This window comes from Bacteroides sp. OM05-10AA (assembly GCF_003439055.1).
Classification (GTDB): Bacteria; Bacteroidota; Bacteroidia; order Bacteroidales; family Bacteroidaceae; genus Bacteroides; species Bacteroides intestinigallinarum.
Window position 1 is genome coordinate 1 of the sequence record NZ_QSUR01000018.1, and the last position, 115,343, is coordinate 115,343.

The following is a 115,343-nucleotide window of genomic DNA, read 5'->3' on the forward strand; positions in this document are numbered from 1 at the left end:
CGAAAGTAGGAAGAAAACTACTTCGTTTTCCTCCTACTCGATTGTTATATAGATAAAAGGATCTATGGAACAATCACGTCCCGCTTGGAGTGATACCATGCGGCTTATTGGATTCCGAGTTTCTTCTTCAATTCCTTTGACAGAGAATCTTTATGTACCATGACACAAATAGTTTTGGCACGTACATAACTTTCAGACATATTCAGATAACCTCCGGACTTGTTGCTTTCTGCTCCCCAGGAATTCTTGGTAATGTAATATTTAGTACCATTCTGGTCTTTTACAATGCCGGTGATGTGCATCAGGTGGTCATCGGTTGTTACAAACTTCTCGTAACCATCCTGGCGGATTTCCGGTGTTACATTGATTTCCGGATAAGGATGCTCGAACTTGAAAACTTCATCCATACGCTGATATTTAGGCATAGCTTCAAAACGGGCACGATCAGTAGTTGAGTAATCTTTCACATCCTCTACTTGCGGATTGATGGCGATTCCGTTTTTGAAAGAGAAACCCTGTTCGCTGACGTCACCATCCCAGCATACGGTATATCCCTTGTTCAATGCATAGTCGATAGCCCCGATTAGTTCGTCCAGCGGAAGATTATACATCGGTTGATTCTCCCAGTTGTCGGGCACTTCAGGTGAGAAGGTTTCATAATAAGGTTTATGAGTGAAACTGGTCAGCTCGATATAATCATCCATGTTCAATCCCAAACTTTCAGTGAAAGATTGAGGCGTATATTCCTTTCCTTTATAAGTAAACTTTTCAGGAAGCTTGCCCAAATAAATATCGAACAGATTGTTGATGAGCGCATCATATTCCGGAGTACGCTTTTTAGAAGCAATATTTGCATCCACCAATGCTTTGAGGTAGCGTGACAGTGCTCCGTGGTTATGATCTTTGCTGTCGTTTAGCAATCCGGTGTATACTTCTTCCGGAACGATTCCCGCTTTCTTATAAGCGTTTTTGAAAGTGTGCGCCAAACTTCCTTCCCCAATGCTTCCTTTACCACGACGCAGATAATTATCTTCGATCTGATTCATGTACTTCTGACGGACGATAAACATTTCCGAGAGATCATATTCTCCTTTTCCCATACGGAGCAGTTCCGACTCCATAAAAGAAGCAGTGGCAAAGCACCAGCAGGTTCCTGTGGAACCCTGATCTTTAACAGGTGTTGCTTTGTGAGATACAACGGTTGTGAATTCATAACCGGGTGTTTGTGCAAAAGAGGTTACGGCCAATAAAAGCAGCGCAACCGACATAAATAGCTTTTTCATAATGTGTTTTATTATCTTTCTTCTGCAAATGTATAAAAAAAAGCGAGGATACTCGAAAGTTCCTCGCTCTATTTATTATAATTAGTGTGCTTATTTACATGGCAACCTGCTGTGACAGCAGTTTTTGTAGTTTACCGTTCAAGGTCTGACACATAGCACCATTTCCCATTGCTTGATAGCGTTTAATACGGTACTGTAACATCATAATTTTTTCATTTGCATTCTTTTTCATAATTTGTTTCCTCTTTTTTTGCCCTCCACGTTTTGAAGAGCGGTTTTACATCTTGTTTTCTCTAATAACACTGCAAAGATACGAATTGTTTTTGAATTATATGCTGTAAAACATAAAAATCTTCTTTTTCTTTTGAATTTTCTTTTTATAAGGGTTCGAACACGGTCCATGTTACAAACCTGTTACAAAATGCCCGTAATTCTCCGTCGATGACAATATTATTCTTATTTATCACATTTTTATGTACTTATCTAGGCTTTCAGAAAATATTCTTGTATTTTTGTCAGTCAGCAACCTTATTATTAGAATAAACCAAACACTCGTATGAAAACATTCACCCATCTTTTGTGCGTCCTGATTTTGTCAATTGTGCTGTTTGCTTGTAACAATGCTCACTTTCTCAAAGAAGAAGCCTACCGGAATCAAGTGATTCAAGACTTTGAACTGAAAAAACAGGCACTCCCTCATGGAGATTTATTTGCGATCTTTGCCGATTCTGTTTTGTCGGTCTATGAGCGCGAAGCATTGATGTTTCTCTATGCTTATATGCCGATAGGAGATGTGACGGACTATCCGGGAGATTATTATCTGGAGAATGTACGGCTGTCGAAGCAGACGCGTGGCGAGATGCCTTGGGGAAAAGAGATTCCCGATGAAGTGTTCCGTCATTTTGTTCTGCCGATCCGGGTGAATAACGAGAATCTGGACGATTCCCGTCGTGTGTTTTATGGCGAGCTGAAAGACAGGGTGAAGGGGCTGCCGATGAAAGAGGCTATATTAGAGGTGAATCACTGGTGTCATGAGAAAGTAGTCTATCGTCCGAGTGATGCGCGTACCAGCTCACCATTAGCGTCCGTCAAGACGGCTTATGGGCGTTGTGGTGAAGAGTCTACATTTGCGGTGGCTGCTCTCCGGTCGGTTGGTATTCCGGCACGTCAGGTGTATACGCCTCGTTGGGCGCATACGGATGATAATCATGCTTGGGTGGAAGCATGGGCGGACGGACATTGGTATTTCTTCGGTGCCTGTGAGCCGGAGCCGGTTTTGAATCTGGGATGGTTCAATGCTCCTGCCAGTCGGGGAATGTTGATGCATACGAAGGTCTTCGGGCGTTATGACGGTCCGGAGGAAATGATGCTTGAGACACCGAATTATACGGAAATCAATGTAACGGAGAATTATGCTCCGACTGCAAAAGCATCGGTGACGGTGAGAGATAAGAATGGACAACCTGTTGCCGGAGCAAGAGTGGATTTTAAAGTATATAACTATGCGGAGTTTTATACAGTTGCTACTAAATACACTGATGCCAATGGTCAAGTATCATTAACAGCCGGTAAGGGAGATATGCTGGTATGGGCTTCCGATAAGGGAACATTCGGCTTTTCCAAGCTATCTTTCGACAAGCAACCGGAATTGACATTGACACTTGATAAAAAGGAAGGAGATATTTTTGAAGAAGATATTGATATCGTTCCTCCCGTTGAGAATCCTGTTTTGCCGGAAGTAACGCCGGAGCAACGGGCAGAGAATGATCGGAGAATGATGCAGGAGGATTCGATTCGTAATGCTTATGTCGCTACTTTCCCAACTGCGGAACAAGCTGATTCTATTGTATCCTGTTTGAAAGGAAAATTAAGTTCGTTTGCCGGGAAGGCACTGGCTTCTTTCTTGTTGGATTCAAGAGGGAATCATGATGTATTGGTTCGTTTTCTGAATGAGGCAGACCGACAGGGAAAATTGATGAAAGGTGCGGCTTTATTGTCCATACTTACTAAAAAAGATCTTCGTGATGTGCGTTATGAAGTGTTGATCGATCATTTGTTGAATACGAAAGATGTTGATACCTATTTGTATGACTGTGTCATACCGCCCTTTCACTGCATGGATGCTTCGACTGAATATGTTTATGACATTCTTGCTCCCCGTGCTTCAACGGAGGCATTGACACCTTATAAATCTTTCTTTCAGTCTAAGTTCTCTGAAGCGGAAATGGATACTTTCCGGACTCGCCCGCAAGCTTTAGTTGAATGGGTGAACCGTAATATTACGATTGATGAAGAAAATAACTTCCAGCGTATCCCTATTTCTCCGGAAGGGGTTTGGCGTGCGAAGGTGGCGGATTCATATTCACGGGATCTGTTTTTCGTAGCATTGGCGCGTAGTATGAATATCGGTGCTGATATAAGGAGTACAGACGGGCGTGTAAGATATGTAAGTTGGCCTGAAAACAGGTGGGGAAGCGAATTCATGGAGGTTGATTTCGATAAACAAGAAGCAGTGGAGGCATCCAGGGGGATTTATCATTTTTATGAAGGTGATAAGGCAATTGCTCGTGATGATAAGAGAGTTAAGTATTATAGTAAGTTTACCATTTCCAGGTTGCAGGAGGGCAGACCGGAATTGATTAGTTATGAAGAACAAGATCCCAGATTGAGAAATATGGGGGTATTGGATGCCGGATATTACTTGTTGGTTACCGGTACGAGACTTGCCGATGGAGGTGTGTTGGCGAGAATTTCTTCTTTTGTATTGCCTGCACAGAAAGATGAATTCAAACCTGTAGCGACAAAAGTACCCTATCATTTGCGTGAATCCGGAGAAAAGGTTGCTGTTATCGGTAATTTCAATTCCGAATCGCTTTTTACGCCGGTGGAACGAATAGGAGAGAAAGTGATGCCTTTGGCACGACAAAGTATTTTGCAAACCTGTGGACGTGGTTATTTTGTAGTGGCTGTTCTCGGAGCAGGGCAGGAGCCTACCAATCATGCGTTAAAAGACATAGCCGCTCTGGGCAATGACTTCGAACAGTGGGGACGCAAAATGGTCTTTCTTTTTCCTTCGGAAGAACAATACAAGAAATTTAATGCTGCCGAATTCAAGGGACTTCCGTCTACTATTACTTACGGTATTGATACTGATGATAGCATTCGGAAAGGAATTGTGCAGGCTATGAATTTGAATAACTCCATTCTGCCAGTCTTTATTATTGCCGACACATTCAATAGGGTAGTCTTTGTCTCTCAAGGATATACGATCGGTTTAGGTGAGCAATTGATGAAAGTTGTACATGGATTATAAGAAAAAATCAGTATGAATAATCGTTAATTATTGCTCTTGATGTGCTTTTTTCGAAAAAGAATGATTACGTTTGCAGCAAATTATGACTAAGTATATTTTTTGCATATTAGCATGCGCATTTCTGGTGTTGGGACTTAGCAATGTTTCCGATAAAGAATTGCAGGGATTTCAGAAAGAAACTGAAATCTCATCTAATTGTATGCAATATACGGCAGAGTCATCTTGTCGCATCTCTTCTGCCGACCTCAATAAGTCAAGTAAAGTATCGCATTCGCAGTTTGTTGACGAGACATCTAATTGTAAAGTCAGTGACTGTATTTTTGATAATATCTCTTTTCCGAGAAGCATTGTTCCTTTCAAGAACTTGAAGTTCAATACAAATACTGTGATTATACAGATATTGAGCTCTCTGAATGTTCTGCTTCCGGAAAACCGTTTGGGTCATACCGATCTTGATGTCAATTACACTAAATATTCGTGTAAGTACTACGTCTACACATTGGCGCATATTCTCATTTAGACAATATTCTTTTCTTTTGGTTGGGTGAGGTGTGTCTTATTCTGATACCTCTCTGCCACTCTTTCCTTTATTTTTATTATTATCTATTTTATTCATGTCAACATGGAAAACAAAGAATGTATTTCCTATGACTTGGAACAAAAGACGGGTATTGATGTGTCTTATTGCTACCAGTGTGGCAAATGTACGGCCGGATGTGTGTTATCAGAGGAGATGGATTATGCTCCCAGCTATATTCTCCGGTTGTTACAGACAAAAAATGCTCAAAATGACCGTCGCGTGTTAAGTTCCAACGCCATTTGGATTTGCTTGAATTGCGAAAACTGTATTGCCCGGTGTCCCAAAGAAATAAACATTCCTGAAGTGATGGACTACCTGCGTGAGAAATCCCGGAAAGAAGGATGCATTAGTAAAGAGTCACGCCCTGTTGTAGCTTTCCATTCCGCTTTTCTCGAATCAGTGAAAAGAACAGGAAGACTCTACGAAGTGGGATTGGTTGCAGGTTTTAAAGCCCGCACTTTACGTCTGACACAGGATTTGAATGTGGCTCCTGTTATGTTCGTCAAAGGGAAGCTCAACCTCCTTCCGGAACGGGTAAAAGATGAGAATAAGATCAAAAAGATATTTGCACAAACCATTGAAAAGACTCAAAAGTAGCTATGAGAATCGGTTTCTATCCGGGATGTTCGCTAAACGGAACTTCTCGTGAATATAATGAATCAGTCAAAGCACTGGCACAGGCGATGGGACTCGAACTGATCGAGTTGAAAGACTGGAACTGTTGCGGTGCAACGGCTGCTCACTCCATGAGCAAACAATTGTCTCTTGCCTTACCTACCCGTGTGTTGGCTTTGGCAGAACAACAGGGATTTCAAGAAATCGTTGTCCCCTGCGCTTCCTGTTACAATCGTTTGAGTGTTGCTCAATACGAATTAATGCACAATGAAGCATTGAAGGATGAAATACTGACTACAGTTGGAATGCGCTACCTCGGTAATGTGAAAATATTGAATGTCATCCAGATGATAGAGAAATATATGCTGGATGCATTAAAAGAGAAGATAGTACGTCCTTTTGCTCATCAAGTGGCTTGTTACTATGGCTGCTTGCTGGTGCGTCCCCATAAAATATTAAACTTCGACCGTTTGGAAGATCCGCAAAGCATGGACAAAATCATGTCTCTGATTGGTGCCACTCCTATTGACTGGGCTTTCAAAACGGAGTGTTGCGGTGCGGGCTTGTCCGTTTCTCGCACAGACCTTGTAGGACGTCTCTCGGGAAATATACTGAAAGATGCTGACGACCGGGGAGCGGAAGCCGTGATTGTGGCTTGTCCGATGTGTCATTCTAATTTGGATATGCGTCGCCCTGCTATCAACCACTATCTGGCAAAACCTGTTACCATACCGGTTCTTTATATCACACAGGCTATCGGACTGGCTGTCGGACTGACTCCCAAGGAATTGGGACTGGGACGTCATTTTGTAGCTGTAAATTTGAAGGAGGCGGAAGTATGTCTAAAATAGGAGTTTTTATCTGCCATTGCGGTGAAAATATCAGTGCAACTGTCGACTGCGAAAAAGTGGCCGAGGCGGCAAAAGAAATGGAAGGCGTTGCCTATGCCATCGATTATAAATATATGTGTTCCGATCCGGGACAGACATTGATTAAGAACGCCATTAAAGAATATGGATTGGATGGCGTTGTCGTTGCTGCCTGTTCTCCGCGAATGCATGAACCTACCTTTCGGAGAGCATGTGCGGAAGCCGGATTGAATCCTTATCTGTGCGAGATAGCTAATATTCGTGAGCATTGCTCTTGGGTACATGAGAAAGGGGAGGCAACTACCCGTAAGGCTGTCGATATTGTCAAAAGTCTGGTTGAAAAGGTAAAGCGGAATCATCCTTTGGTTCCCATTCAGGTTCCTATCACCAAAAAAGCACTGGTGATTGGAGGAGGAATTGCCGGAATTCAGGCAAGTCTGGACATCGCCAATTGCGGACATCAGGTCATTCTGGTAGAGAAAGAACCGTCCATCGGCGGACACATGTCACAACTTTCGGAAACTTTTCCTACATTAGACTGTTCGCAGTGTATTCTTACTCCCCGAATGGTGGAAGTAGCGCAGCATCCGAATATCACTCTTTATACGTATGCCGAACTGGAGCATGTGGAAGGATTTATTGGTAATTTTAAAGCTAGTATACGCCTGAAAGCGAAGAGCATTGATGAGAAATTATGTACCGGTTGCGGACTTTGTACGACTAAATGTCCTAACAAAAAGATACCGAGCGAATTTAATGCCGGTTTGGGAATGCGTACAGCTATTTATGTTCCTTTTCCGCAAGCAGTGCCCAATAAACCGGTGATTGATAAAGAACATTGTACCCATTATCGCAATGGTAAATGCGGAGTCTGTGAAAAGCTATGTCCTACGGGGGCTATCCGTTTCGGACAAGAGGACCGTATTATCACCGAAGAAGTCGGAGCGATTGTAGTAACTACAGGATTCAATGTGTTGAATACAGACTTTTTCCCCGAATATGGATATGGAAAATACAAAGATGTCATTACCGGATTGCAGTTTGAGCGTCTGGCATCGGCTTCCGGTCCTACATTCGGAGAGATTCGCCGTCCGTCTGACGGACAGATTCCTCAAAAGATTGTATTTGTAGCCTGTGCCGGTTCCCGTGATCCGGCCAAAGGAATTCCTTATTGCTCTAAGATATGCTGTATGTACACAGCCAAACATGCGATGCTTTATCAGCACAAGGTACATGGTGGCGAATCGTACGTGTTCTACATGGATATTCGTGCCGGAGGAAAGAATTATGAAGAATTTGTGCGTCGTGCCATTGAAGAGGATGGAGTGAATTACGTCCGTGGTCGCGTCGCCCGTATATATGAGAAGAACGGTAAATTGATTGTTAAAGGAGTAGACACCCTGTTGGGAGCATCACCTGTTGAGATAGAAGCTGACATGGTAGTGCTTGCCACAGCGGGAGTTGCCAACAAGGGAGCGGAAGAACTGGCGCAGAAGATGCACATTTCTTATGACCCTTATCAGTTCTTTGCCGAATCTCACCCCAAACTGAAACCGGTGGAAACGAATACAGCCGGAATCTATCTGGCAGGAGCTTGTCAGGCGCCGAAAGATATTCCCGAAACAGTGGGAATGGCTTCGGGAGCCGCTGTGAAAGTAGCAGGATTGTTTTCACAGGCAAATCTGGTTCGCGAGCCGTTGATAGCCGTTGTCAATCGTACTGCTCCTCCGTTATTCAGTACTTGCGTAGGATGTTTCATGTGTCAGACAGCTTGTCCTTATCAGGCTATCGAACGTGAAGAAATAAAAGACAGGAATGGAAATGTAATAAAGACAGTTGCTAAAGTAAATCCCGGACTTTGTCAGGGTTGTGGTACCTGTGTTGCTTTCTGCCGTTCCAAATCTATTGATATACAGGGATATTCCAATGAACAGGTCTATGCCGAAGTGATGGCATTGCTGAACCATTAAAAAGAGAGTAAGCTATGAACGAAAATAAGATCGAGAATAATCAGGAATTTGAACCGCGCATTGTAGCTTTTGTCTGTAATTGGTGCACGTATGCCGGGGCAGACCTGACAGGTACGAGCAGGTTGAAGTATGCGACTAATGTAGAAATTGTCCGCTTCCCCTGTACAGGAAGAATTGACTTTATGTTACTGTTGAAAGCCTTTGCCGGAGGTGCTGATGGAATTATCGTTTCGGGTTGTCATCCGAATGACTGTCATTATACATCCGGAAACTTCCACGCACGTCGTCGTTGGATTGTATTCCGCGGACTGCTCGACTTCCTGGGTATTGATGTACGTCGTATCCGTTATTCATGGGTGTCGGCGGCAGAGGGAGCCAAGTGGGCTGATCTGGTGAATGAGACAGTTGCCGGAATCCGTGAACTGGGACCTTATCTGGAGTATCAGAAAGCTTCGGACTATTTGGAAAAGGAGGCTATCTATGAGTAAACTGACAGAAAAAGCAGTTGCTTTGTTACAAGAAGGAGAAGTGAATCTTGTGATAGGCTATGAAGAAGGAAATCATGGAACACGTCCTCTCTTTTGCCGGCAGGCAGAAAATGCCGACAGACTGATACTGGACGACCGTTGCACGAATAATATTGCAGTTTATCTGACAAAACGGGAATTAACAGGAACAGGCAAAGTGGCTATAACAGCTACGGTTCCGGCATTACGGACGATTGTTCAATTGGCATTCGAAAACCAGTTGAAAGAAGATAATCTTCTGGTATTGACCGTTGACGGACATGGAGAAGTTATCCAGTTTAAAGGATTCGATGAAATAAAAACATATCTGGCAGACTTTCCCTTGACTATTAGTGAGGAGAATCTCCAACTGATTGATCGTCTGAAAAAGATGAGTCGTGAAGAGCGGTGGAAATATTGGATGGAGGAAATGTCGAAATGCATCAAATGCTATGCTTGCCGGGCTGCCTGTCCGTTGTGTTATTGCAGCCGATGTATTGTGGAGGTCAATTGTCCGCAGTGGGTACAACCCTGGTCTGCTCCGCTGACAAATATGGAGTGGCAGATTAACCGCGTGATGCACATGGCAGGACGTTGTATCGGTTGTGGCGCTTGTAAGCAAGCCTGTCCGGTGGGTATTCCTCTTCATTTGATGACACAAAGTATGATGGAAGACATTCAGGGCGAGTTCGGGGTTGCTCCCGGTGCTATCAATCCTGCGGGAAATGTACTTTCTACCTTCAAGGCAGAAGATAAAGAGAACTTTATACATTAAAAGAAAGTAATGGAAAATCTACATATCAGTAAAAGCAGTCTGCAAGAATGGTTTCACCAGATGGTGAAAAAGGAAATGCATATTTTTGCTCCTGTGCATTCAGGAGATAAAGTAGACTTCAAAAGAGTGACTTCTTACGATGAGGTAGCGACGGACTATGTGCAGACTACCCAGTCGGCTAAACGCTTTGCGTTCCCGAAAACAGAAGTGCTGTTCTCTTATCAGAAAGACGGGAAAGAAGCTACTTTGCAGGAAGCGGATATTAATGCAATTCCCGAAACGATTCTCTGGAAAATCCGTCCTTGTGATGCAGCAGGGTTTGCACCCCTTTCCGGTATTTTTAATTGGGATTATAAAGATAAACTATACAATGCCCGGCGGGAGAAAATGACATTAATCAGCTTCAGTTGTGCACAATGCGATGAATCATGTTTCTGTACTTCCGTTCACGGGGGCCCCGGTAATACTGCCGGCAGTGATATTCAGATTACGGAGTTGCCGGATCAGAGTGCATTGGTGGAAGTCTTGACGGCAAAAGGCAAAGCATTGGTTAAATTCTTTGTGAAAGAATATACACCTGCCGAAGAAATAGATAAGGAAGAATATCTGGCATCCGTTCCCACCCGTTTCAATGTTGATAATGTACGTGAGAAGTTGGCGGGAGCATTCGACAGTCCTGTTTGGAAACAACAGTCCGAACGCTGTTTGGGATGTGGCGCATGCGCTTATGTTTGTCCAACTTGTGCCTGTTTTGATATTCAGGAAGATGCCAAAGGTTCGTCCGGTCATCGTGTCCGTTGTTGGGATTCTTGCGGCTTTTCGCTATTTACCCTTCATACGTCCGGACATAATCCGCGTCCGACGCAAAGCGCCCGTTGGCGTCAGCGCATTTTGCATAAGTTCTCCTATATGCCTGAACGGATACAGGAAACCGGTTGTACCGGATGCGGACGTTGTTCGCGTGCCTGCCCGGTAGATATGAATATACTTGAACACTTAATATCGATATCAAGCCATGAATGAGCAGTCGAATATATATCTTCCGCACCTGATGGTGATTGAGAAGATAACCCATGAAGCTCCGGGAGTGAAGACTTTACGGTTAAGATTTAAAGACGAGAAGGAAGGAGAAGCCTTCCACTTCAAAGCCGGACAGTTCGGTGAATACTCTGCGTTTGGTGAAGGAGAGTCAACTTTCTGTATTGCTTCGTCGCCTACTCGTAAAGGATATATCGAGTGTACATTCCGTCAGGCAGGACGGGTGACTACCGGACTTGCCAAACTGGAAGAAGGAGCTACCGTTGGTTTTCGAGGACCTTTCGGAAACACATTTCCGTTGGACGAGTGGAAAGGAAAGAATCTGTTGTTCGTTGCAGGTGGTATAGCGCTTCCGCCGATGCGTTGCGTCATCTGGAATGCATTGGACAGGCGGGAAGATTTTAAAGATATAACGATTGTTTACGGAGCCAAGTCTGTTAACGACCTGGTATATAAAGAAGAGCTGAAAGAATGGGAAAACCGTCCGGATGTCAATCTGATAACTACGGTTGATCCCGGGGGGGAGACTCCCGACTGGACAGGAAAAGTCGGTTTTGTACCTTCGGTGCTTGAGGCTGCTGCACCTGCCAGTGCAGATACTGTGGCAATAGTTTGCGGACCTCCTGTGATGATAAAGTTCACTTTTCCTGTATTGGAGAAGTTAGGCTTTGCCGATGAGAATATTTATACCACCCTGGAGAACCGGATGAAATGTGGTGTTGGAAAATGTGGACGGTGTAATGTCGGGAAGTTGTATGTCTGCAAAGACGGTCCCGTATTTACCAAAGCCCAGTTGAATGATATACCTCCTGAATACTAATGATAAGGTATTCAAGGATTAAAATATTGTGTTTTCCGTTGTGAAACGGGAGTTACGTCGTATAAAAGCAAGGATATATACCGAAGTGATTTCAGGCAAATAATATCCGCCGATTGTTTTTATATGGTGATGAGGAATGCCCAATGGGATTAACTTTCATGTGTGTCTAAATTTTATAATGGTTTCACCATTGGGCGCCTCTTCTTTATTTTGAATATGATTGTACAACCTAATTTTTATATTACTATGATTCATTTATTACTGTCTACTCTTGCGATGATGGGGCTTACTTTCCTCATCGGTTTTTTTGTCGCTGCGGTCATTAAGTTGATTGCTTATGCGGCTGATTCATTTGATTTTTATAGTTCCCACCGTTTGGAGCTACTCCGGTTACGACGCTGGCGGCAGCATCGGCAGAAGGTGGAAAGATTAGTCCGGCAGATACCTATTGCAGATGAAGATGCTTTAGGTGATTCTCGTGAAGACTACAGTAAGGGGATTGACAGGAACTTCACCGGTTACGCTGGCTATTATCATGGCGTGAGTCCGGGAGCTTCGGAAAATAATTTAATGAATTACTATTATTCACAGGATACTCGTGAATTCTTTCTGCGGGAAGAAGAGCAGGCACATGTCAATAAGAAGAACTCAAAGAAACTTACTAACAACAAACAATAAAAGGAAACTAATTTATGGAAAATATAGATTTTGCTACCTTATTTCAAGGTATTGGTACAATGATGGCAAGCGGATGGGTACTTGCTTCTGCAAGAGTTTTTTTGGCACTACTCGGTCTGTTACTGATCTATTTAGGTTGGAAAGGTATTCTCGAACCTATGGTGATGATCCCTATGGGACTGGGAATGGTAGCTATCAACTGTGGAACACTGATGATGCCCGACGGTACACTGGGTAACCTCTTTCTTGATCCGATGCTTTCAGATACGGATCAATTAATGAATACCATGCAGATAGATTTCCTGCAACCTGTTTACACTCTGACGTTTAGTAATGGGCTCATAGCCTGCTTTGTCTTTATGGGTATCGGGGCACTTTTGGATGTTGGATTCCTGCTTCAGAAACCATTTGCAAGTATATTCCTTGCTCTGTGCGCAGAACTGGGCACTTTCCTGACAGTTCCTATTGCTTCTGCTCTCGGCCTGACTCTCAAAGAAAGTGCATCAGTGGCTATGGTAGGTGGAGCAGACGGACCGATGGTATTGTTTACTTCACTGGCATTGGCAAAGCATTTGTTTGTGCCTATTACGGTGGTTGCCTATCTTTATTTAGGATTGACTTATGGAGGCTATCCTTACCTTGTGAAGCTGCTGGTTCCCAAACGTTTCCGTGCTATTAAGATGGTGACAAAGAAAGCTCCGAAGAATTACGATGCCAAAGTGAAACTGGCTTTCTCTGCTGTTCTTTGTGCTATTCTCTGTTTCTTATTCCCGGTAGCTTCTCCTTTGTTCTTCTCTTTGTTCTTGGGGGTTGCTGTTCGTGAGTCGGGTATGAAACATATTTATGATTTTGTGAGTGGTCCGCTGCTTTATGGATCGACTTTTATGTTGGGCGTGTTGCTGGGTGTACTTTGTGATGCACATCTGCTGCTCGATCCTAAGATATTGAAACTATTAGTATTAGGCATTGTAGCATTATTACTTTCCGGTATCGGAGGAATAATCGGAGGATATATCATGTATATTATTAAACGGGGTAATTACAATCCGGTCATCGGTATTGCGGCTGTTAGCTGTGTGCCGACTACCGCAAAGGTTGCACAAAAGATTGTAAGCAAAGATAATCCGGACTCATTCGTCTTGGGAGATGCCTTGGGAGCTAATATCTCGGGAGTAATTACTTCGGCTATTATTACAGGTATTTATATTACGGTGATTCCTTATTTATAAATAAAGGTATAGCAGTTTTTCTTGATACCGCTGGTGGTAATGCAAAATAGAAATGGTGAACAAAAGGCTTAAAGCTGTATGTTCACCATTTCTTAGTATATAGTAGACAGGCGATAATTTACATTCCTTTATATAAAGCCTCCACTGTTTCTTTGACTCTTCGCACGGAAGTCACATTTCGTTCGTACTCGTTGATATGTACTGTTCCTCCCATTGAGACAACTTCATTTCTGAATTTCATTTCACTTTGAATACTTTCGTGTGCCGAAAAATGAAACTCATTGATTCCGGTTCCTGCCGCAATCCGCGCAATATTATTTTCATTTACTCCACAGCCGGCGAGTAACGTAATTCTTCCCGCAGCCAGTCCCTGCAATTCTTTTAAGAGACCGATACCTTGTTCAGCCGTAGGTTGCTGACCGGAAGTCAGAATACGGTTGCATCCCAGCTCTATGATCTCCTCCAATGCCTTTTGAGGATTGCGACATACGTCGAATGCCCGGTGAAAGGTGACTGACAGCCCTTTGGCGGCTTCCATTAGAATCTGCATCGATGTCAAGTCTACTTCGCCGTCTGCTGTCAGACAGCCGAATACAACTCCGTCTGCCCCTAGTTTCCGTGCGATTTCGATGTCTTTCAGCATTGTTCTGATTTCCATATCCGAATAAAGAAAATCTCCTCCACGTGGCCGGATGATAACATGCAGGCGGGTATGAGTCAGTACTTCTCTTGCGATGGCTATCTCACCATAGGAAGGGGTTGTCCCGCCTTCCGGTATTCCGGCACATAATTCCACGCGGTTGGCACTACCTTCCTGTGCAGCTAGGCAGCTTTCCACTGAATTCGTACAAATCTCAATTTGAAACTTTTCCATAGTCGTGTATTAAAAAAGGGCGAATCTCTTCGCCCTTATATGAATCTTCTTTTGAATAGTTACTTTATTTAGCGAAACTAACCGCACGTGTTTCACGAATGACGGTAATCTTCACTTGTCCCGGATAAGTCATTTCATCCTGGATCTTCTTAGCGATTTCGCCTGACAGGCTTTCTGTCTGCTTGTCGTCAATCTTATCCGCACCAACGATAACGCGGAGTTCGCGCCCTGCCTGGATAGCATAAGTCTTTGTTACACCCGGATAAGCCATAGCCAGTTGTTCGAGGTCGTTCAGACGCTTGATGTAAGCCTCTACGATTTCGCGGCGTGCACCCGGACGTGCACCGGAGATGGCGTCGCATACCTGTACGATAGGAGCCAGCAAGCTGGTCATTTCCGTTTCGTCGTGGTGAGCACCGATAGCGTTGCAAATATCCGGTTTTTCTTTATACTTCTCGGCAAGTTTCATACCCAGCAATGCGTGCGGCAATTCCGGTTCTTCATCAGGCACTTTACCGATATCATGCAGCAAACCTGCACGTTTCGCTTTCTTCGGGTTCAATCCCAGTTCAGATGCCATCACAGCACAAAGATTGGCTGTTTCACGTGCATGCTGCAACAAGTTCTGACCATAAGAAGAACGATATTTCATCTTACCGATGATACGGATCAATTCAGGATGCAGACCGTGGATACCCAAGTCGATGGTTGTACGTTTACCGGTTTCGATAATTTCTTCTTCCACCTGTTTGCGAACTTTAGCCACCACTTCCTCGATACGAGCCGGATGGATACGTCCGTCGGTCACAAGCTGATGCAGTGCCAAACGGGCAATTTCACGGCGAACCGGGTCGAAGGCAGAAAGAACGATAGCTTCCGGAGTGTCGTCAACAACGATTTCAACGCCGGTAGCAGCTTCCAAAGCACGGATGTTACGTCCTTCACGTCCGATAATACGTCCTTTGATTTCATCTGATTCAATATGGAATACCGTAACAGAGTTTTCGATGGCAGTTTCCGTAGCTACCCGTTGGATAGACTGGATAACGATACGTTTCGCTTCTTTGCTGGCAGTTAACTTAGCATCATCCATAATGTCATTAATGAATGACTGTGCCTGTGTTTTAGCTTCTTCTTTCAGTGATTCTACCAGGCGTTCTTTGGCCTCTTCGGCAGACAATCCGGAGATTGCTTCCAGTTTATCGATTTCCTGCTGTTGCAGTTTATCGAGTTCATCTTTTTTCTTATCAACAATGACAAGTTGCGCTTCCAGGTTCTCTTTTACCGCTTCGGCTTCCATCTTTTTGCGTTGGATTTCTTCCTGACGCTGGCTAAGAACCATTTCGCGTTGTTTCAGTTTGTTTTCCGCTTGCTGAATCTTCTGATTCCGCAATGCTACCTCTTTTTCAAGATCTGCTTTTTTATTCAGGAATTTCTCCTTCACTTCCAGCAGCTTGTTTTTCTTAATTACTTCCGCTTCTGTCTCTGCTTCTTTCAGGACATTATCGTATTTGGATTTCAGTACATACCGGAATAGTATATATGAAAGGATTCCTCCTACGATGAAGCAAGCAATTGCTGTTGCTATTATTGCTATCATTCTACATTTAATTTAAGTATATAAATAAAAACGCACCGCCAAATATCAAAGCATGTATCTTTGCTTGGATATTGTGCAGTGCGTGGTTGTTTTATCTCTTATCAGTGAATAGCCGGTCGGGATTTATTCCTCCTTAAAATAATCCTCCAGCAATTCTGTCAGTTCTTTTACCTTCTCCACATAGGGGCTGGTATCATTACGTTGCATCAATTGCAGTCTCTCTAACGAGAACTGATAGGCTACCATGGCAATAATTTTCTCCGGTTCCAGGTTCTTATAAACCTCCCGGTACTTATTAAGCCTGACATTTACCTGCTTGGCGGCTTCCCGTACCATTTGCTCTTCCTCACGGTTGATGGTTAACGGATAGTTTGAATCTGCTATCTGCAGGTTTATCTTTATTTTATCGTTCATACATCTTCTTCTTATTCATTCAACAAAGCGATGCATTTATCGACTTCACGCACTAATTTTGACAATCGCAGCTTCGTCTCTTTTACGTCGCTGCCGTTAAGGCTGATTGCCGTAGCTGTTTTTAGGTTTGTATAGCTGACTTCCAATTCATCGTATTGAGCTTGTACCTTCTCGTTTTTTAGCTTTTCATTATCGAGAAGCTTTTTCAATTCGGCATTTTCACGCTTTAGTTCATCGTGCAAATAAATCAAATGCCGGAGTTGCGTTTCAAAGGAATTCAATAACTTTTTTTCTTCTTCTGTCATCACTACACCAAAATTGTACACAAAAATACGATTAACTCTGATATTACAAAAACTTTTTATGAGAAAATGTTCTTTTTAGCCTAAATTAGTCATGAACGGAGGGGAAAGTAGAGTATTGCATAGGAAGTAAGTGCCGACTGCTTTTATAATATAAGGTATATATGAAAGGGGTTTCAATCCTTTCATATTCTGTTTTCAGCCTTTCCATATTTTGTTCCTTCTCTCTATTTACAGCTCAAACCGGCTCTTTTAATAGCATTTTGAACAATTTTTGTCCTTTATTGATTTGTCATTTTCCTTCTTTGCTGATAAATACCAGTATGTTTGCGTACCGAACTAACGGACTCATATTATAAACATAAATATTTGTATTATCTAACCATGAAAAAGTATTATTTACTATCTCTTGTGGCAGCTTCTTTGATGGGAGCAACTTGTATTCAATGTACTTCTCCGAAACAAAAAGGTGGTGAGAATGCTCTTCCGCAGAAGAGCGAATTGTTTGCAAATTTACCGGATTGTTGTCCGACACCAGACGGAATGGCTATCGCTCCTAATGGAGATTTGATTCTGGCCTGTCCGAATTTTGCAGATATCACACAGCCTGCTTGTCTGATGCGCATCACCAAAAATGGCGAGATTACGAAATGGATGGATGTTCCGGTATTGGAAGAAACCGGCTGGGCTTCTCCGATGGGGATTGCCTTTAATGAAGAGGGTGATCTGTTTATTTGCGACAATCAAGGTTGGAGTGGAGCAGAGAAAGCACAGAATAAAGGACGTGTTCTTCGTCTGAAGTTTGAAAACGACCAATTAAAAGAAACAATCACCGTGGCATCCGGTATGGAGCATCCTAACGGTCTGCGTATCCGCAACGGGAAACTGTACGTCACCCAGAGTTCATTATCGCAGATAAAAGATCCTTCGGGATTGTTGGTCAGCGGGGTATATTGCTTTGATATGAATGACCGTGATGTGGCAGTGACTAATACATTAGAAGATAAAAACCTTATTACTACCGTTATCACAAAGAACCCAGAAGTGCAATACGGACTGGATGGAATTGTTTTCAACGAAGCGGGCGACCTCTTTGTAGGAAATTTCGGTGACGGCGCTGTTCACCGCATAAAGATGGATGTGGAAGGGAATGTACTTACTAATGACGTATGGGCAAAAGATACCACCCAGTTGCGTACCACGGACGGAATGTGTATAGACGATAAAGGTAATATCTGGGTAGCGGATTTCTCGGCGAATGCAGTTGCACGCATTGATAAAGACGGAAAAATTCAGCGTATTGCTCAAAGCCCTGACTGCGACGGAAGCGACGGAGGTCTGGATCAGCCGGGCGAACCTATCGTATGGAACGGACAAGTGATTGTGTCCTGCTTCGATTTGGTGACCGGACCGGATAAGGTAAACACGAAACATGACAAGCCTTTCACATTGGCTAAGTTGTCTTTGGAATAAATAAACACCCCCGAACTACTATTATAAACCTAAAAACACATTATCAATTATATGAAACAATATCTATCGACCTTTGCCGGCTCTGCCATCTGTGGCGGATTTGCTTTTGGCATTTGGCCGGAACTTTGGAAGACATACGGTCTGATGGGAGGTTGGTTGGCGGCCACACTGATTATCGGCATTATGTGGTATATGAACCATTATCATGGAGCTATTCTGAATCCTCCGGGAAAAATATGGCTGGATCAGGGCTGGTGTATCGGCTCTGCCGGAATTGCTTGGGGAATTGTCCGCTTTCAAGGCGATATCACTAACTTCTTTTATGCAGTACCTACCTTAATCTGTTGTCTGATAGGAGGTGCCTTGGCAGGAATATTAGTATGGAAAATCCGTTCGTGCGATTGTGCCCGGAAGATAAATTAAGGAGGAAAGAACAATGAGCGAATGGTTACAGACCTATAATGAATTCTTTGGCATGTATCATGCCGGAATCATCACATCTATTTTCGGAGCTTTTGCCGTCACCTTTACCGTGTTGATGAGTTGGCCTAAATTAGTAAAGGACTTTGGTCCGATAGGTGGATTTATGGCAGCTGCTCTTATTATCGGTACTTTTTGGGTGGTCAATCACAAACTGCCCGGCTTTGGTTTCTCTACCGGACTGTTGAATGACGCCGACGGTCTGCCAATGCAATTCTGCCTGATTCATCAGGGAAATCGGGGTAGTGCTCCCTGGGTAGATATGGGATGGGCGATTGCGATGGGCTTCATTCTGGCCGACGTACTTTGCGCACCGAAAGGGACACGCAGCGGACTGCTGAAAGAAGCCTTCCCTCGTTGGCTGGTGATTATCCTCGGAGGTATCGTAGGTGGTATTTTCGTCGGACTTACCGGATACACGAATGCGGCACTCTGATCCTATTAATTGAAAAAGAAAAAGAGATTATGTATATATTAGCACATGACTTGGGTACCAGCGGCAACAAAGCAACCTTATTCGATGAATCGGGATTACTGATTGCTTCACGTACAGCCGCATACCCTACAGATTACGCTTCCGGCAATCGGGCGGAACAGAATCCGCTCCATTGGTGGAAAGCGATTGTAGATACCACGCAGGCACTTCTCAAACTGGTATCTCCCAATGATATTGCCGGTGTGGCACTTAGCGGACAAATGATGGGTTGTCTTTGTGTGGATAAAAACGGTCATCCGCTTCGTCCTCACATGCTTTATTGCGACCAGCGTTCGCAGGAAGAAGAGACTATTCTTTCCGAAAAGATAGACCTGCTTCATTTCTATGAAATCACGGGACACCGAATCAGCGCTTCCTATTCCATTGAGAAATTGATGTGGGTAAAGAAACACGAACCGGAAATCTTTGCACAGACAGCCAAGATGTTGAATGCCAAGGATTATATCAATTTCCGTCTCTGCGGTACTCTAGCCACTGATCCCTCGGATGCTTCGGGTACCAATGCATACGACCTGAACCGTTGGCAATGGAGTGAAGAAATCATAGAAGCTGCCGGACTCGATCTTTCCCTATTCCCGGAAGTCCGTTCATCTATCGACGTGATCGGTGAAGTGACCAACGAAGCTGCCCGTGAAACAGGACTGCTTGCCGGAACACCTGTAATCTGTGGTGGAGGCGATGGTAGTTGTGCCGGAGTAGGCGTCGGCTGTGTGGCTCCGGGTAGCGCATACAACTATCTGGGTTCTTCTTCCTGGGTAGCTCTGACAGTAGAAAAGCCGATTGTAGACGAACAACGCCGCACCATGAACTGGGCGCACGTAGTGCCGGGCATGCTGCATCCGTCGGGAACGATGCAGGCGGCAGGCTCTTCCTACAACTGGATGATTAACCAACTCTGCCAGCACGAGCAGGCATTGGCTACTCAACTCGGACGTAGCGTGTTCGAACTGATTGACGAACAGATTCTTTCCTCTTCGATAGGAGCCAATAAACTCCTATTCCTACCTTATATGCTTGGTGAACGTACTCCCCGTTGGAATGTAGACGCCAAAGGAGCATTTATCGGTCTGACGCTGGGGCATACACATGGTGATATGCTACGTGCTGTGATGGAGGGAATTACCCTCAATCTGGGATTTATCGTCAATATCTTCCGCAAACACGTTCCCATCGACCAGGTGACGGTGATTGGAGGATGTGCGCAGAATCCTGTATGGCGCCAGATGATGGCAGACATCTATCAGGCAGAAATCCGTGTACCTAATTATCTGGAAGAGGCAACTTCGATGGGAGCGGCTATTCTGGCAGGTATCGGTGCGGGAGTCTTTAAAGACTTCTCTGTGATAGACCGCTTTGTCCGTATCGAACAGACTGTGCAGCCGATTCAGGAAAACGTGAAGAAGTATGAGGCTTGGATGCCTGTTTTTGATAAAGCTTATCACGCTTTGTGCGATATGTATACTGAAATTGCAAAAACTGAACTAGATTCTATATAAAACCTAATAATCAAATGAAAACAGTAATAGTGCCGGCTCCCGGCAAAATTGAAATACGACAGGTGGAAACTCCTGTTATCAATGCTTATCAGGCATTGGTGAAAACGGAAATGGTTGCTTTGTGTAATGCGACTGACAGTAAACTGATAGCCGGAAAATTCCCCGGAGTAGATACTTATCCATTGGCTTTGGGACATGAGAATGCCGGAATTGTAGTAGCTGTCGGTGAAAAAGTACGTAATTTTAAGGTAGGCGACCGTGCTATTGGTGGTCTTATTTCCGATTTTGGTGCGCAAGGTGTCGACAGCGGCTGGGGTGGTTTCAGCGAATATGTAGTAGTGAATGACTTTGAAGTACTGAAAGAAGAGGGACTGGCTACACCCGAACAGGGATGCTGGGACAGTTTTGAGATTCAGAACACAGTCCCTTCACATGTGCAACCGGAAGAAGCAGTTATCTCTTGTACCTGGCGCGAAGTGTTGGGAGCTTTCAAGGATTTCAATCTGACTCCGGGGAAAAAGGTGATCGTAGTAGGCTCCGGTCCTGTAGGATTGAGCTTTGTGAAGTTGGGTAAATTGTTCGGTCTGGGACAGATTGATATTGTCGATATGCTTCCCGCTAAACTGGAAGTAGCCCGTCGGATGGGAGCAGACAATGGATATACACCCGCCGAAATTAGTACTCCGGAATTTATAGCCGCGGCTAATCGCTCTTATGATGCTGTCATTGATGCGGTAGGACTGGATGTAGTCGTAAATTCCGTATTACCATTAGTGAAGATGGGTGGAGATGTTTGTGTCTATGGCGTCATGACTAAGAATCCAACTTTCGACTTATCGAAAGCTCCTTATAACTTCGACCTGCACATGCATCAATGGCCTACCCGTTCAGAAGAAAAGGCGGCAATGACCACATTGGCACAATGGATTGAAGAGGGCAGACTTTCTGCATCCGACTTTATCACGCATCGCTTTGCGATAGAAGAAATAGAAGAAGCCTTTGCTGCCGTGAAACGGGGTGAAGTATTGAAATGCGTATTGACTTTTTAAGAAACAGCATATTTATAATAACTTATTAAACGACTCAAAATAATGGAAAAGAAGAATATAAACGAAGTGATTGCAGAATTATCAGTAGAACAGTTGGCAGGTATGATCGACCATACATTCCTGAAACCTTTCGGTGATGCATCGCCTATTGAGAAACTTTGTGCGGAAGCCCGTCAGTATCAGTTTGCGATGGTAGCCATCAATCCTGCGGAAGTAGAAACTTGTGTGAAGTTGCTTGAAGGGTCGGGAGTACGTGTAGGAGCCGCTATCGGTTTTCCGTTGGGACAGAACACAGTAGAGTGCAAAGCATTTGAAACCCGTGATGCCATTGCCAAAGGTGCTACTGAAATAGATACAGTCATCAATGTTCGTGCTTTACAGAAAGGACAGACTGAAATCGTAAAGAAAGAGATTGAAGACATGGTTTCTATCTGCAAACCTGCCGGTGTGATCTGTAAGGTCATTCTTGAAACTTGCTATCTGACGGATGAAGAGAAAGAAACCGTATGTCGTATAGCTAAAGAAGCCGGAGTGGATTTTGTGAAAACCTCTACCGGATTCGGAACAGCAGGAGCAACAGTGCATGATGTAGCATTGATGCGTCGTGTGGTAGGACCTACTATCGGAGTGAAAGCAGCAGGTGGCATTCGTGATCTGGATTCTGCGTTGGCATTGATTCAGGCGGGCGCTACCCGTATTGGTACATCAAGCGGTATTCAGATTGTGGAATCCTATAAGGAGCTGAAGAAAGGTTTGTAATCGTTCTTTTTTCAGGAAGGTAAATTTAAGGTAAATAAGAAGATAAAATGATAAGATCGAAATTAATGAAGCTGTTGAAGTGTGGGATGGCATGCTGTGTGTTTCTCTCCATTGTAGCATGGCAGACGAAAGACACTTCCCTTCAGCCTACCGACGCGAAAGGTTTTATCGTCGAGATTCAGAAGAAGTACGCGGAAATTCAGGCGATAAAACAGAAAGGTAATCAGGAAGAAACAGAAAACAAGATAAAAGCCGTGCACCGGAGATTGACGCGTGCCTATCCGGTCTATTACGATTGGTGGCTACAGGATGGAACAATGGGTGATGTAGACTGGTTTAATAAGAGTTTTAATCAGGAACTTTCCGTGCGTTTACAGAAACTGAACATCAAAGCTCCCGTGACTAATACTCCGGAAAGCATCGAATCGGCTTTCCTGTCTTATCTGAAAGCGTGTGAACAAAGACGTATCAAGCGTTTGGAAGCCTTCACAGCAGATAAACCGGAGATTGTTTTCACAAAATACAGAACGTTGCGTCCCTCTTTCTTTGCTTATACCGAAGGAGTGTCGGATGCCCGTGCTGAATGCAACTACATTGCGGGCGGTGCGTTGGCGAAATTGAAGATGAATGGAATTTGGGCGGAAGTAGAAACCATGCTGACAGATGAAGAAGGAGTAGTGCGTGATCCGAATCTTCATTTTGATGGTCAGCATCTGCTTTTTTCCTGGAAGAAATCCCCCAAGGAAGACGACTTCCATCTGTATGAAATGGATTTAAAGACACGGGAAATCAAGCAGTTGACTTTCGGAAAAGGACATGCCGACATTGAAGGTATTTACTTGCCCGATGACAATATCCTGTTCAACTCTACCCGTTGCGGAAGTACGGTAGACTGCTGGTTTACGGAAGTCAGCAATATGTATCTCTGCGACAGGGAGGGGCGTTATATGCGTCAGGTTGGTTTCGACCAGGTACATACGGTAACACCGACTTTGTTGGATGACGGTCGGGTGGTCTATACTCGTTGGGATTACAATGACCGTGGCCAGGTATGGGCACAGCCTTTGTTCCAGATGAATCCCGATGGAACAGGACAGGCTGAATATTACGGAATGAACAGCTGGTTCCCGACAACGGTGGCACAGATTCGCCAGATTCCCGGCACTCGTAAGTTGATGGCAGTTTTTATGGGTCACCATACTCCTCAACATGGCAAACTGGGTATTATAGATCCCGAAGCCGGGCGTGATGAGAATGAAGGTGTTATGTTCGTAGCTCCGGTTCACAAACCGGAACCGGAACGTATTGACGGTTATGGAAAGTTTACCGATCAGTTCCAGCATCCTTTTCCATTGAGCGAGATGGAATTTTTAATATCGTATACTCCGTTGGGTTATTACGTCGGACATCCGATGGAATTTGGCGTTTATTGGATGAATGCGGACGGAGAACGTGAATTACTCGTATCCGATGCACGCATATCCTGCAACCAGCCTGTGTTGGTCGCTCCCCGTAAACGTCCGTTCCGCCGTTCATCTTCGGTAGATTATACAAAGAATGAAGGCGTATATTATATGCAGAATATCTACGAGGGCAATGGATTGAAGGGTGTGAAACCGGGAACTATCAAACAGTTGCGTGTGGTGGAAATCCAGTTCCGTGCAGCAGGTGTAGGTGAAGTGAACGGTAATGATAAAGGTGGAGGAGCTATCATGAGTTCTCCGGTAGGAGTGGGCAATGCTGCCTGGGATGTGAAGAGAGTGTTGGGAGTGACGGAAGTATATCCTGACGGTTCCGCATTCTTTAAAGTTCCTGCACGCAGACCGCTTTATTTTCAGGCATTGGACGAAAACGGGCGTGTGGTGCAAACTATGCGTAGCTGGTCTACTTTACAGCCGAATGAAGTGCAGAGTTGTGTAGGATGCCACGAACATAAGAACACGGTTCCCGTAGCAGGGCATCCGGTATCCATGGCAATGAATAAAGGTGTCAAGGCATTGGCTCCGGAAGATGAGATGGGCGAACGTAATTTCAGTTACCTGAAAGAAATCCAACCTATCTGGGACAAGCATTGTATCTCTTGTCACGATGGAGTGAAGCAACCAATGAGCCTGAAAGGCGAATTGAAAGTAATGGATAAACGAAGCAAAAGAAAATATACGGATTCGTATCTGAACCTGATTCATGCCACCCAGAAAAAAGAAGAGGGATCATGGAGAGGTAACGCACATCATCCGGAAGTAAACTGGATCAGTGCTTTGTCCGAACCTACGTTGCTACCGCCTTATTTTGCAGGCTCCAACACGAGCAATCTGATTAAACGTTTGGAAAGCGGACATGGAGGTACAAAACTGACTCCGCAGGAAATACGAAAAGTAGCTCTCTGGATTGATTTGCTTGTGCCTCAAATCGGAGACTACCGTGAAGCGAACAACTGGTCGCAAAAGGATCTCGACTTCTACAACTATTATGATAAGAAGCGGGAAGCAGCCCGTGCGGAAGATCAGGAGAATATTCGTCAATACATTCAATCCCTTCAAACTAAACAAGAGAAAAAATGAAAAAGAAGATATTGATACCTGTTGGTATGGCTGCTATATTTCTTTGTGCGTCTTGGCAAGAAGCGGAAACGACGGTTTCACCGGACCGTTTGTTTCTGGCAGACAACGGGAAATCCTTGTTTGTAACAAACAGGGCAGGCTGTGAACTTATCAAGATGTCGTCCGACGGACAGAAAATGGAAAAGAAAGTCTCTTTCTCGTCCCCTGTCAATGCCATGACGCAGGATGCGAATGGTAAACTCTGGGTGGTATGTGACGGAAACTACGGTACCATGTACGAACTGGATGGAAAGAAACTTTCCGTACAATCCAAAACAAAAAGCGGAGCTACTCCTTCGGATATTCTGTATAATCCGTTGTCTAAATCTCTTTGGGTTACGCAGCGGTTCAACAACGAACTTTGGGAGATTGATCCGGCCACCCGTAAGGTGAAAACTAAAATAGCTGTCGGTCGCGAACCAGTGTCGATGGCTGCCTTTGCTGGTGATTCCTGTCTGCTGATAGCCAATAATCTGCCGGAAATGCCTTCTACGGCTTATCCGATTGCAGTACAGCTCGATATGGTAGATGTACTTTCGAAAAAGGTTTCGGGACGTGTTATGTTGCCGAACGGTTCTACGGATGTGAAGTCGGTAGCGGTGGATAAGAATCATACTTTCGCATATGTCACTCATTTAATCTCCCGCTATCAGTTGCCTACCAATCAGCTGGATAGAGGATGGATGGCTACAAATACATTATCCATCATTGATTTGAAAGCTAGAAAGTGGCTCACTTCCATCATCTTGGACACTCCACAGAAAGGAGCAGCTAATCCGTGGTCGGTAATTGTTACCCCGGATGATAAGCAGATCATAGTAGCTGCTGCCGGTAGTCAGGAATTGGTGCGCATCGATCGTATAGCTTTGCATGAACGTCTTGGCAAAGCGAAACAAGGAGAAATGGTTACTCCTTCCATGAAAGCGTGGGGGAATATACCTAATGATGCGGGATTCTTGTATGGCATCCGTGACTTCATTCCTACACAGGGAAAAGGTCCGCGTTCGGTCGTAGCTACGGGAGGTAAAATTTATACTGCCAACTATTATACGTCGGAATTGGTGTCTATGGATTTGAACGGTAAGAATGTGCAGAAGCAGATTCTGGGTGCTCCATTGGCTTTCACTAAAGTTGGTAAGGGAGATATGTACTTCCATGATGCAACCATTTGTTTCCAGAACTGGCAAAGTTGTGCAACCTGTCATCCGAATGATGCACGCATGGACGGGCTTAACTGGGACTTGCTGAATGATGGCATGGGTAATCCGAAAAACACGAAAACACTCTTGCTTTCCCATCAAACTCCGCCTTGTATGGCGACCGGTATTCGTAAAAATGCCGAAGTAGCCGTTCGTTCGGGAGTGAAATATATCCTGTTTATGGAGGGAAATGATGAGATCTACGAATCTATCGACGAATATCTGAAATCTCTGAAGCCTCTGCCAAGCCCTTATCTTGAGAATGGTAAACTTTCTGCGAAAGCGAAAAGAGGAAAGAAGATATTTGAAGAAAACTGCGCGAGTTGCCATTCCGGAGAATACTATACGGATCAGAAGCAATATAAAGTGGATTGGACTACCGGACCTGATAAAGGGCTGGCTATGGACGTTCCTGCTCTGAACGAATGTTGGCGTACGGCTCCTTATTTGTATGACGGTCGTAGCTATTCGATGAAAGATATGTTAAAGGTACACGGACCTCATAAGCCTGTTTCTGATAAAGAACTGGAAGAGTTGGAGGAATATGTATTGTCTTTGTAATTTTGAATGATTGGTTATGACAAGAATATATAGTGCGATTTTGATATTTCTGTTCTCTGCATCCCTGTTGGCACAAACCCGGACGTTTGCAGGAACAGATTATTCACAGGGAATCGTCTTTGTGATGGAAAACAATCAGATTGTATGGCAGCACAAAGCTCCCGATTCTAATGATTTATGGGTATTGCCTAATGGCAATATCCTTTTCACCACTGGGCATGGGGTACTCGAAATGACCCGTCAGAATGATACAATCTTCCATTACGAGTCTAAAAGTCCGGTCTTTGCCTGTCAGCGGTTGAAGAACGGCAATACGTTTGTGGGCGAATGTACCACGGGGCGTATGCTGGAAATCTCTCCTAAAGGTAAGATTGTGAAAGAAGTCTGCATCCTGCCGGAGGGAGTGAAAGAGAAAGGTTTTGCATTTATGCGTAATGCGCGTCGCTTGGATAACGGGCATTTTCTGGTAGCACATTACGGACCGCAATGTGTGACGGAATATGACACGAACGGCAAAGAGGTGTGGAAACTGGATGTTCCCGGCGGACCGCATTCTCTGACTCGTCTGCCCAATGGACATACGTTGATTGCCGTAGCAGATAAAGACCAGAATCCGAGAATTATCGAAGTAACGGCAGACGGAAAGACTGTTTGGGAATTATCGAATGCGGATATCCCTGGAAAACCGTTGAAGTTTCTGGGAGGTTTTCAGTATTTTTCTGACGGACGCATCCTGATAACGAACTGGACGGGACATGTGAATCCAAAAGAAAAGGTACACATGTTGTTGGTAGACCGTCAAAAGAAAGTGCTTTATTCTTTGGAGAATACTCCGGGATTGAAGACGATGTCATCTGTCTATAGCATGGACGTTCCGGTAGGTGTTGCTTCCTATCATTAAAAAGTATATATCATCAGAAAAAACATTGAAATTTGCAGTATGAAGTATCATCGAATCACATGTAATTTGTATAAAACGACAGGAAACAGTTGGGAACAGATGGCGGAGGAATTACTTTCATCCGCTGTCCGCGAAGAGAGGGTGCTCCGTCTTGTACTCTTTACACGCTGTACGGATAACCAGGAATACAAGTTTCAGCGTTCCTTTCTGGAGCAATGGGTGGAGCGGCATTTCGTTTCTCCCCGTCCGGTTGTTTCGCTGGTGGCTCAAAAGCCTTTGGTAGCAGACTTGGTATTGGAGGTACATTCGTTGGTGGAAATTACGGATGAGGCAGTCACCATAGAGGAACAAATCACTTCTTCCTCTGTCCGCTACCTGCGGATCATGACTCCTCACTATCGGGAAATAATAGTAGGGGGACTTTACGCAGCTGATTTGAATCTTCCTGTTCGCGAACAATCGGAACAGGCTTTCAGAAAGGCAGAAGAGATCTTAAAGACGGAACAGATGAATTTCGGCGACATTGTCCGTCAGTGGAATTATCTGGAAAATATCACGGATATTGCACATGGCAATCAGTGTTATCAGGATTTCAATGATGTGCGTACCCTGTTCTATGCTTCTTCGGAGTGGGAATCAGGTTATCCGGCGGCAACAGGGATTGGCACACAGCATGGCGGCGTTCTGATTGATTTCAATGCTGTCAGTGGAGAAGTGGATATTGCTCCTTTAGATAATGACTGGCAACGGGCTGCTCATGTCTATTCGGATGAGGTGTTGATTAGTCATCGGGCAGATAGGAAGAAAGGAACACCTAAATTTGAAAGAGGAAAGTCACTGTCCGACCGTCGGCAGGAGGTGATTTATATTTCCGGCACAGCTGCTATCCGTGGCGAGGAAAGTGTAACGACCGGAGATGTTCTCTCTCAAACGGAAATCACTCTTGAAAATATCCAGCATTTGATTGGCTTGGAAGAGGGTAGGGAGAAACTACCGGAACATTCCGGTAAGTTGGGACTTCTTCGTGTATATCTCAAAAATGAAGAGGATGCGTCAGCTGTGAAAGCAGACTTGGATAAACTCTGTCCGGACATTCCTATCGTATATCTTTATGCGGATGTATGCAGAGAGGAATTGCTGGTAGAAATTGAAGGAATTGCTTATCTATAAAAGCCTCATTTATAAAAGCATTGTTTATTATAAAAGAAAAACAGATGAAATTGATTCGACTGATCGCTTCACCGGTATTGATGTACATATTAGCGGGACTTTATGCCCTGATATTGGCGGTAGCCACTTTAGTGGAAAACTCTTATGGTCCTGCCGTTGCCCGTGAATCTTTTTATTATGCCCCCTGGTTTATACTGTTGCAGTTGTTGCAGGCAGTTAATTTATTGGCTATGTTCCTTCAGGGAAGCTATTTTAAGAGAATTAGTAAAGGCAGTCTGATTTTTCATGGAGCTTTTCTTTTTATCTGGTTGGGGGCTGCTGTTACTCACTATGTAGGAGTGACGGGTATCATGCATATCCGTGAAGGGGAAACGGCAAATAGCATGATGAAAGAGGAAGGAACAGGGATGGAAAATGCTTCCCTGCCTTTCTCTGTAACTCTGGAAGATTTCCGGTTGCAGCGCTATCCGGGTTCTCATAGTCCGATGTCTTATGAAAGTGACCTGGTGATTAAGAGAGAAAATGAATCTCCTTTACAGGCAACCATACGAATGAATAAAGTGATTGATGTGGATGGTTACCGTCTGTTCCAGTCTTCATTCGATTCTGACGAACAAGGTACCGTGTTATCAGTGAGCTATGACCGTCCCGGTATGCAGCTTACATATACGGGATATTTCCTTTTACTGGTAGGTTTTGTCTTGACATTGTTCAGTAAGAAATCCCGTTTCGGGCGATTGCGCAGAGAATTGGGAGAAATGAAAAAGAATACCCCTTTCTGCTTATTGCTCTTTCTGGCTTTATCCGGCATCTCCAATATGCAGGCATTGCGTGCACAACAACCGGCTGTCTCTTCACAACAATCTCTCGTCGTTTCGCAATTACCTTGTGTTTCTTCCTTACATGCCGAAAAGTTTGGCAGTCTGGTAGTGCTTAACCCTAACGGACGCCTCGAACCCGTCAACAGTTATACATCTGCCATTTTACGCAAATTGTATGGAGCCGATAAACTGAATGGCATCCATTCAGATCAATTCTTTTTGAATCTACTTTCTTTTCCCGATGAATGGGGAGCTTTTCCTTTTATCAAAGTTGATAATAAAGAACTTCTTCAACGCTTCGGCAGAGATGGCAAATACATTGCCTGGCAAGATGTGTTTGATGCAGACGGTAACTATATCCTGACGAATGAACTGAACACAATTTACGCTAAACCGGCTGCGGAGCGAAAACGTTTGGACTCGGATTTATTAAAACTGGATGAATCAGTAAACATCGTATATCGCATCATGCAACACCAATTGCTACCGCTTTTTCCGGATGGAAATGATTTGCAGGGAAAATGGTATTCACCGGGTGATGACTTGAGCGCTTTTCATGGGAAAGATTCTCTATTTGTAACTAAAATTATGGACTGGTATATCTATGAGCTAGGAAATGGAGTTCGTTCCAACAATTGGAAGGAAGCAGACAAGGTAGTTGAAATGATGAATGTCTATCAACAAGCAAAAGCTAAAGTCCCCGCTATTGACAACCGGAAAGTGAAAGCCGAACTTCTCTATAATCAACTGGATTTATTTTTCTGGTGTCGTCTGGCTTACTTGATTTTGGGTGGTATCCTACTTTTCATTGCCTGCGGAGAGATTATTGCGGACTTTAAATGGGGAAGAAAAATTAGCAGTATTCTGATTGCTCTTCTGGCAATCGCTTTTCTCACACATACGGGAGGTGTCTTGTTACGTTGGTATATTTGCGGACATGCCCCTTGGGCAAATGCTTACGAGTCGATGATATGTACTTCCTGGATGCTGGTAGGTAGCGGACTCCTGTTTGCCCGCCGATTCCGTATTCTTCCCGCATTGGCAGGACTATTGGGCGGAATCATGCTTTTTGTAGCAGGACTTAATCACCTGAATCCGGAAATTACTCCTTTAGTCCCGGTACTTCAATCTTATTGGCTGATGTCTCATGTCGCTATCATTATGATCGGTTACGTCTTTTTTGCTCTTTGTGCGCTGACAGGGTTGTTTAATCTTGTATTGATGAGTTTGCTTTCCGCCACCAACCGGGTGAAACTCTTGTTCCGTATCCGTGAACTGACACTGCTGAATGAAATGGCAATGATTCTCGGTCTGTTCTTTATGACTGCCGGAACATTTCTTGGAGCTATCTGGGCCAATGTCTCCTGGGGTAGATATTGGGGATGGGATCCCAAGGAAACCTGGGCATTGATTTCAATCGTTGTCTATGCATTGGTGCTTCATATCCGCTTTATTCCCCTCCTGAAAGGAAAGACCACCTGGTGTTTTAATCTGCTTTCCGTCGTTGCCGTCCTTTCGGTTATAATGACTTGGTTTGGGGTGAACTACTATTTGAGCGGTCTGCATTCTTATGGAAAAACCGAAGGAGGAGATTTCTTGTTGTGGATATGGGGATTGGGCGTATGCCTCGTACTTGTTTTAGCGTTGTTTGCCCGCAGACGTTTAAAGAAACTCTCTGCCACATTTTCGTCTTTCTTTTAAGTATTATACGGGAAGAAACAAAAATGTGGCAGATCATATAATCAATGACTTATCTCTGAAAATAGCCGAAAATAAGAGAAGTTTACAGGAAACATATACGGTGTTTCTGCATTTTTCGGAAGGAAAACTGCATTTTATTGCCAATTATTTGAACTTCAGTATTTTGATTGTTCTATTGTCGTGTTTCCATCCTTTTTCTATTTCTGCATATTGTTCCAGTTCTTTGGTTGTGATCCCTCGTCCCGTATTCAGTCCCATCTTTTTATATACTTGTTTCAGCATACTTTTCACTTCCTGAACGGAAAGTTCCGAACCTATGGGAAAAGTACGTTGGATAGAGCTACGCATCTGCACGGATTGTTTAATCGTATGTTCACTGCTTACATTCAATGCAGCCCGCAATTTATTCTCGTTGTAATCTGATTCACGAATGAAATCTCCTCCAAATCGGCAGAAACAATCGTATATGTACCTGTCATTGGTCGTAGTAAGCAGATTTCCCAGCATACGTTGGTAGCGTTTTTGCACTTTCTTGTCAGTAGTGCGGCTCATCTTCTCCATTTCTTCCAGCTTACGGACGATCAACTCTGCTCGTTTCTTTTTTGCCAAGCGATGCTGGATTGCCATACGTTCATTATCCGAAACCGGCATGAGACGTTCCTCATGAGAGAATATAAAATAATCGGTCTGTTGATAGGCACTGCAAAGCAGATCAGTGGACGTGTATAGTCGCTTCACTTGCTCTTTCTCATATAAATGTGCTATTAGAAACGGATCAGGTTTTCCATTCGCATCCAGATAGGGGAGATATGAATTTTCTCCGATAGCTTCCTGCAACAAAGTACGTTCACCAATATTGGAGGTTTGTGCCAGTTGAGTTTTCCATCCGTTGAAGATATGGGAAGCGCCTTGTATCCAACTATCAATCTCATTGGCTGACATACATTCCAGATCCGGCCGGATGGAAGCAATATGTGTCACGGTATTTACTCCCCCTCGGAATCGTCCGATGATTTGAATGGCTTCGGTAGTAGGATCGATAACCGATTGGGTTGCGCCATGCAAATCACTGATGAGAATCACATGTGGCGGGTTTTTACATAAGATATCCACCGCGGAGTAGAAACGTGAAGTGAAGAAGTTGTAACGTTCCAGTTCAGTAATCATCATTGATTTTTTGCGTCGGTTGCCTTTCCATAGTTTGTATTGTCCATCTTCACTACAAAAAGTGCAGGCATTATTCAATTCGGGAATCAATCGGTAGAAACTATCTATCGAATCGATACTGTTGCAGAAAATGCAGACCGTGCCGCGCTTTGCTTCAATCACCTCCTGCAAAGTTTCCAGAACATTGTTGGTGGTGATTAGTTTCAGTTTTTGCCGATATTCGTAATCCGGCTGAATCAATACCCGCATGAAACTGTCGAAGCGATTGTCTTTTTCGGGTACGATGGGAGTAGCCGAAATCAATGCCTTATGCTGAAAATGGAAAAAATCATTCATCGGTTCGCGGATAGAATCACGATAATGCACGTCCTGCACTAGCTTTTCACATTCATCAAACAAGATGAAACACTCTGTATACATATCTATATCTACAGCCAGCATGGCTTCCTTGATTTTGGTGAAGCCTTCGGGAGTAGTCAACAGTTTGTAATGTTTGTCTTGGTTCTTCTCCAGAAAGTCTGTGATTTGCCGGACGCTGACTCCTTTATAGATAGCCAATGAGTTTTTGTGTACCTTTGCTTTAGACTCAATAACAGGCACGTTGGGCTCGATAATAATAGACTTTCGGAGTGCCGTCAATTCGCAGTGTGTAGCTCCCAATCCGGGAAGGAGTTTATTAATGATACAATTGGTCGGGATAAAGTCTTTGCCGGCACGTTTCAATGCATCCGCAAAGTATTCACCTTTTCGGATGGAATAAATTCTATCGTATTCCATGTTGTTTTAGTATTTTCGTTTGTTGTGTCTTTCCGGATTATATTTCTCAAATCCGGCTGCTGTTATCGCCTTTTTCAAACGTTTTTCAGCTTTGAATACAACATTCTTCACTTCTATGGATTCTGCCCGGTGGTTTTCACCTGGTTCTTTGTCTTCGCAGAAACTGCCATTCAGAGAAAAACTGCCGAAATCATCCAGATTGAGAATATTTCCATCTTTCAGAATAGCCTCTATTCCCTCTAGTATCATACTTAGATTCCTGTATGCGTCGCCTTTGGTGATATTGTTTTTGTCAGCTAAGTATTCAACAAAAGCTTTGGTATCCAAAGTGTCCCATGATAATAGTTGTACCCGTACATTCGTTTCTTTGTCGCCGGTAAAAGTATCTGCAAAACGAGTGGTTTTATAAAGTATGCTCATAATTATAATTTCTTTTAGATGACTATTATGTATTGCAGTTGAGTAACTTCAGAAATGGACTTGTGTAGCTGGGTGGTTGCACAAGTATAACTGAATAGTTGCTCAAGTGCAACAGATTAATTCATGCGGATGAATTTGCTAAAAGATAAGGGGGAATTATTAATATATGAAGTAGAACTAATTATATCTTCCTTATGAATTGGTAAAAACACCTAGTCGATTAAGACGATACAAAGGTAGACTATTTTTGTGAAGTAGACTATTCTTATTTGTATTATAATCCAGTATGCACAAATTAATTCTTACGCATATTATTGGGTTCGATATTTCGAAGGGGATAATGAACAACAAAATTATTCTGTATTTTTTCTTTGAAATTTTATAGATTTTGTTTCTAATAATCAATATATTTACAAAATCTTTTTAGTCTCTGTTTGTTTATTAAATAATAATAGAGATATGTTTATCACGTTTTTTATGATATCCATGAAGTTAAAGATATGGTTTAATTGAATTCATAATGCAAGCGGAATAGGCAAAGTAAAAAAATGCAGTAGTCATGAAGAAAGGAATATATTTATTCATGTTTATAGCTGTTTTAGGAGGATGTAAACAGCAACTCAATTTCGTGAAGGTTGCTAATAACATCTACATGAATCAAATTCAAGCGTTTGGTGATACTATGCTGCTAAAAGGGCTACAAGCATATAGGGAAAAGTCGAATATATTAGAAAGGCTAAGATATTCGGCAGCTAATGATACTGTATTTGCTTTAGAAATGTTGGGCTTTCAAGGAGATTTGTATTTGACTTATTGGAATAAAGTAGATACAATCTCATATACAAATACGGAGGATAAACCTGGATATGTAAGCAATCTGTTATTTACAAAATATATGATGGGGCTAGTATCCCAATGGAACATTCTGAAGATAAAAGAAGAGGAAAAAGATAATTCTTCTTTAATTCCTAAGGAGCTTGTTTATGCAGCGAGAATCATTATTCGAAAAAATACCTATAAAGTTGAATGTGTTAGATTTAATGATTTCTTTAATTTAGAAAGAGATTGTCATTATTAAAAGATTCTTAATTTTGATAGTTAATACCTGACTTCTTGGATATTAATAGTCAACATCTCAAGTATCAACATTCTACACGGTGAATATTAATACTTGAGATGCAGATTGTATTAATTTCCTTGTTCCATTGGGGGGACATCAAAAGAATTAGTTATATCGTTGAAATAATAGTATTTTCCATTTTCAAAAGGAGTTTTGCTTATACCAATGTTGGATTCAGAACCGCTAGTTCTCTTTATACGAAGTCTGTCGTTACCAGCTATTGAGAGTTTGTCGAGGAACATATAATAAATATTGTCTACTTTGGATAACGCAATATTATTGCTACTGTTTTCTCCATAACCATATTCGATTGATTTTGTATTATCTGTATCAAACATCAACATGAAAGAATTGTATTTTGCGGAAAGATTAACAGATGTGGTATTACTGTTTATGGCTATATTTTCTTTAAACGCTAGATAAACTGTGTCTAACTTCTGATAAAGATAACTATTATATATAGGTGAAGAGGTTCCTGTAACTTCGTATGTGCCTTCCATTAATTTAACACCTTCTTTTTTATTCCAATAACCTCTTATATAAGATGATTCTCCTGTTTTCAGATTTTTCAATGTCAATGCATAGCTTCTTGGAGTAAGTGTCTTGTTTTTTATATATTTATTATAAAAAGTAGTATATAATTCATTTCCTGTACTTTTTGTCATACTTCCACTTTCCCAAAAATAATAATCAAAAGTTACTATAATCTCTTGTGGGGTAGTCTGTTCAATAATCTCTTCTTGTTTGTCATTGCTACATCCAGCTATTACTAATGTAACTGCAATTAAAAATAAAAAATTCTTCATAAATATATGTCTTAAAAATTATATCGTCATTTTGTTACCAGTTTTGATAGAGGTACAACCCTCTGTCTTGTGCAGTTCTTAGGAATACTTTCTTCTCACTTGTACCTCTATAACTTTCATTTACAGATATCTTCTTATATGATGAATAGCATGCACCACCGTACTCGTTCATATCTGTAACCCATAATATATATTCTCCGTTGGGCATGTTTTCTATATTAAACACACCGGATTGATATTTAGTAGCATATTTAGGTTTGGAAGATTTGCTGCCATCTGTGTAAGTGATTACTCCATCATCTGCTACAGATTCAGCACTTTTGGCATTATCAATACTTTTGTTTTCATTTGCGAAGATATAGACAAAAGCCTGTTTTGATATTTCTTCCTCATCATTTTCCCATTTGGTGTACACATTAACAAAGAAGGTTTGTTCGGTAGATTTATCATCTTTTGAACACGCTGTTGTCAATATTGGCAATATAGCCAATAGAAGTAGAATTTTTTTCATTATTATATGTTTAAAATTAGTTTTGTCTAAGTGTTTGTTTTTGAATTAGAAGTATAAGCCTGTTTGTTTCGCTGTATAACTATTTCTTGCGGCAAAGGTAATGATATATTTTGTAATCGGGTCATTATTGAAGAGAAATTGTACTAAATCTTTCATGTTTGCATAAGTAGTAGTTGTTTGTTGTGTATATATGTGCTACATGCAGGCTATGTATATGTTACACGCATGGTATATATGCGCTACATATTGGTTATATATCTCCTGCACATTGGTTATATATATCCAATACGCTGGAGATATATACACAACATGTTTATAATAAATAATGTATTTGAGCCTTTTGATATTTGTATTTTGAATATCTTCAGAAAAGTAAAGTAAAAAATTTGCTTGTATTCAAACTTATTAGTTCCTTTGTAAACAATAAACATACAAAAACAAATATGAAGAATTTACTGCTCTTAATGATTACTGCACTAATGTTTGCTGGATGTGGCAAAGATGAAGAAAAAGATGAGTTTTATGAAAAACAAATTACTGCAAATGAATTAGAATCTGGTACGGGAACATATGTAATGAACAAAGGCTCATATACATATTACTTAGTTTTTGAAAATGGGAAATTAGGATACTATACATATAAAGGGGGGAAATTTACAAGTATTCACTCTGTTGATTATTCCATAAATAAGAATGATCTCAACCTTGTTAAACATCCATACATGGAAGAAGTTTTGGGAGGTGAAAGAGAATACTATACTCTTTATATAAGTTTTGTTCATTGGGGACATGAGAAAACGACAGATTATGGAACTGGAGGTGAGCAATTATTGATTAGAGGTGATAACTATCCTTATGAATTTGCGACAGGATATTATGATAAAAGTTCTATTTCTTTAAAATAATAAATCTAAAAACTTAAAGCTATAAGAAACTGTTGAGTATGAGAAAGATAATTCTTACTATAATTCTATTTTGTGGATTTGTTTTCACTTCTTGCGAATCGGAGCAGGTAAAAATGGGGAGAAGAGCAGTATATGATAAGATAAATTCTGTTTTATCATCAGGAAAGATTGAAAGTGAATCGCATTACGTCATTGAAAATGGAAACGTTTATTGGGAGGTAGAATATCATCATTGGTCTGGTCACCCAGGTACCCAAATTGCTTTTATGCATTTTATGTCTAATGGAAATTATGCTGTTGATATCACTAAACAAGAGTTTGAAAAGCAGACAGGCAAAAAGGCAAAGAAAGGGAAGTGATTCTCCTTTTATGTAGTTATTATATCGATTTCGCCTGTCTTATTTGTTTTTACTTGTAGCTTACTTTCTTGTCCTTTGTGAGTAGGTTCTTATAAACGGAATAATCAACCTCGAAATATGTGTAGTCTATAAGCTCTGGTAGGGCTTTAGGATATAAAATGAATCGTACAACGTCCTGACCGTCAGAATCTGTGATACGTTTCAAAACTATAAAATTAATAGGTGGATAGTCTTTTTTCCATTCTTTGTTAGCATATTCTTCTCCGTATGCTCTTTTATTGGATTTATATAGTGTTTCTGTGGCAGAAAGAAGCGTTTCTCCTAAAGTTAAAAAGAATGGAAATGAGTATTCTGCGTGTCCTTTATACATACTATGGTAGAAGCGTGGTATAATTGAGAGTGTCTGATTGGTAGCAAGCGATGATAAATGGCTATAATCATCGTCGGTAAGTAATGCTGCCATTATTGTTCGTGAATACATCCATTCTTTTTTCAATGCAGGATAGCGCCAGAAATATCTATAAAAGTCCAAAAAAAGATAACGCTTATTATTATATTCTCCTATGAATATGTTGTTGAAATTTTCGATGGCTACTCCTTCGCCAAGATATACGCGTTTTGTGTTTTTGCGACTTTCCCAACGTCCCGTTTTACTGCTTTGTTGCCAATATAGGGCAGATTTTATTTCTTTAGACTTGTAAGATAGCGCTATAGGATCACTATTAGTTCTGCTTTGGGCATTGCCAACTAAAGAGACTATAGTAGCCATAAATAGAAGAAAAAATACTTTTTTCATGGAATTATTTATTTCAGAGTTATGGTGATGAGGCATAAACATAATTGTTTTTTTATTTTTCTAATACTTTATTTAGAATGAATTATTTTTTATTTTTTCAGTATCTTCTTTTTGTTTTTGTTCTTCTCTTTTTTCTTTGTCTGTCATGACATGCTTCTTTTGGGGGAACTTGCTATTGTCTATATATACATGGTAGTAGAATTTGACTTCACTGCTTAATTCTCCTAATACTATTGTTATCGTCTTATCTCCTATTTGGAATTTGGCGTATTCAAACTCTTCACCGGAATTAAACTCGGAGATATTAACTTTACTCTTCTTATATGAAGGTTCTCCATATTTTTCTGTGAAATTTTTGATAAATATATCACAATCACTCACTAGATCATTAATGCTATTTGCTGTTAGATAATGTGATTCTATATATATTCTGGTTAATTCATTTTCTTGAAATTTGGCCCAGATTTCGGAAGATTCATTTAACCCAAAAGCTTTTCTGAAATTTCGTTCGTCATTGAAGTTCATTGATATGCGATTACTATCAGGAAATTTATCTCCACCCTTAAATGTTTCAGTAGCTAATGCTTCTCTCATGCTCATCCCAAATTTAACATCTCCCCATGCAATTAGGGCAAGCGAGTCGTTTCTTACTTTCTTTAAAGAGTCTTGTATTTCTTGATTCCTTATTTTTGCTGCTGTGAGCTGTGGATTTGATTCTTGAGATACTACTTGTTCTTTTGGCTTTTGGTTACAACCAATTGTTAGTAATATTGTTAAAAGCAATAATGATACTTTTTTCATGGAATTATTTATTTTATAGTTATGCATTCAATAAGATGTTGAAAGGCTATTTCAATATTTGATAATAAAATTGTTTGTTCTATTGGCTTGACAATCAAATTGTTTTCAGTGACAAAGGTAATGATATATTTAATATGTTGGCATTGTGAAGAGAAAAAAGATACTTAATCTTTTATGTTCGTGTGAGTAATGGCTATTTGTTGTGTATATATGTACAATATGGTGACTATATAGAGAGTATTGGTTATATATACTATACTTGAAGTTAATAATATATTTGAGGTTTTTGATATTTGTTTTTTGGGTGTTTTCAGAAAAGGAAAGTGAAATCTTTGATTGTGTTGATATTTATTAGTTCCTTTACAAAATATAAACATAAAAAAGACAGAAATGAAGGGTTTACAGTTTTATACTAAATAGAAAAAAAAGTATATTTCTAATTTTAAAACGAGATATGTTTTCGAGTATTAAAATTGGAACTGCATAGCTATGATGTGACAGATAATCAGTATGTGATTAAAAACGATTTTTGAATGAAAATTATGGATGGAGAAGATATTTGGAGACAAGTGATTCAGTTTGTTGAGGAAGAACGGTGGGGTGGTGAATTTACTCGTGAGACTGATCTTGCAAGAGATTTGAAACTTCAGGGAGATGATGCTTGTGAATTTATCTCTTTGTTTAGTCGGATATTTAATGTAAATGTTGAAAAGTTTGTTTTTGAAGAGTATTTTTATCCTGAAGGGGATTGGATACTTCCTAAATTATTAGATTTAATTTTGGGACGAAAGGAAAAAGTCAAAAAAAGAATAACACTTGGAGATTTGGAAAGAGCTGTGAAAGAAGGAAAACTGGTCTGATTTCTGAAAAATAAGAATAAGTATGAAAACGTCAATGAAGAACAAAAGGTAGTATGAATAGTCGTGAAAACTTATAAGATTATCTGATATGAGATTTTAATTGTGACAGGATGTTGCGGTTAAAATCAGGAGATAAGCCGCAAATTTTGCGGCTTATTCTGCACTTGAATGATTAATCTCCGATAAAAATTCTATTTTTGCATATTCATAAATCAAGAGAAGAATATGTTGAAAATATTAGTAACCTACGCCGTCCAAGGCGAATTTGTAGAGATTAAATGGCCGGATGTAGAACCTTATTACATTCGTACAGGTATTGGAAAAGTAAAATCAGCTTTTCATCTGGCAGAAGCAATCCGCCAGGTACAACCAGACTTAGTACTCAATATCGGAAGTGCCGGAACAGTCAACCATCAAGTAGGAGATATCTTTGTCTGCCGCAAGTTCGTAGACCGTGATATGCAGAAAATGAAAGAGTTCGGATTGGAGTGTGAGATTGATTCATCGGCCTTGCTCGAAGAAAAAGGTTATTGCGAGCACTGGACAGAAGAAGGAATCTGTAACACGGGAGATGGCTTTCTGACAGAATTGACTCACGTTAGCGGAGATGTCGTAGACATGGAAGCCTATGCACAGGCATTCGTTTGCCGTTCGAAAGAAATTCCTTTTATTTCCGTGAAATATGTGACTGACATTATTGGTCAGAACTCCGTGAAACATTGGGAAGATAAACTTGCCGATGCACGACAGGGACTATCGCATTACTTTAATGTCTTGAAAGAAAGAATATGATAAGTGACCCCTGCGGCAATCAGTCCCAGGAGAATCTTTACCCATATCAAAGGAATCAGGAAGAAAATGCAGTAAAGCATAGTTCCCCACATCAGCACGAGCGAGATTACTTTGGCTCGGAGAGGGATCGCCTTGTTTTCGCGGTAATTGCGGATATAAGGACCGAAGTGCCGATGATTGAGCAGCCAGTTATATAGTCGGGGAGACCCTTTGAAATAAAGGGCAGCGGTGAGTAACAGAAAAGGGGTAGTAGGCAGTAACGGCAGAAAGATGCCGAGGATGCCGAGTGCAAGAGAGATACTACCTAAAACAATATACAGAGTTTTCATGCGGCAAAGATAGTGCAAAAAAAGGGAAAAAATAACACTCTTTGCTGGATGAAAACTCTATTTTGTATTACCTTTGCCGTTGCATCGAGGTGACATTAGATGCGTGTAACTATTAAAATACATACACTCATGTTTACAGTAATCAAACGCATGGAGATCTCGGCTTCTCATAAGCTGGTACTCCCGTATCGCAGTAAATGCGCCAGTTTACACGGTCACAACTGGATTATCACCGTCTATTGCCGTTCCATGCGGCTCAACTCCGAAGGAATGGTGGTAGATTTCACCCGTATCAAAGAAGTGGTCATGGAAAAACTCGACCATCAAAATCTGAATGAAGTACTTCCGTTCAATCCCACAGCAGAGAATATCGCCCGGTGGGTGTGCAAACAGCTTCCCCAATGCTATAAAGTAGAGGTGCAGGAATCGGAAGGAAACATAGTCATCTATGAGAAAGATTCCGCCAGCGCAGAAGGACAAGAGTAGCAAATTAAACAAGTATGACGATGAGAAAGATTAATGAAATCTTTTACAGTTTGCAGGGCGAAGGTTATCACACCGGAACTCCGGCCATCTTCGTGCGTTTCTCCGGCTGCAACCTGAAATGTGACTTTTGCGACACACAACACGAAGAAGGAACAATGATGACCGATGAAGAAATTATCACCGAAGTGAAAAAATATCCTGCCGTTACCGTTGTCCTCACAGGTGGCGAACCTTCCTTATGGATAGACGACCAATTGATCGACCTTTTGCACCAAGCTGGTAAATATGTGACCATCGAAACCAACGGTACACACCCCTTACCGGCATCTATCGACTGGGTGACCTGTTCACCCAAACAAGGGGCAAAACTGGCAATCGACCGGATGAATGAAGTGAAAGTTGTCTATGAAGGACAAGATATAAGTATTTTTGAACTACTTCCTGCCGAACATTTTTTCCTCCAGCCTTGTTCTTGTAATAACACTGCTTTGACAGTGGACTGTGTAATGCGACATCCCAAATGGAGACTCAGCCTGCAAACACACAAATTAATCGACATCCGTTGAGCAAAATAGACGGGTGGTACGGAAGAATCTTAAATTATTACATAATATAGTTATGAAAGTAGGTTTGTTTATTCCTTGTTATATCAATGCCATATATCCCAATGTGGGAGTGGCATCGTATAAACTGTTGAAAAGTTTGGGAGTAGACGTCGATTATCCGTTGGATCAAACCTGTTGCGGACAACCGATGGCAAATGCCGGTTTTGAAGATGAATCGATGAAGTTGGCGCTCCGTTTTGGCGATTTATTCCGGGAGTACGATTACATAGTCGGTCCTTCCGCCAGTTGTGTGGCTTTTGTGAAAGAGAATCATCCGGGCATCTTAGAGAAAGAAGGACATGTTTGTCAGACTGCGGGAAAGATTTGTGATATTTGTGAATTTATTCACGATGTATTGAAACCTTCCAAGATTCCTGCACGCTTTCCTCATAAGGTCAGCATCCATAATAGCTGTCATGGGGTGCGCGAACTGTTTATTTCCGCTCCCTCCGAGATGAATATTCCTTATTACAATAAATTGCGTGATTTGCTCGATCTGGTTGAAGGAATCGAAGTTTTCGAACCCAGCCATATTGACGAGTGTTGCGGTTTTGGCGGAATGTTTGCCGTGGAAGAGCAGGCAGTCTCCGTCTGCATGGGGCGTGATAAGGTGAAAGACCACATGGCCACCGGAGCCGAATATATTGTCGGAGCGGACAGTTCCTGCCTGATGCACATGCAAGGTGTTATCAAACGGGAGCATCTGCCTATTCAGATTATCCATATTGTAGAAATTCTAGCGTCGCAATCATGAGTACAAAACATTCAAAGGCTGCCGAGAAGTTCTTGCAGGACAGCAAGATGGCAGCATGGCATAATGAAACCCTTTGGATGGTCCGTGCCAAAAGGGATAAGATGAGCAAGGAAGTTCCCGAATGGGAAGAGTTGCGCAACAAGGCTTGCGAACTGAAACTATATTCCAACAGTCACCTCGAAGAACTTCTGCTGGAGTTCGAGAAGAACGCTACCGCCAACGGCGCCATTGTGCATTGGGCAAAAGATGCCGATGAATACTGCGCCATTGTCTATGAGATATTGAATGAACATAATGTGCATCATTTCATCAAGAGTAAATCCATGCTCGCCGAAGAGTGCGGATTGAATCCTTTCCTGATGGAGCGGGGCATTGACGTCGTAGAGTCCGATTTGGGCGAACGCATCCTGCAACTGATGCATCTCGAACCGAGTCACATCGTACTGCCTGCCATCCACATCAAGCGGGAGCAGGTAGGCGAACTTTTCGAAAAGGAGATGGGAACCGAGGAAGGAAACTTCGACCCTACCTACCTGACTCATGCGGCACGTAAGAACCTGCGACCTCTCTTCCTGAATGCCGAAGCCGCTATGACAGGGGCCAACTTTGCCGTAGCTTCAACCGGCGACATCGTAGTCTGCACGAATGAGGGAAACGCCGATATGGGTACTTCCTACCCGAAGTTGAACATCGCCGCTTTCGGTATGGAAAAGATTGTTCCGGATTTGGATGCACTGGGCGTATTCACCCGATTGCTTGCCCGTTCGGCTACCGGACAACCGGTGACCACCTACACTTCCCATTACCGCCGTCCCCGCGAAGGCGGTGAATATCATATCATCATCGTAGACAACGGCCGGAGTACATTGCTTTCCAAGCCCGATCATATCAAGACACTGAATTGCATCCGTTGTGGTGCGTGTATGAATACCTGCCCGGTATATCGCCGGAGTGGGGGATACTCTTATACCTATTTCATTCCCGGACCTATCGGTATCAATCTGGGTATGGCTCACGCTCCGGAGAAATATTATGATAATCTTTCGGCGTGTTCTCTGTGTATGTCCTGCTCTGATGTTTGTCCGGTGCAAGTTGATTTGGCCGAACAGATTTACAAGTGGCGTCAGGATTTGGACGGACTGGGAAAAGCCAATACAGGAAAGAAGATTATGTCCGGCGGCATGAAATTCCTGATGGAACGTCCGGCATTGTTCAATGCTGCTTTGTGGGCGGCTCCGGTAGTGAACGGTCTGCCCCGTTTTATGAAATACAACGATCTCGACGATTGGGGAAAAGGGCGTGAACTGCCGGAATTTGCCAAAGAGTCGTTCAATGAAATGTGGAAGAAGAACAAAGTACAGGGAAAGGAGGAATCCAAATGAGCAGCAGAGAAGAGATATTAGCCAGTATTCGCAAGAATACGCAAACTCGTTATGATAAACCGGATATTGCGGATATGGAGCGATTGTCGTATCCTGACAAGATAGAACAATTTTGTGCAATCAGTCGTGCAGTGGGTGGCACAGCAGTGGTATTGGGCGAAGGAGAAGATGTGAATGCGGTAATACGCCGGACTTATCCGGATGCTATGCGCATTGCTTCCGTCTTACCGGATATTTCCTGCGCGACATTCAATCCCGACAATCTGGATGATCCGAAAGAGTTGGATGGCACCGATGTAGCCGTAGTGAAAGGAGAAATAGGAGTTGCCGAGAACGGAGCCATTTGGATACCGCAGACGGTGAAATACAAAGCTATTTATTTTATCTCGGAAAAGCTGGTTATCCTGCTCGACCGGAATAAAATCGTGAATACCATGTATGATGCTTATCGGGAGCTGGATGGACAGGAATATCAATTCGGAACATTCATCTCCGGTCCTTCAAAGACTGCCGACATTGAGCAGGCATTGGTGATGGGAGCACATGGGGCACGGGACGTATTAGTGATATTAATCTAGTGTTTCAAAACAGAGGCTCTATTGGTAGAAAGTAGAGCCTCTGTTCGGTATAAACAGAACTTCTGTTTATTGTAAATAGAGCCTCTGTTCCGGTTCGTTCATAGAAGAGTAGTCAAATGTTTAAATTTAAATGATATGTATGCCAATAAAGTAAAGAAAATAGCCGCCGTTCATGACCTTTCGGGAATGGGACGCGTATCTCTCACTGTCGTTATTCCTATTCTTTCATCTATGGGCTTTCAGGTTTGTCCGCTTCCTACAGCTGTATTATCCAACCATACGCAATATCCCGGTTTCTCCTTCCTCGACCTGACGGATGAAATGCCAAAGATTATTGCCCAGTGGAAGAAACTGGAGGTACAGTTTGACGCTATCTACACCGGATATCTGGGCTCTCCGAAACAGATTCAGATTGTTTCTGATTTTATCAAAGACTTTCGTCAGCCGGATAGCCTGATAGTTGCCGATCCGGTGTTGGGAGATAACGGCCGGCTGTACACTAACTTTGATATGGAGATGGTGAAAGAAATGCGCCACCTGATAACCAAAGCAGATGTGATTACTCCCAATCTGACGGAGTTATTTTATTTATTGGATGAACCCTATAAAGCAGACAACACGGATGAAGAGCTGAAAGAATATCTTCGCCTTTTGTCCGATAAAGGTCCGCAAGTGGTTATCATAACCAGTGTCCCCGTGCATGATGAACCCCATAAAACGTCTGTCTACGCTTATAACCGTCAGGGAAACCGCTACTGGAAAGTGACCTGTCCTTATCTGCCTGCACATTATCCCGGTACGGGAGATACTTTTACAAGTGTCATAACCGGCTCTTTGATGCAGGGAGACAGCTTGCCGATGGCATTAGACCGTGCCACTCAATTTATCCTGCAAGGAATCCGTGCCACTTTCGGGTATGAATATGACAATCGGGAGGGGATTCTGTTGGAGAAAGTACTTCACAATCTGGATATGCCGATACAGATGGCCAGTTATGAATTGATTTAATCTTTTACATCCACAAATTTTTGAGTTCCAGATATTTCCTTTACTTTTACCGCTGCTAAAGTAATCTGAAATAATTATATCTAATGACTCAAACACTGAAAACATCCGAACGTCTTGGAGTAGTGGATGCTCTGCGCGGATTTGCCCTTTTGGCAATTGTATTATTACATAATCTGGAGCATTATAATCTGTTTTTTATACCGGAGAATATGCCTGCATGGTTGCAAACGATTGATAAATATGCGTGGGATACCATGTTTTTCTTATTCGCCGGAAAGGCTTACGCTACTTTCTCATTGTTGTTTGGTTTTAGTTTTTACATTCAGTTTCACAATGCGGAGAAGCGTGGCATAGACTTCCGCGGACGATTTGCCTGGCGGTTGTGTTTGCTTTTCCTGTTTGCGCAGTTGCACGCTTTATTTTATAACGGGGATATTCTTTTACTCTATGCCGTAGTAGGCTTTGCATTGATACCGGTTTGCAAGCTAAAAGATAAAACGGTTTTCTGGATTGCCCTGATTCTGCTTCTTCAGCCTTATGAGTGGGGACGTGCCGTTTATGCAATGATAAATCCTGATTATGTGGCAGTGACCGGTCATTGCGTGCCTTATGCCATACGTGCGCAGGAGGCGACGCTCAACGGCAACTTCCTTGAAGTATTGCGGTCTAACATTATCGACGGACAATTATACAGTAACATCTGGCAAGTAGAAAATGGTCGTTTGTTTCAGACGGCTGCTTTATTCATGTTCGGAATGTTGCTCGGACGCCGGAAATATTTAATAAAGAGTGAAGAATCCGTGTGTTTCTGGAAGAAGATGCTGATAGGCGCTATCCTTGCGTTCATTCCTCTCTATTGCCTGAAAACCTTTGTACCGGATTTACTCACTAATCCTTCCATACAAGTTCCTTATAACATAGCAGTTCCGTCTTATGCCAATTTTGCCTTTATGATTATTCTGGTTTCTATCTTCACCCTGCTTTGGTTTAAGAAAGAGAAAGGATATAGTTGGCAAAGTTTGCTGATTCCTTACGGTCGTATGAGTCTGACAAACTACATATCCCAGTCAATTATGGGAGTTACCATCTATTATGGATTCGGATTAGCGATGTACAAATATGCCGGAGCAACGGCAAGTCTGCTTATTGCATTGCTCATCTTTACCGTTCAGTTGATGTTCAGTCGTTGGTGGCTTGCCCGCCATAAACAGGGACCACTCGAATTCTTATGGCGTAAAGGAACTTGGATTTAGAGACTTTGTCCTATTCGAATTTGACGGTTATTTCCACTGATTTATTGCCATAAATCCAGTCCGGACCTTCCTGAATCAGGCGGATGGCTTCCTTGTCGGAAGATTCGCAGAGGCTCTCTTTTACTTTGATGTAGAAGGGACGCCTTTCCTTGTTAACCAGGAAAGTTAATACCACTTTCCCTTTCACTTGTGCGCACTTCTCATCCGTCGGACGAACCAGATTCTCCTTCAGGTACTTCTGATATTTGCGTTTACCAATCACGGGTTGCGGAGTAATATCTTTGTCTGCCTGCTCCTTAGCCGTCACGACAGTTGTCGACTTCTTGTTTTTATTTGTTCCGTATCCCACTACCACCACTTCGTTAAGCGTTTGTTTGTTTTCGTTCATGGCAATGAGCATTGTCTGGCTGGTATCTACCGGAATTTCTACCGGATCGTATCCGATGAACTGCGCTGTCAACTGTTTTTTACCTTCCTTTTTAACCAGCGAAAACTCTCCGTTCATATTCGTAATGGTTCCGATATTTGTCCCTTTATATGCCACACTGGCCCCGATGATCGGTTCTCCTTTTTCATCGGTCACTTTTCCCTGAATAATGTTACTGTTGGGGATAGTCACCACTTTAGCCATTCTCATTTTCTTGTCGGAAGCGGACTCGGAAGTATTCATTGTTGCTGCTACCTCTTGCAATTCAGCAGTCTGCTCCAAGGCTTCCTCCATCATCGGTTCTATTACTGCGGATGCGCTCATCTCTTTCTTGTCCGCTCGCGGGGTTACAGGAGCTGCCGGAGTCGCTGGATTTGTAGGAGTTGCCGGCGTTGTAGCTTCAGGCAACTTTGCCGGAACAGACTCTTCAGCGATAAACACTTCATCTGTCATGCTCTTTTTCAGGAACAGGAAATAACTGCTGATACCGAATCCGATCACCAGACACGCAGCGATGCTCCAGGTGATAGCATAAGTGTTCTTTTTCTTTGCCGAATGAGCAGAAACCTGCATCCGCAGTTTCTCGATCCGTTGTTCGTGATTTCCCTCCACCTGGTTGTATCCATCCATAGCATCGGCCAGGAAAGGGTCTTGCATCGACTCTTTTTCCAGCCGGTGTGCCTCTTTTCCTTTGCGGAGTCCTCGTATGTAGTCCAATAGTTTCATAGGGCTTGTTTCTTAATACAAATTTTTAAGTTTCGCTTTCCGTTTTGGATATAGCTTTTCACATTGTTCAGAGTAAATCCGGTCTGTTCTACAATGTCGGCATACGACATTTCCTCTAAAAAGAAACGCGTAATGCTGGTCCGTTGTTCTTCGGGCAACTTTTCGAGACAGTGATGTAATGCCTTTAGTTGTTTCTCTGAACTTTCCTCCTCACTTAATAGATGCAGAAATTCGTCGGATTCCATAACATTAACGGTATAATCTAACGTAATTTCTTTATTTTCCTTTCGTAAAAGTTGCAGGCAATGATTCTTTGCCACCCGGTAGAGCCATGGCTTGAACACTTTTATCTCATAATTTCCCAGTTTAGGCAATAAATCTTCAAACAACTGCATCACCGCCTCCTGTGCCTGGTCTTCATCATGCAGATATTTCAGGCAAAGTCCGTATAGTAACGGGATATATCGGTTATATAATTCGCCGAAATATTCCGTATCACCGGACTTCGTATAATGTATTAGTAATTCCTCGTCCGATAGTTTTGATATTTTTCTTTTGAAAAACAACATCTATTCCTCTTCTTCGTCAATAATGACTTGATATTTTTCTTTCATTACTTCAAAATCACCTGTAATCTGGTCTAATATTTCATGTGTATCCGTACTCTTTACCAATGCGGGCATACCGTAATAGATAGATGCTTTATATGGTAACAGTATCATTTTTCCTTTGGGCAGAGAACGTCCCATACCGGTCATGAATACGGGAATATATTTCACTTCGGGTCGCAGAGACAGGATGCGGGCTATGCCGGATTTAATTTTTCCCATCTGTTCCGGCTTTCCTCTGGTTCCTTCCGGAAAAAGAATCAGCGAATATCCGGCGTCGATGGCTTCAAGCATCTTACGGATTGGATCATGCTCCGAATCTTTTTCTCCTTTTCTTCTGATTAGCAGTGTGTTGATGAAAAAGTTGCTGATGGAAGCCTGAAAGCGGGTTTTCCCGAAATAATCTTCTGCTGCTACGGGTTTGACTTTCCATAAAAGTCCTCCGGGCAGGGAAGATAACAAGCTTAGGGTGTCCAGATGGCTGTTATGGTTGGCAAGGATGATGAATTGCTTTTCCTTTTTGAGGAACTGGCAATCGGTGAACTGAACTCCCACAACCAATTTCAGAAACCATTGGAATACACCTTTATATATAATCTGCATGGCAGCAGCTTGCATGAATCTTTTTTCCATTCTCTCCGTTTAATATGCAATGTAATAAACTAAATGAAAAAATACAGGAGCCGTGTAGGCCAGAGAGTCTATCCGGTCGAATACTCCTCCATGGCCGGGAATACTGTTCCCCATATCCTTAATTCCTTTGTCTCTCTTGATGGCAGAGATGACTACGTCTCCCGAGAATCCGGCAATCGCAACGAGAGCACTTACCAGGATAACGTTGGGAGCGGAGAGGGGAGTCAGGAAACCGAGGAAGTAACCAATGACGGTGGTACTGATTACGCCGCCCAGAAATCCTTCCCACGTTTTGTTTGGACTTACTTTCGGAAGTATCTTATGCCGTCCGAGAAGTTTGCCCCAGATAAATTGCATAACGTCGTTGATTTCCGTAAGGAATACAAGGAATAATAGCAGGCCTCGTCCTCCCGCATTGAATCCCGGCAGTTCGGGAAGTGACAGGAGATAAGCGAGGTGGCTGATACCGAACACCGAAAGCATCAGAATCCATTGCAACAGAGCCATCGACTTGGTTATTCCGTGGGTGTCTCCCTTTAAAACAAGTCGTAAGGGCAATACGAGAAACATAACTACCGGAATGAAGATGATGAATGCTCCATACCAGGCAAGGTAAGCAAGGTAATATTGAATGGGAATGGCCAATATCCCCCAAAACAATGCTCCGCGATCTGCCTCTCTAAATCCCAACACCGAATACAGTTCTCTGAAAGCGATGAAAGAGAGAAAGGCAAGGAAGAAGTAAGAAATGTTATAGCTGATAAATACGGCACCGATAAACATGCCCGCCATGATCCACCATGAACGCGTGCGGGCGGAGAGTTCGCTGATATTTGTTTTTGGAGAGATCTTCTTTACGAGAAAAAGAATAAGGCTTGCCGTAACAAGCAGTCCGATGATGAGCGAAATGACGATAATCAGTTCATCGCTTAGCGTAGGAAATATGATATCCAGTAGTTCTTTCATTTTATTTCATTGTTTGTTGTGTGTGACATGAGGTACAGACGGTGTATCAGTGTTGCGACAAGGCCGACGTTGATAATTATCAGGGCTATGAGACATACCATCCGGTCGTATCCTGCGTGAATGGTGCAGGTGGCTACTACAAAGGCAAGCGTGAGCAATGCCATGCGGTGTTGCTTGGCCATCGGACCGTTAAAGAAATGCTGGTGCGTTTTGTAGGCTCCTATCCAGCGGAAATAAGCTGTCATAACGGCAAGAAGGGCCGCTAGCCATCCCAGTTCAATACCGAATCCGCCTGCTATATATCCGACGGGAATGATGAACAAAGCATCAGCAAAGCGGTCGGGCATATCATTGTAGAGATCCCCGTTGGCACTTTTCTTCCCTCCTTCAATAGCTACCATCCCATCGAACAGGTTGCAGAGTAACCGCGACTGCATGCAAACGATGAACAGAATGTAGGCTACATACTTGTTAAAACCGGGATCAATGACTGTGCCGATCAACAGAAGGCCCCCCACCATAGCGAAGAATACGCTCATCATGGAAATTTGATTGGGAGTGACACCCCAACGAGTTAGTTTGCGGGCAATAATAGTAGCCCAGGCTGTGTTTCGTGAGGCTATTTCCCGCCTTCCGTCGACTTCGTTTTTCATATTTATAATATGTTTATGATTGGCAAATATACACATCATCTTAAGAGTTGCAAAGGAATGAGTGAGAATTTTGAAATGACTCTTTTTTCTGCCGGATAAAAAAAGTTCAGGCAATTTATGGAATCTGTGTGAAATGTGCATCTCTATAATAAAAGCGAACTAATAGTAACATTTTAAAATAAGAAGTTATGAAAACAAATCAATTCAGAGCGATGATGCTCGTACTGCTAATGGCGGTTATTTCTTTAGGTAGGATGAATGCGCAAGTTATTACTGTGTCGGGTACGGTGACGGATGCAAAGGATGGAAATCCGCTTGTAGGTTGTTCGGTACAGATCAAGGGTACTTCGAAGGGTGCAATAACGAATATGAAGGGCCAGTATACAATTCAGGCCAAGAAGGGGGAGACGTTGTTGTTTCAGTATATCGGGTATAAGCAAGAGAGAAGGGTGGTGAAATCGGCTACGCTGGATGTGAAGATGAAAGCGGATGATGTGGTATTGGAAGAATGTGTAGTGGTAGGATACGGGCATGAGCTAAAGGCTACTAAATCGGTGTCTGCTGCTTATATGGCGGTATGTCCGACACCGGGAATCATGTATGATGCTGTAAATGCGGAAGAATACGGGCAGATTCAGGAGAATGGATTTAAGAGTGTGTCGGATGCTCCGCTTTCTACTTTCTCTATTGACGTAGATGCTGCTTCTTATAGTAATATGCGTCGTTTTATCAATAAAGGTGAATTGCCTCCTGTAGATGCTATCCGTACGGAAGAATTAGTGAACTACTTTTCCTATGATTATCCGAAACCGACAGGAAGTGATCCTGTGAAAATCACGATGGAAGCCGGAACATGTCCCTGGAATGCGGATCACCGTCTTGTGCGTATCGGCTTGAAAGCTAAAGAAATTCCGACGGATAATTTGCCTGCATCTAACCTGGTGTTTCTGATTGACGTCTCCGGCTCTATGTGGGGAGCCAACCGGTTGGATTTGGTGAAATCATCTCTCAAATTGTTGGTAAACAACTTACGGGATAAAGATAAAGTAGCTATCGTGACTTATGCAGGCAGTGCCGGTGTGAAACTGGAGGCCACTCCGGGTATTGACAAACAGAAGATTCGTGAAGCGATAGATGAATTAACGGCAGGTGGTTCTACGGCAGGTGGTGCGGGTATCCTGTTGGCGTATAAAATAGCCAAGAAGAATTTTATCTCTAATGGCAACAACCGTATCATACTTTGCTCTGACGGTGATTTTAATGTGGGTGTTTCTTCCGCCGAAGGATTGGAGCAATTGATTGAAAAAGAACGTAAGAGTGGAGTGTTCCTTACCGTATTAGGTTATGGCATGGGTAATTATAAAGATAAAAAGATTCAGGTGTTGGCAGAAAAGGGAAACGGTAATCATGCTTATATAGATAACTTGCAGGAAGCCAACCGTGTTTTAGTTGGCGAATTCGGTGCTACATTGCATACGGTGGCGAAAGACGTCAAACTGCAAGTGGAATTTAATCCTTCCCAAGTGCAGGCGTATCGTTTGATTGGTTACGAAAGCCGTCTGTTGAAAGACGAAGACTTTAATAATGATGCTAAAGATGCCGGAGATATGGGTGCGGGACATACGGTAACTGCTTTTTACGAAGTGATTCCTACAGGTGCAAAGAATGAATATGTGGGTAAAATAGATGATCTGAAATATCAGAAGAAAGAGAAAGTGGCAGTGAAACCGACAGGCTCTAATGATCTCCTGACTGTGAAACTGCGTTATAAAGCTCCGGATAAAGATGTCAGCAAGAAAATGGAACTTCCTTTCGTTGATAATAAAGGCAATAATGTTTCTTCCGATTTCCGCTTTGCTTCTGCAGTGGCTATGTTCGGACAGTTGCTTCGGGACTCTGACTTCAAAGGAAATGCCAGTTACGATAAAGTGATTAATCTGGCCAAACAGGGACTGAATAATGATGATAAAGGATATAGAAGAGAATTCATCCGCTTGGTTGAGGCTGCCAAAGGATTGGAAAGAACGAATAAGAACTAGGAAATCGGGCGGGAGTCATTGTGAGTGTACGCTATATGACTATGCGTAAGATTCGCAGATATGAATGAACGTAGAATTCCAGATGGATAATCGTAGAAAATGATAGTGACGGTATATGTTCGGGATAGTGACGCTATCGCTGTTGTATACCGTCACTATCTTTGTCGGATAGCGTCACTATCATTTATTTCGTCCGAATTTAGTCCGACCTGAAACGAAAAATAGCCGTAAACTTATCGTTTACAGCTATTTAACTCTGCACGGGAGGAGAGGCTCGAACTCCCGACACCCGGTTTTGGAGACCGGTGCTCTACCAACTGAGCTACTCCCGTGTTTGCGGCTGCAAAGGTAGTAGAAACTTCTGAATCTCCAAACATTCGGGTAAATAAGTTTTGAATTATTTTAATTTTTCCCACTCATCGGGCTTAAAACCGACTAGAACGAAGCTGTCTGTCACTACCAATGGGCGTTTCACCAATTTACCGTTGGTTGCCAATAGTGCTATCTGTTCTTCCTCACTCATTGCAGGTAGCTTCTCGCTTAGTTTCAGCTCTTTATATACTAATCCGCTCGTGTTGAAGAATTTTTTCACCGGCAGACCGCTGCGCGGAATCCATGCCTTTAATTCTTCCACCGTAGGATTTTCTTCTACGATTAAACGGTTGGTAAACTCAATGTTATTTTCTGTTAACCATTTCTTGGCTTTTTGGCATGTGCTGCATGCCGGGTACTGCAAAAATAATGTTGCCATATTCATTTATAATTTAATACTTGATATTTTATACTTGATACTTGAACTTCACTTCAATATCTGTAAATCCTGAAACATAATCCGGTAAGCGGCCGCTTTCTTGTCCAATGCTAATGGATACGCCCTTGATGATGAGGGCATCCGATAAAGCCGCATGGCACGACCTTCGAAAACAAATTCGGAGTAATCACCTACTTTGGGCTCTTCTATGTCGAATTGCTGTCGGAGAGTGTCCGTTGCTTTTTGGCCCGTAGTGACGATTGCTTTGCATTCGGGAAGCTGCCGCAGTAATGCTGCAACATCGGTGGCTTCCACTACTTCAAGAAACTTGTCCGATGCGTTATCCTGCAACCGGCGAATGGATGAAGCGGTATCGAATAGGGCAATCCCCTTTTCGTTTAAAAAGTCTATGATTTGCTCGCGGCAGAACGATTTTAGTGTCGAATTCAGAAAGTGATTCTTATCATTAAAGAATAAGATTCCATATATACGCCACATGTCGTTGTTTAGGTTTGGGTAATAAAAATCCATAGACCATCGTTTTTTCTGTGGCGGAAAACTTCCCAGCATAAGTAATTTTGATTTCGCTGGGAGAAACGGTTCTAACGGATGTGTTTCGATTTCCATAATTTCTTTCATTTTAATTTCGTACAAAAATAGTGATAATGTTTATTTCCCTCAAAATCAATGAGAAAAAATGCTAGATTTAAAATAATTAGTTATTTTTGCGGCGTGATGAACAAACAATATTTTATTATATCATTGAAAAAAGAAATTTTTGTGAGTTGCTTCTTGATAGGCTTGCTTTTCCTGGAGGGAGGAAATTGTTATGCTTCGGAGCAACAAGCGTTAAGAGGGACGATAGAAGTTCCTTCTGATCATAATACCGTGAGAGGGCGTGTAATTGATATCTATGGTGAACCACTGATCGGTGCTACAATACGCGAAAGGGGGGGAACCAATGGTACTGTGACCGATATTGATGGAAAATTCTTTTTGTCTATACCGGATAGTGCTGTCTTACAGGTTTCTTTTGTAGGTTACAAGACTGTAGAAGTCAATGTGACAGGTCGGAATGTGCTTGAAATACGTCTTCAGGAAGATGCGGTGATGCTTGAACATGTCATCGTAACAGCCTTGGGACTTGAAAAGGATGAAGCTACATTGGCCTATTCTGTGCAAAAAATCAAGGGAGAAGAACTGAACCGTGTCAAAGAAGTAAATATGATTGCTGCCCTGGCGGGAAAAGCTGCCGGTGTGCAAATCAACAAAAACTCTTCCGGTATGGGCGGTTCTGCAAAAGTCAGTCTCCGGGGAATCCGTTCTGTATCCGGTGATAATCAACCGCTTTATGTAATAGATGGAGTGCCGATGTCGAACACCTCTTCCGAACAGGCTTATTCGGCTATTGGTGGTACGGCGAATGCGGGGAATCGTGACGGAGGAGACGGAATCTCTAACCTGAATCCGGAAGATGTGGAAAGTATCAGTATCCTGAAAGGTGCTCCTGCTGCGGCTTTATATGGTAGCATGGCTGCTAACGGAGTGATTCTTATTACGACTAAAAAAGGAAACTCTGCCGGGCAAAGGAATATAAATTTCTCTACGGGACTCACTTTCGAGAAAGCATTCAGTATGCCTAAAATGCAGAATCGTTATGGTGTCAGTGATGTGGTAGACAGTTGGGGCGAGAAAGAGAATCTGATGGCTTATGATAATCTGAATGACTTTTTCCGTACCGGATTGACATCGATGACTTCCGTATCTATCAGTTATGGAAATGAAAACCTGCAAACTTATTTCTCCTATGCCAATACTACCGGAAAGGGGATAATCGACAAGAATAAACTGAAAAAGCATAATATAAACTTGCGTGAGACGGCTACTATGTTCGACAAACGTCTGAAACTGGACGGTAGTGTGAATGTCATGAAACAAACCGTCGAGAATAAGCCGGTATCGGGAGGTTTCTATATGAATCCATTGGTAGGTCTCTACCGTTTCCCTCGTGGAGAGGACTTGTCTTATTATAAAGATTATTTTGAAACCTATGACGAAGAACGGAAACTGGGTGTGCAGAACTGGCATACGTTTACCGAAGACTTCGAACAGAATCCGTATTGGATAACGAACCGCATACAAAGTAAAGAAACACGTACGCGCGTTATCCTTTCTCTTTCAGCAAACTTTAAGGTAAATGACTGGCTGACGATTCAAGCCCGTGGAAACATGGATTACTGGGCGGACAAGTTACGCCAGAAATTCTATGCGTCTACCGCCACCGCCCTGTGTGGAGCGAACGGACGATATATTGAGATGGATTATCAGGAAACGCAGATGTATGGTGATGTCATGGCGATGGTGAAGAAAACCTGGGGCGATTTTACGTTGGATGCGGCGATTGGTGGTAGTATAAATGATAAAGTCGTCAATTCTACCCGATATGATTCGAAAAATGCATCTCTGAAGTTTGCTAATGTGTTTAATATAGCCAATATCGTTATGAACAGCTCTGCCAGTATTGACCAGCGAATAGATCAACGCCGTCAGTTGCAATCTATATTCGGTACGGCACAGATCGGTTATAAGGAAAAACTATTTCTTGATTTGACGGCCCGTAATGACTGGGCGTCAACCTTGTCATATACCAAACATGAAAAATCCGGATTCGCTTATCCTTCTGTAGGGCTTTCCATGCTGCTTGATAAATGGGTGAAGTTACCCGAGTGGGTTTCTTTCGCTAAATTGCGTGGCGCTTATAGTAAAGTAGGGAATGATATTCCTCCATTTATCACTAATTCCTTTTCGCACATCAATGCCGGTGGCGAGATACAGGCGAATGATGCCGCACCTTTTAAGGATATGGAGCCGGAAATGACCCATGCCATCGAATTTGGAACTGAATGGCGATTCTTTCAACACCGTTTAGGGGTTAATCTGACTTATTATCGTACCAATACTTATAATCAGTTCTTCAAACTTCCCGCACTTGCAGGCGATAAGTATGCTTACCGATATGTAAATGCCGGAAATATCCAGAACCGAGGATGGGAATTGACACTGAATGGAACTCCCGTATTAACTCCTGATTTTAACTGGAAAACTTCTGTAAACTTCTCTACCAACAAGAATAAGATAGTGAAGTTGCACGAAGATCTGAAAGAAATGATTTACGGACCTACCAGTTTTTCTTCCAGCTATGCCATGAAGCTTATTAAAGGTGGTTCTATCGGTGATATTTATGGTAAGGCTTTTGTGCGTGATGATGCAGGCAATATCGTCTACGAAACAGAGGGTGATAATAAAGGACTTCCATTGGTGGAGGGCGATGGGAATACGGTGAAAGTAGGCAATGCCAACCCTGTCTTTATGATGGGATGGGACCATACATTCTCTTACAAAGGCTTCACCCTTTATTTTCTGCTTGATTGGCGTTACGGAGGCGAAGTCCTTTCGCAGACGCAGGCGGAAATGGATCTTTATGGGGTATCCGAAATAACGGCTGATGCGCGTGACAGGGGATATGTAATGCTCGACGGTCAGCGTATAGACAATGTGAAAGGATTCTATAAAATAGTAGGCGGGCGTGCCGGGGTGACGGAGTATTATATGTATGATGCTACCAATTTACGGTTGCGTGAAGTATCATTGAGCTATAATTTCTCCAAGAAGTGGATACAGAAAACGAAGGTACTGAAAGATGTTCAGCTTTCGTTTGTAGCTCGCAATCTATGTTTCTTGTATAAGAAAGCTCCTTTTGATCCGGATCTGGTACTTTCTACCGGAAATGATAATCAAGGAATTGAAGTGTTCGGAATGCCTACGACCCGTAGTCTGGGCTTTACTCTGAAATGTGAATTTTAAAGGCAAGAGAGAGAAATGAAGAGAAAATTTGTATATCTATATTTGTTGGGATTATTGCTGTTTTCTGTAGCTTGTACCGGTAACTTCCGTGATTACAATACCGATTTGTCCGGTATCACGGATGATGACTTGATTATTGATGACAATGGCTATGGAATCCGTTTGGGAATTATTCAGCAAGGTATTTATTTTAATTACGACTACGGAAAAGGAAAGAACTGGCCTTTCCAGCTGATACAGAATCTGAACGCGGACATGTTCAGTGGGTATATGCATGACGGCAAACCGCTGAACGGGGGCTCGCATAACTCCGATTATAATATGCAGGACGGCTGGAATAGCGCCATGTGGACACACATGTATTCTTATATTTTCCCACAGATATATCAGTCGGAGAATGCTACCCGGAATACACATCCTGCTCTGTTCGGGATAACGAAAATATTAAAGGTGGAAGCGATGCATCGTGTGACGGATTATTATGGTCCTATCATTTATAAGAATTTTGCTAATGCCGAAAAACATTACCGTCCGGATAAACAAGAGGATGTCTATTATGAGTTTTTCAATGAACTCGATTCTGCTGTAGTTGCTCTCACCAACTATATAGATGAGAAACCGGAATCCAATGGATTTGCACGTTTTGATATTTTGTTGGACGGGAAATATCCTTCCTGGGTAAAGTTTGCCAATTCCCTGCGTTTGCGTCTGGCAATGCGCCTTGCTTCTGTTGCTCCTGATAAGGCACGTTCTGAAATACAGAAAATAAAGGAAAACGGTTACGGCTTCTTTGAAGCGGAAACAGGAGGAGTGTTTGTTTCTACCAAATCCGGGTATACCAATCCATTGGGAGAACTTAACCGTGTCTGGAATGAAACTTACATGAGTGCTAACATGGAATCAATTTTGACCGGATATAACGATCCCCGTTTGGAAATTTATTTTGAACCCTGTACGGATGAGACTCTTAAAGGACAGTATCGTGGAATTCGCCAGGGAACCTGTTTTGCTCATAGTCATTATTCCGGATTGTCAAAGCTGTTTGTCAAGCAGGATACCGATACACCTCTGATGACTGCTTCTGAAGTCTGGTTTCTGCGTGCCGAAGCCGCTTTGCGCGGGTGGACGGATGAAGATGAAGAAGCTTGTTACCGGAACGGTGTAACTACCTCTTTTCATCAATGGGGAATTTATGGGGTGGAGGATTACCTGAAAAGTGAGCTGACAGCTTCCGACTTTATAGACACTTATGATGAAGAAAATAATATAGAGGCCCGTTGTAAAGTCACTCCCAAATGGAATCCGCAGGATGATAAGGAGACCAAACTGGAGAAGATTATCACGCAGAAGTGGATTGCCATGTTCCCGGAAGGTTGCGAAGCCTGGACCGAACAAAGACGAACGGGATATCCCCGTTTATTTCCCGTTCGATTCAATCATAGTAGGAGCGGATGCATCGACACGGAGATCATGGTGCGCCGTCTTAATTTCCCAGGTACATTGCAGACAGAAGACCCGGAGCAATATTCTGCTCTTGTCGAGGCTTTAAGCGGAGATGACCATGGAGGTACAAGACTCTGGTGGGATACGGGAAATAATAACCTGGAATAAAAAAAGACAGAAGTAATGTGTTTATATGTGTAGCTTTAACTATTTTTGCATCTTCATTTAAACACATTTACTTATGAAACAAATTATCTCTGCTTTTTTCCTCTGTATGTTGCTCTCTGGCATACCGGGATTGCAGGCGCAAAACATTCAGCTACATTATGATTTCGGACGTTCTTTGTATGATAAAGATTTGCAAGGTCGCCCGCTGTTCACCTCCACTGTGGAGAAGTTTCATCCTGATACTTGGGGAAGCACTTATTTCTTTGTTGATATGGATTACACCTCCGAAGGTGTCGCTTCCGCTTATTGGGAAATAGCACGTGAACTGAAATTCTGGAAAGGTCCTTTCTCTGCACATCTTGAATATAACGGCGGATTATCAAAAGGCATGTCTTATAAAAATGCTTATCTGGCAGGAGCTACCTACACTTTTAATAATACTTCCTTTTCCAAAGGCTTCACGCTGACTGCTATGTATAAGTATATTCAGAAACACCAATCGCCCAACAACTTCCAGCTGACAGGTACGTGGTACGTAAATTTCTGTCGCAATCTGCTCACTTTCTCCGGCTTTGCCGACTGGTGGCGTGAAGAAACCAACTACGGAAAAACTATCTTCCTCTCCGAACCACAATTCTGGGTGAACCTGAACAAAATCAAAGGAGTAAATAAAAATTTCAATCTTAGTGTTGGCTCCGAAGTCGAATTGAGTAATAACTTCGGCGGTCGTGATGGCTTTTATGTTATCCCGACACTCGCCCTCAAATGGACACTGAACTAAGAAAATCCAAATTCCGGAAGAATCTCTGTCTATCCCTTTGCGGAAGTTAAAAATATATAGAACAACCTGTTAAATGAAAACTGATTTAATCTACGGCGTAGAAGACCGTCCCCCCTTTAAAGACGCCCTGTTTGCGGCTTTACAACATCTCCTGGCTATTTTCGTAGCAATTATTACACCTCCGCTAATCATCGCGAGTGCCTTGAAACTGGATGTGGAAAAGACAAGCTTTCTGGTTTCCATGTCTCTTTTTGCTTCGGGAGTATCAACTTTCATACAATGCCGTCGTTTTGGTGCGATAGGAGCAAAGTTACTCTGCATTCAGGGTACCAGTTTTTCTTTTATCGGCCCTATCATCGCCACCGGATTAGTGGGTGGTTTGCCTTTGATATTCGGTTCCTGTATGGCTGCCGCACCTATCGAGATGATTGTGAGCCGCACATTCAAGTATCTGCGCAATATTATTACTCCGTTGGTATCCGGTATTGTTGTACTGCTGATCGGATTAAGCCTGATAAAGGTCGGTATTGTATCTTGCGGAGGCGGATATGCGGCTATGGATAACGGTACATTTGCCACTTGGGAAAATCTGTCCATTGCAGGACTGGTGCTTCTTAGCGTCTTGTTTTTTAATCGTTGCCGGAATAAATACCTGCGTATGAGTTCCATTGTGCTCGGACTTTGTCTTGGTTATGCTTTGGCATTTGCTTTGGGAAAAGTGGATATGAGTTCGTTGAATGTGGAAATGCTGATGAGCTTTAATATTCCCCAACCTTTCAAATACGGTGTTGATTTCAATGTATCTTCTTTCATAGCCATTGGCTTGGTTTATCTAATCACAGCAATCGAAGCAACAGGCGATGTGACTGCCAACTCTATGATTTCCGGACTTCCCATTGAAGGAGATTCCTATTTGAAACGGGTTTCCGGTGGAGTAATGGCGGATGGATTCAACTCCTTTCTCGCCGGTGTATTCAACTCTTTTCCAAACTCCATCTTTGCACAAAACAACGGTATTATTCAACTGACCGGAGTAGCCAGCCGTTATGTCGGCTATTATATTGCAGCAATGCTCGTCCTTTTAGGTTTATTCCCCATCGTCGGTGCCGTATTCTCTTTAATGCCCGATCCTGTATTAGGCGGTGCCACTTTATTGATGTTCGGTACGGTAGCCGCTGCAGGAATCCGTATTGTCTCCTCACAAGAAATTGGACGTAAAGAAACTCTGGTATTAGCGGTCAGCCTTTCTTTAGGCTTGGGCGTAGAATTAATGCCGGATGTATTACAACAAACTCCGGAAGCAATTCGAAGTATCTTCTCTTCAGGAATCACCACCGGAGGCTTAACTGCAATTATTGCAAATATAGTAATACGGGTAAAAGAATGAAAAATAAGTATTAAATATCAAGTATTAGGTATTACCACCGAAGTAGCTGATTTACGCTCGATATTTGTCGATTAATACTTAATACCTAATATTTATTTCTTATTCCTTAATACTTAAATTACTCATTTTTTCTGTTGTGCGGAAGGGGAAATCTGGATACTCGTAAAGACTGAAACGAGGTTCGGTTTCTCCTTTCGTATAATTCCAGATAGAAGCATAGTCTTCCGGATCTTCTCCCATCTTGGCTAACTGGCGCAGGTAAGCAGCTAGCGATTTATTCTCTACAATATAAATCTGTCCCATCTGATCGATAATCGGGCTATGATGACGAGTGCCATCATGTTCGAAGCGTAGAATTCGTTTTCCTTCTTCTGTTAGTCCCACCAACTGGAAAGTCATGCTTTTACCGATAGCCGGTAAATTCAAAACACTGCGATCAGTGGCAAGGAAAGGTAAATGATGCTTTCTCATGAAGCGTCTTAATTGCTTGGCAACATCCTCTTTAGGCTCCTCTTCCGTTCCCACTTTCGTCTCTAATATCTTATATAACTCATCCGCCTGTTCCGGTGTCATACGGCCATAAATCTTTTCCTCCTGTTGTTCCTGCATTGAACGACTGTTGGGTGCAAATACCGCATAATTCTCATTGAATCCCTTAACCGAGAAAGTGTAATAACATACCACCCCCAACGAATTGAGCACCTGACGGAGCCGGGTTGTATGCCCTCGACGTGAAGCAGCCACCGTATATACCAACTGATTCGTGATAATCCATCCCGCAGAAAGAATCTTCCGAATCGCTTCTTTAGCTTCAGGAGTAACCTCCAGCGGTGTCTGGAAATGAGTCTGAATAATAAACTGTTTCACACCGATAGCCGATGCTTTCTCCTTGAATTCCCGCAGAACATCAACCAGCCCGTCATTGATACGCATCGGCAAATAAGCCAACAGACGTGACCCCAACCGTACCCGTTGCAATTCCGCATATTTCTCTCCATCCTTGCGTTCAAGATTCGCCCTTTGTTTGCGTGCCGCCATCCGATACACCGCATCCAGAATATTCTGAAGCGTTTTATTCTGACTCATCAGCGCATCGCCTCCTGTAATAAGAATATCCCGCAACTGCGTATCCTCTTCAAAATAAGCCATTAACCGACGCAACTTACGATCCCATGATTCTTTCGGGCGTAATGACTCAAATTCGAAATTCAACCGCTCGCTCTGAAAATCATACATACGCTGACAGGAAGCACAAAGTCCTCCGCAAGCCCGTCCCATAGTGTCAGGAATGAGGATAGCCACCTCCGGATACCGACGATGAATGTTATGCCCGTCCGGCAAAAGCCATCCTGCAGCATTAGGCTTCCCGGCTTCTACAATATCCTCTTTCTCCCACGCGCGAATATTTCCATACGTCTCCACCAAACGTGGAGAATACAGAATATAACTCCGAATAGCCTCGTCATTATACCCATATCCCGTTACATTAAGCAACGATAAATAATAAGGAGTTGCAAAGAACGGCATCCCCTTCTTCCGGGCACGATAAAGCAAATACATAGTCTCTGAAGAAAGTGAATTTCCCAGGAATCGATTCAACTCGCCCGGACTTTTCACAGCCATTGCCAAATGAAAGCGGAAATCGTTCCACCACTCATTGACCAACCTGTATTTTTCTTCATAACTCATTCCCTCCTCAAAGTGAAAACGCACCGAAGGCTTCGACTTCCTGTTTTCAATCTTCTGAATCAGCAAGTGCAACATCCGCTCCTTATTCTCATCCCGCACTTCACGTACCTCTTCATCTAATCCCGTTTCCCACCGGTCATTCCGACTTTTGATACGTTGCGGCGATGGTAAGGGCACAACCTCTCCCTTCAACCGTTTAAACATCTGGAAAATTTCAATAAACAAATCCGTCGGCATCTCCATATTTTCCAACGTTCCCGTCAGAAACTCATAAAGCAACCGAATCGTCTGTACTGACATATCCTGTCCAGTAGACAGTTCATGGACATTCTGCCCATCATAATCGAGTAAGAGTCGAATTTGCTCCCTCGCCTCCTCCGCAGCCTCATTTTCTATCCCGCAAATTTCCAAAAACCGCAGCATCCCAGCCTTGAACTCTTCCGCAGAAGAGCTCTTATCAGCTATCTCCACCACTTCCGGAATTTCTTGATTATAGATTTGTTTCAACTGTGAAAAAGTAAGCGCAAGCATTTTCTTTTGTTTCATAAGCAATCTCTCTATTTTTTAATTATTATAATATACTACCACGTCGCATGGTCCCCCTGGCCTCGTCTGCATGGCGTCAAGTAGCCGGGCAGGCGCAGCCTTGATTTTTTCTTTTTGGTACTTTTCTTTTGTATCAAGACAAAAGAAAAAAGTACATAAAGATAACAAAAAAAGCGGAGGTACAAAACCCCCGCTTTTTCTATCCTATTAATCTTTACGATTTTCTAACATTTAAAGCGACTTATTTTTTCGTTTCCGTGTCGTCATTCTTCCGTTTCGGCTCCTTCTTGGCAAGAAGAACAATATTATACACATAATCCGTCATCCACTGTTCAGAGTATCCCAAACGCTCTTTGTACTGGCGAACAGTCGCAGCCGTTTTATGCACATCATCAGCCTTCCACACTGTCTTGGTACAAACATCGTGTACCGTTTTCTGTGTCATACCATATAAAGCCTTCTTAAAGATCGACGGCATACGAAACTTCCACTGCATCAGATTTCCCATCAGCATCATCAGATCATTAGAAAATCCCTGATACATGAACAAATAAGATTGAATATCATTTTGAGTGCGGCAGTTACGTTTCACGGAAGAGTCGATTTCCTTAAAGAAGTTCTCGTTCAACCCATAATCCTGCATCAGCATTTTGCGTGCAGCAGACTTTTCGGCCAATCCCAGTTTACCGTTTTGAGTAGGAACTTTAAACAAACGTTTGAAGTTAGCTACATCCGGCAAGAAGCGGATATTAGTGATACCGAGGTTTGTGGCGATAACTGACTGGAAATATACCCGGGTCAGTGATATGAAATCTTCTACATTGCCGACTTTCGTTTCATCGGATTTTTTCTTGAATAAACCAAATAAGCCCATTGTTATCTCTACAATTTTATTATTTACAATTTACTATTTTGAGCGTGTGGAAGGTATATAACATAACTACCATCTGTCAATTTGCGTGCAAAGGTACAAAAACAGTTGGTTTTCACCAACATTCCAAGTCCTTTTCGATGTCTGGCATTGTCTCTTTCTTAAAAACAGGGCTTTGGATGCCAGCTTTCTTTTGCGCCCGGTAATCATTTAACAGGCGGATAGCATATTTTCCGAGGAAAAGGATAGCGATCAGATTACAGATAGCCATTAACGCCATCGTGACATCTGCCAGGCTCCATACTATATCCAATGTGGCAAGTGAACCGAAGAGCACCATACCACCCACCAATATCCTGTAACCATGAAGTACCCATTTCCGGTGAGTGATAAAGCGGATATTGGCCTCACCATAATAATAATTCCCCAGAATACTGCTGAAAGCAAAAAAGAAAAGAGCTACGGCAACGAAGATACTGCCCGAAGAACCGATTTCGTTTGTCAACGCCTGTTGAGTCAGCTGCACTCCATTGGCCGAACCATCCAGAGGAGCCCCACTAAAGAGGATGATAAAAGCCGTACAGGTACATATCAATAATGTATCTGTAAATACCGCCAAAGTCTGTATCAACCCTTGTTTTACGGGATGGCTGACATGAGCCGTGGCAGCCGCATTCGGGGCCGAGCCCATACCGGCCTCATTACTGAAAAGTCCTCTCTTGATACCCTGCATTAATGCCATACCAACCCCTCCTGCCAATGCCTGCTCCCAACCGAAAGCATGGCTGACAATCAGTGCGATAACATCCGGTAAATGAGTGATATTGAGTGCAACAATAACCAGTGCCAGCCCTACATATCCCAAAGCCATAACAGGCACGATAATACTGCTGACGCGGGCAATGCGTTGAATACCTCCAAAGATGATAAGCAATGTCAGCAAAGTCAGCACACCTCCCAATATAATATGATTGAACCCAAAAGCATGCTCTGCCGCAGCACAGATCGTATTACTCTGTACAGAATTGAAAGCAAACCCGAAAGTAATGCTTATTAATACGGCAAAAAGCATTCCCATCCACGGTTGTTTCAACCCTTTCTTCATATAATAAGCAGGTCCTCCGATGAACGAATCCTTTCCGCGTATTTTGTATAATTGTCCCAAACTAGACTCTATGAAAGCACTCGAAGCCCCTAACAGTGCGATGACCCACATCCAGAAAATAGCCCCGGGACCTCCGATGGCAATGGCAGTAGCCACTCCCGCAAGATTCCCCGTACCCACACGGCTGGCGATAGAAATAGCGAATGCCTGAAAAGAAGATACATGTTTCTCTCCCTGTTTTCCTTTGCCGGCGGATTCGCTTAACAGCACGATCATTTCCCGGATCATGCGAAATTGCACAAAGCGTGTCCGTATACTGAACCAGACAGCACATCCTAATAACATAATAATTAGAATATACGTCCAAAGTATGTCATTAATCTCGTTGATAAAAGTCATAGTTAAGTATTAAGTATAAAGCATTGTTTGTGGTTATTCGTCTTTTATTCGGAAGTAAAATTTATGATTTTCGAATACAGGTTCCACAATATCATAACGAACAAATTTGGCGAGCAGATGTTCAGCGGCACGTCGTGAAAGTCCGGTTTGTCGACAGTAACGGTTGAGTGAGAGTAAAGTTCCGTGCTCCAGTTGATCGAGCAGGAGCTGTTCACGTTCGGTGTAGCGGATGAGTTCTCCACGGGGACTATCGCTCTGTTGCCATACACGGAGATGTATGGGAGTTGCCAGAATATTTTCGTCCTTGATGCGGAGATAGGCTAGGGGCTTTCCGGTTTCGTCCTTGGCGTAAACCGGTTTATGTGGAGTTTCTTCGATGGTTGCCACTAACACTTGCCGTCCTTCCACTATGTATGTTTGCAGAGAATATTCCACTTCCGGCACGCAATAAAGTTGTGCGGCGGCTTCAATCATATATTTTTCTTCTTCGGAGCGTACTCCTGCGATTTTACCATTGTCTTTAACGCCAATAAGTAATCGTCCTCCGTCCGTGTTGGCAAAGGCCGAGAGTGTTTTGGCTATTTTGCGTGCGTCGGAAATTTCGAATTTAAAGTCCTGTTGCTGGTGCTCTCCTTCAGCAATCAGTGCATGTATATAATCGGTATCTGTAAGCAGTTTCATGGCTACAAAGGTAGGTAAAAAAGGTAAAAAGCCCCTTTTTTAGATATTTTTCGAAGATTATTTCAAAAAAAATATTGATTTTATGCTTTTATTTCGGGAAACAGTGTATTTTTGCGGCACATTATTAACGAAAAAAATAAAAGGATTATGAAAGAATTGGTAGAAAAGGTAGCAGCTCTTTATGCTGACTTCTCAAAAGATGCTAACGCGCAGATCGAAAACGGTAACAAAGCAGCAGGAACTCGTGCTCGTAAGGCTTCTTTGGAAATCGAAAAAGCAATGAAAGAATTCCGTAAAGCATCTTTGGAAGCTTCTAAGAAATAATAGTTAGAAGACTACTAAGATATCAGAAAAAAGAGAGGGCATATCGTAAGCGATATGCCCTCTTTCTGTTTTAATGCGGAATGACTTTTAATTGTTTTAGTATGGATAGTGGCAATTATTTAAGTAGAAAGGTGTATCTTTGTATGTAGCAATCCCAAATATATGAATATATGAGTAATAAGATTTATCCTATCGGCATACAGAACTTTGAGAAAATCCGTAACGACGGTTATTTCTATATTGATAAGACTGCGCTGATTTACCAAATGGTAAAAACAGGTGGATATTATTTTCTTAGCCGTCCGCGCCGTTTTGGTAAGAGCTTGCTACTTTCTACTCTCGAATCTTATTTTTCAGGAAAGAAAGAACTTTTCGAAGGGTTGGCAATGGGAAAGCTGGAGAAAGATTGGATAAAATACCCCGTCATTCATTTAGACTTGAATGCAAAGAAATTCGATACAGTAGATGATTTAATTCGTCTTGTAGACCGGCAGTTGCTTGTATATGAAGCGCAATATGGTTCATGTTCGAAAGATGAAACGATAGACGACCGCTTTGTTACCCTGATCCGTATGGCAGCAGAGAAAACGGGAGAGCGTGTTGTGATTCTTGTGGATGAGTATGATAAGCCGATGCTGCAAGCAATCGGTAGGGATGAGTTGCAAGAAGAGTACCGGAATACATTGAAGGCTTTCTATGGTGTAATGAAGTCTATGGACGGTTACATAAAGTTTGCTATGCTGACAGGGGTTACTAAATTCGGTAAAGTCAGTGTGTTTAGTGATTTGAATAATCTGGATGACATATCGATGCGTCAGATCTATGTAGATATTTGCGGTGTCACCGAACAAGAACTTCATGATAATCTGGAGAGTGAGTTGCATGAATTGGCGGAAATTCGAGGGGTATCGTATGATGACGTTTGCAATGAACTGCGTGCGTGCTATGATGGCTATCATTTCACTCATAATTCTATTGGTATATACAATCCGTTCAGCCTTTTGAATGCATTTAAATATCAGGAATTCAGTAGTTATTGGTTCGAGACGGGTACGCCTACTTATTTGGTGGAACTGTTGAAAAAACATCATTATGATCTTCATCGCATGGCTCATGAAGAGACGACTGCCGAGGTTTTAAATAGCATTGATTCAACTTCCGACAATCCAATCCCTGTGATATATCAAAGTGGTTATCTTACTATAAAAGGATATGATCCTGAATTTGGTAATTATCGTTTGGGATTTCCTAATCGTGAAGTAGAACAGGGATTTATTAAATTTCTGCTTCCTTTCTATGCTAATACTAGTGCAGTGGAATCTTCGTTTGAAATACAAAAGTTTGTTCATGAAGTACGTTCCGGAGATTATGAGTCATTTTTCCGTCGCTTGCAAAGTTTCTTTGCTGATACTCCCTATGAGTTGGTTCGTGACTTAGAGTTGCATTATCAAAATGTTCTTTTTATAGTGTTCAAGTTAGTCGGATTTTATGTCAAGGCTGAATATCATACGAGTGAAGGACGTGTTGACCTAATCTTGCAAACAGATAAATTCATTTATGTTATGGAATTTAAGTTGAATGGCACGGCAGAAGAAGCGTTGCAGCAAATTAATGAAAAACATTATGCATTGCCATTTGAACACGATGAACGTAAACTATTTAAAATCGGAGTGAACTTTACTTCAGCAACACGAAATATAGAGAAATGGATGGTAGAAGCAGAGTAATATTAATATAGAATGAAATAATTATTTATAGCATGAAAAGCGGTTCGTTTGAATGAATCGCTTTTTTTATTTTCCAGAGTTGTCTGCTTTCCTGTTCGTAAACATCTTATCTTTTCTATTGCTTAGTTAATAAGAATATAAGCGTAGATTTTTATTTCTTCAAAATTGACTAATTTTGTATTTATATATTTGCTAAACTTTTTTTCTTCTATACGCATCTCAAATTAAATCGTATATTTGCGAAAAGAATCAAGATCGGTAATGATGAACGAAAACGTCTTAGCTAAACTGAAGATACTTGCAGAATCTGCCAAGTACGATGTTTCCTGTTCTTCCAGTGGTACGGTGCGTTCCAATAAGCCGGGAACGCTGGGAAACACTGTGGGAGGATGGGGGATATGCCACAGTTTTGCCGAGGACGGTCGATGTATCTCGCTATTGAAAATCATGCTTACCAATTATTGCATTTACGATTGTGCCTATTGCGTCAACCGTCGTAGCAACGATCTTCCCCGCGCTACCTTTTCCGTTTCGGAATTGGTGGAGCTGACGATGGAATTCTACCGTCGTAATTATATCGAAGGTCTGTTTCTTAGCTCCGGAGTAGTCCGTAATCCGGACTATACAATGGAGAGACTTGTGCGTGTAGCCAAAGATTTGCGGCAAGTGTACCGTTTTAACGGTTATATCCATCTCAAGAGTATTCCCGGAGCCAGTCGCGAATTAGTGAATGAAGCCGGATTGTATGCCGATCGTCTTAGTGTCAACGTCGAAATTCCCAAAGAAGAAAACCTGAAACTTCTGGCGCCGGAGAAAGACCATAAAAGCGTATTTGCTCCGATGAAATACATTCAACAAGGCGTGTTGGAGAGCAAAGAAGAACGGCAAAAGTTTCGCCACGCACCTCGTTTCGCACCTGCGGGACAAAGTACCCAGGTGATTGTGGGAGCTACCTCCGAATCGGATAAAGATATTCTTTTCCTTTCGTCGGCACTTTACGGGCGCCCCACCATGAAACGTGTCTATTACTCGGGCTACGTTTCCGTGAATACGTATGATAAGCGTCTTCCGGCATTGAAACAGCCGCCTCTGGTACGTGAAAACCGGCTCTATCAGGCTGACTGGTTATTGCGCTTTTATCAATTCAAGGTAGATGAAATTGTGGATGATTCTTATCCGGATCTCGATCTCGAAATAGACCCGAAACTTTCGTGGGCTTTGCGCCATCCCGAACAGTTTCCTGTCGACATCAATAAGGCAGACTACGAAATGTTGCTCCGTGTGCCGGGAGTAGGGGTGAAGTCGGCGAAACTGATTGTTGCTTCCCGTCGTTTTTCGCGGCTGGGATTTTATGAACTGAAGAAGATAGGAGTGGTGATGAAGAAAGCGCAATATTTCATCACTTGCAAAGAACTGCCTCTCCAGATGCAGACAGTGAATGAGCTTTCTCCGCAACGGGTGCGCAGCTTATTGTTGCCGAAACCGAAAAAGAAAGTGGATGAACGTCAGCTGTTGCTTGATTTTGGCGAATAGTAAATATGCTTGGTGTTTTTTATGAATGTTTATATTTACGATAAAACCTTTGATGGGCTGCTGACGGCTGTGTTTGACGCCTATTTCCGCAAGACTTTTCCCGATGCTTTGTTGTCGGAAGGAGATGCTTTGCCTTTATTTTGTGATGAGCTGCATACGGTAGTCACCGATGAAGAGAAAGCCGGTCGTGTGTGGCGGGGATTGCAGAAGAAGGTTTCCTCTTCCGCTTTGGGCTGTCTCACGCAAAGTTGGCTGTCGGAACTTCCGGAAATAGGAATACTTATTTTTCGATATATCCGTAAAGCAATCGATGCACCCCGCTCTATTGAAACCAATTTTGGTGATCCGGACGTTTTACAATTAGCGCAAATATGGAAGAAGGTAGATGGCGAACGTGTACACCTGATGCAGTTTGTTCGTTTTCAGAAAGCTGCCGACGGTACATTCTTTGCCGCTTTCGAACCGCAGTATAATGCCCTCCCGCTGACCGTTCATCATTTCAAAGACCGTTTTGCCGATCAGAAGTGGATTATTTACGACATGAAACGCCGCTACGGATTTTATTATGATTTGCAGGAGGTGACGACTATCTCGTTTGATGATGACAGCCGTGAATCACATTTGATTACGGGGATGCTGGATGAAAGCCTGATGGACAAGGATGAGAAGCTTTTCCAACAACTTTGGAAGACATATTTCAAGGCCATTTGCATCAAAGAACGCATGAATCCGAGAAAGCACAGGCAGGATATGCCTGTGCGTTATTGGAAGTATCTGACGGAAAAGCAAAAGTAGATTTCCATTTTGGGAGAGGAGCGGAAGTCTGACTATTCAATTCGCTGCACCGTTACATCCGGAAATTCCTGTATCAGCGAAAGCAGATGCCCTTCATCATTATTTCGCTTCGACTTGATAACCATCGTAACCTGATAATATTCTGTTTCACCCGTGTGTTGCGTTTCCATCTCGTAAGAGACTATCAGGTAGTCTTTAGAGTTGAATCTGTCCGCTATCTGTTTCAGTATGTCTTTGTTGGGAGTTGAGAAAGAAACCATCGAGCTTTTCATTCCGATGCTTTTAAATAGATAGCTAAGTAGTTCCAGTCCGACGAGGGTTAACACCGTGGCGGCAATGCCGATGGTGTACATTCCTGCACCTACCGCCAGGCCGATACCTGCTGTTGCCCAGATTCCTGCGGCGGTAGTCAGTCCGCGTACAATCTGTTTTTGAAAGATGATGGTTCCTGCACCAATAAATCCGATACCGCTGACAACCTGTGCCGCCACCCGACTGGGATCGAGTGTGACACTACTTTCTTTTATAATTTCCTGAAATCCGTATTGGGAAACAATCATAATCAAAGCACTACCTAGCGACACGAGAAAATGAGTGCGGTATCCGGCTTCTTTGGCACGGTATTCACGATCCAGTCCGATGATGGTTCCCAGTATTCCGGCGACCAATAAACGGATTACAAAATCCATATTCAACATCATGTGTTCAATCTCCTTTCTGTTTTTTATTGTTTGTGGAAAAATGCTTAGGACTATAAATATACAATTATTTCCCCTTTTTGTATCAATCATTTAGTAATATTTGAACGTATCCAATTCATTTTATCGTATATTCGCAGATTCAAACAAATGTTTAACCCCGCGACCGAGCAAATAATGAAGAAAAGAATTTTTTATATAATCAGCTTTCTGGTGATCTTCTGTATTGAGGTGTTGATAGCTTTGTATGTGCGCGACCGTTTCATACGTCCCTATGTCGGAGATATGCTGGTTGTAGTGCTGGTATATAGCTTTGTACGTATCTTTCTACCGACGGGGATTCCGCGGATGCCGTTTTATGTCTTTCTTTTTGCCTGTTTCGTAGAAGTGTTGCAATACTTCCAGCTGGTGGAAACATTGGGTATTACGAACCGCGTAGCCCGAATTGTGCTGGGTTCTACGTTCGATTGGGGAGATATTGCCTGCTATGCTGTGGGATGCGTTTTCATTGTCTTATTCGAGCATTTCGTCCGGCGTAGATCGTAGAGGATTTATTTCTCTTCCGCTTTGGTTTCGGATGGGTCCAGGCTGTGGCCGCAATATTTGCAAAACTCTGCATTATCTTCGTGTCCGGAGCGATGGCAGTTGGGACATTCTTTGTCTCTCCTGCGTTTATACTCTTTCATCATGGAGGCAGATACGATACCTGTGGGTACGGCAATAATCGTGTAACCGATCAGCATGACACAGGCGGAAAGGAATTTTCCGAGGCCGGTGGCGGGAGTAATATCTCCATAACCTACGGTAGTCATGGTGACGATAGCCCAATAGATGCTGTTCGGGATATTGTTGAACTGGGAGTTGGGTTGCGTTCCTTCAATCATATACATTAGCGTTCCGATGGAAGTCACCAGAATGACGACAAACAAGAAGAACACTGCAATCTTCTTACTACTTTCACGCAAGGCAGTGAGCAGCCGTTCCCCCTCATTCAGAAAGTTGAAAAGCTTGAAGACGCGGAACACACGTATCAGGCGGAAGGCACGGATGATGAGTAGATAACGGGCACCCGGGAAGAGCAGGCCGATGTAAAGAGGCAACGTGGCCAGTAAGTCTACGATACCGAAAAAGCTGAATATGTATTTCCGGGGACGGGGTGAACAGTAGATCCTCGTCAGGTATTCGAAAGTAAAGAAGCCGGTGAAAAGGAATTCCATAATGACGAACGGAGTCGTCAGATAGGTGGGAAGTTCTTTCAGACTTTCGATGATGACGAGCAATACGCTGACCAGAATACAGGCGATAAGAATCACGTCGAACAATTTCCCGGCAGGGGTGTCCGATTCGAAGATGATGACGTATAACTTTCGTTTCAGTTTCTCGTCATGCAAAAAACGATGGATTCTTTCTTTCAGTTTCATATCAATAGTGCTTGGCCGGAATTAAAGAAAAAGCCTTTTTAGTCGATAACCCACTGTTTATTGTAGGCAACGGTCTTTTGCGGGTTGTAATACATTCCCTCTTGTGTGGGAATATAGAGAATGTATGTCTTTCCGGTCTTGTTTTTCAATGAAGTGTCGCGCAGCCAGGGGTTGGCATCACGGAGTTGGGCATAGGTGATTCCTTGTGACTTTGCGTAGTCGTTCAGATCGTCGATAGAAGTGTTGACGGTTACCTCTTTATAAGGAATAGGCGGATACAGATGTTCCCGTTTCAAGAGGAATCCGTAACGTTGCGGGTTATTGAATATCTCTTTGGCTGCCAGCAGGCGGAACATGTAGCGGGAAGTTTCCTCTACCAGCCATAAGTCCATGGCATGACTTGCCAACTGCTTTTCAAGTTGGGAGGAGATGCGTCCCTGTCCGGCGTTATAGGCGGCGGAGACAGCCATCCAGTCGCCATATTTGGCATACGCCTGTTTGAAGTATTTGCAGGCGGCAACGGTTGCTTTTTCAATATGATAGCGTTCGTCTACGTTATCGTTCACTTCCAGCCCGAATTCCCGTCCGGTGGCAGGCATAAATTGCCACAGACCCGCTGCTCCTGCCGGAGAGCGTGCAATGTTGTTCAGATTGCTCTCGATGACCATCAGGTATTTAAAGTCATCGGGGATACCGTTTGCTTTCAGTATCGGTTCGATGATGGGGAAGTAACGGTTGGCACGCTTGATTAATAACATGGTGGTGGAGTGCATATAGGTGAAGGCCATCATCTCGCGGTCCATCCGTTCGCGGCGGTCATAGCGCCGGAGATCGATCGTTTCCCCGTCGAAGGTGACCTGTGCGGGAACGGTAGGCGGAGTGACACAATAAGGCACTTCCGATTTGGCGGAATGTTGTTCGTTCACTTGGCTGCTGCCTGTCAATATTGGGATGGAAGCACCGATGCAAAATACTAATATAAGTGTAAGAATATAGTTGATTTTCATTTGTCTTTTCATTTTATAACCTTTTTGGATGCTTCAATGTTTACGTCTATCTTGCAAAGATAACCTCATTTTGCTTTTTTCAAAGAACTTTTCTTGCATTTTATACGTTTTTCTAATAGAGTTAAAATAAACAACGAATCAAGATGAATATAGCAATGACCGGAGCTACCGGATATATAGGTAGACATCTTTCTAATTATCTCACAGAAAAGGGCGGACATCGGATCATTCCTCTGGGAAGGTCGATGTTTCGCGAAGGTATGTCCGGTTATTTGATTCAGACACTGACCCATTGTGATGTTGTCATCAATCTGGCAGGTGCACCTATCAATAAGCGTTGGACACCGGAATATAAACAGGAGCTTTTCAACAGTCGTATTGTCGTAACCAATCGTATTATCCGTGCTTTGAATGCAGTCAAGACGAAACCGAAACTGATGATTTCGGCTTCTGCCGTAGGTTATTATCCTTCGGAAGCGGAGGTGGACGAATATACCCGTACCCGTGGAGAAGGCTTTCTGTCCGATCTTTGCTATGCGTGGGAAAAAGAGGCGAAACACTGTCCCGAACCTACAAGGCTCGTTATCACACGCTTTGGCGTAGTGCTTTCTCCGGACGGGGGAGCGATGCAGCAGATGCTTCGCCCTTTGCAAGCTACCAAGATAGCCACCGCCATCGGTCCCGGTACGCAGGCTTTTCCGTGGATATCGATACGGGATCTTTGCCGTGCAATGGAGTTCTTTATCACTCACGAAGAGACACGTGGGGTATATAATCTGGTTGCTCCGCAGCAAATCTCGCAATATGCTTTCACCCGTGCGATGGGAAAGGCTTATCGGGCATGGACGACGATGGTGGCCCCGCAAAGAATTTTCCGTATCTTATATGGTGAAGCGGCATCCTTCCTGACTGCGGGCCAGAGAGTTCGCCCAACGCGTCTGACGGAAGCGGGATTTCATTTCTCCATTCCCAATGTCGAACGTCTTTTCAGAGGTACAAACCATAGTACGGTTACCTCTCTCGACCTGCACCGGTATATGGGACTTTGGTATGAAATAGCCCGCTACGAGAATCGCTTTGAATACGGACTTGTAGACGTCACGGCTACTTACACGCTCCGTCCCGACGGCATGATTCGTGTGGAGAACCGGGGATGCAAACGTAATTCTCCTTACGACATCTGCAAGACTGCCAACGGACACGCCAAAATACCCGATCCCACACAGCCGGGCAAACTGAAAGTGTCTTTCTTCCTTAGTTTCTATTCTGATTATTATGTCTTGGAACTGGATGAAGAGAATTACAATTATGCCCTGGTAGGCAGCAGTACTGATAAATATCTCTGGATACTAAGCCGTACACCCCAACTGCCGGAAGAAATCAAGAAGAAACTCGTCACCGCTGCCGAACGTCGTGGATACGATACGAGCCAGTTGAAGTGGATCGAGCAACTCTGATCGCAATCTGCGCCTGATAACCTAAGATTATTTTGCCGGAGTGCTTAACGAACAATGAGACAACTTTAAAACAACAGAAATTATGGATTACGAAATTATTCATCAGCCCGAACAAAAATTGTTCAAGACAGAAGTAGACGGTCGCACCGCCTTTGTACAATATTGCCTGATAGGTGATTCTCTTGATATTATCCACACAATTGTGCCACAACCTATTGAAGGGCGGGGGATTGCCGCTGCTTTGGTAAAAGCTGCTTACGCCTATGCATTAGCTAACGGGATGAAGCCGAAAGCAACGTGCTCTTATGCAGTGAAGTGGTTGGAAAGACACCCGGAAATAAATGGTTAAATACTCGCTTTTGATTCGCAGGCAAAGGAAATAATATTATCTTTGTAATTGGAAATCAATGAAGAAAAATAGTGTTATGATAAAAGAAGGTGAAAAGGTAAAAGTTGATCCTAGATTAACGGGACTCGATGAATGGATAGAGGGTACGGTAATTGATATTGAACATAATCCGTTCAAAGGCTTAGTTATAGCAATCCGTGATAAATTTAACCGTATTTTCTTTGGTGAGCAGAAATATTTTATTCCTGTAAATGAGGATAATGTATGTATGCAATAGCTTTTGATATGGTCATTACGGACCTACGTGCCAATTATGGAGAGCCTTATAACAATGCATATTTTGAAATAAATAAAGTGTTGCGTCAGTATGAGTTTTATAATACGCAGGGTAGTGTATATCTAACAGAGAAAACTGATATGGCAAATCTTTTTCGTGCAATTGACGCATTGAAACGTATTCCTTGGTTTCAGGCGTCAGTTCGTGATCTTCGTGCGTTTCGTGTAGAAGACTGGTCGAACTTTACGGATTTTATAAAAGAAAATAAGTAGATAAGCTTTCAGGTCTGAATATGTATTCATGCCTGAAAGCTCTTTTTATTTCTCAATTACTGTTTCCACCTCTTCAACTGTGGAAAGTACTCTTTCATCGTTTTCCGTGCTTCCTCCACTGTATATTTCACTTCCGAGTCTTTATTGAACTCATCCAGATAATTCAGATTAAGCTCGATCATCTCGTCCATGGTACACTCTTTCGTGAAATGTCCGTCCGCATAGCAATAGTGGCAATAATCTTCGTTCTTGCTACCGTCCGCTTCTTTTCCAAAAGTTGAGTCGTCTATCGGCATACCGCAACTTTGACAAAATTTTTGTTCCATCTTTTTTTGTTAGATTATAAGTTTATGTTACAAGACAAATGTAAGTAGAAATATTGGAAAAGAAGTGATCCGGTCTTGCTATTTATTCATTTATTTCTTTCCTGGTTTACTTTTGGTGTTAATTGGTTTTCACGGGCAGCCGTTTCCACATCCAACGGGGAATCATTTTCCAGAAAAAGACCAGTATCCGGTAGCGCCAGTCGATCACTACTATCCGTTGTTTCCGCTCCAGTGACCAGGCGATGTGACGTCCCACTTTCGCTGCATCCATCAATAGCGGATAATGTTTCCCGTCGTTGAGCAAGTCGGTGGCAACAAATCCGGGACGGATATCAGTAAAACGGATATTCAGTTTTTGTAAATATGAAAGTTGTTCGAGAGCATCTATGTAAGTGTTCTGGAAGCGTTTGGTGGCAGAGTAGGCAGGAGCCACTCCAAGTCCTTTCGTTCCCGCGATGGAGCTGATGACTGCCAGGTGGCCGCCTCCGCTTTTCCTGAAATAGATGAAAGCGGTATCCACCATGCGGATAAATCCCTCTACATTGGTGTATGCTGTGTTCAGTTCCACCTCCATGTTCAGATTCGTATTCTGGAAACCGATGCCCGAGCTAAGAAGAAACAAATCCATGCCGCCCACCTTGTCGATGAGCATATTCAATTTCTCGCCTGCATCTTCCTGGGTTACGTCCAACGCTTGAATTTGAATCTGATCCGGTGCTGCCCGTTGCAGGTTTTCGAGAGCGGATTGCCGTCTGCCGGCTACTCCGATTTGCCATCCATCCAGTAACAGACATTTTGCAACTTCTTGCCCGATGCCGGAGGTAGCGCCAATGATAATGGCTTTTTTCATTACTGATTTTTTTAGTAAGTTATAGGTTCAATAAATGTCGTATGGCCTGCCAGGGTGCATAAAGCAACATCCTCGGTCCGGAGAAACGCATCACCTGTCGCATTCGTTCGCGCATGATGGGCTTGTAACAATGTACGGTGCATTCCTTGCATGCACTCTTCTTCTCTCCAAACGGACAATGGTCGAGACGGGCGTGGGCATAGCGGAGCAACTCTTCACAGTCGGCACAAAGAACTGTATTTTTTTCTTTTTTCCGGCAATAGAGGCGGATCATCAACTCTACCGTTTTCTTTTCGTGCGCAATGCGTGATGCTTTCATCTCTCTCTTTTTTACACTTTGGAGTGACAAAGATAGCGAAGATTATGCAGAAATGCAGGCGTATTCTGTTAAAATACACCTTCTTCTTTTTTTTATTTTGAAAAGCACCCTTTCATTTTGGTAGGGTATTTAGAGATTACTTTTTCAAAATGAAAAAAAATATTGCATTGATTATAAGCGAATTATCAGAGTCCCTTTCATTTTGGCATACTCTTGGCTATGTGGGGAACATACAAAATAATTCATGAGTTATGGAAGAGTACATTTCAGATAACAGTCTGTATATTCGGAGTAAGAATAATAGCATGATTAACCGGAAGATGATAGGGCGCGTGCTGGGTATGTTGCTATTTATCGAATTGGGGATGTTCTTACTTTGTGCCGGAGTGTCGGCTGGTTACGGGGAAAGTGATTATAAATACTTTCTTTACACCTGTATCATCAATGCTGTGGTAGGCGGATTGTTACTGCTCTACGGACGGGGAGCGGAGAATAAGATGAGCCGGAGAGACGGATATTGTGTGGTCACTCTTTCGTGGGTGTTTTTTACCTTTTTCGGCATGCTTCCTTTTTATTTCAGCGGAAGCATTGATACGATAACCAATGCTTTTTTCGAAACCATGTCCGGGTTTACCACTACAGGAGCTACCATTCTCGATGATATTGAATCCCTTTCCCACGGTATGCTTTTCTGGCGAAGCCTGACGCAGTGGATCGGTGGTTTGGGGATTGTGTTTTTCACGATTGCCATTCTTCCTATCTTTACCACGGGAGGAGTGCAACTCTTTTCTGCTGAATCTACGGGAGTGACGCACGACCGTACCCATCCGAAAATCAATGTCATGGCCAAGTGGTTGTGGACAATTTATCTGGTATTGACTATTTCGGAAACTGTCTTATTGATGTTTGGAGGCATGAGCTTGTTTGATGCCATTTGTCAGTCGTTTGCCACTACTGCTACGGGTGGATATTCTACGAAGCAGAACAGTATATCTTATTGGAATTCTCCGTATATAGAATATGTGGTGGCTATCTTTATGATTGTTTCCAGTATCAACTTCTCTTTGTTTCTGATGTGTTTGAAAGGAAAAGTCGGTCGTTTATTCAAAGATGAAGAGCTGCACTGGTTCCTGGCGTCGGTGGGTATCTTGACTTTCCTTATCACATTGGCGCTCGTCTTTCAAAATCATTATGACTGGGAACTGGCTTTCCGGAAAGCATTGTTCCAGGTGTCTACGGTGCATACTTCCTGCGGTTTTGCTACGGATGATTATAATATGTGGCCTCCTTTCACGTGGTTACTGTTGTTCATTGCGATGCTTTCGGGAGGGTGTACGGGTTCTACCAGTGGAGGTATCAAGAATATGCGGTTGCTGATTGTGGCACGTGCCATCCGGAATGAGTTCAAACATCTGCTCCACCCGAATGCCGTGCTTCCCGTACGTATCAATAAGCAGACGGTGTCTTCTTCTATCGTAACTACCGTATTGATTTTCTTTGCTTTTTATCTGGTTCTGATCCTGATTGGGTGGACGGCTCTTTTGTTTTTGGGAGTTGGCTTTTCCGAGTCCGTCAGTACGGTTATTTCGAGTATAGGCAATGTCGGTCCGGGATTAGGTACTTGTGGACCTGCATATTCGTGGAATTCTTTACCTGATCTGGCAAAGTGGATACTTTCTTTTCTGATGCTGGTGGGACGTCTGGAGTTGTTTAGTGTACTCCTGTTGTTTTATCCGGGATTCTGGAAGAATAGATAAATTGTAAATCATGAATGGGCTTCTGAAACATCGTTGGAAGAGTTTGTGGTTGACGGAAACAATCTGTATCTTTGCGGCATGAGAAAGTTATTGTGTCCGCAATGCAAGATTGCAGCTATGTATGTGAAGAATGAACAGGGTGACAGGCTGCTGGTTTATGTGCTCGAAGATGGTGAAGTCGTTCCCAAATATCCGGAAGATTCGATGGAGGGGTTCGATTTGACAGAAGTCTTCTGCCTGGGATGCTCGTGGCATGGTTCACCTAAACGGTTGGTGAAACGATAGACCGGGGGCATTCATGCTCTCATTCTGATTTTTTTGATTTATGTCAACTAAAAGAGGAACGCAAATCGAGAACTAATTCATTGAATTTTCCGTATCTTTGCGCCCGATTTTAGAACATAGACGTATGGCAACTTCTAAAGAAATGACGGCAGGGCCGGCATTACCTCTCATTTTAAAGTTTACATTGCCGCTTTTGCTCGGCAATCTCTTACAACAAACGTATTCGCTTGTTGATGCTGCAATTGTAGGAAAGTTTTTGGGAATTAACGCGTTAGCTTCTGTTGGAGCCAGCACATCGGTTGTTTTCCTGATTCTCGGATTCTGCAATGGATGTTGCGGAGGTTTCGGGATACCCGTTGCGCAGAAGTTTGGTGCACGTGATTACAGTACGATGCGCAGTTACGTTTCCGTCAGTTTGAAACTGGCAGCGGGGATGTCTGTGGTCATTGCTCTTGTTACCAGTATCTTTTGTGCGGACATACTCCGGATCATGCGCACGCCGGAGAATATTTTCGAAGGGGCGTATGCTTATTTGCTTGTTACGTTTATTGGTGTTCCTTTCACTTTCTTCTATAATCTTCTTTCAAGCATCATCCGTGCGTTGGGAGACAGCAAGACGCCTTTCTGGTTTTTGCTGTTCGCTGCTGTTCTGAATATCATTCTCGACTTGTTCTGTATTCTGGTACTCGGCTGGGGAGTGGCGGGAGCTGCCATTGCTACTGTCTTTTCGCAGGGGCTGTCGGCTGTTCTCTGCTATATTTATATGTACCGGAAGTTTGAAATATTGCAGGGTACTCCGAAGGAACGCCGGTTCCAGTCGAAACTGGCAAAGACATTGCTTTACATCGGTGTGCCTATGGGATTACAATTCTCTATCACGGCTATCGGCAGTATTATGCTTCAGAGTGCGAATAATGCGTTGGGAACGGCGTGTGTGGCTGCTTTTACATCTGCCATGCGAATCAAGATGTTCTTTATCTGTACGTTCGAGAGTCTGGGAATTGCGATGGCTACGTATAGCGGACAGAATTATGGGGCAGGGAAACCGGAGCGTGTCTGGTTGGGAATCAAAGCGAGTGCTTTGATGATGATTGTTTATGCGGCATTTACGTTCGTTCTTCTGATGGTGGGAGCCAAATATTTTGCATTGATCTTTGTAGATCCGTCGGAAACGGAAATTCTGTTGGATACCGAGTTATTCCTGCATATCTCTTGTATGTTCTTCCCGATGCTTGGATTGTTATGCATCCTGCGCTACACGATTCAGGGAGTGGGATATACCAATCTTGCCATGTTTTCGGGAGTGGCGGAGATGATTGCGCGTATCCTTGTCAGCATTTACGCTGTGCCTGCATTCGGCTTTATTGCTGTCTGCTACGGTGATCCGATGGCTTGGATAGCGGCAGATTTGTTCCTCGTACCGGCATTTATCTATGTTTATCGCAGGTTGAAGAAGCAGGTGTTCACAAGCAGTCCGGCTACGCAAACTGTGGCATGATGCCATGTTGGTTTGCGTAACCAAACCTGTTTTGATGTTCTCTGGGATATTTCAATCTTGTACGGGATAGAGCGGTTTTCCGCTTTCATCTACTTCCGTCCATTCTTTCACGCTGACATTGGCAAACGATATGGAGTTTTCGTTAATAACTGCCCGGAAAAGGTATGAGTTTCCGGCTGATAAGAGGTTGTTGGGTGGAGTCAGTGGGGTGGTGTAGGTACGTGAGAAACTTTCTCCGTTTACCATCAGTTCCAGTGTCAGAGTCATGGGAGAAGAACTCTTTACAGGTAGCATGATATATTGTACGGTAAAGTCATTGATTCCCATATCGGCTGCTTTATCGTAGCTGACTTCCGAAGAGATGATGCCTGTTGATAAATCCATGATTGCACCCGGCTTCGGTGGGGTAATGGTAGCCGAAAGTATCTTGTTCAAAGTGATATTTTCTCCTCCGGTGATGGCTACAACTACTTGTGTGGCTGCATGCTGATAGGTGATGGGGATATTGATCTGTGAACTGGCGATGTCCTGATGAACTGCGTGCCACCAGAGATAATCCACTCCGTTTGATAAAGGTTCGGATATTCCATTGGTGAAAGTGGGGGCCGGACTGGTGGAATTACATGATACGGCATAGAAGCTATAGATATTATTGCTCAAATACATTTTATATCCCAGATTTCCTGTCAGTACACCGGGAGAGGAGGTGACATAGTTGCCTTGGGCAACGGGAGCACCTGTGATATTGTTTGATGTATTGGCTGAATAGGCGCACAACCAGCTTTGCAGACCTTTCCCCATCGGGGACATGGCTCGTGTGATGTTTCGTCCTTCTACGGAAGCACTGAAAGTGACCAATGCACTCTCTTTTGCCGGATTGCCATTGTCGTCATTACCGGATGAATTTTCGCTGTTCCCTTCTTCGTCGGGATAGGCTATGTCGATATAAATATTGTTTTTGGAGCAGGCTCCCAATAGCAGTACTGTTAAAGCAGATACGGCTAAATACTTTGTCATACGAAATTTGATATTCATAGTCAGGTTCTTTTTGAAAGTTAGTAATTACCCCTATATACATTTCAAAAAGAATTTGGTTCATGGCTTAATCGTCTTTTTTATCGAAGTCGGCCTCTTTCTGTATGCGTAGAATCTTTCCGCTGATGGGATGACGGAACTCTATATATTCGGCGTGGAGGTATAGTCTGTCCGCTTTCTTTCCATAAAGTTCATCCCCAAGAATGGGGCAACCCAATCCCTCCGGATGGGCGGTGTGTACCCGTAATTGGTGTGTCCGTCCGGTCAACGGATAGAAAGCAATCCGGGTGTGTTTTTCTGATTCACAGATGATTCGGTATTCTGTAATCGCTTCTTTCCCGTGTTCTCTACTGACGATTTGCCGGGGACGATCAAGGGGATTCAAACAGAGAGGGAGTTCGATTCTTCCTGTTCTTCCGGGCGGCAGTGCTGTCTTCTCTACTGTTGCTGTTACCCCATCCAACACGGCTACATAGCGTTTCTTGATACTTCTGCTTGCAAATTGTGCCTGCAAATGTTGATGTACCTCTTTCGTTTTAGCTACGAGCAATAATCCGGAAGTCGCCATATCAAGGCGATGTACAATCATAGGTCCGGTAGCATCGGGATACTTCTTTTTCAGGCGGTGATAGACTGAATCTCTGTCCTCCTCCTTTCCCGGAACGGACAACATTCCTGCCGGCTTATTGACTACCACTAACCATTTATCTTCATATACGATTTCCAGTTCTTCATCCTCATGGATGGAGTTCAGCAACGGATTCTCGTCTACTTTCAGTCCTTGCAACATGTGCTGCAAAATAGGTTCACATTTTCCCTTGCAGGATGGATAATAATATCCATGTTGCCGGATTTCGTTTTTAGGAGAGTCTCCCCACCAGAATTCGGCCATAGCCAATGGCTTTAATTGATGAAGATATGCATATTGCAACAACTTAGGCAAAGCACATTCACCCGCACCGGCAGGAGGAACTTTCTGAACTGTCTGCTCGAAGATTGTGTATAGGTCTTTCACTTCTCCTTTGGCATTCAGCATCCGGAACTGCTCGAACAACTTTCTTTGCAAGGCTGCCGAACGTTCTTTCCGTTCGGTTTTCAGTTGTTCTATTTCAGTCTCGAAGTGTCTCGTTTCCGTTTCGAGTTCTTCCAATCGTTTCTTCCATTCTTTTTCCAGTCGTTTGTATTCCGCTTTCTGGTATTGGCTTTCCCGGATCAGGGAGGCTTGTTCCTCTTCGGAAAGGGTAGAGGATGATTGGCGGCGAATCTCTCTCGCCTCCTTTGCTGCTTTGAGTTCTGCTTTAGCCTGATTCAAAATAGCTTTAGCCTGTTCTGTTTCCGTCTTCCACTTTTCTTTTAAATCGAGATAAGAACGATTGTTTTCTAATTCACGAATACGGATATTGATGGAAGATATTTGTTCTTCTTCAATTTTGAAGAATCCTTCCGGTTGCAATAAGTCGTAGACAGGAGGGACAAAATAAGGATGCAGATTCTTTCCTGCCAGATTGCCGGAGAAAGCAGCGAGATAGCCAATTTCATTGACTGCTTCTTTTTTTGTAGTCTCTTGTTTATTTTCTTTTTGTACGATCAGTACCCCGAACATTTTTCCGAAAGCTAACTCTTCTTGCCATTCCTTCCGGCTCGCGATATGTTTTTTCACTTCTTCCGCTGCCAACACGCACAATGGATGAGGCGTATAGTGGAAAGGATAAGTGAATTTATCCGGTAACGCAAGGTGAGAAATGGGTTGCTTGAAAAAATGTATCATCGGTTTATATATATGAATGAATGTGATTACCTTTGCAAAAGTAAAGTAAATCCGTGAATTATTGAATGAAGTAACATGAATAGAATGGGAGAGAAACCTAAATTTGCCTTTCTTGGCAACAGTCACATGGCATTTTGGGCATTGGATGTCTACTTTCCTTCATGGGAATGTCTGAACTATGGTGCTCCCGGTGAAGGGCTGGCTTATGTGGAGTCTTTTACCGTAGACACTTCCGATTGCCAAGTCGTCATTCAATTCGGAACCAATGATATTTATCAGTTGAATGATGAAAATATGGACGATTATGTGGAACGTTATGTAAAAGCGGTTCTTGCCATCCCTTCACTGAAAACATATCTTTTCTGTATTTTTCCACGTAATGATTACGATGATTACAGTACGGCTGTGAATCAATTCATTCGTGTCCTTAACCGGAAGATATACGGGAAATTGCAGGGGACGGACATTGTCTATCTCGATGTATTCGACCGTTTGTTGCTGGATGGCAGGCTGAATCCGGAGTTGACTCTCGACGATTTACATTTGAATGGCAGGGGTTACAGTATTTTGTCAGAAGCACTGAAACGGGCTTCCGGTTTGTAAAACATACCTAAATACTTCATTCCTTGCTTTTATTTATAAATTTGGTGGCATATCAGTTTATTTTTCCTATTTTTGTCCCCAATTTAATAGTAAATAACCCCCATAAAAACGATAAGACTTATGGAAAAAGTAATTATCAATTCGTATGAAGAATTCGAAAAACTAGTAGGCCAACAGATAGGTGTTTCCGATTATGTGGAACTCTCGCAGGAACGTATTAATCTTTTTGCTGATGCAACGCTGGATCATCAATGGATTCATGTAGATACGGAACGTGCGAAAGTAGATAGCCCTTATCATAGCACGATTGCTCATGGCTACCTGACATTGTCTATGCTTCCTTATCTGTGGAATCAGATTATTCAGGTGAATAACCTGAAGATGATGATTAACTATGGTATGGATAAGATGAAATTCGGTCAGGCTGTATTGTCAGGACAGAGTGTGCGTCTGGTGACTACTTTGCACTCATTGACCAATCTGCGTGGTGTGGCAAAAGCAGAAATTAAGTTTGCTATCGAAATAAAAGATCAACCAAAGAAGGCGCTGGAAGGAATTGCTGTATTCCTTTATTATTTCAATTAATGGCAAGCAGTTAAAGAAACAGATTTTATCCCCGGAAATGATCGGAATACGTCTCAAAAGTTAGATACAAAAACTTTTGGGATGTGCTTCAGATGAATCGTTTCCGGGGATAATTTTATCCTTTTACTCCCATAAATCTGAACGGCTGTGCCGGTTGAAATTCTTTCGTTGCATTTCCATGATAAGTTTCACCGTTGGCGATAGATAATTTGAGTACCGGAGCTCCTTCCGACAAGTCTGTTTCCCGCAGGTTTACCCAGAATGTATTAGGTGTCAGACTTGATTCGAAGAAGTAGAGCAGATTCTTACTATCCGATACCGTTCTCCATTGTGTGGTGGAAATTTCCGGAAATTCGGGAGTGGATATGCCATAAGGAACAGAAGTATTACGGATAACGCTGAATACACTTGCCACGGCTATTCTCACATCATCTGTTGGGGGCAGGGCATTGATATAAAAACTGGCTCTTGCAAAACGGTCGGACGGTCGGTTGGTTCCGGGCAGGAAGCTCAATCCTCCTATTGATTTCCAGTATTCGTTTAGTGCCAGTTGCTTGTTGTAGGTAGGGGAGTTGGTCATCACTTTGTACTCCTTGCTGTGGTAGATAGTCAGCTTTCCAACCGTATATTCGAATATCGCACAATCGCCCGTTGCGTCGGAAATAGATAAATGCAAGGTTGCCAGGCGGGAACCATCCGGCATCAGGTCTGATACCACTTGGAAAGTGTTTTCATCAATGGAAGCGACAGCCTCGTCTACGGTGGCGAAGTTATCCAGCATATATTGCACCCATGCAGTAATGGCAAGTCCCGGTTTACTTTGATCTCTGACCGGATACTCCGTTTCGGGCAACCATAACAGATTGGCAACCAACCCTTTTTCATTCATCCCGTCTGTACTGGCAATCTCGAAAGCCGAAGTCACCACGCTGCCATACTTGGACGTCCATTTCAGGGAGTTGGCTCCCGTTTCTCCATTTCTTTCCATACCTTTGGGAAATACCCAAAGATTGCTGTGCATTTCTGTTTTCCAGTCCATAGACCGGCCGGTTGCCACCATTCCATTTTTTCCCGAATAAACGACTCTTGTACACATAATTTTAATTTCTAGTTAAAGGTTTATTATAAGCTGCTTTCACGGGGTATCCAACCGATGCGGATTCCTCTTGCAAAAGCATATTCTCAAAACAATAACGTTCCATTTATGTTTTAGATACATATCAGATATTAATAAAGTATCAAAAAACAGGTATTATGTCATTAAGTAATCTTCTCATCATATTTTCGTCATCGTTTATGGCGCTGTTTCCGGTGATAAATCCTTTGGGGAATGGTTTTGTCGTCAATGGATTCTTTACAGACCTCGATCCTCAACAGCGGAAAGCAGCCATTCAGAAGCTGACGCTCAATTTTATAATGATCGGTGTAGGGACATTGGTGATAGGGCATTTGTTTCTGTTGATTTTCGGTCTGGCTATTCCTGTTATTCAGTTGGGAGGTGGAATACTGATTTGTAAGACGGCAATGGAGCTGTTGGGGGATTCGGGTTCGTCTGATAAAGAAGAAGAGGCCAGCAAGAATGTAGACGGTTTCAGATGGAAAAACATCGAGCAGAAGATATTTTATCCCATCACGTTTCCTATCAGTATCGGGCCGGGCAGTATATCGGTTATCTTTACTTTGATGGCGTCTGCCAGTGTTAAAGGCAAATTGTTGCAAACTGGGATTAATTATTTGGTCATTGCACTTGTTATTATTTGTATGGCGGCCATCTTTTATGTATTCCTTTCGCAAGGGCAGAGGTTTATTCAGAGGTTGGGACCGGTGGGAAATCAAATTATTAATAAGCTCGTTGCTTTTTTCACTTTCTGCATCGGTATTCAGATTTCGGTGACGGGTATATCCCAGATATTCCATCTGAATATACTCTAGTTGAACGGTGAGATAAAAGCAATAGAAATTATCTGTTTTTCTTTGCTTTCATGGCTTTCAGGGTGTTTTTTCGTACGGAACGGATAGCGGGAACCAGTAAGTCGGGCTCCATGATTTCCAGTATTGTGCGTAGTTCCTGTTGCAGTTCCGGGATGGAGCGTGTCAGTTGATAAGCCAGTTTCATGCAGAGCGATTGCACGCCCGGTGGTTCCTCGCGGGATATCATGCGTTCCATGCAGAAATCAAGGAAATCCACTCGTGGCGGATCGGCGGCAGGTTGCTGGCATATCAGGTTCAGGATCATTCTCCGTTTTCCCGAGTGTGGGCAGGTCATGGCAGCGTCAATCAATTCTTCTTGTTTCCGGCTTAACCATTCTACATCTGCCTTTGAGAAATGAGTACATACCCACAATGCCTGATAGGAGACGATAGCGTCTTCGTCGAATATCAGTTGGTAGATTTCTTCTCTAAGCCGTTCATCATCCTGTATAAAGTGGAGTACCTCTCTGATATCTTCAATGTGTACTCGTTCGGATAATCTTGCACGTAGGTTCATGTAGCTTTCGTTTTTGGGGAATTAATCTCTATTAGCGGAATCAGCTTCCGGCAGTTGCAAATGAAGAATGGGGAAAGGTTTGCCCATGCTGTCCGTTTCATCTCTGCCGATGACTTGGAATCCCAAATGGAGATAGAACTGAAGTGCTTTTTCATTCTGCTCGTTTACGTCCACCTTATCCATATGTTTTTTGTCTCTTGCGTATTCCATTAATCGTTTGCCATATCCTTTTCCCTGCTCGTCGGGGTGTACGAATAACATTTCGATCAGTTCGTCGCTCAATCCCATGAAAGCGGCAATCTTTCCGTTGGCATTCCGGATGACAAAAAGTTCAACAGCGGGTAAATAATGCTTCCGCACCAGTGGTTTATAGAACTGGATATGTTCTTCCGTCAGGAAATCATGCGTGTGGCGAACGGACATTTCCCATACATGGAGGATTTCATCATAGTCTTCCGGAGTAGGTTGGGAGATGCCGGGCAGGTAGTAGCATTGGTGGTCGTAGATGTTTCCGTTGTAAGTCAATTCTGCCTGATGAAGTGTACCTTCATAGATAAAACCGTTCTTTTTCAGTACTTTCTGCGAACGTTTATTGTGTGGATAACAGGTAGCTGTGATGAGGCTAAGCCGCAATTCTTCAAAGCCATAGTTGAGGACACCCTGCACTGCTTCGGTCATGTATCCTTTGCCCCAATGAGATTCGTCGAGCCAGTAACCCAACATTCTCACTTGCGGATTTTCGCGTTTAGGGTCGGGGATAATTCCTACGGAACCGATTAGCTGTTTTGTATCTTTTAGTATCACTGCCCATATTCCCTCTTGGTTGATAAATGTGGAATGAAGTATCCGGCGGGATTCATCCAACGTACGATGGGGCGGCCATCCGGCATTGTTTCCCAGATTCGGGTTCTGGCAACAAGCGAAGAACGTTTCTGCATCTCTTTCTTCGAAAGGGCGGAGAAACAAACGTTCTGTATGGAGCGTCACGGGGGGAATACTATCTATTTCAGTTTCCTGTCTTGCTTTGTTTTTCGACTCGTTTGTTGTTTTCCGATATACGCACTCAATCCGGTTTCCGTCAGGATCGAGGACTACACTTTCAAAATATCCGTCTCCCGAAGTACGCGGTTCGCCGGCGATGGTATATCCTTCCGAACGCATTTGTTCGGTGAAGCGTAATACTTCTTCCTGGCTGGGGAAGGTGAAAGCAAAGTGTGTCAGTCCAACCCTGTTTTCTTCAATGGGAGTGTTCTGTACATCTGTACGGCTCATCAGTTCCAAGTCTGTTCCCTCTCCAAAAGAGATAAAATAGGACTCGAATCCTTTCTTGGGATTGATGTATTTTTCGTTGCTTTTTCCTCCGAAGAAGCGGACATAGAACTCTTTTAATTCTTCCAGACGAAAGGTCCAGATAGCGATATGATGTAGTTTCATGTAAATGAATTTTCTAATTTCTATTACTTTGTTTCAATCTTCATTCGTACCGAACGTACTTTGTCTCTATCTTAATGCTGCATTACATATTCATAAACGATACGGGAAATATCAGCGATAATCTTACTGTTCGCCTGATTATTTTCTTCGGAATCCTTCACGAAGACAGCTATACTATAAGTACGTCCACCGGGCAAAAGAACGAAACCGATGTCATTACAACCGATTTGTTGCCCTTTCGCATTAAGATCTCCCGTTCCGGTTTTATGACCTACGGTTACTTTTTTGTCGAGCAGCGGAGCAACCAGACGGTCTTGCCCGGTTTGACATTCCACCATTGTTTGAAATATGAAGTCTTTGTACACTTTGGGAAACAATGGCTTCTTACGGAATATTTCCACTAATTCGGCTGCGGCCAACGGAGTAGTCCAGTTTTCATAACATAGGTTCAAGTCTTCGTGCATGGCAGTTTCCGTACCGACAATGGCACATTCCCGAATTCCCAGTGAATGGATATACTTGTTTACAGCATCGGGACCTCCCTGATAATCAAAAAGAATATCGCAGGCATTGTTGTCACTCTGTTGAAGTGTATATTTTAGCAGGTCGGCAATACTCATTTCAATTCCACCCTGCGGATATTTATCCCGTAGCGGACTGTAAGTATCCGGCTTTAAATCCGATTTTTTTATGGCTAACCGGGTTTCCAGCGATTGCCTCTGTTTTCCCATATAATCGGCCAATGCTAATGCCTGATGAAACTTGAATACGCTCATCAGTGGATAGTGAATATCATTATTGACAGTTATCGTATCTTTCCCATCAATGATGACGGCTATTCCTATTTCGGCCTTCTTTCCTTTGATGGCTTCTTTCAACTGTGTCTCCAGTTGAGTTTGTTGGGCAAACAGGAGGGTGGGGACTAAACAAAGAAATACTATGAATGAACGCATAATCAATTTCCTCTTTTAACGGGTTACTAATTCTCTATTGAAATCATATTCTTTATTGAAGTCACAAAGGTATAAATAGTAATTGCCTTTGCAAATTCTTACTTGAAATTTATAGTTGTATAATGAATATGTAGAGTTAGTTTCTCAATTTTTGTAGTAATAAAAATATTGATACAGAAATTAGGTTTACTATTTCATTTATGTTATTTTTGTGATATCTTATTACTGAAATATATACTATGTAAATATTTTGAAGTAGTAAACACCATTAAAAGACAAAACTAATATGAGCACTTTTCGTTCTATAGAAGAACTTGTCAAAAGTCTGGACAGGGAGAAAGAGCTTCTGAAAGAAATGTTTGCCAAACGGAAGTCTCTTTCGTTCCGCTACGATTATGCGCTTGAAATGACAGAGTACAAGGAAGAGCGTATCCGTTATCTGATTGACTATGGGGTTATCCGGGATACTGGTGACTTTCTGGAAATGGAAGATATCTATCTGAAATTCTTTGAAGATGTGCTCGAAGTAAATGAAGAAATCAATGTTTCTTTCGTGCAGGATTACCTGACGCGACTGAATGAAAATATTGACTATTATCTGAAAGAGAACAACGAGCAACGTAAATACAACTACCAGCGTGAAGTGAAACGCTGTCTAAAAAACATCGCTCTGACTACAGTCCGCAATGTGATGGACTTGAAAAGGAACATGGATAATACTTATAAGAACGAACCGAATTATAAGATAAAGAAAACCAAACTTGTCCGGCTTGATGAGAAACGGAACAATATTGCTCTGCTGATCCGTAAAAGTGAGGAATTGATAGACTACGGACAGCCTGTTTTCTTCCGGGTGGCGATGGACGTACAGATGCGGAATGTAGTAAGTGATGTAAAACTTCAGCTAAATGACTCGTACCATAACCTGATTGAAATCCAGAAACAAATCATCCATTATCTGAATCTGATAGATTATCAGAACCGTATCTTTGAGAAAGTAAAGAAGTTGAAGTACCTGAAAGACCAGTTCTTGTTGGAAGAACATACAAGTATCCGTTCTGTTGCCGCACAAAAAAATCCTGTCTGGATGGAGCCGCAGGTCGGTTATCGCATCAAGCTTTCCATTGATAATCTACGGACTTCCGATGAGGCTTTTCAGATTTTGAAGAAACTTGTCGCGCGGCAGAGAAATTCTCCGAAAGGAATGAAACAACTGGCAGATGCCATTCCAGAAGGATACCTGGATGGGCAGTCGCAAATGATAGATACCGTAAACTTGCAGGAAGTGCATAATTCATTTATGGCGTCCAGCACCCACCTGTTCTCTTTTGTGATGAACTATCGCTACCGGAAAGAGGTGACACGTGGAGAGAAATTAATCTTTTTCTGCCAACTGGCATCACAGTATGCCGACGAACTTCGATTTACGGATACTTATGAAATCTCCGATGAAGTGGAATACCCTTTAATATATGCCAAATGATGTATGCTGAATGCTAAAAACAGATGACCATGAAATACACTGAAGAAATATTTAATATACTTAGCAAAGGGGGATTCATTTCTTCCAATAGTGTCTCTACCCAAGTGAAACGCTTGTATGATGCCATTGAGGAAGATTTGCCCGATTATTATGATTACTATAAAGGTGTCGGTTTCTATTTGGAAGGCGGTGACGGTTATTACTACTTTACTCGCAAGGAATCGAAAGTCGATTTGGAACGTAAACTGGAAGCGATTCAGAAGTGGATTGATTACCTGAGTTTCCTAAAAACCTATCATTCGGCATTCGGCCCGGGCTTTCTGTTCCGTGCTGCTGATATTGAAATTCAGATAGGATGCGATATCGAACTGAAAGAAAAGGCAACCAAACTGTTTTCGGATAAGAAGAAATATGATGAAGTTGTCGGCAAACTGTTGAAAGAACTGGAGAGTATAGGACTGATAGAGAAAGAAAACGAACTCGATGGGACATATAAAGTATTGTCGGCTTTCCATTATATGGAGGACTTGGTTGATTGTATCACAATTTCAGAGGAGGTGCAAGATGAGATACCTGAATAAGATTATTTTTCTGAACAGTGCCCATATTCCATATTCGGAAGTGAAGTTGGATGGGAACGTACATTTTATAGGTACGCAAGGTGTTGGTAAGAGTACGCTGCTCCGTGCCATCCTATTCTTTTATAATGCTGACAAACTAAGACTGGGCATTCCGAAGGAGAAGAAAAGCTTCGATGCTTTTTACTTTCCTTATGCCAATTCTTACATTATTTATGAGGTGATGCGGGAGAATGGGGCGTATTGTGTGGTAGCTGCCAAATCCCAGGGACGGGTGTTTTTCCGTTTTATTGATGCGCCATTCCAACAGGACTGGTTCATTGACGAACACAATGTGGTACATTCTGAATGGGGACGTATCCGAGAACATATCGGTTCGAAGATTCAGATTACTGCACAAGTGACTAGCTATGAAATGTATCGGGACATTATTTTCGGTAATAACCGCAAGCATGAAATGATACCTTACCGCAAGTTTGCCATTGTGGAAAGTGCAAAATATCAGAATATTCCGCGGACGATACAGAATGTCTTTTTAAATTCCAAACTGGATGCTGATTTTATAAAAGATACCATTATCCGTTCGATGAGTGATGAGGATATCTCTGTCGATTTGGACTTCTATCGTAGCCAGATAAAGGAATTCGAGCAGGAATACAGGGATGTGATGCTTTGGTTTACAAAGAACAAGAATGGAGAAGTGCCTGTCCGGAAGATGGCGGAGAAAGTAATGAACGCCTATCGTGACTTGATTTATACCCAAAAGCAGATTGGTGAAGGGCGTGCGGAGCTTAACTTTGCGGAGAAACGGGCTTTGCGTGAGATTCCGTTAGTGAAGGAAGAACAGGCTAAAGCGGAGACGGAACGTGAACGGTTGCTACGGCTTATGGGTGAACTGCAACAAAAGTACACCAATGAACGTGATGGTGTGATTAGGGATATAGGTATAATAAACGATTTGCTCAAAAAGATACGTGAGAAACGTCTGCATTACGAGCAGATGCAGATTGAAGAAATCATCAAACGGGTATCTTGCGAAGAACTACTGATTCAGGAACTTGAACAAGTCCGGAATATGAAATCGGAACTGACAAGAGCTTATGAGGATGTATTGAGTAAGTACCGATTGCTGTTTGAGAAATTGGAAGCTGATTTCCGTACTTTTGAGAATAGCCAGCAAGCACGGATAAATGCTCGGAATGCGGAGATTGCCGGCAAACAGGAGGAATTGATGCAACAACTTCGTGTGGAAGAAGAGAAAGTAAGGGCAATGCAAGAAGAGAAAGTGCAGACTGTGGATAATCGTATCCGGCAGTTGCGCGATGAACAGGCAAAGTGTAACCTGAAACTTCAAAAGGTGAAATACGAACATCCCCATCAAAAGGAAATGTCTGATTGTGAAGACGGGATTAACGAACTGCGCAAAAAGGACAAGGAACTGGAGCTTAATATTCGTCAGCAACAAGGAGAAATAAAGCAGTTGAGGCAGGAGTGTGAATGGAAAGTGAAAGAATTGAAATGGGAATTTCAGGCAAAGATGGAGATCGTTCGCAAAGAGCGGAGTGCGATTGAAGAACAGTTACAAACATTGGACGCCTTGATTGAGAAACGAAAAGGTTCTTTGTGTGAATGGTTGGAGAAGAACAAACCGGATTGGCAGGAGACGATAGGCAAGGTGGCGGATGAGGAACTGGTGTTGTACAACAATGAGCTGCAACCTCAATTAGTGAATAAGGAAGCTACTTTGTTCGGCGTTTCACTCAATCTGACAGCAATCGAGCGTTCTGTCCGCACTCCCGAGGAAATGAAGCAGGAGCGCGACAGGCAACAAGCAGCCCGGCAACTTTGTACCGACCGCCTCACCCGACTGACGGAAGAAGAGGGAGAAGCAGTTTCTTCTTTGGAGAAAAAGTACTCGAAGCAAATACATCGTATTTTGGAAGAACAACATCTGATGGAAGCCGAGCGAATGCAGATTCCTGCAAAATTGAAGAATCTGCAGGCTGATTACGCCTCATGGAAGACAAAGGAGGAGGAATGGAAAAGAGGTTGTATCGAAGAGTTGCAGGCGCAACTGAATGAAGTCGGCCATCGTCTTTATGTGGCGGAAGGAGAGAAGGAAAAGCATTTGGCGGAACGGGAAAAACTGTTGAAAGCCTGCCGGAAAGTGTATAATGACAGCAGGACGGAACTCCGGAAGGAACTGGAGGAGTTTATTGCCGGTGTTCAGCAAGAGATAGGCCGGATGAAACAACAGACTGCGGAGCGGGAAAAGGAATTGAAGCAGGCGAAGGAGAGTGAATTGGATGGAAAGGGGGCCGATACGGTTACTATCCGCAAGTATGATGAAAGGTTTGCCGAAATAAATAAAGAATTGGACTATATTGGCAAATCCCGCCCGCAAGTTCTTTATTATGAAAGAGACAAGGCGGAATTGTTTGATAAAGAACCTGCTACGCGAAGCCGGAAGAAGGAACTGGATGCGAAGCTGGTTGCATTGGACGAACGTTTTGCTCTGAAAAAGGAGAAGTTGCAGATTCAGAAAAAAGGGGCGGATGACCATCTCGACCGGATTCGTAAAGAACTACACTCATTGGAGGACGGGTTGAATAAAGTGGATATGTTTCGGAAAGATGAAACTTTCTGTCCGCCCTCTGTGGTGGAAATAGGAGAGAAACCTACCCGGAAGAGTTGCGATGTTATTGTAGAAGAGTTGAAGTCGCTTATCGTATCTACCATCAGAAAAACAGAGGAATTCAAGAGAGTAGTGACGCAGTTCAATGGAAACTTCTCGTCAAAAAACACCTTCCATTTCCGTACGGAGCTGATTGGAGAACAGGATTACTATGATTTTGCTTCCAATCTGTGCGAGTTTGTGGATAATGATAAAATCTCCGATTATCAGAAACATATCAGTGAACGGTATACGGACATAATCCGGCGGATTTCAAAGGAAGTGGGGGATTTGACACATAATGAAAGCGAGATACACAGAACGATAAAGGATATCAATGATGATTTTGTCAAGCGGAATTTTGCCGGAGTAATAAAGGAAATAGCTCTTCGCCCGCTTCAGAGCAGCGATAAACTGATGCAGCTATTGCTGGAGATTAAACGGTTTAGTGATGAGAACCAGTATAATATGGGGAAGGTTGACTTGTTCTCGCAAGATTCCCGTGAAGATGTCAATGCGACGGCTGTCCGGCATTTGCTGTCGTTTATGAAATTCCTGCTCGACGAGCCGGGACGCAGACGGTTGGCGCTTGCCGATACATTCAAACTGGAGTTCCGCGTGAAAGAGAATGATAACGACACGGGATGGGTGGAGAAGATTGCCAATGTAGGTTCTGACGGTACGGACATTTTGGTGAAAGCAATGGTCAATATCATGCTGATTAATGTGTTCAAAGAGAAGGCGTCACGTAAGTTTGGTGACTTTAAAATCCATTGTATGATGGATGAAATAGGAAAACTGCATCCCAATAATGTGAAAGGCATTCTGGACTTTGCCAATTGCCGGAATATCTTGTTGGTAAACAGTTCTCCCACTACTTATAATGTGGAAGATTACCGTTATACCTATTTGCTGAGTAAGGACGGGCGGTCGAATACACAGGTCGTTCCATTATTAACTTATAATCAGAAAGAAAAATGAGTGGTAGTTTATTTACTTTAGCAATGGCACGGCTGGTTCTGAAAATGCTGGGCGGTGAGCTCATACCTTACACAAAGTTTGATGGACTGATAGCAAATAGATTAATGGATGAGGGAATCATCACTATTGTTCCCCGAGGGAGTAAGCGCAGTTTTCGTATGATTGACCCGGAAGGATGCCGCATTTATATCTCCCAGAATTATACTTCCGGCATGGAGCTGGAAGATTGGATTGAAATGAAGAGTTGTCCGGATGAAGTGTCACGTTCGGAGCAAGTGGCAAAAGCAGGAAACTCAAAATTGAGATATACCCGTACGTTCAAAGGTTTTCTTCTCAATTGTTATACGCCTATCGAAGCTACTCTTCACGATGAACCATGCGTGCTTTCTCCTTTGCAAGGCACTTCCATCTTCATGCAGGATTACGAAGATTTCCGTATCCCTGAAGATGTCGTAGTAGTGGGTATAGAGAATGGAGAGAATTTTCAGCATATCCGTGCCCAAAGCTACTTGTTTGAAGGAATGAAAGTTCTTTTTGTATCCCGTTATCCGCAATCGAAGGATTTATGTGATTGGCTAAAGATGATTCCCAATCGTTATATTCATTTCGGAGACATTGATTTGGCGGGTATTTCTATCTTTTTAAATGAATTTTATGTACACTTGGGTAATCGTGCGGAGTTTTTCATTCCTGCGGATGTGGAGAAGCGTCTCAAGACCGGAAACCGTCAGCTTTATGATAATCAGTATTTGCGTTATAGAGGTATGCTTGTTTCTGATGAGCGTATAAGACCATTGGTGACAATGATTCATAAATATGGGAAAGCGTATGAACAGGAAGGATATATACAGGAATAAATTAGTCATATGATTACACTGGATAATTTTGAGAACTTTGTCCCCTATAAGATATTGATGCGCGGGGAAGAGTATTATGATACAGATGCCGTTTCCGAACTGGAAGAAACCTCACCCGGTGAATGGACTGCAACCGTAGAGGGAACGGATGATTATAATGTAGAAATATCTATGAACGGAAAGGAAGTAGAATCCTGGTACTGTGATTGTCCGTATGATGGAGAAATCTGCAAGCATGTCGTGGCAGCACTTCTGGCAATTCGTGATAATAATAAACGAGTGAGTCGTAGTGCATTTTCAAAAATGAGAATAGTTACAAAGGAAGAAGAGGTTGTACAGCCCGATGTGGACATCAAACAATTGTTGTCATTCATTAGTCCGCAAGAAATTTCTACATTTATCAGTGAATATGCCTCAACGAATCCGGAATTTAAGGCAGCGTTTTTGAAGCGTTTTATATTCAAGGAATCGTCTTCGACATCAAAGGGAAAAGATTATAGAACGGAAATCCAAAAGATTTTTAATAGTTTCGGTGACAGTAAAAAGTCTCGTTATCATAATCGTTATAATGATTACAGTCGTGATTGGGAAACTGTTTTCAATCGAATGGATGTTTTTCTGAAGAAAGCAGACTTCTTTTTGAGTCTGGGAGATATGGATAGTACTATTGCCATAGCTCTTCAAACACTTCGTTCTATCGGTGAGAATTATGAGGATGAATTACTATATATTGACGATGATGATGACTTTGGCACTTCCCTTTATTGTGAGCATGCAGGAGGTTTACTCATGAAAGTGGTTGGACATCCTAAAACAACTCAGAAACAAAAGACGGATATTCTACAGGAATTACGTCAGATTGCTGAAATATCTACTTATCGAAATTACGGAATCTATGATATAGATGAACTTATGATGCAAATCAATCTTTCGATTCAGCCGACAGAAAAAGCCTTGGAATTGATTGATGGACTTCTTGAAACAAGAAAGGACACTCATGATTTATATCAGTTAGTTCTTCGCAAAGTCAACTTATTATTGGAGCAGAATGAAGAGCAAAAAGCGAATGAAACGATCCGCCAATATCTTTATCTGACTGAAATACGGGAGATGGAGGTTGAAAAATTGATTGTCCGTTGCCAATACGATGAAGCCATCCGTTTGCTGGATGAAGGAATAGAGATTGCGAAAGAAGAGATATATCCCGGTACCGATAGTAAATGGTTGGAAATAAAACTGAAGATTTACGAGACGACCAACCGGACTTCCGAAGTAATTGATACATGTCGTCTATTGTTTGTGACAGGCAGGGATAAACTGACATATTACAATAAACTCAAAACTCTGATTCCGAAAGAACAATGGAAGAGTTTTCTGGATGCGATGATGAAGGAAACAGAATTTAGTAACTATTTTTCTTTTGGTGAAAATGATGAGGCGGAAATCTATGTGAGAGAAAAGGATTATGAACGTCTATTCATGTTATTGTCATCAGTAAACTATAATCAGTTGGAAGCATTGATGAAATATGCCCATCATCTGAAAAATACTCATTCGGAGCCATTGATTGCTATGTATGTTTCTTTGTTGAATGATTACGCTGAACAGAATATGGGAAGGAATCATTATGAATTTGTAGCACAAGTGTTGTTGTGTGCAAAGAAACTTAATGGGGGACAGGAAGCTGTGAAAAGGTTAGTTGCAGAGTTCCGGATAAAATATAAACGTCGTTCGGCAATGATGGAAGTATTGGCGAGGTTTTAAAATGCTTAGTTATAAGTTTTTTTGTATCTCTGTTGTTTGGGTATGACAAAGTTCGTACCTTTGTAAAGTTACAAATAAGAATGATGATGAAAAGGTCTATAAAACGTTTACTTAAACGTACACAGGAAGAATTGACAGTCTTGCTGGATTTAGTGTGTAAAAGCATTGAAAATTGTCAGATGGTTATCCTGTTCGGAAGTTATGCAAGGGGAAAATCGCGGAATATGATACAATGGCGGAATCCGTTGATACTATAGTTTGAAAGCAGGTCATATTCCACTATGCTGGGCTTAAGGGCATCGAAGGGACTTGAAAGAGTAATCTGTCATCGTTTTCGTTTAAACATAGGACAAGATATTGCATAATCAGGAGTAGGCCGTTTAGGGATATTGGGACGTTGTAAGCCGCAATTAGCCAATCCATTTTTATTAGCCCAACTAAGATTATACTCGCAATTAAAACAAGTTTTTTTCAGGGCATTATCTTTAATCTCAATTTGTTCTGTTTGAATAGATTGACGATGCTCTTTTTGCTCACGAAGTTCCGTTTTACAAAGTTTATACTTTTGACCATTATTTTCAATGAGTATGGGAGTTGATGATGTAGGGAGGGCTTTTACCGCACAACACGAATACCTCAAATTACATTGTTGGCAATCTGTTTCAGATGCTACCTTGACAGATTTTCCTCTACTCCGATAAATCAATTCTATTCCGTTAAAATAGACTTCATTGTTAATCCATCTTCTATCCGCATTTGATGATAGAAGAAATTGCTCTAATGTTTCTAAAGTCTGATTGGAAAGATCAACTTCAAGACAAGTCAGATTATGATAGTCTATATCTTGCTTATGTTGCACTTTATAATTAAATACGAACTCTATCAGGTATTGTTTATTATCATGGGTTGTGGCAATCACATCGGGTTGTTTGTCCTCGCGCTCAAAACGACTATCGATTTTTACATCAACAAATTCAATATCCTCCTCCTTATATATACCATAATAAGACGGCGCATGAATCCGCTTCTTCGTTTGTATAATTTGCTCTGCCAATTTATACAATATAACCATGTAACATATTTCAAGACGGGCTCCTCGGGTATCACTATGATGGGCAAATCCATGTTCTCTTTCATCACCATGTCTGGCAAGTAATTTTTCATGGCAATTCGGGCAAGTACATTCACAACGTAAACCTCTTGATACACTATCAACATGCACCATTTTCCCCTCGGTATTTTCAGCCCAAGAAAAGACATACTCTTTTTTCATATTTGCTACTTACTATAATTTTTTATTATTATACAACAACTCTAACATTTCTTCCGCAATCACACTCTCTGAAATCCTTATCGCATTATCCTCTTCCGTATTATAACCGAGGTAATTCACACTCCCATACCATATTAATGATTTGTTAATAACTGTAATATGTAAAGACAAATTCTCTTTGGCAATCACTTTAACACCAATCCTTTTCAATAATTCATCCTTTTCTGAATGGCATTTTACGAATACTATAATTTGAACACCTCGTAAGGTAAGTTCTTGTAGCATATCAAGCATGGGAGTCCGTATGCTAAACCATAATTTGGAAGAAGATATCACTACCGATTTACGAGTACATGATAGGTCGGAAAGAAATGGTCTTAAAAAATTCTTTCCATTAAATATGATATCCGGAGAATCGTGGAAAAGATTTGTCGGATTAATTGTTCTCAATTTATAGCCCACCGCTGCATATCCTTTCAATCTCCGTTTATACATGGTGTCACATAAGGGCAGATGAATGTCAATGTAATCATAAATAATAACATCTTTCTTGCCTGGATACTCACGATGTAAACGACCTGCATATTGTGCTACAATGCCTTTCCACGAAACGGGCAAGGCGAGAAATAGCGTATCAAGCCGGGGATAGTCGAAGCCTTCTCCCACATACTTGCCCGTGGCAACGATTACGAAAAGTTCTGTTTTGGGAATATTGTGCAAACGCTCCATTTTCGAGCGTTTTTCTTTTATTGATTCCGAGCCGACAAGCGTTATTACATTCTTACACTTTGAGGTAAGCATGGTTGCCAATATTTCTACATGAGAGGTGAGGTTGGTCAAAATAATAGGGGAACGTCCATCTTCTAATGCTTTACATACATCGTCTATGATGCGTGTGTTCCGACAGATGTCATTACTCATTCCTTGTATGGTTTGAGTATATGTTTTCTTATCATCCGTCAATTCCCGATAATTTGTAAAACGAGGTATAAGTAACCGTTCAAATGTTTGCGAAGCCATCTGTGTTTTTGCATCAGCAGAATAACGGATAGGACCGCATTGCATAAAGATAATAGGTTGATGTCCGTCTTTGCGAATGGGCGTTGCCGTCAGTCCATATACATAACGGGCGTTTGAGTACTTCAATATCCGTTCGAAATTTACCGCTGAAACATGGTGACACTCGTCCACTATCACCATGCCGTAATTTCGGATAAAGGGCTTTATATCATTTTCTTCAAAACAGGATTGCATCAGGGCAATATCTACCATACTATGTAAATTGTTTCCTTTGGAATCCAATGTCCCAAAAGGAGAAAATACTTTTTTGCGTCCACGTTTGTGTGGTGTATCCTCTTGCTTGTAATCTATCACCAAGTATTCTTCCAATCGGGTTTTCCATTGGTCGAGCAGGGCTTTGGTATGTACAAGAATAAGTGTGTTTACTTTGCGCTCCACTATCAATCCGATAGCCGCTACGGTTTTTCCAAATGCTGTAGTTCCATATAATACGCCATTGTTGTGTGGTATCAAATTTTTTATAGCTGCAACCTGTTCTTCACGTAACTCCCCTTTGAATTGAACAGAGATTGGTGTGCCAAGCTCCGTTTGATCGTTCATACGATAAGAAACATGGTTTTCATCCAACAAATTAATAATAGCATCCTCACATCCACGAGGTAAGGCGATGTATTTATCCGATGGCTCTGCACATGAAATAATGCGAGGTACATTATATGTAGATAACCTCATTCCCAATTTTGCATAGAATTCCGGATTCTTGAAAGAGGCAATGCGTTTTAAGTGATTAATCGCCTTTGCAGAAAGATCTTCCAGAGGGATATAAAGCATATTGGATTTTATGAGAAGCAGTTTCTTGGGGAAATCTTCTTTTGCTATCTTTTGTGTTGATGGTGTTTCCCAAGGTTTGGCTTCGCTTGTAGTTGACAAATCTCCAAGTTCTGATGTTATTCCATGCTTCAATAAAATCCTATCAACCAATATTTCTGAAACTTTTTGCACACCCACCAAATACGTCCATTGGTCTTCATACGGCATAAAGTTTTCATCTACGAAAACACTATTCCCTTCTTTCCGAGCTTTGCCTTGTAGAGGTAATGCGACTAAATTTCCGAAACCACCTTCCGGTAATCTGTCTTGATTTGGGAAGAATCGGTCGTATGACTTGAAGCTCATCCGTCCATTTCTTTCCATAGCTTCTGTTAATATGGTATTGCCTAATTTCCTCGCCTTACTTGCTTCCAAAGATATTTCAAAAAATACCCAGACATGTGCACCGTTTCCCGAGCGTGAACGCTCAATGGCATGTGGAATCTTCCATTCCTTACAAACATTTATATAGGATAATACATCATTTTGATAGCCATGCTCGCATGATTTATCATCAAAGTCGGCACAAAGGAAGTTACATTTGTTATCCGGGAGGATAGCATATACTCCGATTACATCGCACCCATCAATATCCTTACCCTCAAGATGTCTATAAACATCTTCATAACTTAACTCCTTAAAATGGCGATTAGGACATTCGGTACATTTATATTTCCTTTTATCGCATAATTGTCTGTCCCATTCATTCAAACATACAGGTTGGTAACCAGATTTTCCACTATTCTTGCTATACCATCTTCTTGCAAAAATATCTTTCCGACCATGGAATAACTCTCTAAACAATGCGACCTTTTCTTCCAAAGACAAATGAGTGGTTACAATACTTTTTTGTGGCTTATCCTCTATATGTAGTTGCATATTTAGATGTTTGATTTCATCTTTTAAGACTTTGTTTTCCTCTTGGAGCCGTACATTGGCTTCAAAAAGTTCTTCGTATGTCGGATTCTTCTTCATGGTAGATAAAATCTCGCAATCATATTTTCTGCTGAATTTAGAAATAAGTTGATATAGCATAAAGCGGAACATTCGTCATCCAGTCCTGCTCTCGATAATCCGACATGGAGAAACGCAATCCGTGCATACCTGGACGAGAAGCCACAAAGGTGGAAAGTGATTTGGCACGGAGATTCTCTTCTGCCTTTGCCTCTATCGGAACGATTTCACCACCATGCTGAATCAGAAAATCTATCTCTAATTTCGCATCGTTACTATAATAGAAAACAGAAGTATCGCGTGTCGCTACTAATTGACTCATCACATAATTCTCCGTAAAGGCTCCCTTTGATTCCTCCATGCCGTTTTCAGCTACTAATAGCTTTTCCGGTGGGGTTTCGCTCATGGCTCCCAACAAGCCACAATCTAAAAGGAAAAGTTTGAAACCGGAAATATCCACATAGAATTTTAAGGGCATCTTAGCTTCGTTCACCCTTTCTGCCTTATAGACCAAACCGGCATCCATCAGCCATTGGATAGCTATTTCAAAATCTTTAGCTCTACCTCCCGGTTTTGTCACACCATAGATGAATTTCTTATTTTCTTTCACTAATTGTGAAGGCATGGATTGCCACACCATATTGATACGATTGGATTCCGAAGTAGGCACGTGCTTCGATATATCTTTTTGGTAAGTGTAAAGAATATTGTTTTGGACTTCTCTCACTTTAATGGCATCATTGGTTTCAATGAATTTCATGACTGATTCGGGCATACCCCCTACAAAATAGTATTCGCGCAACGCCTTGACGTATTCGTTTTTAAGTAGTTTTATCGTTATCCAATCCTTGGAACGAAGAATATCAACCATTTGTTTTTTGCCTTTTGCTAATAGGAATTCATCGAATGTCATGGGGTAGATATGCAGAATATCGACCTTCCCAACAGGGAACGATTCACCTCTATGCATAGTAATACCCAATAACGACCCTGCAACCGCCACATGATATTGGGGGGCATTTTCGCAGAAATATTTCAAAACTGACAATCCGCGTGGCGATTCTTGGATTTCATCAAGGATAATCAATGTTTTACCGGCTTCTATGCTTTGCTCTGTGATGGCACCTATTGCAAGGATGATACGTTGTATATTATAATCTTGCATAAACAGATTCTTTGCCAATTCATTATCATCGCAATTGATATAAGCTACATTAGCAAATTCTTGTTCTCCGAATCTTTTAAGAATATAGGTTTTGCCAACCTGGCGTGCGCCTGATAAGATAAGGGGCTTTCTACCTTCCTTGTTCTTCCATTCCTTGAGCTGCTCTATAATGTTTCTATACATGGTAGTCTATTATTAAATTTGATGTCTAGTACAAATATACACTTTTCCTGCCGAACTTTTACTATTGAATCACATTTTTCTTACCGAATATTTTGCTGCTAAATACGTAAATCCTACCGAATATCAAAAAGACTATTACTTTTCTACCAAATTTTCTTTGTTTTTGTAGTCTGAATTCTGGCAAAAGAACGCAAGAAAACATGGAACGAAAGAATGGATTATTTTTCTGATAACTAGCAAGTTAAATTTTCGTAGTGAATAATGTGTATCAGAGGTTATGCAAGGGGAAAATCGCGGAATATGATACGGGGTGGAATAGTTGCCTTCAGTGAAATAAAGAGGTGTCGCATTTATGAATTGAATTCAGCTTACGCAACTCTATGAAATAAAAAAACAAAATATATCTGTCACAGATTATAATCTAACTTGCAGAGTATAAGAACTTAATAGCGTGACAGCATAAGGTGACAGCAGTGTGATAGCAATAATGCTGTCACCCCAAAAAACAAAGAAAAAATCAAAGATACTGTTTGGAAATGAATAGTATCAGCTATAGAAAGATAAGTCGTTCAATTTATTATCCCCGTACTTATGAGTTGTACCCTGCCTTTAAACCAACAGTTTCAAGGCGTGAAACTGTTGGTTTAAAGGTTTGAAACTTTAGTTTCATACGCTTGAAACTCTGGTTTCAATTACTTGAAACTATTGGTTTCTTACCGATGAAACTCTAGTTTCTCCTAGCTGAAACTTTAGTTCCAAGCAGAGAAAAATAACTTGAACCGTAATTGAGTGATAACAATCCCGTTTCTCTCGGCTAAATAGGCACTTGATATATCAATAATTCTCTATATTAAAATATTGTTTTTCTTGTCGGTCCCGGATAATATGAGTAACTTAGCAGTCTCAACGATCACAAAGGCGCTGACAAAACAATTTATTATCAAATTAATGAAAATTACTCAATTTCGTAAGAACGAAGATACGATAGCGCTTAGCGTAATGGATCTTGATATACTGGTAAATAAGATAAAGACAGAAATAAAATCCCGTCCTGTTTCTACATTCAGAGAGCATTTGCGATATACCCTTCCCGATGAGCGGTGTATGTTTGCCAATAAACTTCCTCAAATAATTCCTGCTGCCGAATTCCGAAAAGTAAATGGTCAGAAACAGATGAAAAACTACAACGGTATTGTAGAACTGACCATCGGTCCCTTGTCCAATAAGTCGGAAATCGCTTTAGTGAAACAAAAAGCCTGTGAGCAACCACAAACCCGTTGTGTTTTTATGGGTTCAAGTGGCAAAACGGTGAAAATATGGACTACCTTTACCCGACCGGACAACTCGCTTCCCAATACACGGGAAGAAGCGGAATTATTCCACGCCCATGCTTATCGATTGGCTGTGAAATGTTATCAGCCCCAGATTCCATTCGATATACTTCCTAAAGAGCCGACTTTGGAACAATATTCACGCTTATCCCACGATCCGGACATCATATATCGTCCGGATTCAGTCCAATTTTATCTCTCTCAACCATCATCAATGCCCGAAGAAACCACTTTCCGTGAAGCGGTTCAGGCGGAGAAGTCTCCATTGACTCGTGCCGTACCGGGATATGATGCGGAAAATGCATTTCTGATGCTTTTCGAAGCCGCTTTTCGGAAAGCTTATGCTGATCTTAGGGAAGCGGGACTCGAATTGTGCGAAGACACATGGCATCCTTTAGTCGTCCAACTGGCTAAAAACTGTTTTGCTTCGGGACTTCCGCAAGAAGAAGTTGTGAAACGTACCATTTTCCACTTCTATATGTATAAACAGGAAGAGCTTATCCGGCAAATGATTGGCAATATATATACCGAGTGCAAAGGCTTTGGTAAGAATATCAGCCTGACTAAAGAGCAGCAACTCGCCTTGCAGACAGAAGAATTCATGAAACGCCGCTATGAATTCCGTCATAACACTCAAATTGGCGAGGTAGAATATCGTGAAAGACTTTCTTTCCGTTTCCGCTTCAATCCTCTCGACAAACGTGCGCTGAATAGCATTGCTTTAGATGCGCAAATGGAAGGCATCCCGTTGTGGGACAGGGATATTAGTCGTTATATTTACTCCAACCGTGTGCCTGTATTCAACCCGTTGGAAGATTTTCTCTACCGGCTTCCTGCGTGGGACGGCAAAGACCGTATCCGTGCATTGGCAGCCACCGTCCCTTGTAAGAATCCGTATTGGATGGATTTGTTCCACCGTTGGTTCCTCAATATGGTTTCTCATTGGAAAGGAAGTAATAAAAAGTATGCAAACAGTGTTTCTCCTTTACTTGTTGGACCGCAAGGGACACGTAAATCCACCTTTTGCCGGAGCATAATGCCCCCTACCGAGCGTTCCTACTATACCGACAGTATTGATTTCTCCCGAAAGAAAGATGCCGAACTTTACCTCAATCGTTTTGCGCTTATCAATATCGATGAATTTGACCAGGTGAGTTCGACACAACAAGGCTTTCTGAAACATATTCTGCAAAAGCCTGTACTGAATGTGAAGAAACCTCATGGCAGTGCCGTGCTTGAAATGCGTCGTTACGCCTCATTCATAGCTACGAGTAACCAAAAAGACCTGTTGACCGACCCTTCCGGCAGTCGTCGTTTTATTTGTATCGAAGTGACCGGAGTGATTGACACCAACCGTCCGATAGACTATGAGCAGCTTTACGCACAAGCTATGTATGAACTGGAACATGGCGAACGTTACTGGTTCGATCAGGAGGAAGAAAAGATCATGGTGGAAAACAACCGTGAATTTGAACAAGTCCCGCCGGAAGAGCAACTTTTCTTCCGTTATTTTCGTGCCGCGCAGCCTGAAGAAGGGGAGTGGCTGTCTCCAGCAGAGATTATGGAAGATATTCAAAAAGGTAGTTCAATCCCGATGTCTGTCAAGAGGGTTAATTCTTTCGGAAGAATACTGAAAAAGCAAGAAATCCCTTCCAAAGATACGCGTAGCGGTACACTCTATCATGTCGTAAGACTAATAACCAAGTGACAGCAAAAATGCCATCACCCTGCTGTCACCTCTTGCTGTCACGGACTTATCGGTTCATTACTAAACTATTAACCCCTAATCTGTGACAGATGACAGCAACTTACCAAATATATTCTTCTGTGTAGCGTTGGTAAGTTGGTTCTTCTTTTATCCCTTTATTACGGAATAGTTGTTTTATATAGGCTTGGTCTTTAGGCATAAGCCCCCGTTCTCCACGATAGAACCGATAATATCCTGTTTTCCCGTAGTGTCCCACTAATTGTATTCTGATACTGACTGCATCCTCATAAGGAATTCTGTTAAGCAACTGTTTAAGTCCCCATGCCACATGGACTTTTACAGTAGTTTTAAAACATTCGCACTGATTCCCATCCGCAGGATAACGTGTCGGATTAACGATGGAGATATAAAGGTTATCTGTTGTATCAAGTTGTGTAGCTATGTGGCGCAGGCATTTTGAGGCTTGTGGACATTGATCGTTGAAGCAACGGGCAAAATTGTAAGGGACAGACAGACTGTCGGGTTCTTCTTTCATCTTGTTGGGCTTATTTTATTTGTGAAATATTTAATGTTTTACAAATTTATAATCTTTACAAAGGTAAAGTTTTATTTTAAGAGTAAGAAATGTATGAACAAGAAATTCCCTTTTCCTGTAGAAAAAGGGAATTTTGAAAATATCATTTTTATTCTTTTGTTTGTATTTTCGTTCAACGAAAGTATAACTGATTTATGTTTAGCTTGATAATGACTTTTTACTAACTAAAATATATTACTACCAATTATACTTGAAAGGCCAAACATGAATATTGGTATATTTATTGGGATGCGTTTATACATAATGATTTGTATGTAGGTAAAATAAACATTACTTATACTGATTTTCCTAAGTCAAATATAGAAATTATATCTATTTCTTTGAGAATAGAATGTTTGTCTAAAATAGATTCTATGTATTCTGTTGACCATAGAGGATGTGTTATTATTCCACCAACTTCTCCTGTACTAGTAGTTGCAATGTATAAATCTTCATGTTTAGAAAATTGCAGATGTCGTTTTTCTAACAATAAACCAACATTATTTTCGATATACTCTTGCCAATACTTTGTATTGAAATCAATTTGGGCATCTGGATCAGAAGCAATTTTGGCTAAATCTAGTCCTAAACGCCAATCTAGAATCGGATGTTCTTGCTGATTGGAATAGTCACGAATGCAGTCGTAACAAGATGAGGTACAATTACTCATGTGAGATGACGCACATAGAAGATTGTAGATAGTACCGTCTTTAATGAGGGGTTCTACTATAGCCTCTAAAGGAACATTTGCATATTTTCTTCCACTTAGATAATTACAATATCCAGAGCCATTCTCAAGTCTTTCAACAATAAATATTTCAGGCTTGTGAGTGATTGATGATATATGATAACCAATACTTAATTCAGAAGTATCTATGTCAAGATAACTGGCAACGGATCTTCTCACAAGATAGCCCCAGGATAAGAATGCAGCTTTTACTGCATAATAATTCTTATTTTCAGTCAATGGATTGAGGCATATTCCGTTTGGTTCATGTTCGAAGGCTATTGTGAGAATACCTGTTGACTTAGATAAGACGAATGCTAATTTTTTCTCATACCTCAGTTCTAATTTATTTTGCATATCTTGAGAATATGCTTTTCTTGATACCCAAATGTTATTGGGATTTAGTCCCATTGTGTAAAACTCTCCATTATTGTCATTAACTTGGTGCACTAATCCTTGTGTAGGTATCATATTGTTTCGTAATTGGAGATTTTTAACAGGTGGACATGGTTGCAAATAATCTTCACAATCAAGTTTGATATCGCTATTTGGAGAGTACCAATCGTAAGAACCATTGAAGTCTTGAGGCTTTATGTTGTAATCAACGCAGAATCCTAAAGGAGAACAAACTTGAATTTTTTCCATCTCTTGTGCACAAACGGGACATTTAGCAGTTTCTGTATCTAAGGACATGGTCGAATAACCACATTGGTTACAGCGAAAGAGTGGTTTGGTATGGGTATTGAGACTACCACTTTTTACAGATACTATATGCTGTTGATTATATTCATAATCAACCACTCCTACAGCACGATAGATTTTTTTGTCTTTTACAATTTCATGTCCTGGAGCGAAAGAATTTAGTGCCATCTCCATATCTCTGTTTACAACATCCTCGGCTGGTAACTTTTGAGGTTTGCTTAAGTAGAGATTTCGTGTTCGAGTAGGGAAACCAAACATAGGTAATAAACCTGCATTAGCCAATCTTTCGCTAAGGAGAGTTTGTGTATAATCAGAACTTGTTGCTATTTTAGAAATGCGATCTACGAGTTCATTTTGTATATAGAGTAGAATAGCCTTTTTATCAGCGTCCGATATATCTGTGCATCTAGTGACAACTTCAATAATATGTTTTATTTGTTCTGTGTTGTCTTTAATCCAGTTTATAACCTTACATTTGTTCTGGTTTTCCCAAGTTGCAACTAAACCAAAGCTGCCATGTACACTTTCTGCATTTGAATCTATCGATTTTAGTGCATTATAGAGTATTTCTTTGTAGATAATTCGCTCTGCGATTTCCTTGATACGAACTTCTAGATAAGGGTCTTTAGGGGTAGCAGAAACCATTCTGTTTGGTTCAAAGTAATGAGTAATGTCATGACTTGTTCCTTTTGCAATTGTCAATGCTACAGATAAAGGGTTACCACGGCGACCAGCACGACCTACACGTTGTTGGTAATTAAATCGTTGTGGAGGCACATTTCCCATCATAACTGCGGATAGAGAGCCAATATCAACACCCGCTTCCATTGTCGTAGTAACACTAAGCATATCTATACCGTTTACAGAAGGAATTTCGTTAGTTAAAAATATATCTTGAAATAAACGTTGTCGTTTCCTTGATTCTTGACGAGATGTTTGTCCTGACATTTCTTCACAATGGAGACGATAGATCTCTTCAGTAGAGTTGACCAATGAAAGATAATAATCCTCAGGATCATGTAAATCATTTTCGGTAATATCCTTACTTTTTCCTAGTTTGCCTTGACAATTAGTACATATACCATTAGAAGGCTGAAGATGTATTGTCTTACAACGAGGACAAGTCCAATATTTCATGCCTGGTGTTGCTTTGCAAAAAGCTATTTTTTCACCAGTGAGAGCAACAATCTCTCTATCAATAATACCGAGTTTTCTCATGAGTTGTTTTATCTCATTTAGCTTTTCTGTTTGTTGGGTTATATTGGTTATACCCCAAACGGCCTTAACCATCTTTCTGACAGCCCTTGGAAATGCATTTGGAATGGGATATTTAGAATCAAAACCTTTAATACGTCTTTTTTCTCCCAAAATACGTATTGTGGAATTTATAAACTGAAGCATTACAGAATCTATATTTTGAGGGGTACTACATGATATGTATCCAAGTTTCATTGATTCAAATGATTTCTTTTTATGAGCAAAAATACTCATGATTTGTTCATGTTTGTTGGCTAAACGAATTTTGTTATAGTATTCATTTGCAGCATCTCCTATATCTGTATTTACAACATATTGTTCAAAATCAAAGATTGATGACCAATCTCCCACAAGTGGATCACGTGCTATGGAAGGTTTAGGTCCTGCTGGATTGGATCCAATTTGAAGTAATCCTTTAAACACATCAGATGTTATGTTTTCAAGACTCACATTCTCTATGTTACGGAATAGATTGTTTAATTCATTTTGTTCCTCAGATGTGAGTCCCCACATTTTATTCTGTATTAGTTCGATGAGTCTCACATATAGTCCTTGATTACGTAACTCTGTCAACTTCTCATTTTCGTCACGGGAACTAATGTTTACCTCTAAAGGCTGATAGTGACGCAAAAAGTTTATGCTATCATTATCTCCTTTTAATGCTTGAAGCATCAGCCATCTTACGACATCTCTGTAATGGTCTAACTCAATGCCAGCTGAAAGTTTAGCAGCTGCCTGGCGACTGTCGGAAAAAAGTACAACTTTAGTGTTGTTTTCATGAGCATTTTTCATAGTTCTAACTAAAGAGTCTGCAAGGACTTGATTGACTTTTTGAAGTCCTGTGCTATGTCTTTTGAGAGGGGTAAAACTATTTGCGTTTTCAATGCGATACTCTATTTCACATTGTGGGCATTCTGAAGGGAAACGAGTATCTTTATCAGTCTTTTGTTCGTGTAATAGATATTCTCCGTGAGGATGTTTTTTGAATTCTCCGGTTTCGCTATTATACTGGACTTTTGTCCAACCTTTATAATCGCCTTCTGATTGCCATAAGATCGCATATTGACAGAATTGTGAACCGATTGGTTTATCTATAGATAAATATGTTCGTCCACCACGATTAATTATATATCCTCCAAGGTAGGCTTCCCCACAGTTCTCGCATATAATCAGTTCAAGAATGTTATGACCGCATGAACATATGGAACGTGGACTTTTGTAGAATTTACCCAGCAAACGGTTGTTGAACTTGTGTTTTTCGTTTAAACATTCGCAATATGGATTGGAACATGCCCATAAGCCATTAATTGCACGGAAAAAGAAGTGAACTCTTAATGGGAGTAGATATCCTTTTTGTGTTTTGCTTTGGCAGATAATTTTGAGAAATGAGGTTATGAATGGTTCTGCATTTTTATCAATGATACCCATGCGTGTAGCTATATCAATAGCATTCATGGCAACGATGTTGCCAGATTTGTCGGTCATTGCAAACTTCAGCCATTCGACTAAATGGTAGCGTTCTGATATTTGTAAATATGAGTTGCATGTTAACTGTGAAAATAAGCTTGCTTCACGTTCCTTTTCTGTTATTGAGGTATTGGCATAGTTCACAAAGGCTTCAACAGGTAGGCATGTTTCAGGTTTTGATGTAAGTGTATTCTTGTCATTAGTAAAAATAGAAAATTTGTCCTTGAAAAAATCTTTTGCTACGCCGAAGAATTCACAAAGGAAGTCAGATGTTTGTTTATTTTCTCCCATTGACGCACTTGAAGCCAAGAACTGCACTTGTGGTGAATCTGGTGTTAGTCCAAGACGGTCTAATAGCACTCTTATAAGATATGCAACTTCTGTGCCTGCTGTACCTCGATAAGTATGTAGCTCGTCTATAACAAGATGAAATACGTGAGATTTATCTTCAGCCAACCAACGTTTGGTATCTTCAAATATCGCTGCTTCAATGTTGCGCATAAGCATGATATTAAGCATACTGTAGTTTGTTATTAATATATCTGGGGCGTTTTTCTGCATAGAAAGTCTGTCCCACATTTCTGCGCTATCCTTTTCCATACAAGGCACATGATACAGAAGTTCTCTATTTTCTTCATTTTGGGAAGCAGCTTGTTTAGCTGCCTTCCATTCCTCGACAAGTTGATTTTTTTCTATTCTTATTTTATCTTTAGCACTGTCAGCACTGCCACTAACAGGTGTGCTACCTGTATAACGTCCAAAATAAAAACGATGCCCGTTGCGATATTTATCTAACCAGTCCAATGCCCCTGAATGATTTTCTCTTCGGCTATTCAATGATTTTCGGAGTCTTATCATTTGATCTTCTGCAAGTGCGTTCAATGGATACAGAATCATTGTTCTCATAGCTCTTGGACGGTTTGTAGACCAAGAACTGGATTCAGAAATAAGATCTGCAATGATTGGTAACAAAAAACATTCTGTTTTACCTGAACCTGTACCAGTGGTAACTACAATGTGCTTTCTATTGAGATAAGATTCTTTTAAGGCATTATATTGATGCTTATATAATATACGTTTCTCAGAATTGTTATTATAAAACAAACCGGATTGGACAAATTTAGCTAGTTCGTTCGATACATTTTCGTTTTTGCAGAACTGTTCAAGTGATGCTTGCTCTTTGTATTTGGGAACTATTTCAATGATAGGAGGTTGGCATATTGTGCCATTTTCTTTCAGTAGTTCTTTTCGTTCTGCATCGTATTGTTCATTAAAGAAAGGGATGCCACTGCTGATGTACTTTAAATATGTATCTCTTAATTCATTATATATTTGGATTGGATTATTCATATTGGATTGAGTTATTTAGAATTCTATTAATTTGATTCGCGATATTAAGGTTTATATTTGGAAAAATATATAATCCTTGTTCAAAGAAGGGAGTATTGCCTTCCAGTAATGATTCTAACAATAATATTCTATAGAGCAATATGGGAAAACGATAACTTGTGATGTACATTCTCTTGTCTTTTAGGCTGTACTTTCCATTTCCTCTTCCGTCAATAGAACGACTATAGCAATACGCTACATTGATTCCGTCAGGATTTACATTCCAATAGGGAACAGCTACAACTCGCCTCGTTTCAGGATAAACGAAATAATACTTGAGATTCCAATCTTCTTTTTGCGCTACTCCGAATTTAATTTCTCTGTTGTCAAACTTGAGGGAAGAGAAATCATTGAGAGGCAGAGGCTCAAATTTACTAACAATATCCTTTACTGTAGGAAAGTGTTTAAGAATTGAAACAGCATTAAATCTATAGATTTTCTTGAAATCAATATGTGGTACCTCTTTGCTGCGAAATATAAAAGGAAATGCTGTAGATACATCTAGAGATTGATTGAATATATTTGTATAAATACAAAAATCCCTTTTTGTAACAGCAATAGGTTCTGTTACTTTAAAACAATTATCACCACAAAAATCAATATTTCCTGCAAAAAATAGCGGCAGAAATATTTTCCATGCAGGGTGCTCCTCAATCAAAAGATTATATTGTAAATTAAGATATTCGCAATATTTTTTGATAGTATTATAATTGACTTGATTTTGAAGACTCATCCAAGTAAACAAGGCTTCCTGACATTCTTTTATATTATTCATAATCGCTTTGAATGTATGATAGATATTCATTGGAAGGAATAGGAGATATGGATCTCATATTCTTTAGCATGTCAGCTTTAAGATAACCAGTTTTGTCAGATTTTTCATTAGAATATAGATTTTCCTTTTTTTCATCAATAGTGTAGTCATCATTTTGTAAACAGCCAAAATAACGAATGCTTTGTTGGGCTAAAGGTAATCCTTCTTCTGCGGTTGATGTTAATAGCAAGCGTAAATTATCTGGAAATATAATTTCCGTATTAGGAAAATTAATACGTAATCCCATTGATATATCTACTATAGGTTGCAGATAACAAGGTAAATATGACATGTTGATATTTTCTAATATGTAATAGTGTATGATATCAGGATTGCTTATACAACTGTGGATCATGGTATTAAGACCATTGTTCCACACATTAGAGAATGAACGCCACTCGGGAGTAACATATTGAATGGAATATTTGCAGCGACCTGTAGCTTTTATAATTGAGTGGATTATACGGTTATCAGGAACTAATATTGCCTTATAATGAACCATATACTGCCCAATTTTTTTAGCTATCTCAGTTTTACGATTATTTTTAGTGAGATAGAATTCTAGTCTTGTTTTAAAAGTTTGGGGTAATTTAATCTCTTCAGATTCATCGTTCAGAGATTCTATTGTTTCTCCAAAATCAGTTGGTGCATTATTATTGGTCTTTTGAAAAGTAGGGTGTGGTAATATAGCTTGCTTTGTCTTTTGCGAAACGATTATTTGCATTACATCTTTAATAACTGCAAAATCATTAATAACGTGTTCTTTATTATCTTCTATGCTATGCAGCGTATT

The 115,343-nt window shown here is 41.9% G+C and carries 102 protein-coding genes, 1 tRNA gene and 1 pseudogene (1 of these 104 running past the window's edge); 61 read left to right on the forward strand and 43 right to left on the reverse strand.

All coding sequences use genetic code 11. The annotated features are described in order from the left end of the window. Positions 1-104: 104 nt before the first annotated feature. Positions 105-1,283 carry an aminopeptidase C gene (locus DXB58_RS14780; RefSeq protein ID WP_009000605.1) on the reverse strand — a complete coding sequence of 393 codons (1,179 nt, stop codon included), beginning with the start codon at positions 1,281-1,283 and terminating at the stop codon, positions 105-107. Positions 1,284-1,839: 556 nt separating this feature from the next. Between DXB58_RS14780 and DXB58_RS14785 the strand changes: the two genes are divergently transcribed. From DXB58_RS14785 to DXB58_RS14835, 11 genes are all read left to right on the forward strand, one after another. Continuing rightward, the gene (locus DXB58_RS14785; protein ID WP_122137367.1) at positions 1,840-4,596 is read left to right on the forward strand and encodes a transglutaminase domain-containing protein; all 2,757 of its coding nucleotides are present in this window, start codon (positions 1,840-1,842) and stop codon (positions 4,594-4,596) included. An 82-nt stretch (positions 4,597-4,678) separates the two neighbouring features. Next, positions 4,679-5,116, forward strand: a complete 438-nt coding sequence (locus DXB58_RS14790; protein WP_009000607.1) for a hypothetical protein — start codon at positions 4,679-4,681, stop codon at positions 5,114-5,116. Positions 5,117-5,218: 102 nt separating this feature from the next. Further along, positions 5,219-5,773, forward strand: coding sequence for a 4Fe-4S dicluster domain-containing protein (locus tag DXB58_RS14795; protein WP_004301919.1), 555 nt, complete (start codon positions 5,219-5,221; stop codon positions 5,771-5,773). Between the two features lie 2 nt (positions 5,774-5,775). Continuing rightward, positions 5,776-6,642, forward strand: coding sequence for a CoB--CoM heterodisulfide reductase iron-sulfur subunit B family protein (locus DXB58_RS14800; RefSeq protein WP_032853828.1), 867 nt, complete (start codon positions 5,776-5,778; stop codon positions 6,640-6,642). Continuing rightward, on the forward strand, positions 6,630-8,630 hold the full coding sequence (locus DXB58_RS14805) for a CoB--CoM heterodisulfide reductase iron-sulfur subunit A family protein (protein WP_004301921.1): 2,001 nt from the start codon (positions 6,630-6,632) through the stop codon (positions 8,628-8,630). Before DXB58_RS14800 ends, DXB58_RS14805 begins: the two co-directional genes overlap by 13 nt. A gap of 14 nt (positions 8,631-8,644) precedes the next feature. After that, complete coding sequence (locus tag DXB58_RS14810) at positions 8,645-9,118, forward strand: hydrogenase iron-sulfur subunit (protein WP_004301922.1); 474 nt, start codon at positions 8,645-8,647, stop codon at positions 9,116-9,118. Further along, positions 9,111-9,911, forward strand: a complete 801-nt coding sequence (locus tag DXB58_RS14815; RefSeq protein WP_117936606.1) for a 4Fe-4S binding protein — start codon at positions 9,111-9,113, stop codon at positions 9,909-9,911. Before DXB58_RS14810 ends, DXB58_RS14815 begins: the two co-directional genes overlap by 8 nt. A 9-nt stretch (positions 9,912-9,920) precedes the next feature. After that, positions 9,921-10,934: a 4Fe-4S dicluster domain-containing protein gene (locus DXB58_RS14820; protein WP_122137368.1), complete on the forward strand. Its 1,014-nt coding sequence runs from the start codon at positions 9,921-9,923 to the stop codon at positions 10,932-10,934. Next, on the forward strand, positions 10,927-11,769 hold the full coding sequence (locus DXB58_RS14825) for an FAD/NAD(P)-binding protein (RefSeq protein WP_122137369.1): 843 nt from the start codon (positions 10,927-10,929) through the stop codon (positions 11,767-11,769). The genes DXB58_RS14820 and DXB58_RS14825 overlap by 8 nt, the downstream gene beginning before the upstream one ends. Positions 11,770-12,015: 246 nt before the next feature. Continuing rightward, positions 12,016-12,447 carry a hypothetical protein gene (locus DXB58_RS14830; RefSeq protein ID WP_009000610.1) on the forward strand — a complete coding sequence of 144 codons (432 nt, stop codon included), beginning with the start codon at positions 12,016-12,018 and terminating at the stop codon, positions 12,445-12,447. 14 nt (positions 12,448-12,461) lie between these two features. Next, a complete protein-coding gene (locus DXB58_RS14835; protein WP_004301928.1) occupies positions 12,462-13,676 on the forward strand; it encodes a sodium ion-translocating decarboxylase subunit beta in 1,215 nt (404 codons plus the stop codon). A gap of 118 nt (positions 13,677-13,794) precedes the next feature. Here the strand turns inward: DXB58_RS14835 and DXB58_RS14840 are convergent, their stop codons facing one another. The 4 genes from DXB58_RS14840 to DXB58_RS14855 all read right to left on the reverse strand — a co-directional run bounded on the left by DXB58_RS14840 (position 13,795) and on the right by DXB58_RS14855 (position 16,869). Next, the gene (locus DXB58_RS14840; RefSeq protein ID WP_122137370.1) at positions 13,795-14,550 is read right to left on the reverse strand and encodes a copper homeostasis protein CutC; all 756 of its coding nucleotides are present in this window, start codon (positions 14,548-14,550) and stop codon (positions 13,795-13,797) included. A gap of 64 nt (positions 14,551-14,614) precedes the next feature. Next, positions 14,615-16,150 carry a ribonuclease Y gene (gene rny / locus DXB58_RS14845; protein WP_004301930.1) on the reverse strand — a complete coding sequence of 512 codons (1,536 nt, stop codon included), beginning with the start codon at positions 16,148-16,150 and terminating at the stop codon, positions 14,615-14,617. A 123-nt stretch (positions 16,151-16,273) separates the two neighbouring features. Continuing rightward, positions 16,274-16,564 carry a cell division protein ZapA gene (locus tag DXB58_RS14850; RefSeq protein WP_004301931.1) on the reverse strand — a complete coding sequence of 97 codons (291 nt, stop codon included), beginning with the start codon at positions 16,562-16,564 and terminating at the stop codon, positions 16,274-16,276. Positions 16,565-16,575: 11 nt separating this feature from the next. Next, positions 16,576-16,869 (reverse strand): hypothetical protein, encoded by a 294-nt coding sequence (locus DXB58_RS14855; protein WP_004301932.1) that lies wholly within the window; start codon positions 16,867-16,869, stop codon positions 16,576-16,578. Positions 16,870-17,250: 381 nt separating this feature from the next. On the opposite strand from DXB58_RS14855, the gene DXB58_RS14865 reads away from it, so the two are divergent. The 11 genes from DXB58_RS14865 to ccsA are packed head-to-tail and all read left to right on the forward strand — an operon-like array spanning position 17,251 to position 31,572. Next, positions 17,251-18,339, forward strand: a complete 1,089-nt coding sequence (locus DXB58_RS14865; protein WP_122137371.1) for an SMP-30/gluconolactonase/LRE family protein — start codon at positions 17,251-17,253, stop codon at positions 18,337-18,339. 51 nt (positions 18,340-18,390) lie between these two features. Continuing rightward, the gene (locus tag DXB58_RS14870) at positions 18,391-18,762 is read left to right on the forward strand and encodes a hypothetical protein (protein ID WP_004325051.1); all 372 of its coding nucleotides are present in this window, start codon (positions 18,391-18,393) and stop codon (positions 18,760-18,762) included. 13 nt (positions 18,763-18,775) lie between these two features. Next, positions 18,776-19,255 carry a hypothetical protein gene (locus tag DXB58_RS14875; RefSeq protein WP_122137372.1) on the forward strand — a complete coding sequence of 160 codons (480 nt, stop codon included), beginning with the start codon at positions 18,776-18,778 and terminating at the stop codon, positions 19,253-19,255. Positions 19,256-19,284: 29 nt separating this feature from the next. After that, the gene (xylB, locus tag DXB58_RS14880) at positions 19,285-20,811 is read left to right on the forward strand and encodes a xylulokinase (protein ID WP_122137373.1); all 1,527 of its coding nucleotides are present in this window, start codon (positions 19,285-19,287) and stop codon (positions 20,809-20,811) included. 14 nt (positions 20,812-20,825) lie between these two features. Then, positions 20,826-21,860 (forward strand): zinc-binding dehydrogenase, encoded by a 1,035-nt coding sequence (locus DXB58_RS14885; protein ID WP_009000614.1) that lies wholly within the window; start codon positions 20,826-20,828, stop codon positions 21,858-21,860. A gap of 42 nt (positions 21,861-21,902) precedes the next feature. After that, positions 21,903-22,619, forward strand: a complete 717-nt coding sequence (gene deoC / locus DXB58_RS14890; RefSeq protein WP_009000615.1) for a deoxyribose-phosphate aldolase — start codon at positions 21,903-21,905, stop codon at positions 22,617-22,619. 47 nt (positions 22,620-22,666) lie between these two features. Beyond that, positions 22,667-25,180 (forward strand): hypothetical protein, encoded by a 2,514-nt coding sequence (locus DXB58_RS14895; protein ID WP_122137374.1) that lies wholly within the window; start codon positions 22,667-22,669, stop codon positions 25,178-25,180. Continuing rightward, positions 25,177-26,979, forward strand: a complete 1,803-nt coding sequence (locus tag DXB58_RS14900) for a c-type cytochrome (RefSeq protein ID WP_122137375.1) — start codon at positions 25,177-25,179, stop codon at positions 26,977-26,979. Before DXB58_RS14895 ends, DXB58_RS14900 begins: the two co-directional genes overlap by 4 nt. A 16-nt stretch (positions 26,980-26,995) precedes the next feature. Next, positions 26,996-27,880: an aryl-sulfate sulfotransferase gene (locus tag DXB58_RS14905; protein ID WP_122137376.1), complete on the forward strand. Its 885-nt coding sequence runs from the start codon at positions 26,996-26,998 to the stop codon at positions 27,878-27,880. A 39-nt stretch (positions 27,881-27,919) separates the two neighbouring features. Continuing rightward, complete coding sequence (locus DXB58_RS14910) at positions 27,920-29,050, forward strand: PTS cellobiose transporter subunit IIC (protein WP_122137377.1); 1,131 nt, start codon at positions 27,920-27,922, stop codon at positions 29,048-29,050. Positions 29,051-29,094: 44 nt separating this feature from the next. Beyond that, a complete protein-coding gene (ccsA, locus tag DXB58_RS14915) occupies positions 29,095-31,572 on the forward strand; it encodes a cytochrome c biogenesis protein CcsA (RefSeq protein ID WP_122137378.1) in 2,478 nt (825 codons plus the stop codon). A gap of 144 nt (positions 31,573-31,716) precedes the next feature. Here ccsA and DXB58_RS14920 read toward each other — a convergent pair whose 3' ends face one another. Further along, a complete protein-coding gene (locus tag DXB58_RS14920) occupies positions 31,717-33,516 on the reverse strand; it encodes a hypothetical protein (protein WP_122137379.1) in 1,800 nt (599 codons plus the stop codon). Positions 33,517-33,522: 6 nt separating this feature from the next. Next, a complete protein-coding gene (locus tag DXB58_RS14925; protein WP_009000622.1) occupies positions 33,523-33,936 on the reverse strand; it encodes an HU family DNA-binding protein in 414 nt (137 codons plus the stop codon). Positions 33,937-34,495: 559 nt separating this feature from the next. Between DXB58_RS14925 and DXB58_RS14930 the strand changes: the two genes are divergently transcribed. Next, positions 34,496-35,014, forward strand: a complete 519-nt coding sequence (locus DXB58_RS14930) for a hypothetical protein (RefSeq protein ID WP_122137380.1) — start codon at positions 34,496-34,498, stop codon at positions 35,012-35,014. Positions 35,015-35,124: 110 nt separating this feature from the next. On the opposite strand, the gene DXB58_RS14935 is transcribed toward DXB58_RS14930, so the two are convergent. Continuing rightward, a complete protein-coding gene (locus tag DXB58_RS14935) occupies positions 35,125-35,862 on the reverse strand; it encodes a hypothetical protein (protein WP_122137381.1) in 738 nt (245 codons plus the stop codon). 34 nt (positions 35,863-35,896) lie between these two features. Further along, positions 35,897-36,373, reverse strand: coding sequence for a hypothetical protein (locus DXB58_RS14940; protein WP_009000625.1), 477 nt, complete (start codon positions 36,371-36,373; stop codon positions 35,897-35,899). A gap of 443 nt (positions 36,374-36,816) precedes the next feature. Here DXB58_RS14940 and DXB58_RS14945 point away from each other — a divergent pair, with 443 nt between their 5' ends. Together DXB58_RS14945 and DXB58_RS14950 are read left to right on the forward strand one after the other, a co-directional pair. Then, positions 36,817-37,278 carry a hypothetical protein gene (locus DXB58_RS14945; RefSeq protein WP_122137424.1) on the forward strand — a complete coding sequence of 154 codons (462 nt, stop codon included), beginning with the start codon at positions 36,817-36,819 and terminating at the stop codon, positions 37,276-37,278. A gap of 38 nt (positions 37,279-37,316) precedes the next feature. After that, positions 37,317-37,637 carry a hypothetical protein gene (locus DXB58_RS14950; RefSeq protein ID WP_009000627.1) on the forward strand — a complete coding sequence of 107 codons (321 nt, stop codon included), beginning with the start codon at positions 37,317-37,319 and terminating at the stop codon, positions 37,635-37,637. Positions 37,638-37,686: 49 nt separating this feature from the next. On the opposite strand, the gene DXB58_RS14955 is transcribed toward DXB58_RS14950, so the two are convergent. Together DXB58_RS14955 and DXB58_RS14960 are read right to left on the reverse strand one after the other, a co-directional pair. Beyond that, the gene (locus tag DXB58_RS14955; protein WP_233527307.1) at positions 37,687-38,433 is read right to left on the reverse strand and encodes a hypothetical protein; all 747 of its coding nucleotides are present in this window, start codon (positions 38,431-38,433) and stop codon (positions 37,687-37,689) included. 72 nt (positions 38,434-38,505) lie between these two features. Further along, on the reverse strand, positions 38,506-39,234 hold the full coding sequence (locus DXB58_RS14960) for a hypothetical protein (protein WP_122137425.1): 729 nt from the start codon (positions 39,232-39,234) through the stop codon (positions 38,506-38,508). 533 nt (positions 39,235-39,767) lie between these two features. On the opposite strand from DXB58_RS14960, the gene DXB58_RS14965 reads away from it, so the two are divergent. Both DXB58_RS14965 and DXB58_RS14970 read left to right on the forward strand, forming a co-directional pair. Continuing rightward, a complete protein-coding gene (locus DXB58_RS14965) occupies positions 39,768-40,094 on the forward strand; it encodes a DUF1493 family protein (protein ID WP_122137383.1) in 327 nt (108 codons plus the stop codon). A gap of 225 nt (positions 40,095-40,319) precedes the next feature. Beyond that, positions 40,320-40,886, forward strand: coding sequence for a nucleosidase (locus DXB58_RS14970; protein ID WP_122137384.1), 567 nt, complete (start codon positions 40,320-40,322; stop codon positions 40,884-40,886). Here DXB58_RS14970 and DXB58_RS14975 read toward each other — a convergent pair. Further along, complete coding sequence (locus DXB58_RS14975; RefSeq protein ID WP_004301938.1) at positions 40,856-41,215, reverse strand: YbaN family protein; 360 nt, start codon at positions 41,213-41,215, stop codon at positions 40,856-40,858. The genes DXB58_RS14970 and DXB58_RS14975 overlap by 31 nt on opposite strands. A gap of 129 nt (positions 41,216-41,344) precedes the next feature. Here DXB58_RS14975 and DXB58_RS14980 point away from each other — a divergent pair, with 129 nt between their 5' ends. The 7 genes from DXB58_RS14980 to DXB58_RS15010 all read left to right on the forward strand — a co-directional run bounded on the left by DXB58_RS14980 (position 41,345) and on the right by DXB58_RS15010 (position 47,281). Beyond that, positions 41,345-41,701 carry a 6-carboxytetrahydropterin synthase gene (locus DXB58_RS14980; protein ID WP_009000630.1) on the forward strand — a complete coding sequence of 119 codons (357 nt, stop codon included), beginning with the start codon at positions 41,345-41,347 and terminating at the stop codon, positions 41,699-41,701. 20 nt (positions 41,702-41,721) lie between these two features. After that, a complete protein-coding gene (locus DXB58_RS14985) occupies positions 41,722-42,267 on the forward strand; it encodes a radical SAM protein (protein WP_122137385.1) in 546 nt (181 codons plus the stop codon). A gap of 52 nt (positions 42,268-42,319) precedes the next feature. After that, the gene (locus DXB58_RS14990; protein ID WP_004301941.1) at positions 42,320-43,060 is read left to right on the forward strand and encodes a (Fe-S)-binding protein; all 741 of its coding nucleotides are present in this window, start codon (positions 42,320-42,322) and stop codon (positions 43,058-43,060) included. Next, entirely contained in the window at positions 43,057-44,442 is a 1,386-nt protein-coding gene (locus tag DXB58_RS14995) for a lactate utilization protein B (RefSeq protein ID WP_122137386.1), read from the forward strand. The genes DXB58_RS14990 and DXB58_RS14995 overlap by 4 nt, the downstream gene beginning before the upstream one ends. Next, positions 44,439-45,020 (forward strand): LUD domain-containing protein, encoded by a 582-nt coding sequence (locus DXB58_RS15000; protein WP_004301943.1) that lies wholly within the window; start codon positions 44,439-44,441, stop codon positions 45,018-45,020. Before DXB58_RS14995 ends, DXB58_RS15000 begins: the two co-directional genes overlap by 4 nt. Positions 45,021-45,155: 135 nt before the next feature. Beyond that, complete coding sequence (locus tag DXB58_RS15005; RefSeq protein ID WP_004301944.1) at positions 45,156-46,028, forward strand: pyridoxamine kinase; 873 nt, start codon at positions 45,156-45,158, stop codon at positions 46,026-46,028. An 83-nt stretch (positions 46,029-46,111) separates the two neighbouring features. Beyond that, complete coding sequence (locus DXB58_RS15010; protein WP_122137387.1) at positions 46,112-47,281, forward strand: DUF418 domain-containing protein; 1,170 nt, start codon at positions 46,112-46,114, stop codon at positions 47,279-47,281. A gap of 10 nt (positions 47,282-47,291) precedes the next feature. On the opposite strand, the gene DXB58_RS15015 is transcribed toward DXB58_RS15010, so the two are convergent. From DXB58_RS15015 to DXB58_RS15035, 5 genes are read right to left on the reverse strand one after another with little or no spacing between them, the layout of a single operon-like run. Beyond that, the gene (locus tag DXB58_RS15015; RefSeq protein ID WP_122137388.1) at positions 47,292-48,434 is read right to left on the reverse strand and encodes a carboxypeptidase-like regulatory domain-containing protein; all 1,143 of its coding nucleotides are present in this window, start codon (positions 48,432-48,434) and stop codon (positions 47,292-47,294) included. Beyond that, positions 48,431-49,003: an RNA polymerase sigma factor gene (locus tag DXB58_RS15020; RefSeq protein ID WP_122137389.1), complete on the reverse strand. Its 573-nt coding sequence runs from the start codon at positions 49,001-49,003 to the stop codon at positions 48,431-48,433. The genes DXB58_RS15015 and DXB58_RS15020 overlap by 4 nt, the downstream gene beginning before the upstream one ends. Further along, positions 49,004-49,660: a lysophospholipid acyltransferase family protein gene (locus DXB58_RS15025; protein WP_195650590.1), complete on the reverse strand. Its 657-nt coding sequence runs from the start codon at positions 49,658-49,660 to the stop codon at positions 49,004-49,006. A gap of 24 nt (positions 49,661-49,684) precedes the next feature. Then, positions 49,685-50,641: a phosphatidate cytidylyltransferase gene (locus tag DXB58_RS15030; RefSeq protein ID WP_004301949.1), complete on the reverse strand. Its 957-nt coding sequence runs from the start codon at positions 50,639-50,641 to the stop codon at positions 49,685-49,687. Continuing rightward, entirely contained in the window at positions 50,638-51,294 is a 657-nt protein-coding gene (locus DXB58_RS15035; RefSeq protein WP_122137426.1) for a CDP-alcohol phosphatidyltransferase family protein, read from the reverse strand. Before DXB58_RS15035 ends, DXB58_RS15030 begins: the two co-directional genes overlap by 4 nt. 188 nt (positions 51,295-51,482) lie before the next feature. On the opposite strand from DXB58_RS15035, the gene DXB58_RS15040 reads away from it, so the two are divergent. Further along, entirely contained in the window at positions 51,483-53,333 is a 1,851-nt protein-coding gene (locus DXB58_RS15040) for a von Willebrand factor type A domain-containing protein (RefSeq protein ID WP_122137391.1), read from the forward strand. A gap of 259 nt (positions 53,334-53,592) precedes the next feature. On the opposite strand, the gene DXB58_RS15045 is transcribed toward DXB58_RS15040, so the two are convergent. From DXB58_RS15045 to DXB58_RS15055, 3 genes are all read right to left on the reverse strand, one after another. Then, positions 53,593-53,665: transfer RNA gene (locus DXB58_RS15045), tRNA-Trp, on the reverse strand. 65 nt (positions 53,666-53,730) lie between these two features. Then, on the reverse strand, positions 53,731-54,084 hold the full coding sequence (locus tag DXB58_RS15050; RefSeq protein WP_004308288.1) for an arsenate reductase family protein: 354 nt from the start codon (positions 54,082-54,084) through the stop codon (positions 53,731-53,733). Positions 54,085-54,132: 48 nt separating this feature from the next. After that, positions 54,133-54,711, reverse strand: coding sequence for a uracil-DNA glycosylase family protein (locus DXB58_RS15055; protein ID WP_122137427.1), 579 nt, complete (start codon positions 54,709-54,711; stop codon positions 54,133-54,135). A gap of 108 nt (positions 54,712-54,819) precedes the next feature. Between DXB58_RS15055 and DXB58_RS15060 the strand changes: the two genes are divergently transcribed. From DXB58_RS15060 to DXB58_RS15075, 4 genes are all read left to right on the forward strand, one after another. Then, positions 54,820-57,948 carry a TonB-dependent receptor gene (locus DXB58_RS15060; protein WP_122137428.1) on the forward strand — a complete coding sequence of 1,043 codons (3,129 nt, stop codon included), beginning with the start codon at positions 54,820-54,822 and terminating at the stop codon, positions 57,946-57,948. A 15-nt stretch (positions 57,949-57,963) separates the two neighbouring features. Further along, positions 57,964-59,559 (forward strand): SusD/RagB family nutrient-binding outer membrane lipoprotein, encoded by a 1,596-nt coding sequence (locus tag DXB58_RS15065; RefSeq protein WP_122137392.1) that lies wholly within the window; start codon positions 57,964-57,966, stop codon positions 59,557-59,559. Positions 59,560-59,632: 73 nt separating this feature from the next. After that, positions 59,633-60,340 (forward strand): DUF5020 family protein, encoded by a 708-nt coding sequence (locus DXB58_RS15070; protein ID WP_122137393.1) that lies wholly within the window; start codon positions 59,633-59,635, stop codon positions 60,338-60,340. A 73-nt stretch (positions 60,341-60,413) separates the two neighbouring features. Further along, positions 60,414-61,727: a nucleobase:cation symporter-2 family protein gene (locus DXB58_RS15075; RefSeq protein ID WP_004301959.1), complete on the forward strand. Its 1,314-nt coding sequence runs from the start codon at positions 60,414-60,416 to the stop codon at positions 61,725-61,727. Positions 61,728-61,826: 99 nt separating this feature from the next. On the opposite strand, the gene DXB58_RS15080 is transcribed toward DXB58_RS15075, so the two are convergent. The 4 genes from DXB58_RS15080 to DXB58_RS15095 all read right to left on the reverse strand — a co-directional run bounded on the left by DXB58_RS15080 (position 61,827) and on the right by DXB58_RS15095 (position 67,018). After that, the gene (locus tag DXB58_RS15080) at positions 61,827-63,962 is read right to left on the reverse strand and encodes a KamA family radical SAM protein (protein ID WP_122137394.1); all 2,136 of its coding nucleotides are present in this window, start codon (positions 63,960-63,962) and stop codon (positions 61,827-61,829) included. A gap of 241 nt (positions 63,963-64,203) precedes the next feature. Then, on the reverse strand, positions 64,204-64,836 hold the full coding sequence (locus DXB58_RS15085; RefSeq protein ID WP_004301962.1) for a hypothetical protein: 633 nt from the start codon (positions 64,834-64,836) through the stop codon (positions 64,204-64,206). Positions 64,837-64,948: 112 nt separating this feature from the next. Further along, positions 64,949-66,337 carry a sodium:alanine symporter family protein gene (locus DXB58_RS15090; protein WP_122137395.1) on the reverse strand — a complete coding sequence of 463 codons (1,389 nt, stop codon included), beginning with the start codon at positions 66,335-66,337 and terminating at the stop codon, positions 64,949-64,951. 33 nt (positions 66,338-66,370) lie between these two features. Next, positions 66,371-67,018 carry a helix-turn-helix domain-containing protein gene (locus DXB58_RS15095; protein ID WP_004308278.1) on the reverse strand — a complete coding sequence of 216 codons (648 nt, stop codon included), beginning with the start codon at positions 67,016-67,018 and terminating at the stop codon, positions 66,371-66,373. Between the two features lie 147 nt (positions 67,019-67,165). Between DXB58_RS15095 and DXB58_RS15100 the strand changes: the two genes are divergently transcribed. The 4 genes from DXB58_RS15100 to DXB58_RS15115 all read left to right on the forward strand — a co-directional run bounded on the left by DXB58_RS15100 (position 67,166) and on the right by DXB58_RS15115 (position 71,397). Then, the gene (locus DXB58_RS15100; RefSeq protein ID WP_004301965.1) at positions 67,166-67,342 is read left to right on the forward strand and encodes a histone H1; all 177 of its coding nucleotides are present in this window, start codon (positions 67,166-67,168) and stop codon (positions 67,340-67,342) included. 170 nt (positions 67,343-67,512) lie between these two features. After that, positions 67,513-69,069 (forward strand): ATP-binding protein, encoded by a 1,557-nt coding sequence (locus DXB58_RS15105; protein ID WP_074557880.1) that lies wholly within the window; start codon positions 67,513-67,515, stop codon positions 69,067-69,069. Between the two features lie 264 nt (positions 69,070-69,333). Beyond that, positions 69,334-70,602, forward strand: a complete 1,269-nt coding sequence (locus DXB58_RS15110) for a putative DNA modification/repair radical SAM protein (RefSeq protein ID WP_004304808.1) — start codon at positions 69,334-69,336, stop codon at positions 70,600-70,602. A 21-nt stretch (positions 70,603-70,623) separates the two neighbouring features. Further along, positions 70,624-71,397 (forward strand): TIGR03915 family putative DNA repair protein, encoded by a 774-nt coding sequence (locus tag DXB58_RS15115; protein WP_009000641.1) that lies wholly within the window; start codon positions 70,624-70,626, stop codon positions 71,395-71,397. Positions 71,398-71,429: 32 nt separating this feature from the next. On the opposite strand, the gene DXB58_RS15120 is transcribed toward DXB58_RS15115, so the two are convergent. Continuing rightward, a complete protein-coding gene (locus tag DXB58_RS15120; RefSeq protein ID WP_004308274.1) occupies positions 71,430-72,098 on the reverse strand; it encodes an MgtC/SapB family protein in 669 nt (222 codons plus the stop codon). Between the two features lie 174 nt (positions 72,099-72,272). Here DXB58_RS15120 and DXB58_RS15125 point away from each other — a divergent pair, with 174 nt between their 5' ends. Next, positions 72,273-72,641, forward strand: coding sequence for a DUF2809 domain-containing protein (locus DXB58_RS15125; RefSeq protein ID WP_029425794.1), 369 nt, complete (start codon positions 72,273-72,275; stop codon positions 72,639-72,641). A gap of 5 nt (positions 72,642-72,646) precedes the next feature. Here DXB58_RS15125 and DXB58_RS15130 read toward each other — a convergent pair whose 3' ends face one another. Together DXB58_RS15130 and DXB58_RS15135 are read right to left on the reverse strand one after the other, a co-directional pair. Beyond that, positions 72,647-73,516: an ion transporter gene (locus DXB58_RS15130; RefSeq protein ID WP_122137396.1), complete on the reverse strand. Its 870-nt coding sequence runs from the start codon at positions 73,514-73,516 to the stop codon at positions 72,647-72,649. A 38-nt stretch (positions 73,517-73,554) separates the two neighbouring features. Next, positions 73,555-74,535 (reverse strand): lytic transglycosylase domain-containing protein, encoded by a 981-nt coding sequence (locus tag DXB58_RS15135; protein ID WP_004308272.1) that lies wholly within the window; start codon positions 74,533-74,535, stop codon positions 73,555-73,557. A 131-nt stretch (positions 74,536-74,666) separates the two neighbouring features. Here DXB58_RS15135 and DXB58_RS15140 point away from each other — a divergent pair, with 131 nt between their 5' ends. The 4 genes from DXB58_RS15140 (at position 74,667) to DXB58_RS15155 (ending at position 76,878) form a co-directional block, all read left to right on the forward strand. Next, the gene (locus DXB58_RS15140; protein WP_122137397.1) at positions 74,667-75,980 is read left to right on the forward strand and encodes a TIGR01777 family oxidoreductase; all 1,314 of its coding nucleotides are present in this window, start codon (positions 74,667-74,669) and stop codon (positions 75,978-75,980) included. An 82-nt stretch (positions 75,981-76,062) separates the two neighbouring features. Further along, complete coding sequence (locus DXB58_RS15145; RefSeq protein WP_122137398.1) at positions 76,063-76,329, forward strand: GNAT family N-acetyltransferase; 267 nt, start codon at positions 76,063-76,065, stop codon at positions 76,327-76,329. A gap of 58 nt (positions 76,330-76,387) precedes the next feature. Then, positions 76,388-76,606 carry a hypothetical protein gene (locus DXB58_RS15150; RefSeq protein WP_004301974.1) on the forward strand — a complete coding sequence of 73 codons (219 nt, stop codon included), beginning with the start codon at positions 76,388-76,390 and terminating at the stop codon, positions 76,604-76,606. After that, positions 76,594-76,878: a virulence protein gene (locus DXB58_RS15155; protein ID WP_004301975.1), complete on the forward strand. Its 285-nt coding sequence runs from the start codon at positions 76,594-76,596 to the stop codon at positions 76,876-76,878. Before DXB58_RS15150 ends, DXB58_RS15155 begins: the two co-directional genes overlap by 13 nt. A gap of 56 nt (positions 76,879-76,934) precedes the next feature. On the opposite strand, the gene DXB58_RS15160 is transcribed toward DXB58_RS15155, so the two are convergent. The 3 genes from DXB58_RS15160 to DXB58_RS15170 form a co-directional block, all read right to left on the reverse strand. Further along, complete coding sequence (locus DXB58_RS15160; protein ID WP_004301976.1) at positions 76,935-77,204, reverse strand: zinc ribbon domain-containing protein; 270 nt, start codon at positions 77,202-77,204, stop codon at positions 76,935-76,937. A gap of 118 nt (positions 77,205-77,322) precedes the next feature. Then, complete coding sequence (locus DXB58_RS15165) at positions 77,323-78,054, reverse strand: SDR family NAD(P)-dependent oxidoreductase (RefSeq protein ID WP_004301977.1); 732 nt, start codon at positions 78,052-78,054, stop codon at positions 77,323-77,325. Between the two features lie 19 nt (positions 78,055-78,073). Then, positions 78,074-78,373: a nitrous oxide-stimulated promoter family protein gene (locus tag DXB58_RS15170; RefSeq protein WP_122137399.1), complete on the reverse strand. Its 300-nt coding sequence runs from the start codon at positions 78,371-78,373 to the stop codon at positions 78,074-78,076. 251 nt (positions 78,374-78,624) lie between these two features. Here DXB58_RS15170 and DXB58_RS15175 point away from each other — a divergent pair, with 251 nt between their 5' ends. The 3 genes from DXB58_RS15175 to DXB58_RS15185 all read left to right on the forward strand — a co-directional run bounded on the left by DXB58_RS15175 (position 78,625) and on the right by DXB58_RS15185 (position 81,913). Then, positions 78,625-80,130 carry a TrkH family potassium uptake protein gene (locus DXB58_RS15175; protein ID WP_117932456.1) on the forward strand — a complete coding sequence of 502 codons (1,506 nt, stop codon included), beginning with the start codon at positions 78,625-78,627 and terminating at the stop codon, positions 80,128-80,130. Positions 80,131-80,208: 78 nt separating this feature from the next. Beyond that, positions 80,209-80,415, forward strand: a complete 207-nt coding sequence (locus tag DXB58_RS15180) for a hypothetical protein (protein WP_052588039.1) — start codon at positions 80,209-80,211, stop codon at positions 80,413-80,415. Between the two features lie 124 nt (positions 80,416-80,539). Next, positions 80,540-81,913 (forward strand): MATE family efflux transporter, encoded by a 1,374-nt coding sequence (locus DXB58_RS15185; protein ID WP_122137400.1) that lies wholly within the window; start codon positions 80,540-80,542, stop codon positions 81,911-81,913. Between the two features lie 51 nt (positions 81,914-81,964). Here the strand turns inward: DXB58_RS15185 and DXB58_RS15190 are convergent, their stop codons facing one another. Together DXB58_RS15190 and DXB58_RS15195 are read right to left on the reverse strand one after the other, a co-directional pair. Further along, complete coding sequence (locus DXB58_RS15190) at positions 81,965-82,948, reverse strand: fimbrillin family protein (RefSeq protein WP_122137401.1); 984 nt, start codon at positions 82,946-82,948, stop codon at positions 81,965-81,967. A 67-nt stretch (positions 82,949-83,015) separates the two neighbouring features. Beyond that, positions 83,016-84,716 carry an RluA family pseudouridine synthase gene (locus DXB58_RS15195; RefSeq protein WP_122137402.1) on the reverse strand — a complete coding sequence of 567 codons (1,701 nt, stop codon included), beginning with the start codon at positions 84,714-84,716 and terminating at the stop codon, positions 83,016-83,018. A 75-nt stretch (positions 84,717-84,791) separates the two neighbouring features. On the opposite strand from DXB58_RS15195, the gene DXB58_RS15200 reads away from it, so the two are divergent. Further along, positions 84,792-85,319 (forward strand): GDSL-type esterase/lipase family protein, encoded by a 528-nt coding sequence (locus DXB58_RS15200; RefSeq protein ID WP_122137403.1) that lies wholly within the window; start codon positions 84,792-84,794, stop codon positions 85,317-85,319. A gap of 120 nt (positions 85,320-85,439) precedes the next feature. Beyond that, on the forward strand, positions 85,440-85,904 hold the full coding sequence (locus tag DXB58_RS15205; RefSeq protein ID WP_004301986.1) for a MaoC family dehydratase: 465 nt from the start codon (positions 85,440-85,442) through the stop codon (positions 85,902-85,904). A 115-nt stretch (positions 85,905-86,019) separates the two neighbouring features. Here DXB58_RS15205 and DXB58_RS15210 read toward each other — a convergent pair whose 3' ends face one another. Continuing rightward, positions 86,020-87,000 (reverse strand): linear amide C-N hydrolase, encoded by a 981-nt coding sequence (locus tag DXB58_RS15210; protein WP_122137404.1) that lies wholly within the window; start codon positions 86,998-87,000, stop codon positions 86,020-86,022. 158 nt (positions 87,001-87,158) lie between these two features. Here DXB58_RS15210 and DXB58_RS15215 point away from each other — a divergent pair, with 158 nt between their 5' ends. Next, positions 87,159-87,836, forward strand: coding sequence for a MarC family protein (locus DXB58_RS15215; RefSeq protein ID WP_117931863.1), 678 nt, complete (start codon positions 87,159-87,161; stop codon positions 87,834-87,836). Positions 87,837-87,864: 28 nt separating this feature from the next. Here the strand turns inward: DXB58_RS15215 and DXB58_RS15220 are convergent, their stop codons facing one another. The 3 genes from DXB58_RS15220 to bla all read right to left on the reverse strand — a co-directional run bounded on the left by DXB58_RS15220 (position 87,865) and on the right by bla (position 90,779). Continuing rightward, positions 87,865-88,392 (reverse strand): hypothetical protein, encoded by a 528-nt coding sequence (locus DXB58_RS15220; RefSeq protein WP_004308260.1) that lies wholly within the window; start codon positions 88,390-88,392, stop codon positions 87,865-87,867. 21 nt (positions 88,393-88,413) lie between these two features. Further along, on the reverse strand, positions 88,414-89,826 hold the full coding sequence (locus DXB58_RS15225; protein WP_122137405.1) for a GNAT family N-acetyltransferase: 1,413 nt from the start codon (positions 89,824-89,826) through the stop codon (positions 88,414-88,416). A 71-nt stretch (positions 89,827-89,897) separates the two neighbouring features. Further along, positions 89,898-90,779: a class A beta-lactamase, subclass A2 gene (gene bla, locus DXB58_RS15230; protein ID WP_117931866.1), complete on the reverse strand. Its 882-nt coding sequence runs from the start codon at positions 90,777-90,779 to the stop codon at positions 89,898-89,900. A 286-nt stretch (positions 90,780-91,065) separates the two neighbouring features. Between bla and DXB58_RS15235 the strand changes: the two genes are divergently transcribed. The 6 genes and pseudogenes from DXB58_RS15235 to DXB58_RS28215 form a co-directional block, all read left to right on the forward strand. Next, positions 91,066-92,262: a hypothetical protein gene (locus DXB58_RS15235; protein ID WP_004320669.1), complete on the forward strand. Its 1,197-nt coding sequence runs from the start codon at positions 91,066-91,068 to the stop codon at positions 92,260-92,262. Positions 92,263-92,291: 29 nt separating this feature from the next. Next, complete coding sequence (locus tag DXB58_RS15240; protein ID WP_122137429.1) at positions 92,292-92,843, forward strand: hypothetical protein; 552 nt, start codon at positions 92,292-92,294, stop codon at positions 92,841-92,843. Beyond that, complete coding sequence (locus DXB58_RS15245) at positions 92,827-96,495, forward strand: ATP-binding protein (RefSeq protein ID WP_122137406.1); 3,669 nt, start codon at positions 92,827-92,829, stop codon at positions 96,493-96,495. Before DXB58_RS15240 ends, DXB58_RS15245 begins: the two co-directional genes overlap by 17 nt. Next, complete coding sequence (locus tag DXB58_RS15250; RefSeq protein WP_122137407.1) at positions 96,492-97,352, forward strand: hypothetical protein; 861 nt, start codon at positions 96,492-96,494, stop codon at positions 97,350-97,352. The genes DXB58_RS15245 and DXB58_RS15250 overlap by 4 nt, the downstream gene beginning before the upstream one ends. Positions 97,353-97,361: 9 nt before the next feature. Continuing rightward, positions 97,362-99,116 (forward strand): SWIM zinc finger domain-containing protein, encoded by a 1,755-nt coding sequence (locus DXB58_RS15255; RefSeq protein ID WP_122137408.1) that lies wholly within the window; start codon positions 97,362-97,364, stop codon positions 99,114-99,116. A gap of 86 nt (positions 99,117-99,202) precedes the next feature. Next, positions 99,203-99,352, forward strand: a pseudogene (locus DXB58_RS28215) (DNA-binding protein); the annotation flags it as partial. Between the two features lie 89 nt (positions 99,353-99,441). Here DXB58_RS28215 and DXB58_RS15265 read toward each other — a convergent pair. From DXB58_RS15265 to DXB58_RS15275, 3 genes are read right to left on the reverse strand one after another with little or no spacing between them, the layout of a single operon-like run. After that, entirely contained in the window at positions 99,442-100,389 is a 948-nt protein-coding gene (locus tag DXB58_RS15265) for a hypothetical protein (protein ID WP_122137409.1), read from the reverse strand. Positions 100,390-100,401: 12 nt separating this feature from the next. Beyond that, the gene (locus tag DXB58_RS15270; RefSeq protein ID WP_122137430.1) at positions 100,402-103,254 is read right to left on the reverse strand and encodes a DEAD/DEAH box helicase family protein; all 2,853 of its coding nucleotides are present in this window, start codon (positions 103,252-103,254) and stop codon (positions 100,402-100,404) included. A 37-nt stretch (positions 103,255-103,291) separates the two neighbouring features. Then, positions 103,292-104,581 (reverse strand): ATP-binding protein, encoded by a 1,290-nt coding sequence (locus DXB58_RS15275; RefSeq protein WP_074557912.1) that lies wholly within the window; start codon positions 104,579-104,581, stop codon positions 103,292-103,294. A gap of 948 nt (positions 104,582-105,529) precedes the next feature. On the opposite strand from DXB58_RS15275, the gene DXB58_RS15280 reads away from it, so the two are divergent. Then, entirely contained in the window at positions 105,530-107,620 is a 2,091-nt protein-coding gene (locus DXB58_RS15280; protein WP_122137410.1) for a BT4734/BF3469 family protein, read from the forward strand. 100 nt (positions 107,621-107,720) lie between these two features. Here DXB58_RS15280 and DXB58_RS15285 read toward each other — a convergent pair whose 3' ends face one another. The 4 genes from DXB58_RS15285 to DXB58_RS15300 form a co-directional block, all read right to left on the reverse strand. Then, positions 107,721-108,155, reverse strand: coding sequence for a DUF6078 family protein (locus DXB58_RS15285; protein ID WP_122137411.1), 435 nt, complete (start codon positions 108,153-108,155; stop codon positions 107,721-107,723). Between the two features lie 334 nt (positions 108,156-108,489). Further along, the gene (locus tag DXB58_RS15290; protein ID WP_122137412.1) at positions 108,490-113,697 is read right to left on the reverse strand and encodes a DEAD/DEAH box helicase; all 5,208 of its coding nucleotides are present in this window, start codon (positions 113,695-113,697) and stop codon (positions 108,490-108,492) included. Next, complete coding sequence (locus DXB58_RS15295; protein ID WP_122137431.1) at positions 113,690-114,511, reverse strand: hypothetical protein; 822 nt, start codon at positions 114,509-114,511, stop codon at positions 113,690-113,692. Before DXB58_RS15295 ends, DXB58_RS15290 begins: the two co-directional genes overlap by 8 nt. After that, a protein-coding gene (locus DXB58_RS15300; RefSeq protein WP_122137413.1) for a hypothetical protein crosses the window boundary here: on the reverse strand, positions 114,504-115,343 show its 3' end. Its footprint extends 1,122 nt past the window's final position; the window shows 840 of its 1,962 coding nt (coding positions 1,123-1,962); its start codon lies off the right edge, out of view — the gene reads right to left on this strand; it ends in the stop codon at positions 114,504-114,506. The genes DXB58_RS15295 and DXB58_RS15300 overlap by 8 nt, the downstream gene beginning before the upstream one ends.

Excerpts from the sequence above, each read along its gene's own strand:
- DXB58_RS14980 (WP_009000630.1), top strand. The coding sequence starts at position 41,345 with ATGTTTACAGTAATCAAACGCATGGAGATCTCGGCTTCTCATAAGCTG.
- DXB58_RS15195 (WP_122137402.1), bottom strand. The coding sequence starts at position 84,716 with ATGATACATTTTTTCAAGCAACCCATTTCTCACCTTGCGTTACCGGAT.
- DXB58_RS15075 (WP_004301959.1), top strand. The coding sequence starts at position 60,414 with ATGAAAACTGATTTAATCTACGGCGTAGAAGACCGTCCCCCCTTTAAA.
- DXB58_RS14995 (WP_122137386.1), top strand. The coding sequence starts at position 43,057 with ATGAGTACAAAACATTCAAAGGCTGCCGAGAAGTTCTTGCAGGACAGC.
- DXB58_RS15270 (WP_122137430.1), bottom strand. The coding sequence starts at position 103,254 with ATGAAGAAGAATCCGACATACGAAGAACTTTTTGAAGCCAATGTACGG.
- DXB58_RS14985 (WP_122137385.1), top strand. The coding sequence starts at position 41,722 with ATGAGAAAGATTAATGAAATCTTTTACAGTTTGCAGGGCGAAGGTTAT.
- DXB58_RS15220 (WP_004308260.1), bottom strand. The coding sequence starts at position 88,392 with ATGAACCTACGTGCAAGATTATCCGAACGAGTACACATTGAAGATATC.
- DXB58_RS14795 (WP_004301919.1), top strand. The coding sequence starts at position 5,219 with ATGGAAAACAAAGAATGTATTTCCTATGACTTGGAACAAAAGACGGGT.
- DXB58_RS14935 (WP_122137381.1), bottom strand. The coding sequence starts at position 35,862 with ATGAAGAATTTTTTATTTTTAATTGCAGTTACATTAGTAATAGCTGGA.
- DXB58_RS15280 (WP_122137410.1), top strand. The coding sequence starts at position 105,530 with ATGAAAATTACTCAATTTCGTAAGAACGAAGATACGATAGCGCTTAGC.
- DXB58_RS15165 (WP_004301977.1), bottom strand. The coding sequence starts at position 78,054 with ATGAAAAAAGCCATTATCATTGGCGCTACCTCCGGCATCGGGCAAGAA.
- DXB58_RS15105 (WP_074557880.1), top strand. The coding sequence starts at position 67,513 with ATGAGTAATAAGATTTATCCTATCGGCATACAGAACTTTGAGAAAATC.
- DXB58_RS15020 (WP_122137389.1), bottom strand. The coding sequence starts at position 49,003 with ATGTTGTTTTTCAAAAGAAAAATATCAAAACTATCGGACGAGGAATTA.
- DXB58_RS15145 (WP_122137398.1), top strand. The coding sequence starts at position 76,063 with ATGGATTACGAAATTATTCATCAGCCCGAACAAAAATTGTTCAAGACA.
- DXB58_RS14885 (WP_009000614.1), top strand. The coding sequence starts at position 20,826 with ATGAAAACAGTAATAGTGCCGGCTCCCGGCAAAATTGAAATACGACAG.
- DXB58_RS15120 (WP_004308274.1), bottom strand. The coding sequence starts at position 72,098 with ATGATGTTGAATATGGATTTTGTAATCCGTTTATTGGTCGCCGGAATA.
- DXB58_RS15055 (WP_122137427.1), bottom strand. The coding sequence starts at position 54,711 with ATGGAAATCGAAACACATCCGTTAGAACCGTTTCTCCCAGCGAAATCA.
- DXB58_RS15130 (WP_122137396.1), bottom strand. The coding sequence starts at position 73,516 with ATGAAACTGAAAGAAAGAATCCATCGTTTTTTGCATGACGAGAAACTG.
- DXB58_RS14920 (WP_122137379.1), bottom strand. The coding sequence starts at position 33,516 with ATGGAATACGATAGAATTTATTCCATCCGAAAAGGTGAATACTTTGCG.
- DXB58_RS15070 (WP_122137393.1), top strand. The coding sequence starts at position 59,633 with ATGAAACAAATTATCTCTGCTTTTTTCCTCTGTATGTTGCTCTCTGGC.
- DXB58_RS15275 (WP_074557912.1), bottom strand. The coding sequence starts at position 104,581 with ATGTATAGAAACATTATAGAGCAGCTCAAGGAATGGAAGAACAAGGAA.
- DXB58_RS14940 (WP_009000625.1), bottom strand. The coding sequence starts at position 36,373 with ATGAAAAAAATTCTACTTCTATTGGCTATATTGCCAATATTGACAACA.
- DXB58_RS15030 (WP_004301949.1), bottom strand. The coding sequence starts at position 50,641 with ATGAAAGAACTACTGGATATCATATTTCCTACGCTAAGCGATGAACTG.
- DXB58_RS14945 (WP_122137424.1), top strand. The coding sequence starts at position 36,817 with ATGAAGAATTTACTGCTCTTAATGATTACTGCACTAATGTTTGCTGGA.
- DXB58_RS15175 (WP_117932456.1), top strand. The coding sequence starts at position 78,625 with ATGGAAGAGTACATTTCAGATAACAGTCTGTATATTCGGAGTAAGAAT.
- DXB58_RS15060 (WP_122137428.1), top strand. The coding sequence starts at position 54,820 with ATGAACAAACAATATTTTATTATATCATTGAAAAAAGAAATTTTTGTG.
- DXB58_RS14855 (WP_004301932.1), bottom strand. The coding sequence starts at position 16,869 with ATGACAGAAGAAGAAAAAAAGTTATTGAATTCCTTTGAAACGCAACTC.
- DXB58_RS14875 (WP_122137372.1), top strand. The coding sequence starts at position 18,776 with ATGAGCGAATGGTTACAGACCTATAATGAATTCTTTGGCATGTATCAT.
- DXB58_RS14990 (WP_004301941.1), top strand. The coding sequence starts at position 42,320 with ATGAAAGTAGGTTTGTTTATTCCTTGTTATATCAATGCCATATATCCC.
- DXB58_RS15000 (WP_004301943.1), top strand. The coding sequence starts at position 44,439 with ATGAGCAGCAGAGAAGAGATATTAGCCAGTATTCGCAAGAATACGCAA.
- DXB58_RS15290 (WP_122137412.1), bottom strand. The coding sequence starts at position 113,697 with ATGAATAATCCAATCCAAATATATAATGAATTAAGAGATACATATTTA.
- DXB58_RS15110 (WP_004304808.1), top strand. The coding sequence starts at position 69,334 with ATGAACGAAAACGTCTTAGCTAAACTGAAGATACTTGCAGAATCTGCC.
- DXB58_RS15240 (WP_122137429.1), top strand. The coding sequence starts at position 92,292 with ATGAAATACACTGAAGAAATATTTAATATACTTAGCAAAGGGGGATTC.
- deoC (WP_009000615.1), top strand. The coding sequence starts at position 21,903 with ATGGAAAAGAAGAATATAAACGAAGTGATTGCAGAATTATCAGTAGAA.
- DXB58_RS15050 (WP_004308288.1), bottom strand. The coding sequence starts at position 54,084 with ATGGCAACATTATTTTTGCAGTACCCGGCATGCAGCACATGCCAAAAA.
- DXB58_RS14870 (WP_004325051.1), top strand. The coding sequence starts at position 18,391 with ATGAAACAATATCTATCGACCTTTGCCGGCTCTGCCATCTGTGGCGGA.
- DXB58_RS15010 (WP_122137387.1), top strand. The coding sequence starts at position 46,112 with ATGACTCAAACACTGAAAACATCCGAACGTCTTGGAGTAGTGGATGCT.
- DXB58_RS14905 (WP_122137376.1), top strand. The coding sequence starts at position 26,996 with ATGACAAGAATATATAGTGCGATTTTGATATTTCTGTTCTCTGCATCC.
- DXB58_RS15015 (WP_122137388.1), bottom strand. The coding sequence starts at position 48,434 with ATGAAACTATTGGACTACATACGAGGACTCCGCAAAGGAAAAGAGGCA.
- DXB58_RS15095 (WP_004308278.1), bottom strand. The coding sequence starts at position 67,018 with ATGAAACTGCTTACAGATACCGATTATATACATGCACTGATTGCTGAA.
- DXB58_RS14865 (WP_122137371.1), top strand. The coding sequence starts at position 17,251 with ATGAAAAAGTATTATTTACTATCTCTTGTGGCAGCTTCTTTGATGGGA.
- DXB58_RS14800 (WP_032853828.1), top strand. The coding sequence starts at position 5,776 with ATGAGAATCGGTTTCTATCCGGGATGTTCGCTAAACGGAACTTCTCGT.
- DXB58_RS15085 (WP_004301962.1), bottom strand. The coding sequence starts at position 64,836 with ATGGGCTTATTTGGTTTATTCAAGAAAAAATCCGATGAAACGAAAGTC.
- DXB58_RS15265 (WP_122137409.1), bottom strand. The coding sequence starts at position 100,389 with ATGAAAAAAGAGTATGTCTTTTCTTGGGCTGAAAATACCGAGGGGAAA.
- xylB (WP_122137373.1), top strand. The coding sequence starts at position 19,285 with ATGTATATATTAGCACATGACTTGGGTACCAGCGGCAACAAAGCAACC.
- DXB58_RS15180 (WP_052588039.1), top strand. The coding sequence starts at position 80,209 with ATGAGAAAGTTATTGTGTCCGCAATGCAAGATTGCAGCTATGTATGTG.
- DXB58_RS14815 (WP_117936606.1), top strand. The coding sequence starts at position 9,111 with ATGAGTAAACTGACAGAAAAAGCAGTTGCTTTGTTACAAGAAGGAGAA.
- DXB58_RS15025 (WP_195650590.1), bottom strand. The coding sequence starts at position 49,660 with ATGCAAGCTGCTGCCATGCAGATTATATATAAAGGTGTATTCCAATGG.
- DXB58_RS15225 (WP_122137405.1), bottom strand. The coding sequence starts at position 89,826 with ATGAAACTACATCATATCGCTATCTGGACCTTTCGTCTGGAAGAATTA.
- DXB58_RS15160 (WP_004301976.1), bottom strand. The coding sequence starts at position 77,204 with ATGGAACAAAAATTTTGTCAAAGTTGCGGTATGCCGATAGACGACTCA.
- DXB58_RS14825 (WP_122137369.1), top strand. The coding sequence starts at position 10,927 with ATGAATGAGCAGTCGAATATATATCTTCCGCACCTGATGGTGATTGAG.
- DXB58_RS15295 (WP_122137431.1), bottom strand. The coding sequence starts at position 114,511 with ATGAATAATATAAAAGAATGTCAGGAAGCCTTGTTTACTTGGATGAGT.
- DXB58_RS14970 (WP_122137384.1), top strand. The coding sequence starts at position 40,320 with ATGTTGAAAATATTAGTAACCTACGCCGTCCAAGGCGAATTTGTAGAG.
- DXB58_RS15150 (WP_004301974.1), top strand. The coding sequence starts at position 76,388 with ATGAAGAAAAATAGTGTTATGATAAAAGAAGGTGAAAAGGTAAAAGTT.
- DXB58_RS14955 (WP_233527307.1), bottom strand. The coding sequence starts at position 38,433 with ATGAAAAAAGTATTTTTTCTTCTATTTATGGCTACTATAGTCTCTTTA.
- DXB58_RS15125 (WP_029425794.1), top strand. The coding sequence starts at position 72,273 with ATGAAGAAAAGAATTTTTTATATAATCAGCTTTCTGGTGATCTTCTGT.
- DXB58_RS14900 (WP_122137375.1), top strand. The coding sequence starts at position 25,177 with ATGAAAAAGAAGATATTGATACCTGTTGGTATGGCTGCTATATTTCTT.
- DXB58_RS15255 (WP_122137408.1), top strand. The coding sequence starts at position 97,362 with ATGATTACACTGGATAATTTTGAGAACTTTGTCCCCTATAAGATATTG.
- DXB58_RS14975 (WP_004301938.1), bottom strand. The coding sequence starts at position 41,215 with ATGAAAACTCTGTATATTGTTTTAGGTAGTATCTCTCTTGCACTCGGC.
- bla (WP_117931866.1), bottom strand. The coding sequence starts at position 90,779 with ATGCGTTCATTCATAGTATTTCTTTGTTTAGTCCCCACCCTCCTGTTT.
- DXB58_RS14850 (WP_004301931.1), bottom strand. The coding sequence starts at position 16,564 with ATGAACGATAAAATAAAGATAAACCTGCAGATAGCAGATTCAAACTAT.
- DXB58_RS14895 (WP_122137374.1), top strand. The coding sequence starts at position 22,667 with ATGATAAGATCGAAATTAATGAAGCTGTTGAAGTGTGGGATGGCATGC.
- DXB58_RS14910 (WP_122137377.1), top strand. The coding sequence starts at position 27,920 with ATGAAGTATCATCGAATCACATGTAATTTGTATAAAACGACAGGAAAC.
- DXB58_RS15245 (WP_122137406.1), top strand. The coding sequence starts at position 92,827 with ATGAGATACCTGAATAAGATTATTTTTCTGAACAGTGCCCATATTCCA.
- DXB58_RS14790 (WP_009000607.1), top strand. The coding sequence starts at position 4,679 with ATGACTAAGTATATTTTTTGCATATTAGCATGCGCATTTCTGGTGTTG.
- DXB58_RS14965 (WP_122137383.1), top strand. The coding sequence starts at position 39,768 with ATGAAAATTATGGATGGAGAAGATATTTGGAGACAAGTGATTCAGTTT.
- DXB58_RS14950 (WP_009000627.1), top strand. The coding sequence starts at position 37,317 with ATGAGAAAGATAATTCTTACTATAATTCTATTTTGTGGATTTGTTTTC.
- DXB58_RS15210 (WP_122137404.1), bottom strand. The coding sequence starts at position 87,000 with ATGTGTACAAGAGTCGTTTATTCGGGAAAAAATGGAATGGTGGCAACC.
- DXB58_RS15250 (WP_122137407.1), top strand. The coding sequence starts at position 96,492 with ATGAGTGGTAGTTTATTTACTTTAGCAATGGCACGGCTGGTTCTGAAA.
- DXB58_RS15080 (WP_122137394.1), bottom strand. The coding sequence starts at position 63,962 with ATGAAACAAAAGAAAATGCTTGCGCTTACTTTTTCACAGTTGAAACAA.
- DXB58_RS14810 (WP_004301922.1), top strand. The coding sequence starts at position 8,645 with ATGAACGAAAATAAGATCGAGAATAATCAGGAATTTGAACCGCGCATT.
- DXB58_RS14830 (WP_009000610.1), top strand. The coding sequence starts at position 12,016 with ATGATTCATTTATTACTGTCTACTCTTGCGATGATGGGGCTTACTTTC.
- DXB58_RS15005 (WP_004301944.1), top strand. The coding sequence starts at position 45,156 with ATGTATGCCAATAAAGTAAAGAAAATAGCCGCCGTTCATGACCTTTCG.
- DXB58_RS15285 (WP_122137411.1), bottom strand. The coding sequence starts at position 108,155 with ATGAAAGAAGAACCCGACAGTCTGTCTGTCCCTTACAATTTTGCCCGT.
- DXB58_RS14925 (WP_009000622.1), bottom strand. The coding sequence starts at position 33,936 with ATGAGCATACTTTATAAAACCACTCGTTTTGCAGATACTTTTACCGGC.
- DXB58_RS14820 (WP_122137368.1), top strand. The coding sequence starts at position 9,921 with ATGGAAAATCTACATATCAGTAAAAGCAGTCTGCAAGAATGGTTTCAC.
- DXB58_RS15115 (WP_009000641.1), top strand. The coding sequence starts at position 70,624 with ATGAATGTTTATATTTACGATAAAACCTTTGATGGGCTGCTGACGGCT.
- ccsA (WP_122137378.1), top strand. The coding sequence starts at position 29,095 with ATGAAATTGATTCGACTGATCGCTTCACCGGTATTGATGTACATATTA.
- DXB58_RS14930 (WP_122137380.1), top strand. The coding sequence starts at position 34,496 with ATGAAGAAAGGAATATATTTATTCATGTTTATAGCTGTTTTAGGAGGA.
- DXB58_RS15040 (WP_122137391.1), top strand. The coding sequence starts at position 51,483 with ATGAAAACAAATCAATTCAGAGCGATGATGCTCGTACTGCTAATGGCG.
- DXB58_RS15215 (WP_117931863.1), top strand. The coding sequence starts at position 87,159 with ATGTCATTAAGTAATCTTCTCATCATATTTTCGTCATCGTTTATGGCG.
- DXB58_RS15170 (WP_122137399.1), bottom strand. The coding sequence starts at position 78,373 with ATGAAAGCATCACGCATTGCGCACGAAAAGAAAACGGTAGAGTTGATG.
- DXB58_RS15235 (WP_004320669.1), top strand. The coding sequence starts at position 91,066 with ATGAGCACTTTTCGTTCTATAGAAGAACTTGTCAAAAGTCTGGACAGG.
- DXB58_RS14960 (WP_122137425.1), bottom strand. The coding sequence starts at position 39,234 with ATGAAAAAAGTATCATTATTGCTTTTAACAATATTACTAACAATTGGT.
- DXB58_RS15190 (WP_122137401.1), bottom strand. The coding sequence starts at position 82,948 with ATGAATATCAAATTTCGTATGACAAAGTATTTAGCCGTATCTGCTTTA.
- DXB58_RS14780 (WP_009000605.1), bottom strand. The coding sequence starts at position 1,283 with ATGAAAAAGCTATTTATGTCGGTTGCGCTGCTTTTATTGGCCGTAACC.
- DXB58_RS15185 (WP_122137400.1), top strand. The coding sequence starts at position 80,540 with ATGGCAACTTCTAAAGAAATGACGGCAGGGCCGGCATTACCTCTCATT.
- DXB58_RS15035 (WP_122137426.1), bottom strand. The coding sequence starts at position 51,294 with ATGAAAAACGAAGTCGACGGAAGGCGGGAAATAGCCTCACGAAACACA.
- DXB58_RS14805 (WP_004301921.1), top strand. The coding sequence starts at position 6,630 with ATGTCTAAAATAGGAGTTTTTATCTGCCATTGCGGTGAAAATATCAGT.
- DXB58_RS14785 (WP_122137367.1), top strand. The coding sequence starts at position 1,840 with ATGAAAACATTCACCCATCTTTTGTGCGTCCTGATTTTGTCAATTGTG.
- DXB58_RS15090 (WP_122137395.1), bottom strand. The coding sequence starts at position 66,337 with ATGACTTTTATCAACGAGATTAATGACATACTTTGGACGTATATTCTA.
- DXB58_RS14835 (WP_004301928.1), top strand. The coding sequence starts at position 12,462 with ATGGAAAATATAGATTTTGCTACCTTATTTCAAGGTATTGGTACAATG.
- rny (WP_004301930.1), bottom strand. The coding sequence starts at position 16,150 with ATGATAGCAATAATAGCAACAGCAATTGCTTGCTTCATCGTAGGAGGA.
- DXB58_RS15140 (WP_122137397.1), top strand. The coding sequence starts at position 74,667 with ATGAATATAGCAATGACCGGAGCTACCGGATATATAGGTAGACATCTT.
- DXB58_RS15065 (WP_122137392.1), top strand. The coding sequence starts at position 57,964 with ATGAAGAGAAAATTTGTATATCTATATTTGTTGGGATTATTGCTGTTT.
- DXB58_RS15135 (WP_004308272.1), bottom strand. The coding sequence starts at position 74,535 with ATGAAAAGACAAATGAAAATCAACTATATTCTTACACTTATATTAGTA.
- DXB58_RS15155 (WP_004301975.1), top strand. The coding sequence starts at position 76,594 with ATGTATGCAATAGCTTTTGATATGGTCATTACGGACCTACGTGCCAAT.
- DXB58_RS15205 (WP_004301986.1), top strand. The coding sequence starts at position 85,440 with ATGGAAAAAGTAATTATCAATTCGTATGAAGAATTCGAAAAACTAGTA.
- DXB58_RS15200 (WP_122137403.1), top strand. The coding sequence starts at position 84,792 with ATGAATAGAATGGGAGAGAAACCTAAATTTGCCTTTCTTGGCAACAGT.
- DXB58_RS15100 (WP_004301965.1), top strand. The coding sequence starts at position 67,166 with ATGAAAGAATTGGTAGAAAAGGTAGCAGCTCTTTATGCTGACTTCTCA.
- DXB58_RS14840 (WP_122137370.1), bottom strand. The coding sequence starts at position 14,550 with ATGGAAAAGTTTCAAATTGAGATTTGTACGAATTCAGTGGAAAGCTGC.